Annotated in this window: 104 protein-coding genes and 1 tRNA gene (2 of these 105 only partly in view); 52 read left to right on the forward strand and 53 right to left on the reverse strand. The window is 73.6% G+C overall.

Annotated features, from left to right (window positions below; all coding sequences use genetic code 11):
* Positions 1 to 1,248: the 5' portion of a cytochrome P450 gene (locus QSK26_RS08885; protein WP_285774522.1), read on the reverse strand. It extends 6 nt beyond the left edge of the window; the window shows 1,248 of its 1,254 coding nt (coding positions 1-1,248); it begins with the start codon at positions 1,246 to 1,248; the stop codon falls past the left edge of the window.
* A gap of 176 nt (positions 1,249 to 1,424) precedes the next feature.
* On the opposite strand from QSK26_RS08885, the gene QSK26_RS08890 reads away from it, so the two are divergent.
* The 3 genes from QSK26_RS08890 (at position 1,425) to QSK26_RS08900 (ending at position 7,638) form a co-directional block, all read left to right on the forward strand.
* Entirely contained in the window at positions 1,425 to 3,212 is a 1,788-nt protein-coding gene (locus tag QSK26_RS08890; protein WP_285774667.1) for an HSP90 family protein, read from the forward strand.
* Between the two features lie 2 nt (positions 3,213 to 3,214).
* Complete coding sequence (locus QSK26_RS08895) at positions 3,215 to 5,899, forward strand: tetratricopeptide repeat protein (RefSeq protein WP_285774523.1); 2,685 nt, start codon at positions 3,215 to 3,217, stop codon at positions 5,897 to 5,899.
* 221 nt (positions 5,900 to 6,120) lie between these two features.
* Positions 6,121 to 7,638, forward strand: coding sequence for an alkaline phosphatase D family protein (locus QSK26_RS08900; protein WP_285774524.1), 1,518 nt, complete (start codon positions 6,121 to 6,123; stop codon positions 7,636 to 7,638).
* A 246-nt stretch (positions 7,639 to 7,884) separates the two neighbouring features.
* Here the strand turns inward: QSK26_RS08900 and QSK26_RS08905 are convergent, their stop codons facing one another.
* A complete protein-coding gene (locus QSK26_RS08905) occupies positions 7,885 to 9,411 on the reverse strand; it encodes an FG-GAP repeat protein (protein WP_285774525.1) in 1,527 nt (508 codons plus the stop codon).
* 101 nt (positions 9,412 to 9,512) lie between these two features.
* A complete protein-coding gene (locus QSK26_RS08910; protein WP_285774526.1) occupies positions 9,513 to 10,355 on the reverse strand; it encodes a hypothetical protein in 843 nt (280 codons plus the stop codon).
* 157 nt (positions 10,356 to 10,512) lie between these two features.
* Here QSK26_RS08910 and arfB point away from each other — a divergent pair, with 157 nt between their 5' ends.
* A complete protein-coding gene (arfB, locus tag QSK26_RS08915) occupies positions 10,513 to 10,935 on the forward strand; it encodes an alternative ribosome rescue aminoacyl-tRNA hydrolase ArfB (protein WP_285774527.1) in 423 nt (140 codons plus the stop codon).
* A gap of 39 nt (positions 10,936 to 10,974) precedes the next feature.
* The gene (locus tag QSK26_RS08920) at positions 10,975 to 11,424 is read left to right on the forward strand and encodes an NUDIX hydrolase (protein WP_285774528.1); all 450 of its coding nucleotides are present in this window, start codon (positions 10,975 to 10,977) and stop codon (positions 11,422 to 11,424) included.
* On the opposite strand, the gene QSK26_RS08925 is transcribed toward QSK26_RS08920, so the two are convergent.
* From QSK26_RS08925 to QSK26_RS08955, 7 genes are all read right to left on the reverse strand, one after another.
* Positions 11,421 to 12,374 (reverse strand): ABC transporter ATP-binding protein, encoded by a 954-nt coding sequence (locus QSK26_RS08925; protein ID WP_285774529.1) that lies wholly within the window; start codon positions 12,372 to 12,374, stop codon positions 11,421 to 11,423. The genes QSK26_RS08920 and QSK26_RS08925 overlap by 4 nt on opposite strands.
* Positions 12,371 to 13,387 carry an ABC transporter ATP-binding protein gene (locus QSK26_RS08930; RefSeq protein ID WP_285774530.1) on the reverse strand — a complete coding sequence of 339 codons (1,017 nt, stop codon included), beginning with the start codon at positions 13,385 to 13,387 and terminating at the stop codon, positions 12,371 to 12,373. The genes QSK26_RS08925 and QSK26_RS08930 overlap by 4 nt, the downstream gene beginning before the upstream one ends.
* A complete protein-coding gene (locus QSK26_RS08935) occupies positions 13,384 to 14,274 on the reverse strand; it encodes an ABC transporter permease (RefSeq protein WP_285774531.1) in 891 nt (296 codons plus the stop codon). Before QSK26_RS08935 ends, QSK26_RS08930 begins: the two co-directional genes overlap by 4 nt.
* The gene (locus QSK26_RS08940) at positions 14,271 to 15,341 is read right to left on the reverse strand and encodes an ABC transporter permease (RefSeq protein ID WP_285774532.1); all 1,071 of its coding nucleotides are present in this window, start codon (positions 15,339 to 15,341) and stop codon (positions 14,271 to 14,273) included. Before QSK26_RS08940 ends, QSK26_RS08935 begins: the two co-directional genes overlap by 4 nt.
* A 6-nt stretch (positions 15,342 to 15,347) precedes the next feature.
* A complete protein-coding gene (locus tag QSK26_RS08945) occupies positions 15,348 to 17,192 on the reverse strand; it encodes an ABC transporter substrate-binding protein (protein WP_285774533.1) in 1,845 nt (614 codons plus the stop codon).
* A gap of 143 nt (positions 17,193 to 17,335) precedes the next feature.
* The gene (locus tag QSK26_RS08950; protein WP_285774534.1) at positions 17,336 to 17,974 is read right to left on the reverse strand and encodes a hypothetical protein; all 639 of its coding nucleotides are present in this window, start codon (positions 17,972 to 17,974) and stop codon (positions 17,336 to 17,338) included.
* Positions 17,975 to 18,024: 50 nt separating this feature from the next.
* Positions 18,025 to 18,807: an HAD-IIA family hydrolase gene (locus QSK26_RS08955; RefSeq protein WP_285774535.1), complete on the reverse strand. Its 783-nt coding sequence runs from the start codon at positions 18,805 to 18,807 to the stop codon at positions 18,025 to 18,027.
* Between the two features lie 100 nt (positions 18,808 to 18,907).
* Between QSK26_RS08955 and QSK26_RS08960 the strand changes: the two genes are divergently transcribed.
* Complete coding sequence (locus QSK26_RS08960; RefSeq protein WP_285774536.1) at positions 18,908 to 20,113, forward strand: M20 metallopeptidase family protein; 1,206 nt, start codon at positions 18,908 to 18,910, stop codon at positions 20,111 to 20,113.
* Positions 20,114 to 20,168: 55 nt separating this feature from the next.
* Positions 20,169 to 21,194, forward strand: coding sequence for a zinc-dependent alcohol dehydrogenase family protein (locus QSK26_RS08965; RefSeq protein WP_285774537.1), 1,026 nt, complete (start codon positions 20,169 to 20,171; stop codon positions 21,192 to 21,194).
* Between the two features lie 16 nt (positions 21,195 to 21,210).
* Here the strand turns inward: QSK26_RS08965 and QSK26_RS08970 are convergent, their stop codons facing one another.
* Positions 21,211 to 22,113, reverse strand: coding sequence for a TIGR03619 family F420-dependent LLM class oxidoreductase (locus QSK26_RS08970; RefSeq protein WP_285774538.1), 903 nt, complete (start codon positions 22,111 to 22,113; stop codon positions 21,211 to 21,213).
* A gap of 22 nt (positions 22,114 to 22,135) precedes the next feature.
* Between QSK26_RS08970 and QSK26_RS08975 the strand changes: the two genes are divergently transcribed.
* Together QSK26_RS08975 and QSK26_RS08980 are read left to right on the forward strand one after the other, a co-directional pair.
* Positions 22,136 to 23,122 (forward strand): aminoglycoside phosphotransferase family protein, encoded by a 987-nt coding sequence (locus QSK26_RS08975; RefSeq protein ID WP_285774539.1) that lies wholly within the window; start codon positions 22,136 to 22,138, stop codon positions 23,120 to 23,122.
* A 127-nt stretch (positions 23,123 to 23,249) separates the two neighbouring features.
* Positions 23,250 to 23,519, forward strand: a complete 270-nt coding sequence (locus tag QSK26_RS08980) for a TFIIB-type zinc ribbon-containing protein (protein ID WP_285774540.1) — start codon at positions 23,250 to 23,252, stop codon at positions 23,517 to 23,519.
* 68 nt (positions 23,520 to 23,587) lie between these two features.
* Here QSK26_RS08980 and QSK26_RS08985 read toward each other — a convergent pair whose 3' ends face one another.
* The 7 genes from QSK26_RS08985 to QSK26_RS09015 form a co-directional block, all read right to left on the reverse strand.
* Positions 23,588 to 24,568: a hypothetical protein gene (locus tag QSK26_RS08985; RefSeq protein ID WP_285774541.1), complete on the reverse strand. Its 981-nt coding sequence runs from the start codon at positions 24,566 to 24,568 to the stop codon at positions 23,588 to 23,590.
* A gap of 69 nt (positions 24,569 to 24,637) precedes the next feature.
* Complete coding sequence (locus QSK26_RS08990; protein WP_285774542.1) at positions 24,638 to 26,131, reverse strand: bifunctional phosphatase PAP2/diacylglycerol kinase family protein; 1,494 nt, start codon at positions 26,129 to 26,131, stop codon at positions 24,638 to 24,640.
* Between the two features lie 161 nt (positions 26,132 to 26,292).
* A complete protein-coding gene (locus QSK26_RS08995; protein ID WP_285774543.1) occupies positions 26,293 to 28,317 on the reverse strand; it encodes a CehA/McbA family metallohydrolase in 2,025 nt (674 codons plus the stop codon).
* A gap of 149 nt (positions 28,318 to 28,466) precedes the next feature.
* On the reverse strand, positions 28,467 to 29,438 hold the full coding sequence (gene meaB, locus QSK26_RS09000; RefSeq protein ID WP_285774544.1) for a methylmalonyl Co-A mutase-associated GTPase MeaB: 972 nt from the start codon (positions 29,436 to 29,438) through the stop codon (positions 28,467 to 28,469).
* A complete protein-coding gene (gene scpA / locus QSK26_RS09005; protein ID WP_285774545.1) occupies positions 29,428 to 31,605 on the reverse strand; it encodes a methylmalonyl-CoA mutase in 2,178 nt (725 codons plus the stop codon). Before scpA ends, meaB begins: the two co-directional genes overlap by 11 nt.
* Positions 31,602 to 33,428, reverse strand: a complete 1,827-nt coding sequence (locus QSK26_RS09010; RefSeq protein WP_285774546.1) for a methylmalonyl-CoA mutase family protein — start codon at positions 33,426 to 33,428, stop codon at positions 31,602 to 31,604. The genes scpA and QSK26_RS09010 overlap by 4 nt, the downstream gene beginning before the upstream one ends.
* Positions 33,429 to 33,503: 75 nt before the next feature.
* On the reverse strand, positions 33,504 to 34,664 hold the full coding sequence (locus QSK26_RS09015) for a phospholipase D-like domain-containing protein (protein ID WP_285774547.1): 1,161 nt from the start codon (positions 34,662 to 34,664) through the stop codon (positions 33,504 to 33,506).
* Positions 34,665 to 34,840: 176 nt separating this feature from the next.
* Between QSK26_RS09015 and QSK26_RS09020 the strand changes: the two genes are divergently transcribed.
* A complete protein-coding gene (locus QSK26_RS09020; protein WP_285774548.1) occupies positions 34,841 to 35,848 on the forward strand; it encodes a DUF2278 family protein in 1,008 nt (335 codons plus the stop codon).
* 111 nt (positions 35,849 to 35,959) lie between these two features.
* Here the strand turns inward: QSK26_RS09020 and QSK26_RS09025 are convergent, their stop codons facing one another.
* A complete protein-coding gene (locus QSK26_RS09025) occupies positions 35,960 to 36,739 on the reverse strand; it encodes a peptidoglycan recognition protein family protein (protein ID WP_285774549.1) in 780 nt (259 codons plus the stop codon).
* Positions 36,740 to 36,837: 98 nt separating this feature from the next.
* Complete coding sequence (mtnA, locus tag QSK26_RS09030; protein ID WP_285774550.1) at positions 36,838 to 37,863, reverse strand: S-methyl-5-thioribose-1-phosphate isomerase; 1,026 nt, start codon at positions 37,861 to 37,863, stop codon at positions 36,838 to 36,840.
* A gap of 90 nt (positions 37,864 to 37,953) precedes the next feature.
* Here mtnA and QSK26_RS09035 point away from each other — a divergent pair, with 90 nt between their 5' ends.
* Positions 37,954 to 39,819 (forward strand): serine/threonine-protein kinase, encoded by a 1,866-nt coding sequence (locus QSK26_RS09035; protein WP_285774551.1) that lies wholly within the window; start codon positions 37,954 to 37,956, stop codon positions 39,817 to 39,819.
* Positions 39,820 to 39,968: 149 nt separating this feature from the next.
* The gene (locus tag QSK26_RS09040; RefSeq protein WP_285774552.1) at positions 39,969 to 41,075 is read left to right on the forward strand and encodes a DUF5925 domain-containing protein; all 1,107 of its coding nucleotides are present in this window, start codon (positions 39,969 to 39,971) and stop codon (positions 41,073 to 41,075) included.
* A gap of 82 nt (positions 41,076 to 41,157) precedes the next feature.
* Here QSK26_RS09040 and QSK26_RS09045 read toward each other — a convergent pair whose 3' ends face one another.
* The gene (locus QSK26_RS09045; protein WP_285774553.1) at positions 41,158 to 42,618 is read right to left on the reverse strand and encodes an amidase family protein; all 1,461 of its coding nucleotides are present in this window, start codon (positions 42,616 to 42,618) and stop codon (positions 41,158 to 41,160) included.
* Positions 42,619 to 43,114: 496 nt separating this feature from the next.
* Here QSK26_RS09045 and QSK26_RS09050 point away from each other — a divergent pair, with 496 nt between their 5' ends.
* The 4 genes from QSK26_RS09050 (at position 43,115) to QSK26_RS09065 (ending at position 48,279) form a co-directional block, all read left to right on the forward strand.
* Positions 43,115 to 44,236, forward strand: coding sequence for a C39 family peptidase (locus QSK26_RS09050; RefSeq protein WP_285774554.1), 1,122 nt, complete (start codon positions 43,115 to 43,117; stop codon positions 44,234 to 44,236).
* 15 nt (positions 44,237 to 44,251) lie between these two features.
* Positions 44,252 to 46,135, forward strand: a complete 1,884-nt coding sequence (locus QSK26_RS09055; RefSeq protein ID WP_285774555.1) for a dipeptidyl-peptidase 5 — start codon at positions 44,252 to 44,254, stop codon at positions 46,133 to 46,135.
* 25 nt (positions 46,136 to 46,160) lie between these two features.
* Positions 46,161 to 47,468 (forward strand): M20/M25/M40 family metallo-hydrolase, encoded by a 1,308-nt coding sequence (locus QSK26_RS09060; RefSeq protein WP_285774556.1) that lies wholly within the window; start codon positions 46,161 to 46,163, stop codon positions 47,466 to 47,468.
* 106 nt (positions 47,469 to 47,574) lie between these two features.
* Positions 47,575 to 48,279, forward strand: coding sequence for a GAP family protein (locus QSK26_RS09065; protein WP_285774557.1), 705 nt, complete (start codon positions 47,575 to 47,577; stop codon positions 48,277 to 48,279).
* On the opposite strand, the gene QSK26_RS09070 is transcribed toward QSK26_RS09065, so the two are convergent.
* From QSK26_RS09070 to QSK26_RS09080, 3 genes are read right to left on the reverse strand one after another with little or no spacing between them, the layout of a single operon-like run.
* Positions 48,276 to 49,187: an ABC transporter permease gene (locus QSK26_RS09070; protein ID WP_285774558.1), complete on the reverse strand. Its 912-nt coding sequence runs from the start codon at positions 49,185 to 49,187 to the stop codon at positions 48,276 to 48,278. The two genes, QSK26_RS09065 and QSK26_RS09070, sit on opposite strands and share 4 nt — an antisense overlap.
* Positions 49,180 to 50,103 (reverse strand): ABC transporter permease, encoded by a 924-nt coding sequence (locus QSK26_RS09075; RefSeq protein ID WP_285774559.1) that lies wholly within the window; start codon positions 50,101 to 50,103, stop codon positions 49,180 to 49,182. Before QSK26_RS09075 ends, QSK26_RS09070 begins: the two co-directional genes overlap by 8 nt.
* 7 nt (positions 50,104 to 50,110) lie before the next feature.
* Positions 50,111 to 51,724 carry a peptide ABC transporter substrate-binding protein gene (locus QSK26_RS09080; protein WP_285774560.1) on the reverse strand — a complete coding sequence of 538 codons (1,614 nt, stop codon included), beginning with the start codon at positions 51,722 to 51,724 and terminating at the stop codon, positions 50,111 to 50,113.
* A 159-nt stretch (positions 51,725 to 51,883) separates the two neighbouring features.
* Between QSK26_RS09080 and QSK26_RS09085 the strand changes: the two genes are divergently transcribed.
* On the forward strand, positions 51,884 to 52,870 hold the full coding sequence (locus QSK26_RS09085; RefSeq protein ID WP_285774561.1) for a LuxR C-terminal-related transcriptional regulator: 987 nt from the start codon (positions 51,884 to 51,886) through the stop codon (positions 52,868 to 52,870).
* Between the two features lie 4 nt (positions 52,871 to 52,874).
* Here the strand turns inward: QSK26_RS09085 and QSK26_RS09090 are convergent, their stop codons facing one another.
* On the reverse strand, positions 52,875 to 53,333 hold the full coding sequence (locus QSK26_RS09090; RefSeq protein ID WP_285774562.1) for an ATP-binding protein: 459 nt from the start codon (positions 53,331 to 53,333) through the stop codon (positions 52,875 to 52,877).
* A gap of 290 nt (positions 53,334 to 53,623) precedes the next feature.
* On the opposite strand from QSK26_RS09090, the gene QSK26_RS09095 reads away from it, so the two are divergent.
* Complete coding sequence (locus QSK26_RS09095; RefSeq protein WP_502888688.1) at positions 53,624 to 54,064, forward strand: adenylyltransferase/cytidyltransferase family protein; 441 nt, start codon at positions 53,624 to 53,626, stop codon at positions 54,062 to 54,064.
* Positions 54,065 to 54,108: 44 nt separating this feature from the next.
* On the opposite strand, the gene QSK26_RS09100 is transcribed toward QSK26_RS09095, so the two are convergent.
* Positions 54,109 to 54,957 carry a universal stress protein gene (locus tag QSK26_RS09100; protein WP_285774564.1) on the reverse strand — a complete coding sequence of 283 codons (849 nt, stop codon included), beginning with the start codon at positions 54,955 to 54,957 and terminating at the stop codon, positions 54,109 to 54,111.
* Positions 54,958 to 55,191: 234 nt separating this feature from the next.
* Here QSK26_RS09100 and QSK26_RS09105 point away from each other — a divergent pair, with 234 nt between their 5' ends.
* A complete protein-coding gene (locus tag QSK26_RS09105; protein WP_285774565.1) occupies positions 55,192 to 55,401 on the forward strand; it encodes a hypothetical protein in 210 nt (69 codons plus the stop codon).
* A 24-nt stretch (positions 55,402 to 55,425) separates the two neighbouring features.
* On the opposite strand, the gene QSK26_RS09110 is transcribed toward QSK26_RS09105, so the two are convergent.
* Positions 55,426 to 56,028 carry a DUF1707 SHOCT-like domain-containing protein gene (locus tag QSK26_RS09110; protein ID WP_285774566.1) on the reverse strand — a complete coding sequence of 201 codons (603 nt, stop codon included), beginning with the start codon at positions 56,026 to 56,028 and terminating at the stop codon, positions 55,426 to 55,428.
* Positions 56,029 to 56,441: 413 nt separating this feature from the next.
* Between QSK26_RS09110 and QSK26_RS09115 the strand changes: the two genes are divergently transcribed.
* The 3 genes from QSK26_RS09115 (at position 56,442) to QSK26_RS09125 (ending at position 58,999) form a co-directional block, all read left to right on the forward strand.
* On the forward strand, positions 56,442 to 57,221 hold the full coding sequence (locus tag QSK26_RS09115; protein ID WP_285774567.1) for a thioesterase family protein: 780 nt from the start codon (positions 56,442 to 56,444) through the stop codon (positions 57,219 to 57,221).
* 179 nt (positions 57,222 to 57,400) lie between these two features.
* Positions 57,401 to 58,474 carry a hypothetical protein gene (locus QSK26_RS09120; RefSeq protein WP_285774568.1) on the forward strand — a complete coding sequence of 358 codons (1,074 nt, stop codon included), beginning with the start codon at positions 57,401 to 57,403 and terminating at the stop codon, positions 58,472 to 58,474.
* 234 nt (positions 58,475 to 58,708) lie between these two features.
* A complete protein-coding gene (locus tag QSK26_RS09125; RefSeq protein WP_285774569.1) occupies positions 58,709 to 58,999 on the forward strand; it encodes a Fe-S cluster assembly protein HesB in 291 nt (96 codons plus the stop codon).
* Positions 59,000 to 59,129: 130 nt separating this feature from the next.
* Here the strand turns inward: QSK26_RS09125 and QSK26_RS09130 are convergent, their stop codons facing one another.
* Positions 59,130 to 60,029 (reverse strand): DnaJ C-terminal domain-containing protein, encoded by a 900-nt coding sequence (locus tag QSK26_RS09130; RefSeq protein WP_285774570.1) that lies wholly within the window; start codon positions 60,027 to 60,029, stop codon positions 59,130 to 59,132.
* 343 nt (positions 60,030 to 60,372) lie between these two features.
* Here QSK26_RS09130 and QSK26_RS09135 point away from each other — a divergent pair, with 343 nt between their 5' ends.
* Complete coding sequence (locus QSK26_RS09135; RefSeq protein ID WP_285774571.1) at positions 60,373 to 62,898, forward strand: LuxR C-terminal-related transcriptional regulator; 2,526 nt, start codon at positions 60,373 to 60,375, stop codon at positions 62,896 to 62,898.
* A gap of 9 nt (positions 62,899 to 62,907) precedes the next feature.
* On the opposite strand, the gene QSK26_RS09140 is transcribed toward QSK26_RS09135, so the two are convergent.
* The 6 genes from QSK26_RS09140 to QSK26_RS09165 are packed head-to-tail and all read right to left on the reverse strand — an operon-like array spanning position 62,908 to position 68,988.
* Positions 62,908 to 64,020 carry an MSMEG_0565 family glycosyltransferase gene (locus QSK26_RS09140; RefSeq protein WP_285774572.1) on the reverse strand — a complete coding sequence of 371 codons (1,113 nt, stop codon included), beginning with the start codon at positions 64,018 to 64,020 and terminating at the stop codon, positions 62,908 to 62,910.
* Positions 64,017 to 64,871 (reverse strand): carbon-nitrogen hydrolase family protein, encoded by an 855-nt coding sequence (locus tag QSK26_RS09145; protein ID WP_285774573.1) that lies wholly within the window; start codon positions 64,869 to 64,871, stop codon positions 64,017 to 64,019. Before QSK26_RS09145 ends, QSK26_RS09140 begins: the two co-directional genes overlap by 4 nt.
* A complete protein-coding gene (locus QSK26_RS09150; RefSeq protein WP_285774574.1) occupies positions 64,862 to 65,728 on the reverse strand; it encodes a carbon-nitrogen hydrolase family protein in 867 nt (288 codons plus the stop codon). The genes QSK26_RS09145 and QSK26_RS09150 overlap by 10 nt, the downstream gene beginning before the upstream one ends.
* Before the next feature lie 31 nt (positions 65,729 to 65,759).
* Complete coding sequence (locus QSK26_RS09155) at positions 65,760 to 67,382, reverse strand: MSMEG_0567/sll0787 family protein (RefSeq protein WP_285774575.1); 1,623 nt, start codon at positions 67,380 to 67,382, stop codon at positions 65,760 to 65,762.
* A gap of 5 nt (positions 67,383 to 67,387) precedes the next feature.
* The gene (locus tag QSK26_RS09160; protein ID WP_285774576.1) at positions 67,388 to 68,467 is read right to left on the reverse strand and encodes an MSMEG_0568 family radical SAM protein; all 1,080 of its coding nucleotides are present in this window, start codon (positions 68,465 to 68,467) and stop codon (positions 67,388 to 67,390) included.
* A gap of 8 nt (positions 68,468 to 68,475) precedes the next feature.
* On the reverse strand, positions 68,476 to 68,988 hold the full coding sequence (locus tag QSK26_RS09165) for an MSMEG_0572/Sll0783 family nitrogen starvation response protein (RefSeq protein ID WP_285774577.1): 513 nt from the start codon (positions 68,986 to 68,988) through the stop codon (positions 68,476 to 68,478).
* A gap of 229 nt (positions 68,989 to 69,217) precedes the next feature.
* Here QSK26_RS09165 and QSK26_RS09170 point away from each other — a divergent pair, with 229 nt between their 5' ends.
* A complete protein-coding gene (locus tag QSK26_RS09170) occupies positions 69,218 to 70,156 on the forward strand; it encodes a transposase (protein ID WP_285774578.1) in 939 nt (312 codons plus the stop codon).
* 19 nt (positions 70,157 to 70,175) lie between these two features.
* Here QSK26_RS09170 and QSK26_RS09175 read toward each other — a convergent pair whose 3' ends face one another.
* Together QSK26_RS09175 and QSK26_RS09180 are read right to left on the reverse strand one after the other, a co-directional pair.
* Entirely contained in the window at positions 70,176 to 70,991 is an 816-nt protein-coding gene (locus tag QSK26_RS09175) for an amidohydrolase family protein (RefSeq protein WP_285774579.1), read from the reverse strand.
* Position 70,992: 1 nt separating this feature from the next.
* Entirely contained in the window at positions 70,993 to 72,288 is a 1,296-nt protein-coding gene (locus tag QSK26_RS09180; RefSeq protein ID WP_285774580.1) for an MSMEG_0569 family flavin-dependent oxidoreductase, read from the reverse strand.
* A gap of 497 nt (positions 72,289 to 72,785) precedes the next feature.
* On the opposite strand from QSK26_RS09180, the gene QSK26_RS09185 reads away from it, so the two are divergent.
* Together QSK26_RS09185 and QSK26_RS09190 are read left to right on the forward strand one after the other, a co-directional pair.
* Positions 72,786 to 72,859: transfer RNA gene (locus tag QSK26_RS09185), tRNA-Pro, on the forward strand.
* 402 nt (positions 72,860 to 73,261) lie between these two features.
* Positions 73,262 to 73,705 (forward strand): hypothetical protein, encoded by a 444-nt coding sequence (locus tag QSK26_RS09190; RefSeq protein ID WP_285774581.1) that lies wholly within the window; start codon positions 73,262 to 73,264, stop codon positions 73,703 to 73,705.
* 7 nt (positions 73,706 to 73,712) lie between these two features.
* Here the strand turns inward: QSK26_RS09190 and QSK26_RS09195 are convergent, their stop codons facing one another.
* Positions 73,713 to 74,048 carry a DUF6458 family protein gene (locus QSK26_RS09195; protein WP_285774582.1) on the reverse strand — a complete coding sequence of 112 codons (336 nt, stop codon included), beginning with the start codon at positions 74,046 to 74,048 and terminating at the stop codon, positions 73,713 to 73,715.
* 151 nt (positions 74,049 to 74,199) lie between these two features.
* On the opposite strand from QSK26_RS09195, the gene QSK26_RS09200 reads away from it, so the two are divergent.
* From QSK26_RS09200 to QSK26_RS09210, 3 genes are read left to right on the forward strand one after another with little or no spacing between them, the layout of a single operon-like run.
* Entirely contained in the window at positions 74,200 to 74,949 is a 750-nt protein-coding gene (locus QSK26_RS09200; protein ID WP_285774583.1) for a hypothetical protein, read from the forward strand.
* Between the two features lie 3 nt (positions 74,950 to 74,952).
* Positions 74,953 to 75,879: a hypothetical protein gene (locus QSK26_RS09205; RefSeq protein ID WP_285774584.1), complete on the forward strand. Its 927-nt coding sequence runs from the start codon at positions 74,953 to 74,955 to the stop codon at positions 75,877 to 75,879.
* Between the two features lie 4 nt (positions 75,880 to 75,883).
* Positions 75,884 to 76,075 carry a hypothetical protein gene (locus tag QSK26_RS09210; protein ID WP_285774585.1) on the forward strand — a complete coding sequence of 64 codons (192 nt, stop codon included), beginning with the start codon at positions 75,884 to 75,886 and terminating at the stop codon, positions 76,073 to 76,075.
* 117 nt (positions 76,076 to 76,192) lie between these two features.
* Here QSK26_RS09210 and QSK26_RS09215 read toward each other — a convergent pair whose 3' ends face one another.
* The 5 genes from QSK26_RS09215 to QSK26_RS09235 form a co-directional block, all read right to left on the reverse strand.
* A complete protein-coding gene (locus tag QSK26_RS09215) occupies positions 76,193 to 77,545 on the reverse strand; it encodes an NAD(P)/FAD-dependent oxidoreductase (RefSeq protein WP_285774586.1) in 1,353 nt (450 codons plus the stop codon).
* Positions 77,546 to 77,548: 3 nt separating this feature from the next.
* The gene (locus QSK26_RS09220; protein ID WP_285774587.1) at positions 77,549 to 77,743 is read right to left on the reverse strand and encodes a hypothetical protein; all 195 of its coding nucleotides are present in this window, start codon (positions 77,741 to 77,743) and stop codon (positions 77,549 to 77,551) included.
* Positions 77,727 to 77,984, reverse strand: a complete 258-nt coding sequence (locus tag QSK26_RS09225; protein ID WP_502888685.1) for a WhiB family transcriptional regulator — start codon at positions 77,982 to 77,984, stop codon at positions 77,727 to 77,729. The genes QSK26_RS09220 and QSK26_RS09225 overlap by 17 nt, the downstream gene beginning before the upstream one ends.
* A 29-nt stretch (positions 77,985 to 78,013) precedes the next feature.
* Positions 78,014 to 78,472 (reverse strand): ATP-binding protein, encoded by a 459-nt coding sequence (locus QSK26_RS09230; protein WP_285774589.1) that lies wholly within the window; start codon positions 78,470 to 78,472, stop codon positions 78,014 to 78,016.
* A 218-nt stretch (positions 78,473 to 78,690) separates the two neighbouring features.
* A complete protein-coding gene (locus QSK26_RS09235) occupies positions 78,691 to 79,509 on the reverse strand; it encodes a SigB/SigF/SigG family RNA polymerase sigma factor (RefSeq protein ID WP_285774590.1) in 819 nt (272 codons plus the stop codon).
* Positions 79,510 to 79,791: 282 nt separating this feature from the next.
* On the opposite strand from QSK26_RS09235, the gene QSK26_RS09240 reads away from it, so the two are divergent.
* On the forward strand, positions 79,792 to 80,130 hold the full coding sequence (locus QSK26_RS09240; RefSeq protein ID WP_285774591.1) for an STAS domain-containing protein: 339 nt from the start codon (positions 79,792 to 79,794) through the stop codon (positions 80,128 to 80,130).
* A 10-nt stretch (positions 80,131 to 80,140) separates the two neighbouring features.
* Here QSK26_RS09240 and QSK26_RS09245 read toward each other — a convergent pair whose 3' ends face one another.
* On the reverse strand, positions 80,141 to 80,908 hold the full coding sequence (locus QSK26_RS09245) for a GAF and ANTAR domain-containing protein (protein ID WP_285774592.1): 768 nt from the start codon (positions 80,906 to 80,908) through the stop codon (positions 80,141 to 80,143).
* A gap of 175 nt (positions 80,909 to 81,083) precedes the next feature.
* Here QSK26_RS09245 and QSK26_RS09250 point away from each other — a divergent pair, with 175 nt between their 5' ends.
* Together QSK26_RS09250 and QSK26_RS09255 are read left to right on the forward strand one after the other, a co-directional pair.
* On the forward strand, positions 81,084 to 82,961 hold the full coding sequence (locus QSK26_RS09250) for a SpoIIE family protein phosphatase (RefSeq protein ID WP_285774593.1): 1,878 nt from the start codon (positions 81,084 to 81,086) through the stop codon (positions 82,959 to 82,961).
* A gap of 189 nt (positions 82,962 to 83,150) precedes the next feature.
* A complete protein-coding gene (locus tag QSK26_RS09255; RefSeq protein WP_285774594.1) occupies positions 83,151 to 84,317 on the forward strand; it encodes a glycosyltransferase in 1,167 nt (388 codons plus the stop codon).
* A 97-nt stretch (positions 84,318 to 84,414) separates the two neighbouring features.
* On the opposite strand, the gene QSK26_RS09260 is transcribed toward QSK26_RS09255, so the two are convergent.
* Entirely contained in the window at positions 84,415 to 85,476 is a 1,062-nt protein-coding gene (locus QSK26_RS09260) for a PucR family transcriptional regulator (RefSeq protein ID WP_285774595.1), read from the reverse strand.
* Positions 85,477 to 85,569: 93 nt separating this feature from the next.
* Here QSK26_RS09260 and QSK26_RS09265 point away from each other — a divergent pair, with 93 nt between their 5' ends.
* The 4 genes from QSK26_RS09265 (at position 85,570) to QSK26_RS09280 (ending at position 90,489) form a co-directional block, all read left to right on the forward strand.
* Positions 85,570 to 86,496, forward strand: coding sequence for a proline dehydrogenase family protein (locus tag QSK26_RS09265; protein WP_285774596.1), 927 nt, complete (start codon positions 85,570 to 85,572; stop codon positions 86,494 to 86,496).
* 13 nt (positions 86,497 to 86,509) lie between these two features.
* Positions 86,510 to 88,135, forward strand: a complete 1,626-nt coding sequence (gene pruA / locus QSK26_RS09270; protein WP_285774597.1) for an L-glutamate gamma-semialdehyde dehydrogenase — start codon at positions 86,510 to 86,512, stop codon at positions 88,133 to 88,135.
* Positions 88,136 to 88,259: 124 nt separating this feature from the next.
* Positions 88,260 to 88,856: a PadR family transcriptional regulator gene (locus QSK26_RS09275; RefSeq protein ID WP_285774598.1), complete on the forward strand. Its 597-nt coding sequence runs from the start codon at positions 88,260 to 88,262 to the stop codon at positions 88,854 to 88,856.
* 61 nt (positions 88,857 to 88,917) lie between these two features.
* Entirely contained in the window at positions 88,918 to 90,489 is a 1,572-nt protein-coding gene (locus QSK26_RS09280) for a multicopper oxidase family protein (protein ID WP_285774599.1), read from the forward strand.
* An 11-nt stretch (positions 90,490 to 90,500) separates the two neighbouring features.
* On the opposite strand, the gene QSK26_RS09285 is transcribed toward QSK26_RS09280, so the two are convergent.
* The 7 genes from QSK26_RS09285 to QSK26_RS09315 all read right to left on the reverse strand — a co-directional run bounded on the left by QSK26_RS09285 (position 90,501) and on the right by QSK26_RS09315 (position 95,534).
* Entirely contained in the window at positions 90,501 to 92,039 is a 1,539-nt protein-coding gene (locus QSK26_RS09285) for a peptide MFS transporter (protein WP_285774600.1), read from the reverse strand.
* Between the two features lie 145 nt (positions 92,040 to 92,184).
* Positions 92,185 to 92,487, reverse strand: coding sequence for a hypothetical protein (locus QSK26_RS09290; RefSeq protein WP_285774601.1), 303 nt, complete (start codon positions 92,485 to 92,487; stop codon positions 92,185 to 92,187).
* 198 nt (positions 92,488 to 92,685) lie between these two features.
* Entirely contained in the window at positions 92,686 to 93,144 is a 459-nt protein-coding gene (locus QSK26_RS09295; protein ID WP_285774602.1) for an anthrone oxygenase family protein, read from the reverse strand.
* Positions 93,141 to 93,998: an LLM class flavin-dependent oxidoreductase gene (locus QSK26_RS09300; protein ID WP_285774603.1), complete on the reverse strand. Its 858-nt coding sequence runs from the start codon at positions 93,996 to 93,998 to the stop codon at positions 93,141 to 93,143. The genes QSK26_RS09295 and QSK26_RS09300 overlap by 4 nt, the downstream gene beginning before the upstream one ends.
* 31 nt (positions 93,999 to 94,029) lie before the next feature.
* Positions 94,030 to 94,410 carry a SchA/CurD-like domain-containing protein gene (locus tag QSK26_RS09305; protein WP_285774604.1) on the reverse strand — a complete coding sequence of 127 codons (381 nt, stop codon included), beginning with the start codon at positions 94,408 to 94,410 and terminating at the stop codon, positions 94,030 to 94,032.
* Positions 94,410 to 95,147 carry an SDR family NAD(P)-dependent oxidoreductase gene (locus tag QSK26_RS09310; protein ID WP_285774605.1) on the reverse strand — a complete coding sequence of 246 codons (738 nt, stop codon included), beginning with the start codon at positions 95,145 to 95,147 and terminating at the stop codon, positions 94,410 to 94,412. Before QSK26_RS09310 ends, QSK26_RS09305 begins: the two co-directional genes overlap by 1 nt.
* Positions 95,148 to 95,225: 78 nt before the next feature.
* Positions 95,226 to 95,534 (reverse strand): antibiotic biosynthesis monooxygenase family protein, encoded by a 309-nt coding sequence (locus tag QSK26_RS09315; RefSeq protein WP_285774606.1) that lies wholly within the window; start codon positions 95,532 to 95,534, stop codon positions 95,226 to 95,228.
* A gap of 283 nt (positions 95,535 to 95,817) precedes the next feature.
* On the opposite strand from QSK26_RS09315, the gene fabG reads away from it, so the two are divergent.
* Positions 95,818 to 96,558: a 3-oxoacyl-ACP reductase FabG gene (fabG, locus tag QSK26_RS09320; RefSeq protein WP_285774607.1), complete on the forward strand. Its 741-nt coding sequence runs from the start codon at positions 95,818 to 95,820 to the stop codon at positions 96,556 to 96,558.
* Between the two features lie 70 nt (positions 96,559 to 96,628).
* On the opposite strand, the gene QSK26_RS09325 is transcribed toward fabG, so the two are convergent.
* Positions 96,629 to 97,513 carry an NAD(P)-dependent oxidoreductase gene (locus QSK26_RS09325; protein ID WP_285774608.1) on the reverse strand — a complete coding sequence of 295 codons (885 nt, stop codon included), beginning with the start codon at positions 97,511 to 97,513 and terminating at the stop codon, positions 96,629 to 96,631.
* Positions 97,514 to 97,731: 218 nt separating this feature from the next.
* Here QSK26_RS09325 and QSK26_RS09330 point away from each other — a divergent pair, with 218 nt between their 5' ends.
* The 12 genes from QSK26_RS09330 to QSK26_RS09385 all read left to right on the forward strand — a co-directional run bounded on the left by QSK26_RS09330 (position 97,732) and on the right by QSK26_RS09385 (position 108,786).
* On the forward strand, positions 97,732 to 98,058 hold the full coding sequence (locus QSK26_RS09330; protein ID WP_285774609.1) for a TcmI family type II polyketide cyclase: 327 nt from the start codon (positions 97,732 to 97,734) through the stop codon (positions 98,056 to 98,058).
* Positions 98,051 to 98,497, forward strand: a complete 447-nt coding sequence (locus QSK26_RS09335) for a cupin domain-containing protein (protein ID WP_285774610.1) — start codon at positions 98,051 to 98,053, stop codon at positions 98,495 to 98,497. Before QSK26_RS09330 ends, QSK26_RS09335 begins: the two co-directional genes overlap by 8 nt.
* Entirely contained in the window at positions 98,497 to 99,765 is a 1,269-nt protein-coding gene (locus QSK26_RS09340; protein WP_285774611.1) for a beta-ketoacyl-[acyl-carrier-protein] synthase family protein, read from the forward strand. Before QSK26_RS09335 ends, QSK26_RS09340 begins: the two co-directional genes overlap by 1 nt.
* Positions 99,762 to 100,997 (forward strand): ketosynthase chain-length factor, encoded by a 1,236-nt coding sequence (locus tag QSK26_RS09345; RefSeq protein ID WP_285774612.1) that lies wholly within the window; start codon positions 99,762 to 99,764, stop codon positions 100,995 to 100,997. The genes QSK26_RS09340 and QSK26_RS09345 overlap by 4 nt, the downstream gene beginning before the upstream one ends.
* On the forward strand, positions 100,994 to 101,254 hold the full coding sequence (locus tag QSK26_RS09350; protein WP_285774613.1) for an acyl carrier protein: 261 nt from the start codon (positions 100,994 to 100,996) through the stop codon (positions 101,252 to 101,254). Before QSK26_RS09345 ends, QSK26_RS09350 begins: the two co-directional genes overlap by 4 nt.
* Before the next feature lie 25 nt (positions 101,255 to 101,279).
* Positions 101,280 to 101,744, forward strand: a complete 465-nt coding sequence (locus tag QSK26_RS09355; protein ID WP_285774614.1) for an SRPBCC family protein — start codon at positions 101,280 to 101,282, stop codon at positions 101,742 to 101,744.
* Complete coding sequence (locus tag QSK26_RS09360; RefSeq protein WP_285774615.1) at positions 101,741 to 102,214, forward strand: anthrone oxygenase family protein; 474 nt, start codon at positions 101,741 to 101,743, stop codon at positions 102,212 to 102,214. The genes QSK26_RS09355 and QSK26_RS09360 overlap by 4 nt, the downstream gene beginning before the upstream one ends.
* Before the next feature lie 48 nt (positions 102,215 to 102,262).
* Positions 102,263 to 102,994 (forward strand): SDR family NAD(P)-dependent oxidoreductase, encoded by a 732-nt coding sequence (locus QSK26_RS09365; protein WP_285774616.1) that lies wholly within the window; start codon positions 102,263 to 102,265, stop codon positions 102,992 to 102,994.
* Entirely contained in the window at positions 102,994 to 104,700 is a 1,707-nt protein-coding gene (locus QSK26_RS09370) for an FAD-dependent monooxygenase (protein WP_285774617.1), read from the forward strand. The genes QSK26_RS09365 and QSK26_RS09370 overlap by 1 nt, the downstream gene beginning before the upstream one ends.
* A 26-nt stretch (positions 104,701 to 104,726) precedes the next feature.
* A complete protein-coding gene (locus tag QSK26_RS09375; protein WP_285774618.1) occupies positions 104,727 to 105,461 on the forward strand; it encodes a TenA family protein in 735 nt (244 codons plus the stop codon).
* A 158-nt stretch (positions 105,462 to 105,619) separates the two neighbouring features.
* On the forward strand, positions 105,620 to 107,161 hold the full coding sequence (locus QSK26_RS09380) for a right-handed parallel beta-helix repeat-containing protein (RefSeq protein WP_285774619.1): 1,542 nt from the start codon (positions 105,620 to 105,622) through the stop codon (positions 107,159 to 107,161).
* A 218-nt stretch (positions 107,162 to 107,379) separates the two neighbouring features.
* Positions 107,380 to 108,786: an NAD(P)/FAD-dependent oxidoreductase gene (locus QSK26_RS09385; protein WP_285774620.1), complete on the forward strand. Its 1,407-nt coding sequence runs from the start codon at positions 107,380 to 107,382 to the stop codon at positions 108,784 to 108,786.
* Positions 108,787 to 108,859: 73 nt separating this feature from the next.
* Here the strand turns inward: QSK26_RS09385 and QSK26_RS09390 are convergent, their stop codons facing one another.
* Positions 108,860 to 109,831, reverse strand: coding sequence for an LLM class flavin-dependent oxidoreductase (locus tag QSK26_RS09390; protein ID WP_285774621.1), 972 nt, complete (start codon positions 109,829 to 109,831; stop codon positions 108,860 to 108,862).
* A 361-nt stretch (positions 109,832 to 110,192) separates the two neighbouring features.
* On the opposite strand from QSK26_RS09390, the gene QSK26_RS09395 reads away from it, so the two are divergent.
* The 3 genes in view from QSK26_RS09395 to QSK26_RS09405 are tightly spaced (at most 15 nt apart) and all read left to right on the forward strand, a layout consistent with a single transcriptional unit that may run on beyond the window.
* Positions 110,193 to 111,050, forward strand: a complete 858-nt coding sequence (locus tag QSK26_RS09395) for an LLM class flavin-dependent oxidoreductase (protein ID WP_285774622.1) — start codon at positions 110,193 to 110,195, stop codon at positions 111,048 to 111,050.
* Positions 111,051 to 111,065: 15 nt separating this feature from the next.
* Positions 111,066 to 112,313, forward strand: a complete 1,248-nt coding sequence (locus tag QSK26_RS09400) for an FAD-dependent oxidoreductase (protein WP_285774623.1) — start codon at positions 111,066 to 111,068, stop codon at positions 112,311 to 112,313.
* A 14-nt stretch (positions 112,314 to 112,327) separates the two neighbouring features.
* Positions 112,328 to 113,258: the 5' portion of a methyltransferase gene (locus QSK26_RS09405; RefSeq protein ID WP_285774624.1), read on the forward strand. It continues 83 nt past the right edge of the window; 931 of the gene's 1,014 nt are visible here — the first part of the coding sequence; it begins with the start codon at positions 112,328 to 112,330; the stop codon falls past the right edge of the window.

A 113,258-nucleotide genomic window follows, 5' to 3' on the forward strand; every position in this document is an offset into this window, starting at 1 on the left:
GGCGAAGCGCTGGGAGCGCACGCTGTTGTCGAAGTTGGACAGCAGCAGCTCCGGCTCCCCCTCGGCGCGCAGGCCGGGCAGCCGGGTGTACAGCTCGCGGAACATCGTCCTGATCTCCTGCCTGGCGAGGTTGGCGCCGAGGCAGAAGTGCGGGCCGGGACCGCCGAAGCCGACGTGCGGGTTGGGCTTGCGGGTGATGTCGAAGCGGTCCGGCTCGTCGAACACCGTCTCGTCCCGGTTGGCGGCGCCGTAGAACAGCACCACCTTGTCGCCGGGCCGCAGGTGCAGGCCGCGCAGGTCGTAGTCCTGGGTGACGGTGCGCCGGAACTGCATGATCGGCGACACGTACCTGACCATCTCCTCGATGGCGCCGCCGATGTGCGCGTCGAAGTCGGACAGCAGCAGCTCGCGCTGCGCGGGGTTGTCGGTGAGCAGCTTGACGCCGTGCGCCATGGTGTTGCGCGCGGTCTCGTTGCCGGCCACGAGCAGCAGCGCGAAGAACGAACCCAGCTCGCGCCAGCTCAGCCGCTCGCCGTCGACGTTGGCCGTGACCAGCGCGGAGACGAGGTCCTTGCGCGGGTCCTCGGCGCGCTCCCGGCCCAGCCGGATGACCAGCCGCTGGAGGGCGAGCAGCGCGAGCATGTTCTGCCCGGCCATCCGCACCGAGCGGACCAGGCTGGGACGCACGCCGGTGTAGGCGGTGGACACGTCGACGTGCTCGTGCACCTTGGCCCGCGCTTCGTCGGGGATGCCCATCATGTCGCAGATGACGTGGATGGGCAGCCGGGCGGCCACCTGGGAGACGAAGTCGCCCGGCCCGTGCGCGACGACGTCGTCGACGATCCGCGCCGCGGCCCGCTCGATGCCGCCCTGGAGGTCGCCCAGCATCCTGGGGCTGAAGGCGCGCGAGACGATGCGGCGCAGCCGGGCGTGCCGGGGGTCGTCCATGTTGACCATCGACTCGCCGAAGACGTGCTTGACCCAGCCGGGGGGCTCGGGGCTGGTGACGGCGGGCTCGCTGGAGAAGACCTTGGCGTTGCGGCTGGCCTCGGTGACGTCGGCGTGCCGGACCAGCGCGTAGAACCCCTTGCCCGAGCGGAGCAGCGGGATTCTGCGCTCCTCGAAGAACACCGGGTGCTCAAGCTGCCTGAGCCGGGCGAACGCCTCGTGCCGTTCGCCGGGCGGCCTGCGCCAGAACGCCAGGTCCGCGAGGTCGATGGAGGGGGCAACCGCTGTCGTCACCGCCATATCCTGACACGTCCCCAGGTCCGCCGCCCGATCTTTCGCGCGCCGCGGGCCCGCCCGCCGCCGTCCCCCGGCGCCTTGCGCCTGCCCGTTGTCGCACCGGGCCGCTAGGGTGAGTGCCCGTCGCGCCGATCAAGGCGGACGAGCCGGACACGCTGTCACCGATCAAGGGGAGCCGGGTGGAAAGCGCCTTTCAGGTAGATTTGCGTGGAGTTGTCGACCTGCTCAGCCGCCACCTGTACTCCAGCCCCCGGGTCTACGTCCGGGAGCTGCTGCAGAACGCGGTGGACGCGATCACCGCCCGCGGGGCCGGCGACCACGCCGTGCCCGGCCGGATCGCGCTGGAGGTGGGCGGCGGCGTGGTCCGCGTCCACGACAACGGCGTCGGCCTGACCGAGGAGGAGGTGCACACCCTCCTCGCGACCATCGGCCGCTCCTCCAAGCGCGACGAGCTGGGCTTCGCCCGGCACGAGTTCCTCGGCCAGTTCGGCATCGGCCTGCTGTCCGGCTTCCTGGTCGCCGACGAGATCGAGGTCGAGACCAGGTCGGTGCGGGGCGGGCCGACCGTGCTGTGGACCGGCATGGCCGACGGCCGCTACCGCGTCGCCCCGGCGGGCCGCGACCGCGCCGAGCCGGGCACCACGGTGACGCTCAGGCCGCGCGCCGACGCCGCCGAGTGGGTCGCCGGGCGCACCGTCGCCGAGCTGGCCGCGCTCTACGGCTCGCTGCTGCCGGTCGAGGTCACCGTCGACGGCACGCCGGTGAGCGGCGAGGGGCCGCCGTGGCTGGCCGCCCACCCGACGCCGGACGCGCGGCGGGCCGCGCTGACCGAGTACGGCAGGCGGCTGTTCGGGTTCACCCCCTTCGACGTGGTGGACCTTTCGGTGCCGGAGGCCGGGCTCACCGGGGTGGCGTTCATCCTGCCCAGCCCGGCCAACCCGACCCTGCGCGCGGCGCACCGGGTCTACCTCAAGAGCATGCTGCTGGCCGACGGCACCGAGGGCCTGCTGCCGGAGTGGGCGTTCTTCGCCCGCTGCGTGGTCGACGCCGCCGAGCTGCGGCCCACCGCGAGCCGTGAGTCGCTCTACGACGACGACCTGCTGGAGCACACCCGCGACGCGCTCGGCAGGCGGCTGCGCGAGTGGCTGGTCACGCTGGCCGAGACCGACCCGGCCCGGCTGCGCGGCTTCCTGCGGCTGCACCACCTCGGCGTCAAGGCGCTCGCCCTGCACGACGACGACATGCTGCGCCTGGTGGACCAGTGGCTGGAGTTCGAGACCAGCGACGGGCCGATGACGCTGGCGCAGTTCCGCCGCCGTCACCCCGCCGGGCGCTACACCTCGGGGGTGGACGAGTTCCACCAGCTCTCCGCGGTGGCGGGCGCCCAGGGCGTCGGGCTCGTCAACGCCGGCTACGTCTACGACGGCGACATCATGGAGCGGCTGCCACGCATCGACCCGGAGATCCGGCTGCACCCGCTCGACCCCGCCGAGCTGGCCACCCACCTGGGTCCGGTGGACCCCGAGGCCGAGCTGGCCGCCCGGGCCTTCCTGGCCGCCGCCGCCCGCGCGCTCGACGCGCTGGGCTGCGAGGTCGTGCTGCGCGACTTCGACCCGGCCTCGCTGCCCGCCCTCTACCTCACCAGCAGGGCCGCGCAGCACCAGGCCGAGCTGCGCGAGGCCAGGGAGAGCAGCGACGAGCTGTGGGCCGGCGTGCTCGGCGCCATCGAGGGGGCCATCGCCGGCGGGGGCGCCGCGGCCCGCCCGCGCCTGGTGCTCAACCACCGCAACCCGCTGGTCCGCAGGGTGTGCGCGCTGCCGGACACGTCCCTGTCCGCGACCGCCGTCGAGGCGCTGTACGGCATGGCGCTGCTGCACGGCCGCCACCCGCTGCGCCCCGCCGACACCGCGGCTCTGAACCGCTCGTTCCTCGGCCTGCTCGACTGGGCCGTCCTCGGCAAGGAGTGACCATGTCCGACGCGCGCGAGGTGCGGGAGCTCGTCGGCCGGGCCGGCGACATGCCCTACGGGCAGGCCAAGACCGTCCTGCTGGAGGAGGCGCTGCGGCGCGCGGAGGCGCTGCGCGAGCGCGACCTCACGTTCCAGGTGCGGATGAGCCTCACCGAGGCCTACGTGTACGGCGCGGAGCCGGTCAAGTCGTTCGCCACCTTCAGCCGCTGCCTCGCCGAGTACGACGCGGAGCCCGGCAGGTTCGCCGACTGGCAGCACCACAGCCTGCTGTGGCAGTTCAAGTGGGCGATCACCGGGATGACCCGCTTCCCCGAGGTGCCGCTGGGGCGGGCGCACGACGCGCTCACCGAGATGGAGCGCCGCTACCGGGAGGCCGGGCACGGCCTGCACGCGGTGCACGCCCACCGCTGCTACCTCGCCCAGCACGTCGGCGACAGGGAGGGCGCCGAGGAGTGGTTCCACCACTGGCAGACCACCCCGCGTGACGTGATGTCCGACTGCGAGGGCTGCGACCCGAACGGGAAGGTCGCCCACCTCGTCTGGATGGGCCTGGACGAAGCGGCGGTCGAGCTCGCCGCGCCCGTGGTGGCCGGTGAGCTGACCTGCCACGTGCAGCCGCAGGGCATCCTGAGCGCGCTGCTGATGCCCTACGTGCGCACCGGGCGTCTCACCGAGGCCGCCGCCGCCCACCGCCGGGCCTACCGGCTGGTCCAGGGTGACGCCAACTACGTGGACGACTTCGGCGACCACATGGAGTTCTGCGCGCTCACCGGGAACGAGGCGCGCGGTCTGGAGATCCTGGAGCGGGAGGGGCCGCTGCTGGCGAAGGCGGCGAGCCCGCGCGCGGCGATGCGGTTCACCGGCGCGGCGGCGCTGCTGCTGCGCCGCCTCGAGGAGACGGGCCACGGCGGCGCCGCGGTCCGCTGGAACGGCGGCGAGATCCCGGCCGCCGAGCTGCGCGCCGAGATGGAGCGGGACGCCAGGGCCTTCGCCGCCCGCTTCGACGCCCGCAACGGCACGGCCGAGCAGGGCGACCGGGTAGAGCGGCTGCTCGCGGCCCAGCCGCTGGTGGAGCACCTGCCGCTCACCCCGCACGCCCGGCGGGCCGTCGCCGCGCCCGCGCCGGTCCCGCCCCGGGAGAGCGATCCGGACGAGCTGCTTCGCCGGGCCGAGGAGAGCTGGCGGCACGCCGACTTCGAGGCCGCGTTCGCCGCCTGGGCGCGTTTCGACGAGGTGACCGGGCCGGGCGAGCCGTCCGGCGCGCGGGCGGCCAGGCGGGCCGACGGTCACGGGCTGGCCGCGGTCCTCGCGGACCGGCCGCACGACGGGCTGCGGGAGTGGGCGCGGGCCGCCGAGTGCTACCGGCTGGCCGGGGACGAGCTGGGCCGCCAGTCGGCACTGGGCCGGATCGGGCTGCTGAAGTGCCGGATGGGCGAGATGGACGAGGGGCTCGCCCTGGTGGAGGCGTCCGCGGCGCACCTGCTGGCGTACGGCTCGGCCGTGCACCACTCGACCGCGACCGTCCGGCTCGCCCAGGCCCGCACGCTGCAGGGCCGTACGGACGAGGCGGTCGACCTGCTGGAGCGGGCCGCGCTGGACGACGCCGCCGACGGCGGGCTGCTGCTCCTCCTCGCCGACATGCTCGCCGACCGGCCGGGGCGGGCGGGCGACGCGCTCGCCGCCGCCGCGCGGGCCAGGGCGGCGCTGCGCGGGCATCGCGGCGCCGACCTCGCCGGCGCCTGCCTGCTGCACGCCCGGCTGATCCGCCGCTCCGGGGGCGACCTGGAGGAGGCGCTCGCCGCCTACGGCGAGGCGCTGGCCGCCGCGCCGCGCTCGGAGGCGGGCTCCCGGGCCATCGCGCACGCGAGCAGGGGCGAGGTGCTGGTGGGCATCGGCAGGGCGGCCGAGGCGGCGGACGACCTGATCGAGGCCGTCGCCGCGTTCACCGCGCTGGGCGCGGCCGGTTACGCCGCGCTGGCCCGGGTGGACCTGTGCCGGGCCTACCTGGCGACCGGCCGCCCGCTCGACGCCGCGGAGACCGCCGAGGAGGCGCTCGCCCTGCTCCCCGCCGACGCCGTGGAGGGCCGCACCGACGTCAGGTGGGTCCGCGCCGTCGCCCTGCGCGAGCTGGGCGAGCTGGAGACCGCCCTCACCGCCTTCACCGACCTGGAGTCCGATCTCGCCACCGGCAGGGCCGGAACCTCCGCCCAGGAGGCGGCGCGGGCGGCCGAGGAGGCCGGGGACACGCTGATGCGGCTGGAACGGCCGCTGGAGGCGGCGCGGCGCTTCGCCGCCGCCGCGCAGGGTCACGGTCCCGGCCTGGACGCGGTGCGGGCGCTGCGCCGCCAGGGCGCGGCGCTGTTCCAGGGCGACGAGGAGGAGGCCGCGCTCGACATCCTGCGCACGGCCGGGGAGGCGCTGGCCCGCCTGCCCCGCGAGACCCTGGACGACGCCGAGGCGACCTGGGAGTCCGGCTGGATCGCCTTCGAGGAGGCCAGGACCCTCGGCTGGCTGGAGCGGTTCGCCGAGGCGGTCAAGCGCTGCGACGAGTCCCAGGCGGCGTTCCGCTCGATCGCCCATGAGGACGCCGCCGCCGAGGCGGCCGACCTCGGCGACCAGCTGAGACGCCGGCAGCACTGGACGGACCTCCGCGGCGACGGCCACGAGGCGGAAACCGGCGGCTGACCCCCGGGCGCCCCGGAGGCCCGGGGGCGCCGAAGGCGCGGGGCGCGGGGGTGTTAGCGCGGATGTTGGGGGATTTCGTCCGGTGTTGGGGTGCAGTTCAGCGACGCGGGGTAATCGCCTAGGTTGTGCAGCGGCTGTTCACTTGTGTTTGATGTGCAGGTCATAGGGGCGCCAACCGTGTCATCTGCACTTAAGGTGTGGAGCCTATCCCGTCACGCAGAGTGTTCCTGTCCGTCGCCGCCGCGGGAGCCGGCGGCCTGTTGCTGCCCGGTTCCATGAGGTCGAGAACCCTCGCCGGCGATCCCTTCACCCTCGGCATCGCCTCCGGCGACCCCTCCTCCGACGGCGTCGTCCTGTGGACCCGGCTGGCGCTCGATCCGCTGGGGGCCGGCGGGCTGGGCGGCATGCCCGGGCGTGACGTGGACGTCGAGTGGCAGGTCGGCGCCGACGAGCGGTTCGCCAGGATCGTGCGTTCCGGCACCGTGACCGCGCGCGGCAGGGACGCGCACAGCGTGCACGTCGAACTGGACGGGCTGGACCCGGGCCGGGAGTACTTCTACCGCTTCCGCGCCGAAGGCCACTACTCGGCCGTCGGCCGTACCCGCACCGCGCCGGCCGGGCCGTCCGAGCTGAGCTTCGCCATCGCGGCCTGCGCGCAGTACGAGCACGGCTTCTACACCGCCTACCGCCGCCTCGCCGAGCAGGAGCCCGACCTGGTGGTCCACCTGGGCGACTACATCTACGAGTACGCCCCAGGCGGCTACACCGCGATCGGCGGGCCGGTGCGGCGGCACACCGAGGGCAAGTGCGAGACGCTGGCCGACTACCGGATGCGGCACGCGCAGTACAAGAGCGACCCCGACCTGCAGAAGGCGCACACGGTCGCCCCCTGGCTGGTCTCCTTCGACGACCACGAGGTGGAGAACAACTGGGCGGGCGAGGTGTCCGCGACCGGGGCGCCGTCCTTCGCCCAGCGCAAGGCGCACGCCTTCCGCGCCTACTACGAGAACATGCCGCTGCGCCGCAAGGCGCTGCCCGCCGGTTCGGTGATGCACGTGAACCGGCGCGTCGACTGGGGCACACTGGCTAGCTTCCACCTGCTGGACACCCGGCAGTTCCGCGACGAGCAGGCGTGCGAGGACGGCGTGCGGGCGGGCTGCGACGCGCGCCTGGACGACCGGCGCACGCTGCTCGGCGCCGACCAGCGCGAGTGGCTGCTCAAGGGCCTGCGCGACTCCTCCGCCGGGTGGAACCTCATCGGCCAGCAGATCATCATGACGCAGAAGGACTGGAAGGTCGGCCCGGGCCACGAGGTGAACATGGACTCCTGGGACGGGTACGCCGCCGAGCGCACCCGCCTGCTGACCGGCCTGCGCGACTCCGGCGCGACCAACCCGGTCGTGCTGACCGGCGACGCCCACATGCACCACGCGGCCGACCTGAAGATCGACTTCGACGATCCCGACTCGCCCCGGGTGGGCGTCGAGCTGGTGACGTCGTCGATCTCCAGCGACGGCGACGGCTACCGCGACACGACGATGGTCGCCGACACCCTGGCCGAGAACCCGCACATCGCCTACATCGACCAGCGGCGCGGTTACATCTCCTGCCGCCTGTCGCAGGACGAGCTCCAGGTGGAGTTCCGCACCCTGGACTACATCACCAGGCGCGGCGCGCCGGCCAGGACCTCCGCCCGCTTCACCGTGCCCGCCGGCCAGAGCGCGCTCGACCCCGTCTGACCGTGACGAGCTAGACGAGCGCCTCCCGCCGGGATCCGACCATCCGCCGGAGGAACGCCCCCGCCGCACCCACCCCCCCGGGCCGCGGCGGGGGCGTTCCGCCGTCCCCGCCCGAAGCCCGCCGAACGTCCCCGTCCCGCGCCTCCTCGGCCCGTCGCCGTCCGAGCGCGGAAGCCCCCGCTCCGGGAGGGGGCGGGGGCAGAGCAGGGGCGGGAGGGGGGCCGGGCAGGGGCGGGGGTGGGGAGTCTAGGGGGCGAGGGCGTAGCCGTACAGGGTGCCCTCGGTGCCGGCGGGGAGGGCGGACGTCCGGCCGTCGCGCACGCCGGTGACCGCGCCGGTGCCGGCGGACCGCAGGCCGCCGCGCACGATGGTGAGCCGGCCGGTGGCTGGAGAGGCGACGACCAGGTCGTGGGCCCCGCCGGCGGCGCGGACGGTGGCCAGCGAGGCGCCGAAGTCGCCCTTCTCACCGGTGACCAGCACGTTGTTGATCTTCGTCAGGCCGCCGGAACGGGTGCCGGCGAGCACCTGGACCGCGTTCTCCCCCGGCACCCCGACGGCCAGTTCGGCGTCGCCGTCGCCGTTGAAGTCGCCGGCCGCCAGCGACGAGCCGAAGCGGTCGAAGTAACGCGGCACGCCCTTGAGCGTGTTCTGCGACCACGACTCGGCCGTGGAGGTCCGCAGCCCGCCGCCGGAACCGTAGATCACGTGCACGGTGCCATCGCCGTAGTCCATCGCCCGCTGGCCGGCGGTGAGGCCCTCGCCGGGGACGCCGATCGCCAGGTCCGCGCGCCCGTCGGCGTTGAAGTCGGCGGCGGCGAGCGCGCTGCCCATGCCGTCCCACTGTTCGGCCGTCCCGGTGATCCCCGGGCTGCTCTGGGTCAGCAGCGTCGCCCGCCGGCGCAGCGGCTGGATCACGGTGACCGAGCCCTGGCCGTCCCTGGTGACGGTGTCGCCGGGCGAGCCGACCGCGATCTCCGCCCGGCCGTCGCCGTCGAAGTCCCCGGTGGTGACCGCGCTGCCCCACTGGTCGGTGGACAGGGCGCGCTGGCCGATCCAGGAGGTGGCCTCGCTCAGCAGGTAGGGCTTGCGCCCCTTGAGGCCGTAGACGCCCGCCGCGCCGCCTCTGCCGAGGCCGGGGGCGCCGATGACGAGTTCGTCGTCCCCGTCGCCGTCGAGGTCGCCGGCGGCGAGCGCGGCGCCGAGCCGCCCGCCGCCGCCCTTGCCGCCGAGGCCGGCCACGTCGATCGTGCCCGCGGGGCGCAGGCCGTCCGGCGAGCCGTGGAAGACGTGCACGACGCCGTCGCCGTCCGCGCCGGGCCGCCGCTCGCCGGAGAACTCCTCCGAGGCGCCGACCGCGAGGTCTCCGCAGCCGTCGCCGTCGAAGTCGCCGGTGGCCAGCGCCGAGCCGAACGAGTCGCCGATCTCCGCCTCGCCGGGCACGCCCGCCGTGTCCTGGCTGAGGTCCTCGGCGTCGCGCATGCCGTACAGGATGCGCACCGATCCGGCGCGGGCCCTGCCCGCCACGGTCGCGTACGGCGCGGCCACCGCCAGGTCGGCGCGGCCGTCGCCGTCGAAGTCGGAGGGGACCCCGCCACGGCACGCGCGCCCGGCGGCGGCGACATGCGTGACGGCGGGGGCGTGGACGGCGGTGCGGGGGGCGGCCTGGGAGGTCGCCGCGTGGGCGGGAGAGGGGAGGAGGGCGAGGGCGACGGGGACGGTCAGGCACCCGGTGGCCGTGGCCGTGGCGAGGAGAGCGGCCCGCGAGAAGCTCATGTCCTCGATGGTTTCCGGGGAACCGGACACCCCGCCCACCAGAACATGAAATCCCCGTGACCGTCAGCGGTCAGATCTCACACCTTCGCAGGTCATGACGGTCACAAATACGGTTTGAGAAACGGGGTCAGGGCGCCGCAGCCGAGGTACTTCCGCACGGTGTGGAAGTCGATCCAGTCCAGGTCGACGAGGCCGTCGTGCTCGACGCCGGTGAACAGCGCGCGCAGCGCCGGGGGGATGGCGGCGATGTCGTGCGAGTCGGCGATGTTCACCCACCGGGTCACGCCGGGAGGCCGGCCGCCCCGGCCGGCGAGCGGCGCGGGCAGGAGGCGTTCGAAGACGACGTTCCGCATGCCGAGCGGGCTGCCCAGCGTGATGAGCAGTTCGACGCGCAGGTCGGGGTTCGCGTGCAGCGTCTCGTAGGCGACCACGCTGCCCAGCGAGTGCGCGATCACCACCTGGGGCTTCCTGCGCCGGATCGTCTCGGCCACCGCCTGCCGGGACCTGGCGCGGGCCGGGGCGTTCGCGCTCTCCAGGTAGGCGGCCATCTCCGGGGCGAACATCGCGGCGAACTGCGCCGCGCGCCCCTCCAGCCGGCCGAGCAGCCACTCCGTCGCCCAGCGCAGCGCCCCGGTCAGCGACTCGCCCGCCGCCTCCCTGACCCCTTCGAGCTGGGCCGCCCACTCCACCAGGACCCGCTGCGACTCGGCGTCCATGGCCTGCGCCCGCGCCTTGCCCCTTTCCGGCCGGATCAGGTGGTGGGCGTAGTAGGCCACCTCGGTGACGTAGCGCTCCCCGCCGTGCGGGACGCCGGGATGCAACCCGGCGTGCAGGTACCGGTCCCACTTGACCCGCATGGCCTCCGCGGCACCGGCGACGGAGTTGCCCGCCTCCTGGTAGTAGCGGTACTTGCCGATGCCGTGCACGCCGATGATCGTGGCCACCGCGCCGACCTCCTACACCCGCCCCAGACGCCCGGCGTCGCACCGGCGCGGGCATACAATGCCGGACCCACCCCTATCACCACAAGATGTAAATGAATTGATGGGCGGGTAGGTACCCCAGATAAACTGGCGGCCGATAAAGGAGGAATCACCTGCCATGTCCGCTCCGCTGCCGATCAATGGCTCGATCGTCATCCCGGAGGCCGAGCTGAGCTGGCGTTTCTCCCGCTCCTCCGGCCCGGGCGGACAGGGCGTCAACACCACGGACAGCCGGGTCGAGCTGAGCTTCGACCTCGCCGCCACGGAGGCCCTCCCGCCGCCGCTCAAGGCCCGCGCGCTGGAGCGGCTCGCCGGCCGGCTGTCCGGCGGGGTGCTCACCATCGCCGCCTCCGAGTTCCGCTCGCAGCTGCGCAACCGGGAGGCGGCCGAGGCCAGGCTGGCGCACGTGCTGCGCGAGGCCGTCGCCCCGCCGCCCAGGAGGCGCCGCCCGACCAAGCCGAGCAAAGCCTCGGTCGAGCGCAGAATAGCCGCCAAGAAACACCGCTCCGACGTCAAGAAGTTCCGCCGTACGATCGACTGACGACCGATTCGGAGAGTCGTCAAGAGATTGAATGGTGAAATGTCGCCTGCGCCGAGCGTCCGGGCGGTCCTCCTCGACGAGGACCGTCTGATCCTTTTCCGTCGCACCGTCCCAGGTCAGCCGCTCTACTGGTCCGCGCCCGGCGGCCACGTCGAGCCGGAGGACTCCTCGCTGGAGCACACCCTGCACCGCGAGCTGCTGGAGGAGCTCGGCGCCACCGTCGGCGCCGTCACCCCGCTGACCACCCTCACCTGCCCGCGCCCGGGCGGCGTCAAGACCCAGCACGTCTACGGCTGCCGCCTCGTCTCGATGGACCCCGCCCTGCGCTGCGGCCCGGAGTTCGACGACCCGGGCCGCGGCCTCTACGAGGTGGTACGGCTCCCGCTGGCCGCCGAGGAGATCAGCGCCATCAACCTCGTCCCGCCCGAGCTGGCCGCCTACCTCACCGGCGCCGTCACCCGCCTGCACGACCTCATCCCGGCCGGCTAACGCGCCGTGTAATGGCAGGCCGCCTGGTGGGCGGCGGTGGCGGGGAGGACCGCGAGCGGGCCGGACCGGCAGGACGCCTCGACGCCCGCCTGCGCGGCGGCCCCGCCGGCGAGGACCTGGCAGCGGGGATGGAAGCGGCAGCCGCCGGGCACCCGGGTGGCGTCCGGCGGCTCCCCGGACAGCACGACGCGGGACGGCGAGCCGGGCAGGACCGACAGCAGCGCCTGCGTGTAGGGGTGGGCGGGCGCGGTGAGCACCTGCTCGACCGGGCCGGTCTCGACGATCCTGCCGAGGTACATGACGGCGACCCGGTCGGCGATGTTCCAGGCCAGGCCCAGGTCGTGGGTGACCACCAGGGCGGACAGGCCGAGCTCCTCGCGCAGCCGCAGCAGGAGGGTGAGGATCTCGCCGCGTACCGAGGCGTCCAGCGAGGCCACCGGCTCGTCGGCGATCAGCAGCCGGGGTTCCAGGGCGAGCGCGCCGGCGATGACGACGCGCTGGCGCTGTCCGCCGGACAGCTCGTGCGGGAGCCGTTCGAAGAACCGCTCCGGTGGACGCAGCCCGGCGCGGGACAGCGCCCCGGCGACCCGGTCCCGCTCGCCGGGCAGCCGGTGGATGCGCGGCCCCTCGGCGACCGCCTCGTAGACGGTGTGCCGCGGGTTGAGCGAGCCGGTGGGGTCCTGGAGCACGAGTTGCACCTCGCGCCGGTGGGCGCGCAGCGCGCGGGAGGTGTAGGCGAGCGGGGCGCCGCCGTACCGGACCGAGCCCGCGCCGGGGCGTTCCAGGCCGAGCAGGGTGCGGGCCAGCGTGGTCTTGCCGCAGCCGGACTCGCCCACCAGGGCGACGATCTCGCCCTCCCCGATCGAGAGGTTCACCCCGTCCACCGCGCGGGTGCGCCGCCCGCGGGCGGTGAACTCCACGTGCACGTCACGCGCCTCCAGCAGACTCACGGGGTCGCCTCCGGCAGGGGGTCGTGGACGGCTGCGGTCTCCGGGCCGGCCTGCCCGGTACGGACGTGGACGCAGGCGGCGGTGTGCCGGTCGCCGGCGGGCCACAGTTCGACGTCGGCGCCGGCGCAGGCGGGGACGGCCACCGGGCACCTGGGGTGGAAGGAGCAGCCGGTGGGCGGGTGCGCCGGGTCGGGCGGGTCGCCGCCCAGGCCGCGCGGGCGGAGCCGGGACTCCGGGTCGCCGACCGTGGGGAAGGCGGCGGCCAGCGCGCGGCTGTAGGGGTGGCGGGCCGCGGCGAACACCTCCCTGGACGGACCCGCCTCGACGACGCGGCCCGCGTACATGACCGCCAGCCGGTCGCACATCGCGGCCAGCACCGACAGGTCGTGCGAGATCATGATCAACGAGGTGGCGTCCTCCACGATCAGCGACCGGACCAGGTCGAGCACCTGGGCCTGGATCATCACGTCGAGCGCCGTCGTCGGCTCGTCGGCGATGATGAGGCGCGGCGAGCAGGCCAGCGCCATCGCGATCATCACGCGCTGCCGCTGCCCGCCGGACAGCTCGTGCGAGTAGCCGCGGGCCCGCCAGGCGGGCAGGCCGACGCGCTCCAGCAGTTCCGCGGCCTTACGTCTGGCCTGCGCGGGGGTCGCCATGCCGTGCACGAGGAGCGGCTCGGCGATCTGGTCGCCGATCCTGCGGACCGGGTTGAGCGCGTGCTGGGCGCCCTGGAAGACGATCGACGCCGACGCCCATCTGACCGCGCGCAGCCGTCCCCAGTTCATCTCCCGCACGTCCTCGCCGTCCAGCAGGATCCGCCCGGACACCTCCGCCTCCCTGGGCAGCAACCGCAGCAGGGCCATCGCCAGCGTCGACTTGCCCGAGCCGGACTCCCCGGCCAGGCCCAGCGCCTCCCCCTGGGCCAGGCCGAGCGACACCCCGCGTACGGCGGGCACGTCGCCCGACGCGGACCGGTAGGTCACCGCCACGTCCCGCAGCTCCAGCACGGTCACCTCCCCGCTCCCCGCAACCGGGGGTTCAGCACGGCCTCCAGCGCCCGGCCGACGAGCGTGAACGCCATGACCACGGCCACGATGCACAGGCCGGGCGCGAGCACGTACCACCACGCGCCCGAGGTGGCCGCGCCCCAGTCGTAGGACGCGCGCAGCATGCCGCCCCAGGAGACCTGGCCGGACTGGGCGCCCAGGAAGGCGAGCGTGGACTCCGCGACGATGGCCCCGGCCACCTGGAGGGTGGTGTTGGCGAGGACCAGCGGCGCGACGTTGGGCAGCACGTGCCGGGTCATCACGTGCCAGTGCCCGCCGCCCAGCGCCCTGGCCCGCTCGATGTAGGGCCGGGCCTCCACGGCCAGGGTCTGGGCCCGGATGAGCCTCGCGGTGGAGGCCCACGAGGTCACCCCGATGGCCAGGATGATGGTGAACATGCCGCCGCCGAGGATCGCCGCGAGCACCAGGGCCAGCACCAGCGAGGGCAGCACCAGGAACCAGTCGGTGATCCGCATCAGCACCGCGGCGGGCCAGCCCCGGAAGTGGCCGGCCGCGATCCCCACCGTGGTGCCGATGACCATGCTGAGCAGGGCCGACATGAAACCGATCAGCAGTGAGACCCGCGAGCCCCACGTGATCATCAGCAGCACGGACCGGCCGGACTCGTCGGTGCCCAGCGGGTGCTCCAGGCTCGGCGGGCCCATCCTGGGGCCGGTCGCCCTGGTCACGTCCAGGCCGGCCGGGTCGGTGAGGAGCGGGGTGAGCAGGGCGACCAGGACGGCGGCGAGCAGGATCGCGGCGCCGGCCGGACCGGACGGCCTGGCCCTGAACTCCCGCCAGAACCGGGCAGAGCGGGTCAGGCCGCGGCGGCCCGCGCCGGTGAGCGGGCTCATGCGGACCTCACCCGGGGATCCAGGACGTGGTAGACCACGTCGGCCAGCGTGTTCATCACGATCACCGCGACGCACAGCACGAGGAAGGTGCCCTGCATGACGGCGAAGTCGGGACCCTTGATCGCCTCGTAGAACAGCAGGCCGAGGCCGGGCCAGGAGTAGACGGTCTCCACCGAGACCGCGCCCGCGACCACGAAGCCGATGTTCATGAAGACCAGCGTGACGGTGGGCAGCAGCGCGTTCGGCACGGCGTGGCGCCGCCGTACCTCGTCGTCGCGCAGCCCTTTCGCGCGGGCGGTGGTGATGTAGTCCTGGCCGATCTCGTCGAGCAGCGAGGAGCGCATGACCAGCAGGTACTGCGCGTAGACGACGGCGACCAGGGTGAGGCAGGGCAGCACCAGGTGGTGCCCGACGTGCAGGACGTAGGCGAAGCCGTCCGGCGCGTCCACGTCCTCCATGCCGCGGGTGGGGAAGACGCCCGGGAAGGGCCCGACGCCGGCGGCGAGGCCCATGAGGAGCAGCAGGCCGAGCCAGAAGGTCGGCACCGACCACAGCACCAGCGAGACGCCGGTGGACACCCGGTCCAGCCGCCCGCCGTGCCGCCAGGCGGCCCGCGCCCCCTGCCACAGGCCGAGGCCGACCGCGACCGCGAGCCCGGTGCCGGCGAGCAGCAGCGTCGGGCCGGCTCGCTCCCCGATGAGCTCGCTCACCGGCCGCCGGTACTCGTAGGAGGTGCCGAGGTCCAGCCGCAGGGTGCGCCAGACGAAGTCGAGGAACTGCTCGCCCAGCGGCCGGTCCAGCCCGAGCTGCCGGCGCAGCAGGGCGAGCTGCTCGGGACTGACCGGGACGTCGCGGGTGTAGGCGATGGTGGGGTCGCCGGGGATGAGGCGGAACAGGAAGAACGTCGCGACGATGACCATGCCGACGCTGAGCACCGCCCCGCCGAGCTTGGCCGCCGCGTACCGCAGAGTGCTCCGCCGGCCCGGCGGCGGCCCCTCCGCGGCCCGCGCGTCCTGCGCGGGCGCGGACGGGCCGTCCGCGGGGGCCGTGCCGAGGGGCGCGGTCACCGGTGGCTACTCACGTTCGTCCGCCGTGGCGCGGCGGCGGCGGAGCAGCAGGAACCCGCCCGCGCCGAGGACGAGGACCGCGCCGGCGACGACGGCCACGGTGACGCCGGTACCGCCGGAGCCGCCCGCGGGCACGGCCGGCGCGGCGACCGCCTGGAGGGTGTAGGCGGGCCAGTAGCCGCTGCCGCCGTACAGGATGCCCTTGTCCAGCGGCACCGGGGTGATCGCGGCGATCCGGTCCTTGCGGTAGCCCTCCAGGTTGTTCGGGTAGTAGAGGGCGATGACCGGGGCGTCGGTGTAGAGCCGCCGCTGCATCCGCTTGATGATCTCGGCGCGCTCGGCCCGGTCGAGCTCGGAGAGCTGCTCCTGGTAGAGCCGCTCGAACTCGTCGTCGCAGTAGAACGACTCGGTGCCGCCCGCCTGGCCGCTCGCGGTGGGCCTGCGGCTGCACAGGTGGGTGGCGAGCACCTCCTCCGGGTCCGGGTTGACCGACCAGCCGCTGATCGCGATGTCGTAGAGGCCGGTGCTGCCGGTCTCCTCGGTGAACTTGTTCGAGTCGAGCCTGCGGGTGGTCAGCTCGATGCCGATCTCCTTGAGCCACCCGGTGAGGAACTGGGCGAGCTTGTCCTCCACCGGGGTGTCGGTGTGGATGCTGAACCGCATCTCGAACCGCCGCCCGCCGTCCGGCATCGTGCGGATCCCGTCGTCGCCCCTGCGGTAGCCGGCCTCGTCGAGGATCCGGTTGGCCTCGGCGGTGTCGAAGGTGACCTGCTCCTCGCCCTGCGCCCGCCAGAAGAACTCCGAGTACAGCGGCGGGACGATCGAGCCGTCGGCGACCTGGGCCAGGCCGTTCTGGGTCTGCTCGACGAGCGTCTTCTTGTCGATCGCGTGGTGGATGGCCTGCCGGACCCGCGGGTCGCGCAGCGCGGGGTGGCCGTCGCCGATCGCCTCGCCGTCGGCGGTGGCGGCGCCCGGGTTGAGCTGGAGGTAGCTCGCCCGCCTGCCCTGGGTGTTCCACTGCACGATGGCCGGGTCGCCGGCCAGCGCCTCGAACTGCGCGGCGGCGAGGCGGCCGATCCAGTCGATGTCGCCGCGCTTCAGGCCCGCGTTCGCCGCCTCGGGGTTCTCGTAGAAGATCACGTGCAGCTCGTCGATCTTCGGGGCGCCGCGCCAGTAGTTCGGGTTGGCCCGCAGCTTGACGTAGGCGTCCTTGCGGTGCTCGACGGCGACGTACGGCCCGGAGCCGACCACCGGGTAGGTCTCGTTCTGGAACGCGCCCACGTCGGTGACCTGCTGCCAGACATGCCTGGGCACGATCGGGGCCGGGTTCTCCAGCATCGACGCCTGCGGCTTCTTCGTCTTGATGACGAGGGTGCGGTCGTCGGTGGCGGTGACCGTCTCGAAGTTCTCCACCGCGCTGCCGTTGGCCGTCTTGGCGCCGTCGTCGGTCATCATCTTGTTGAAGGTCCAGGCGGCGTCGTGCGCGGTGACCGGCTGCCCGTCCGACCACTTCGCGTCCCGGACCTTGAACGTCCAGGTGAGCTTGTCGGCCGAGGTCTCCCACGATTCGGCCAGGTCGGGGCTCGGCCGCAGGGTCTGCGGGTCGGGCACCGTGAGATTGCCGTACGTCCACCGGTGGATCGACGTCGAGACCAGGCGCAGTGCCAGGAACGGACTCATCGAGTCCATGCTCTGGGTCACGCCCAGCCGGACGATCTTTTTCGCCGCCGCGGGCTCCCGTGCCGCGACGGCCGGGGCCGTGTCATCGGCCGCCGCCGGGAACGACAGGGCGGATAAGCCCACGGACACCGCCAAACCGCATGCGGCCAGCAGCACACCGACTCTGGTCATGGCGTGACCCACCTCCGATGACTCGTGCCCTTTCGATGTAAGAAGTCACACCGGTGGCGGCGCCGTCAACGGGCGGTGGAAAGTTGTTTCGCCCCTGTTGCATTTCGTGATGTTATTTTTCACGACTTGTGCGGGCGATCGGATCAGGTCCTCCGGTCCTCCATCTCCCAGAGGTGATCGACGACATGCCAGGTGATCCGGTGGGCGGCGTAGCGGGCGGGCCATCCCCTGGGCGCCATCGGCTCGCCGCCGGAGGGCTTGGCGAGCGCCTCGGCGATGTCGTCGCGCATCGCGGCCAGGGCGGCGCGGTCGCCGTGCGGGAACGGCTTGTGCCGCACGCCGATCTTCCTGGCGTAGGACCGCTCGGCCTCGATCACATGGGAGACGATCTTGTCACGGTCCCGGCCGCCGCCGCGCGGCCCCTTCCGCAGTTCCTCGGGGGTGGCCGCCGCGACCTTGTCGAAGACCTCCCAGGCGGCCCGCACCAGCGCGCAGGTGCGCAGCGCCTGCGCCGCGTCCACCGGCTCGGCGTGCGCCAGCGGCACCGCGGCAGGGGCGCCGAAGTCGGTGGTCGAGTCGCCTTTGACACGTTCCACCACGACCGGGTCCCCGGGCTCGAACCCCAGCCCGACGTGCCCGGCGATCAACCGGTAGCGCGGCACGTAGTCCATGAGCGCGGCCAGCGCCGCCTCCTCGGACCTGCCGGCACGGCTCCACCCGGGCCAGTCGAGGGAACTGGCGAAGACCTTCTTCGCCCCGACCTCCAGATACACATGCGACATGTCTGCAGCATTGCACGCCCAGGTACCCGAACCGGGCATGTTTGACGAGGTCAGTCCACCAACGGGAGGAGATCCGCGACCGAGTCCACGATCAGCGAGGGCCGGAACGGGTACCGGTCCACCTGCTGCTTGGCGGTGACGCCGCTCAGCACCAGGATCGTGTACAGCCCGGCCTCCATGCCGGACACCACGTCGGTGTCCATCCGGTCGCCGATCATCGCGGTGCTCTCGCTGTGACCGTCGATCGCGTTGAGCGCGCTGCGCATCATCATCGGGTTCGGCTTGCCGACGAAGTACGGCTCGACGCCGGTCGCCTTGCTGATCATGGCGGCGACCGAGCCGCAGGCGGGCAGCGAGCCCTCGGTGGAGGGGCCGACCGCGTCCGGGTTGGTGGCGATGAACCGGGCGCCGCCCTCGATGAGCCGGATCGCGCGGGTGATCTGCTCGAAGCTGTAGTTGCGGGTCTCGCCGAGCACCACGTAGTCCGGCGCGATGTCGGTGAGCACGTAGCCGGCCTCGTGCAGCGCGGTGGTCAGGCCCGCCTCGCCGATGGCGTAGGCCGACCCGCCGGGCCGCTGGTCGTGCAGGAACTTCGCGGTGGCCAGGGCGGAGGTCCAGATGGACTCCTCGGGCACCTCCAGCCCGGCCGCGCGCAGCCGTACCGCGAGGTCCCTCGGCGTGTAGATCGAGTTGTTGGTGAGGACCAGGAACGGCCGGCCGGACTCGCGCAGGCGCGCGATGAACTCCTGCGCGCCGGGGACCGGGTGGCCCTCCTGGACGAGCACGCCGTCCATGTCGGACAACCAGCTCTTGATCGGCCTGGGCTCGCTCACATTGCTCCCTGTGCAACCACGGATTACCGCAGATCATCCTATGCCGGACACAAACCCTGTTCGTGGCCAGGACGTGTGATGGGCGTGAAGAATGCATCGTATGTCGCTACTAGCTTCCGCCCATGACCTGTCGGAGCAGCTCGTACGCCTGCGCCACGAACTGCACGCCGAGCCCGAGCTCGGCCTGCACCTGCCGCGGACCCAGGAGAAGGTGCTCCGCGCCCTCGACGGACTCCCCCTGGAGATCACCACCGGCGACGCGCTCAGCTCGGTCACCGCCGTCCTGCGCGGCGGGCGCCCCGGCCCGGCCGTGCTGCTCAGAGGCGACATGGACGCGCTGCCGGTGACCGAGCGCAACGGCCTCGCCTACGCCTCCCGCTTCGAGGGGGCGATGCACGCCTGCGGCCACGACCTGCACACCGCCATGCTCGCCGGGGCCGCGCACCTGCTGGCCGATCGCAGGGACGAGCTGGCCGGCGACGTGATCTTCATGTTCCAGCCGGGCGAGGAGGGCTTCGACGGGGCCACCCACATGATCGAGGAAGGCGTGCTGGAGGCGGCGGGCGAGCGGCCCGTCGCCGCGTACGCGCTGCACGTGGTCGCGACGATGCTGCCGCTCGGCCTGTTCGCCTCGCGCCCCGGCCCGGTGCTCGCCGCCGCCGACACCTTCAGGGTCACCGTGCGCGGCCGGGGCGGCCACGGGTCCAGCCCGCACCTCGCGCTGGACCCGATCCCGGCGGCCTGCGAGATGGTCACCGGGCTGCAGACCATGGTCACGAGGAAGTTCGGCGCCTTCGACCCGGTCGTCGTGACGGTGGGCACCTTCCACGCCGGCACCGCGGACAACGTGATCCCGGACGAGGCGGTCTTCGAGGCGACGATCCGCACGTTCAGCCCGGGGAACCGGGCGGCGGTCAGGCAGCACGCGATCCGGCTGGTCGAAGGCGTCGCCGCGGCGCACGGCCTCACCGCGGAGGCGTCCTTCGGCATGGGGTATCCGGTGACCGTCAACGACCCGGACGAGGCCGCCTTCGCCGGGGACACGGTGACCGCCCTGCTCGGCCCCGGCCGGTTCTTCGCCGCCCCGCACCCGCTGGCCGGCTCGGAGGACTTCTCGCACGTGCTGGACAGCGTGCCGGGCGCCTTCATCGCGCTCGGCGCCTGCCCGGCGGGCCTGGACCCGGCCACCGCGGCCTACAACCACTCCGCCGAGGCCCTGTTCGACGACGCGGTGCTGCCGGACGGCGCCGCCCTCCTCGCCGCCCTCGCCACCGGCCGCCTCGCCCGGCACGCTCCGGCGGCCTGAGACGCCCCCCGGGGGCCTGCGGGCCCCGCCGCGGGCGGTGTGGTTGGCTCGGAGTATGAGCCGTTCGGGCGCGCAGGAGATGGACGCGTGGGTGGTGGCCCGGCCGGGGCCGATGGCGAGCCGGCCGCTCGCCCGGGTGCGGCTGCCCGTCCCCCGGCCCGGAGAGGGCGAGGTGCTGGTCAAGGTGGAGGCGTGCGCGGTGTGCCGTACCGACCTGCACCTGGCCGAGGGCGACCTGCCCCCGCTACGCCCGCGTACGGTGCCCGGACACGAGGCGGTCGGCCGGGTGGCCGGGCCGCCTCCCGCCGGGTCCGCCCTGACCCTGGGATCCCGGGTCGGGGTGGCGTGGCTGCGCTCGACCTGCGGCCGGTGCCGCTACTGCCTGCGGGGACTGGAGAACCTGTGCCCCGGCTCGGCCTACACCGGCTGGCACGCGGACGGCGGCTACGCCGAGTATCTCGTCGCGCCGGCGGACTACGTCTACCCGCTGCCCGAGGACCGGCCGGCCGAGAAGCTCGCGCCGCTGCTGTGCGCGGGGATCATCGGCTACCGCGCGCTGCTGCGCTGCGACCTGCCGCCGGGCGGACGGCTCGGCGTCTACGGGTTCGGCGCCTCCGCCCACCTGACCACCCAGGCGGCCCTGGCGCGGGGCGCCACCGTGCACGTGCTGACCCGGTCGGCCGCGGCCCGGGAGCTCGCGCTCGAACTCGGCGCCGCCTCGGCCGGCGGCGCGTACGACACGCCGCCGGAGCCGCTGGACGCGGCGATCCTCTTCGCCCCGGTGGGCGACCTGGTCCCGGTCGCGCTGGCCGCGCTGGACCGGGGCGGCACGCTGGCCGTCGCGGGCATCCACCTGAGCGCCATCCCGCCTCTGGACTACCCGCGGCACCTGTTCCAGGAGCGCACCCTGCGCAGCGTGACGGCCAACACCCGGGCCGACGGCCGCGACTACCTGCGGTCGGCCACCGAGGACCCGCCCCGGGTCACCACCGCCCCCTACCCCTTCGAGGCCGCCGACCGCGCGCTCGGCGACCTCGCCGCCGACCAGGTCAACGGCGCGGCCGTGCTGCGCTTCTCGTGACGGTCCGGCGGGCCGGCTAAGGCGCCAGCGCCTCCAGGGCCTCCTCGGCGCGGCGCATCGACTCGGCCGGGTCGGTCCCCGGGGAGACGATCTCCGGGTCGAAGTTGAGGTCGTGGAAGACCTCGGTGACCCCCTGGGCCGCGAGACCCTCGACGTCGCGGCGGATCTCCTCGTAGGAACCGGTCAGCGGGCGCCGGCCGGCCTGCCCGGCGGGACGCACCGAGGTGACCCCGCGGCACACGAACTGCATCGCCTCCGGGTCCCGGCCGGCCTCCGTGGCCGCCTCCTTCACGAGACGGATCCTGGACTCGATCGAGGACAGCGTCTCCCTGCTGGAGCTCACCCAGCCGTCCGCGAGCCGGCCCGCCCGCCGCAGGGCGACATCGGCCGTGCCGCCGAGCAGGATCGGCGGCGGCGCCGGGGCCGGCTTGGGGTCCTGGTGCACCGGCGGCAACCGGTAGAACTCCCCCTCGTGCTCGACGACGTCCTCGCGCCACAGGTCGCGCAACACGCCGATGTACTCCTCGCCGCGCGCGCCCCGCCTGCCGTACGGCACGCCCGAGGCGGCGAACTCCTCCTCCAGCCAGCCCAGGCCGAGCCCCGCGGTGAGCCGGCCGCCCGAGACGTTCTGCAGCGTCGCGAGCTGCTTGGCCAGCAGCGCCGGGGAGAAGAAGGGCATGTTGAGCACCGCCACGCCGAGCCTGATCCGCCCGGTGATCCCGGCGAGGTAGGACAGCGTGACGATCGGGTCCTGGACGCTGCGGTAGACGGGCCCCATCGGATGCCCCGCCGGGTAGAGCAGCCGCTGGAACGTCCATACCTGGTGGTAGCCGAGCTGCTCGGCCCGGGTGGCGACGCGCGCCATGTTCGCCGGGGTCGCCCAGGGGCCCGAGACGGGAACCGCGAAACCAATGTTCATGAGATCAATCTAGATTGAGGGCGTGAGAGAACCCGTCAGCGTCCGGCCCACCTCGCCGGGCGAGACTCCCCCGTCCCCCGCCGCGGAGCCGGATCCGGCCCCCGCCACCCCGTTGCAGAAGTCCCTCGCCGCGATCGGCGAGCGCCACGCCCGCACGCAGGAGCCGGCGGCCCGGGTGCTGGTGGCGCGGGACGACGTGGTGGTCGTGCGGGTGGGCGACGTGGTGGTGAAGGCGCACGCGCCGGGCATGGACGCCGCCTCGCTCCGGCCGCGGCTGGCCGCCTCGGCCCGGCTGCCCGGCGTCATGCTCCCGCCGCTGAGCCTCACGGCGGAGCACGCGGACGACCGGCTCGTGTCGGTGTGGCCCGCGGGCAGCCCGGTCGATCCCGGGGCGCTGGACGAGGCCCCGTGGGAGGCCGCCGCCCGGCTCCTCGCCCGGTTGCACCTGGTGCCGCTGCGGCACCTGCCCCCGCTGCCGCCGGCGGGCGGCCCCGCCCGGGTCTCCACCGTCGTCGCCCGCCTCCGCGACGACGACGGCGCCGCCGCCAGGACGGTGCGCGCCGCGGCGGCGTCCCTGCCGCCCGAGGCCCTCGGCCACCCGTACGGCGGGCCGCCACGGGCCCCGCACGGCCTCACCCACGGCGACTGGCACCTGGGCCAGCTCGTCCGCCACCCGCCGGAGCACGGCGAGTGGCTGCTCATCGACGTGGACGACGTGGGCCACGGCGACCAGGCGTGGGACCTCGCCCGACCGGCGGCGTGGTTCGCGGCCGGGCTGCTGGAGCCCGCGGTGTGGCACCGCTTCCTGGCCGCCTACGTCGCGGCGGGCGGTCCCGCGCTGGACGGGGCGGCCGACCCGTGGGAGCGGCTGGACATCCCGGCCAGGGCGCTCGCCGTGCAGGTCGCCGCGGCGGCCGTCGCGACCGCGCGACGCGCCGGGAGGGAGATCGACGAGGCGGAGCAGGTGCTCGTGGACACCTGCGCGCGGATCGCCGCAGCGGCGCGGTGACCGGCGGGCGGTGTCCGCAACCATGTCCGCGGCGGCCCGATTTACGGCGTTCATCGCCGCGCGCGACGGCTTCGCACACAGTAGGTTGTGCTCAGGCAATCGAAGCCGGACGTCTAGGAGACGGTTGATGCAGTGCCCTAAGTGTCGTGGGTCGATGCGCACGTACGAGCGCAACGGCGTTCACATCGAGCAATGTGAGAACTGCCGCGGGATCTTCCTCGACTATGGCGAGTTGGAGACCCTCACCCGCCTTGAGACCCAGTGGGGCGGCCAGCACGCGGCCCCGCCCCCGCCGCCCCCGCCGGCGCACGGCCCCGCCTGGGGCGCGCCGCACCACGGCGGCCACTACGGTCACCACCGCCAGCGCGGTCTGATGGGCATGCTCTTCTCCACCTGATCGTCGCGCGCCACCCGGCCGCGGCCCCGCCACGCGGGGTCGCGGCCGCGCGCGTTCTCCGCCCCCGCTCAGCCGGGGAAGTCGCCCGGGTCGACGCCGCTGATCTTGGCGTTGCCGCCGGTGATGGCGTGCAGCGTGATCCGCCAGTTGTTCCAGCGCACCTCGGTCGCCGTGTAGGTCGTCTTGAACGGGACCGTGTCGTCGAACCGCTGGAAGACGCACGACCGGGTGAACGACCGCCGCCCGGCGTCCCAGTCGGCGCCGCTGGCGAAGTACACGCGGTAGGTCCCGTCGCGGACGCCCGCCACGGTGAACTTCGACTTCTTGCGCACGTAGACGCTGATCGCCCGGCTCTTGCCGCGCACCAGCGTGACCACGGCGTCGTCGGTGCCGCCGTTGCTGATCGCGAGGGTGCCGCGGCCGGTGCGCGACTCCGAGCGCAGGTAGCGGCCGTTCGGCAGCCGCCTGGAGGTGCGTTCCCGCGCCTTGACCGAGACCACGTCCGCCGGGTAGTCGCCGCGCCCGGCGAGGGCGCCGCCCGCCTCCTCCAGCGCCTTCAGCTCGCCGGACCGGCCGAGCTCGGCGAGCAGCCCGGAGGCGGTGCACACGGACCGCGCCGACACGGCGGACGAGGCGTCGGCGAGCCCTTCGGACAGGTCGCGCAGCGCGGCCACGTAGCCCTCGTGCTCGGCGCGCGCCTCGGCCGGCGGGACCAGCGGCTCCAGCCGGTCGGCGGCCTCGCCCAGCGCCTCCTGCGCGTCGCCCGCCCTGGACTCCAGGCTTTTCAGGCTGCCGGCGTCGGCGAGCCTGCTCAGCGCGGCGCGCACCGGCCCGCGCACGGCGTCCAGTTCGGCCCGGTAGGCGTCCGGGGTGAGGCCGGCCGGCGCGGGGGTCGCGGCGGGGCTCCCGGTGGTCCCGGGGCCCACCGGCCCCGCGACGCCGGACGCGGTCGGGCTGCCCGGCAACGGACCGCCCCCGCCGGAGGTGCAGCCGCCCGCCGCGAGCACGGCGACCGTCAGGACAAGGGGGAACAACCTGGGGGCGGCCATAGAGGTCAACTATCGACCGGCCCTCCTCCCCACGTCAATCGGCGCCCTCCCGGGCCGTCCGCCGCGAGGTCACTCGCGCAGGACGGTGAGCGCGCGCGGGCGCTTGGCGAACGTCACCGGCGCGGCGACGTCGAGGACCCCGCCCTCCCCGGCCAGCTGTACCCGGCCGCCCGGGGTGCCGACGTGCAGGGTGTCGGCCTGCCACTGGTGGAAGTGGCGGGACATGCCGAACCTGGCGCCCGCGACGCTGAGGAACGCGCGCACGCGCGGCAGCCGGCGGGCGGCGGTCAGCATGCGGATGTCCAGCACGCCGTCCTCCAGCCGGCGCCGCCGCCCGGGGACGACGCCGCGCGAGTCGTGCCGGCAGTTGCCCACGAAGAGCAGCCACACCCGGTACGGCACGCCGTCCACGACGATCTCCACCGGCCCGGCGTCGCGGCGGAGCGCCCCGGCGAGTCCCCACAGCGTCGCGGGCCACCTGCCGATCCGGTTCTGCCAGGACTCGCACCGGGCGGCCAGCGCCGGATAGACGCCGAGGCTGACGTCGTTGAGGAAGACCCGCCCGGCGACCTCGGCCACGTCGACGGACACGGCGTTCCCCGAGACGTAGGCGGCGACGGCCTCCTGCGCGGTCTCGACGCCGAGCGTGCGGGCGAAGCGGTCGCGCCCGCCGGTGGGCACCACGAGCAGCGGCCGGCCGTGCCGCAGCGCGTGCCTGGCGGCCCGGTCCACCGCGTCGTCCCCGCCGACGACGGCGAGCACCCCCGCCCGCCCGGCGGCTCCCTCCACGACCGCCCCGAGCCCGCCGGGACCCGGCTCGTCCCCGTCCTGGGCGGGGTCCTCGCGAAGGGCGACGATCTCGGCTCCGGGCAGGGAAGTGCGCAGGACGCGGACCGCCTCGCCGGTGGCGGGGTCGCCGCCCGGGCCGCCGGAGGACGCGGGGCCGGCCACGGCGACCAGCCCCTCCCCTTCGGGGTCCACGCCGGGCAGCGGCGCGGTGGTGACCGCCCTGGCCCGGCCCGCCTCCCCTGCCTCGGGCCACAGGCGGCGGGTGAGGAGGCCGGTGACCACCCCGATGCCGGCGCCGGCCAGCACGTCGCCCGGGTAGTGGACGCCGGTGTAGACCCGGGAGAAGCAGACGGCCGCGGCGGCGAGCGCGACGGGGATCGCCACCCGGGCGGGCGCCTCCAGCGCGACAGCCGTGGCGAACGCGGCGGCGGAGGCCGAGTGCCCGGAGGGGAACGACGCCGACGTGGGCGTCTTGAGGATCCGGCCGACCGGCAACGCCGTCGGGGACGGGCGGGCCCGGCCGAACGCCTGCTTGCCCGCCAGGTTGACCAGCGGGCTGGCCAGGCTGATGGCGAGCATCCCCCGGGTCGCCGCACGGCGCAGGCCGCGCCGCCCGCTCACCGCGAAGCCCGCCGCGATCCCGGCCCACAGCAGCGAGTTGTCCGCGGCCCGGGACAGCCGGGGCAACGCCCGCTCCCCGCCCGGCCAGTGCGACTTCGCGACGGCCGCGAACAGCCTCTGGTCCCAGGCGCCGAGCCGTGACCGTATCCGCATGCGACACATCCTTCCCGCGCCGGCGTCCCGCTTCCGGCGCCCGCGTCCTCTCCGTACTCGTGACCTCTCCATACTCGGTGACACGGGAGGCCACGGCGCGCCCGCGAACCCCTCGTGTCTCCGGGACCGGCGGTAGGGGGGTCCGCGGCGTCCGGCGGACCCTACCCGGGCAACCGGGACCGGTAGACGGCCCTGGCCCGGTCGTACAGCGCGAGATGGTCGGCGAGCTGGTCTTCGGAGGTGAACGTGCCGCGCTCGCGGACGACGGCCTCCAGCAGGTCGAGCCAGTCGAGGCACCAGCGCACGTCCTGCGGGCGGGCCACGTGCCGTCCGGCGACGTCCAGATGGACGGGGGTGGTGCAGGCGTAGGTGTCGTCCCGCATGGTGCGCGGGTGCGGGCCGCCGGTGACGACGGCCATGACGTAGGTGGGCTCGGTCACGACGAGCTCGGCGGTCAGCTCGGTCCCGGTGTGCCCGGGGCGGATGGAGGTCTCGGCGAGAAGGCCGTCGGCGGTGCGGAGCTCCAGGCGTTCGGCCTCCGGGCCGACGACCCTGGCGGTGATCGTCACGGTTCCGCCGGGCGCGAGGTCCAGGGTCTCCCCCGGGCCGCCCGTCTCCCCGCCGCCCGCCGCCACGGCCAGTTCCAGCCAGGGGCCGGTGGTGGCGAAGGTACGGCCGCGGCGCAGCGCCTCCGCGTAGGACCCGGCGGACAGCGGGCCGTCCACCTTGGCGTAGACGCGCGCCCAGCCGGGCGGGGCCGACTGGTTGCCGCGCCGGGTGAAGGACATCTGGCCGTCGGTGCCCGCGGTGACCGCCAGCCGGTTGCCCGCGCCGACGAGCCGCCGGTAGACGAGCGCGGTGGCCGCGACCGAGGAGTGGTTGAGCACGTCCAGCGAGTCCACCAGGCCGAGCGCGGCGTCCGCGACGATCTCCTTGGCGTCGCAGTCCCGGCCGTGACCGATCAGCGCCCCCGGCGGGTCGTCCTCGCCCGGCGCCGGTGGGTGGAACGGGTGGCCGTAGCCGACCACGCCGCCCCGGGCCCGGAACTCCGCGGCGGCGGCGCCGTTCGGCGGCCAGTCCACGGTCTTCAGGAAGCCGGTGTGGTAGCGGCCGGGTGGTTCGGGGACGCCGAAGACGGAGAAGTGGCCGAGCAGGTCGTTGCGGTACTCCACGCCCATCCTGGCGATGTGCGTGCCGTCCGACCAGGGCAGGTCCCGGCCCGCCCAGTGGTCCAGGGCCTCCCGGTCGTAGACGCGCTCGGCGGAGACGTTGCCCGCGACCAGGTTGAGCACGTGCAGGTCCTCGCCGTGCTGCATGGCGGCGGCCAGCGCGGGTTCGCCCACCATGTCGCCGGCCCAGTTCATGTGCACGTGCATGTCGCCGCCGTACCAGCCGCGCGCCGCCGCGTCGTAGATCCGCTCCGGGGTCAGCTCGACGACCGTCTCCCCGGCCGGGATGACGGTCGTCTCGGCGGTGCCGTACTCCATGCCGCGGGTGACCCGCACGGTGAGCAGTTCGGCGGGGACGTCGAGGACGAGGTCGTCGCCGTGGAAGTACGGCAGGCCGTGGTGGTCGCGCTTGGGCGGGGCGCCCTCGGGGTACCAGCCCTGCCCGTCCTCGCCCATCACGGTCCACCGGCACGGGAAGCCGGCCCGCAGCCGCAGCCTGGCCGGCAGGGCGGACCTGGTCAGGCCGGTCAGCTCCACCCTCTCCCCGGCCACCCGGACCTCGCTGGCCGAGGTGATCGGCACCAACCTGGCGCCGCGCGGCGCGATCTCCAGACGTGTCCCGTCCACCTCCACGGCGACCACCGTGTCCCGCGCGGAGTCGATCAGCAGGGTGCCGCGGAACTCGGCGCCGTTCAGCACGGCCTGGGCCCTCGCCTGGAAGGCGTGCCCCGCGTCGGTGAGCCGGAGGGCGGCGAGGTTGTCGAGCACCCGCCCGCCGAGCGCGTCCCGCACCATCTCGTCCATGTCGCAGTCGATCGGCCGCAGTCGCCCGCCCTCCGGCCCCGGTTCGGCGATCTTGGCGGACATCGCCTCCCACAGTTCCGCGCCGGTCAGGAAGGCGCTGGTCGTCATCTGCTTGACGTACAGGATGGGGTCCTCTCCCCAGGTCGGGCCGTGCGCGTCGAGCAGCGCGCGGTACTCGGCGAGCGCCGCGGCGACCGTCTCAGGCGTCGTCACCTCGTGGCACATGCGAAGACCTCCCCGTGTCGAAATTCGCCGTCATCGTCACACGGGGCGGGCTTCCGCCTACCGGGGCGCGGGGGGAATCCCCTCCACCGGGATGAAGCGCTTACCACGGGGATGGAGACACCTCCCCCCGTGGCCGATCAAGCGTCGGAGTCGAAGAACGCGGCGAGGATGCGGTCGGCGGCGAGGGAAGGGGTCAGCCCGCCGTCGAGGACCTCGCGTTCGACCTCGGCGGTGATGGCGGCGACCCGCGGATGGCCGTGCAGCCGGGCCAGCAGCCGGTCCCGGACCAGCGCCCAGGTCCAGCCGACCTGCTGGCGGCGGCGCCTGGCCGCCAGCTCGCCCGAGGCGGACAGCGCCTCCTGGTGCCCGACGATCCGCTGCCACAGGTCGCCGAGCCCGCCGCCGGTGAGGCCGCTGCAGGTGACGACGGGCGCGGCGGGGCCGGAGCGGAGCAGCCGCAGCGCGCCGGCCAGCTCGCTCGCCGCCTTGCGCGCCGCCTGCTCGTGGTCGCCGTCGGCCTTGTTGACCGCGATGACGTCGGCGAGCTCCAGGACGCCCTTCTTGATGCCCTGGAGCTGGTCGCCGGTGCGGGCCAGGGTGAGCAGCAGGAAGGTGTCCACCATGTCGGCGACCGTGGTCTCCGACTGGCCGACGCCGACCGTCTCCACGAACACCACGTCGTAGCCCGCCGCCTCGACGACGACCATGGCCTCCCTGGTGGCCTTGGCGACGCCGCCGAGGGTGCCGGAGGTGGGCGAGGGCCGGATGAACGCCGCCGGGTCGGCGGCCAGGCGGTTCATCCTGGTCTTGTCGCCGAGCACGCTGCCGCCGGTCCTGGTGGAGGAGGGGTCCACGGCGAGCACGGCGACCCGGTGGCCCTCCGCGGTCAGCAGGGTGCCCAGGGCGTCGATGAACGTCGACTTGCCGACGCCGGGCACGCCGGTGATGCCGACCCTCCTGGCCGCGCCGGCGTGCGGGGTGAGCTCGACCAGCAGCCGCTGGGCCAGCTCCCGGTGGTCGGGCCTGGTCGACTCCACCAGCGTGATGGCCCGCCCGATCCAGGCCCGCTTACCCTCCCTGACGCCCTTGACGTAGTCGTCAAGCGTCATGGCCCAGCCGGGTGGACAGGTCGCGGAGCAGGTCGAGGGCGGCGTCGGCGATGACGGTGCCCGGCGGGAAGATCGCCGAGGCGCCGGCGGCGCGCAGCTCGTCGAAGTCGCCGGGCGGGATCACCCCGCCGACGACGACCATGATGTCGTCGCGGTCCGCCTCGGCCAGCGCCTCGCGCAGCGCGGGCACCAGGGTCAGGTGTCCCGCCGCCAGCGAGGAGACGCCGACGATGTGCACGTCGGCCTCGACGGCCTGGCGCGCCACCTCGGCGGGCGTCTGGAACAGCGGGCCCACGTCGACGTCGAAGCCGAGGTCGGCGAAGGCGGTGGCGATCACCTTCTGGCCCCGGTCGTGGCCGTCCTGGCCCATCTTGGCCACCAGGATCCTGGGCCGCCGGCCCTCGGCCAGCTCGAACGCGGCGCACGCCGCGCGGACGGCCTCCACGCTCTGGCCCACCTCCTCGCGGTAGACGCCGGAGATCGTGCGGATCTGGCCGACGTGCCGGCCGAAGACCTTCTCCAGCGCGTCGGAGATCTCGCCCACGGTGGCCTTGGCGCGGGCCGCGTCCACCGCGAGGGCGAGCAGGTTGTCCCCGCCGGCCGCGCCCTTCGTCAGCGCGGCCAGCGCGTCCTCGACGGCGCGCGGGTCGCGCTCGGCGCGCAGCCGGCGCAGCTTGTCGATCTGCTGCCTGCGCACCTCGGTGTTGTCGACCTTGAGCACCTCGATCGGCTCGTCCGCCTGCGGCCGGTACTTGTTGACGCCGATCACCGGCTGGCGGCCGGAGTCGATGCGCGCCTGGGTGCGCGCCGCCGCCTCCTCGATGCGCAGCTTGGGCAGCCCCGCGTCGATCGCCCTGGCCATGCCGCCCGCCGCCTCGACCTCGCGGATGTGCCCGAGGGCGCGCTCGGCGAGCTCGTGGGTGAGCCGCTCGACGTAGGCGGAGCCGCCCCAGGGGTCGATCACCCGGCAGGTGCCCGACTCCTGCTGGAGCAGCAGCTGGGTGTTGCGGGCGATGCGGGCGGAGAAGTCGGTGGGCAGGGCGAGCGCCTCGTCCAGCGCGTTGGTGTGCAGCGACTGCGTGTGCCCCTGGGTGGCGGCCATCGCCTCGACGCAGGTGCGGGCCACGTTGTTGAACACGTCCTGCGCGGTGAGGGACCAGCCGGAGGTCTGGCTGTGCGTGCGCAGCGACAGCGACTTCGGGTTCTTCGCGCCGAACCCGGCGACGAGGCCGGACCACAGCAGGCGGGCGGCCCGCAGCTTGGCGACCTCCATGAAGAAGTTCATCCCGATGCACCAGAAGAACGACAGCCGCGGCGCGAACGCGTCGATGTCCAGCCCCGCGCCCACGCCCGCCCGCAGGTACTCCACGCCGTCGGCCAGCGTGTAGGCGAGCTCCAGGTCGCAGGTGGCCCCGGCCTCCTGGATGTGGTAGCCGGAGATGGAGATCGAGTTGAACTTCGGCATCTTCTCACTGGTGTAGGCGAAGATGTCGGAGATGATGCGCATCGAGGGGCCGGGCGGGTAGATGTAGGTGTTGCGGACCATGAACTCCTTGAGGATGTCGTTCTGGATGGTCCCGGCCAGCATCTCCGGCGCGACGCCCTGCTCCTCGGCGGCGACGATGTAGAGCGCCAGCACAGGGAGCACCGCGCCGTTCATCGTCATCGAGACGCTCATCCGGTCCAGCGGGATGCCGTCGAAGAGCTGCCGCATGTCGTAGATCGAGTCGATGGCCACCCCGGCCATGCCCACATCGCCGCCCACCCGCGGATGGTCGGAGTCGTAGCCCCGGTGGGTGGCGAGGTCGAAGGCGACCGACAGGCCCTTCTGCCCGGCCGCCAGGTTGCGCCGGTAGAAGGCGTTGGACTCGGCGGCGGTGGAGAACCCGGCGTACTGCCGGATGGTCCACGGCTGGTTGACGTACATCGTCGGGTAGGGCCCGCGCAGGAAGGGCGCGGCGCCGGGGTAGGTGTGCGGGAAGTCCAGGCCGTCGAGGTCGGCGGCGGTGTAGAGCGGCTTGACGCCGATCCCCTCCGGCGTCTCCCAGACGAGGTCCTCCGGCTCCTTGCCGGTCTCCTCCCGCACGGCCCGCGTCCAGTCCTCGACGCCGGGAACGGCGGCGCCGGGCTCGCTGGACAGCCCGATATCCGAGAAGTCCGGGATCATCGGTTCACCCCCAGGTCGTCGAAGGTCGTGCGGAGGACGTCGAGCGCGTCGCCTCCGGCGTGCAGGTTGGCGTCCACGCCCTCGTAGTGTCCCTTCCCCGCCAGCCAGATCCTGAGCGCACCGGCGTCGCGCAGCGCGGCGGCCACGGCGGCGGCGTGCTCGCCGTAGAGCCGGTCGGAGGAGCACAGGCAGGCCACGGCCGCCCCGCTGGCGGTGAAGGCGGCGGCGATCTCCGCCGGGTCGGTGCCGGGGCCGGCGGTCACGGTGGCGATGCCGCCCGCGCCGAAGAGGTTGGCCGCGAACGACGCGCGCGCGGTGTGCGCGGCGACCGGCCCGATCGTGGCCAGGAAGACCTGCGGCCGGCGCGGCTGGGCGTCGGCGAGGTCGCGCAGCGCCTCGAACTCCGCCGCGTACCGCACCACGGGCAGGCCGCGGCCTGCGCCGGCGGCGGCCAGGCCGGGTCCGGGGCGGCGGGCCGGGATCTTCTCGTCGATGTCCGGGAACTCGCTGACGCCGGTGATCGGGGTGCGGCGGTGGGCGACGTCGTCCGCGCGCCGGGCCCGGGTGGCGGCCAGGCGGCCGGCGACGAGGCCGGACTCCAGCGCCGCCGCCATGCCGCCGGCCCGCTCGATCTCCCGGAACCACGCCCAGGCCGCCTCGGCGAGGTCGGCGGTCAGCCGCTCGACGTACCAGGAGCCGCCCGCGGGGTCGGCGACCCGGCCGGCGTGCGCCTCCTCCAGCAGCAGCGACTGGGTGTTGCGGGCGATCCGCCGGGCGAAGTCGTCGGGCAGGCCGAGGCGGGCGTCGAACGGCTGCACGGTCACGGCGTCCGCGCCGCCGACGCCGGCGGCGAAGCAGGCGACGGTGGTGCGCAGCATGTTCACCCACGGGTCGCGGGCCGTCATCATCGCCGAGGAGGTGACCGCGTGCTGCCGCTGCGCGCCGCTCTCCGACGCGCCGCACACCTGGGCCACCCGCGCCCACAGCCGCCGGGCGGCGCGCAGTTTGGCGATGGTGAGGAACTGGTCGGCGGTCGCCGCGTACCTGAAGTCGAGCTGGCCGAGGGCTTCTGCGACGCTCAGCCCCTCCGCGGTGAGGGCGCGCAGGCAGGACACTCCGGCGGCGACGGAGCAGCCGAGCTCCTCGGCGTCGGAGCCGCCGGCGTCGTGGTACGGCGTGCCGTCCACGGTGATCGCGCGCAGCCCGGGGTGGCCGGTGGCGCACCGGCGGGCGAGGCCGGCGGCCACGGTGAAGTCGGCGGGGCCGCCGGTGCGGGCGGCGAGCCCGAGCGGGTCGGCGCCGAGGTTCCCGGCGACCGGCGGGGAGGCGTCCGCCGCGCCGGCCCGGTCCGCCGCCACCCGCAGCAGCGTCTCCGCGGCCCGCGCGGTGTCGGCTCCGGCGTCGAGCACGACGGGGGCGAGGTCGAGGTAGACCGGGGCGAGCACGCGCGGCAGGTCGTCCACCGGGATGGCGTCCGGGCCCACGGCGAGCCAGAGCGACGTGACGCCGTTCTCCAGGTCGGCGAGCACCGCGGCGGGGTCGGCCACGGCGTGCCGCTGCCGCACGTCCCAGCCGGGCAGCGGCCGGGCGCCTCTGACGTACGGGGGCAGGCCGGGCACCCCCTGCCCGGCGGGGGCGTCGGCCTCGTCGTAGAGCGGGGAGATGGTCACCCCGTCGTAGGTGGTGGTGGAGAGCGCCTCCTCCGGCGACTCCGCCTCCACGCCCGACCTGCGCAGCACGGCGAGCGCCGCGTCGCGCCACCGGTCGCGTGTGGTCGGCGGGAAGTCCGCGGCCGGTCGGAACTCCTGGGACGGCACCGTCATGGTTCGGATGTTAAGCGTATGAGCGGCGGTGAGGGGACAGCGGGGGCCGCGACACCTCTAAAGGGGCATTCGGCCTCAGACGTGCGCGGCGAGGCGGACGCGTTCCCCGGCCCTTTCTATCCGCTGGATCTCGGTGCGGAAGTAGCCGGCGAGCTCCGCGCACGCCGCCGGGTCCACCGGCCCGCCCTCGCGCGCGGGCAGGCCGGGGTAGGGGCTGCCCAGGACGAAGATGTTCTCGTCGTTGTACTGGTTGGCCGGCGCGGTGTAGTTGAACGAGCCCGCGATCACGACGGAGTCGTCGATGACCATGAGCTTGTGGTGCAGTTTGCGGAACCCGTTCCCGCGCCGGGGGAAGTAGAGCTCGATCCTGGCCTGGTCCAGGTCGCGGGTGGCCGCCCACTTCTGGGCGCCCTGGCCGGGGTCCATGGCGCCGGTGACGACCCGGCCGGCGGCGGCCAGGGCGATCATCGCGTCGTCGATCCCGGAGGAACCCGCGAAGGTGAAGATGGCGAAGTCGACCCTCTCGGTCGCCTTCAGCATCTGCTTCATGATCTCCAGCTCGGGCGTGTGGTCGGGCGCGAAGAGCACCTTCACCGGCACGCCGCCCACGTTGTAGGCGCGCGGCACCTTGCCGTGCGCGCCCCGCCCGAAGTCGCCGGCCCGCATCTGGATGAACTCGCCGAGGTACTCCCGGCAGATCCGCGTGTCGTGGAACACCACGAGATGGTTGAGATTCGTGTGACAGTCGGTGTGCGTGAAGTTCGCCGAGCCGGACAGGATCGCCGAGGTGGGCAGGGCGCGCTCACGGAAGTCGCGGATGATGAACTTCTGGTGGAAGATCTCCGGGTTGTAGTCCGCCTTGACGTCCACGGCGCAGCGCAGCAGCGCGGCCAGGATCCGCCGGTTGGCCTCCAGGCTGCGCGACCCCGTCTCGTCGTTCCACTGGACGCGGCGGCGCGCGGCGGCCTCGTCCTCGCCGTCCCTCGGCACCGCCTTGGGCACCTTGGAGGTGAGGAGGTAGTCCTGTTCCAGCACCATGCGGACGCTCACCCCGCGATAACGGGCGTCCAGAATGGCCTGGGCGATCGGCTCGGAGTCCAGCTCCTGCACCGCGATGTCCAGGGAACTCGTGGCTCCCTCGATGAACTCCACGATTCGGTCTTCCAGCCGGTCCGCCGCCCCGAGCTCAGCCGGCCCGACGAACGCCTCGATCTTCCCTCCGGCGAAGTCTGCCATGCACGAAGCGTGACATCACCCGCCTTGCCCTACAAGTCATCTATTGCCGGTATTCCGGCAAGGCTCGGCAGGGAGGTCCCCCAGGGGATGCTCGACACGGGCGGAAGGCTGACCCACAATCGTCGCCAGGGGGCGGGTCCCTGCCCGCTCCGCACCCCGGGAACACGGAGGTCGACGTGCCGCTGCGGTCCTACGGAGTCCTGGCCGGCCGGGCGATCGACCGGCGGCGCGAGGGGGCGGCGAACACCCCGCACTACCAGATCCACCTGGTGGACGACGCCGGGACCGCCTACCGGGCGGCTGTCAACGTGCTGTCCCAGCAGGCGCCCTCCGAGCTGCTCTACCTCGCCGACGACGACTTCCGGCACCCCGTGCTCGACCAACTGCCCGCCGCGGGCAGCGGCTGGACCGCCCTGACGTCCGCTGCGGGCTCCGGCGCCCTGGACTTCGTCCGCGGCAACCTGTTCGACCCCGCGGCCATGCGCCCGCTGCCGCCCGACCTCCCCGGCGACGACAACGACCTCGCCGACCTGCTCGACCACTATGTACGGCGGGCCGTCAACGACGAGTCGGCCGCGGTCTACGTCTTCGGCGAGCGCTGGGGGCCGGAGGCGGCCACCAGGGACAAGGTCTTCGGCTTCCTGCCCGGCAACGGCGTGCACGACGTGCACATGAACCAGGGCAACAGCGGCAGGTTCCAGGCCGACGACGGTGTGTGGCAGGACGGCGCCCTGCTGATCCACCTGCCGGACCAGGCGCGCTGGATCGGCGTCTTCCTGGCCTTCCAGTCGCAGTCGTGGCGCACGGACGACGTCACCGGCCACGCCCTGGACGGCGCGCCGCCGAGGCCCGGCGGCGGGGAGGAGCCGGTGCGGATCCTCGCCGCGCTGGTCAACCCGGCCGGTCCGGCCCCCGAGCGGGAGAGGGTCATCCTGCTCAACGCCTCCCCCGCCCCGATCGGCCTGGACGGCTGGCGGCTGGCCGACGGGCAGCGCCGCACGCTCGCGCTGTCCGGCACTCTCGACGCGGGCGCCACGCTCAGCGTCGCCCTGGACGAGCGGATCGTCCTCGGCAACAGGGGCGGCACGCTGAGCCTGCTCGACGCCGCCGGCCTGAAGGTGCACGGCGTCGGCTACACCGCCGCGCAGGCCGCCCGCGAAGGCTGGACGATCACCTTCCCCTGACGGGCACCTTCACGTGACGGGCACCTTCACGTGACGGGCACCTTCACGTGACGGGCACCTTCACGTGACGGGCACCTTCACGTGACGGGCACCTTCACGTGACGGGCATTCTCAGGTGACGGGTTCCTTCCACGCGGCGACCCAGGTGGCCTGGTCGACGACGCCGGTGGCCGGCAGGTCCTTCTCCTCCTGGAACGCCTTGCACACCTCGCGGGACCGCGGGCCGTAGGCGCCGTCGACGTCGAGCGACCAGCCGCGGGCGCGCATCCTGGCCTGCCAGGTGCGGACGTCGTCGCCGCGCAGGACGGGCGGATACTTCAGCCGGCGGCCGGGCCAGGCGGGCGCGGTGCCCGGCGGCTCGGGGTCGGGGGTGTCCTGCGCGCCGGGGCGCGGGGCTCCGCGCCTCACCCAGGCGTACAGCGCGTCGCCGGGGCAGCTCGTGGCGTAGCCGTCGCGGTGGCCCTTGATCTCGTCGCCCGCGCCTCCCCTGTCCCGGAGGTACTCGATCGCGTCGACGATGCCCTGGAGCATCTCGTCCGGCGGCGTGACCAGGCCGGAGTTGCCGACCAGGGCGAGCACCGCGTAGTGGCCGGTGTTGAGGCCCGCGCCGTTGGCGGCCGGCAGATGCCGGGCCCCGCGCCCTTCGAACACCTTGCGATGCGGGCAGACCACCATCGAGTAGCCGATGTCCATCCAGCCGTTCCCGTCCATGTGCTGACCCTGGATGGAACGCACCATCGCCACGCACTTGTCGTGATCGTCCACGATCGCGGGATCGACCCGCCCGCCCGTGTAGTGGACCTTCACACCCTTGGTGGAGCCGAGCATGGTGTAGGAGCCGCGCGCCGCGCGGGCACCCCACTCCTTACGGAGAATGATGTCGGTGGCCACGGACTCTCCTGAGAAGCGCAGTCGGGGGACAACTCAGAGTAACGTGCCGGGCAAGGGTTCATCTGGCGTTTGACGCAGAAAGTACGGCTCCGCCCTCGTCACGAGGGCATGGCCGCGCGCGGTCCAGGGGGCACGCTCGCCAGGGTCTCCGCCCTGTCCAGGCGCACGATCCGGCGGTCGGTGACGATCGCCGTGATCAGGTCGTGCGGGGTGACGTCGAACGCCGGGTTGATCGCGCCGGCGTCGTGCGGGGCCAGCCGCAGCTCGCGGAGCGTGACGACCTCCTCCGCCGGGCGGTCCTCGATGGCGATCTCCGCGCCCGACGGGGTGGCCATGTCCACCGTGGTCTCCGGAGCGACCACCACGAACGGCACGCCCGCCCGGCGGGCGCCGAGGGCCAGCGCGTAGCTGCCCACCTTGTTGGCGGTGTCGCCGTTGGCGGCGATGCGGTCGGCGCCGATCAGCACGGCGTCGGCGTGCCCGCGGGCGAGCAGGAACGGCCCCGCGGAGTCCACGATCATCCGGTACGGCGCGCCCATCCGGCCCAGCTCCCAGGCGGTCAGCCGGGCACCCTGGAGCAGCGGCCGGGTCTCCAGCGCGAGCGCCTCGGCGAGCCGGCCGCGCTCGTGCAGCGTCTGAACGACTCCGAGCGCGGTGCCGCGTTCCACCGCGGCGAGCCCGCCCGTGTTGCACACGGTCATGATCCGGATCCCGGTGCCGTCCTCACCGAGGAGGCCGGTCAGCAGCGCGGTGCCGTACTCGCCCATGGAGCGGCAGGCCGCGATGTCGTCGTCGCGGATCGCCAGCGCGCGCCGCAGCACGGCAGGGAAGCCCTCGGCGACGTGCCGGGCGGCCTCGTCGACGCCCCAGGCCAGGTTGACCGCGGTGGGCCGGGCGGCGCGCAGCCGGGTGATCGCGTCCGCCGGGTCGCGCTCGGTGGCGACGGCCAGCGCCACGCCGAGCGCCCCCGCCACGCCGAGTGCGGGCGCCCCGCGCACGGAGAGCCTCCTGATCGCGCCGATCAGCCCGTCCACGGTCTCCAGACGGAGGGTCTCGCACCGCTCGGGGAGCAGGGTCTGGTCGATCAGTTCGATGCCGTCGTCTACCCAGTCGATGGTCCGCACCCTCGAACGCTATCGCCCGTTTCCTTCCCCGCCCAGAGCGGGGCGCCGGAGATCCACCGGCGATGATCCCCGATCGGTAACGTGTACCGCATGGCGTCTCCCCTCACCCCCGACGATCCGCGGGCGCTCGGCGAATTCCGGCTCGCCGGGAGGCTCGGCGAGGGCGGCCAGGGGGTGGTCTACCTGGCGAACGCCCCCTCCGGGGAGCAGGTCGCGGTGAAGCTGCTGTCCAGGGTCGACGCGGAGTCGCGGGCGCGGCTGGAGCAGGAGCTGGCGGCGCTGGCCGGGGTGGCGTCGTTCTGCACGGCGCGGGTGCTGGGCGCCGACGTGCGCGGGCCCCGGCCCTACGTGGTGAGCGAGTTCGTGGACGGGCCCTCACTGGAGCGGCGGGTGCGCGAGCGCGGGCCGCTGCGCGGCGGCGAGCTGGAACGGCTGGCGATCGGCACGGCCACCGCGCTGGCGGCGATCCAGGCGGCCGGCGTCGTGCACCGGGACTTCAAGCCGGCGAACGTGCTGCTCGGCCCGGACGGCCCGCGGGTGGTGGACTTCGGCATCGCCAGGACGGAGGACTCCGTCACCCTCACCTCCGGGCTCATCGGCACCCCCGCCTACGTCTCCCCCGAGCGGATCGCCGGCGCGCCCGCCTCGCCCGCCTCCGACGTCTTCGCCTGGGCGGCGACGATCGTGTACGCGGCCACCGGCCACGCGCCGTTCGGCGCGGACAACGTGCCCGCCGTGCTGCACCGGATCGTGAACGCCCACCCCGACCTGTCCGCGCTGCCGCCCCGCCTGCGCGACCTGATCGGCTCCTGCCTGGCCAAGGACCCCGCCCGGCGGCCCTCGGCGCGCGAGCTGATGGTCCGCCTCGTCGCCCCCGTGGCGGCTCCCCCGGCCACCGACCCCGCCGCCCTGGAGGAACTAGCCGCCCACGGAGCCCACCTCGCCTCCAAACCCCCCACCTCCGAAGCCCCCACCGCTCCCCCCACCTCCGATCCACCCGCCGCTCCCTCCACCTCTGGAGCCCCCACCTCCGGTCCCTTCGCCGCTCCCTCCTCCTCCGGAGCTTCCAGCTCCGGTCCCTTCGCCGCCGAAGCCCCCGCCTCCGGTCCTTCCGGGGCCTATCCCTTCGCCTCCGGAGCCTCTGCCTCCGGAGCTTCCGGTTCCGGTCCCTTCGCCTCGGGAGCCTCCGGTTCCGGTCCCCCCGCCGCCGGAGTCACCGGGGCCGGTCCTCTCGGGGCCGTTGCATCCGGGGCCGTAGCATCCGGGGCCGTAGCATCCGGGGCCGGGCGTCCGGCGGGTGGACCCTCCCCGCTGGCCACCGTGCCGCCCGGCGAGCCGGGCGCGCTCGTCACCCGTCCGCGCAGGCGGCGGCGTGGGGTGCTGGCGGGCGTGCTGGCCGCGGCGGTGGCGCTGGCCGGTGCGGCGGCGGTGGTGGTGTGGGCGAACCAGGGCCTCCTCCCGCTCACCGGCGGCGCCACCGGGCGCGTCACGCCGGCGTCCACGGACGGCGGCGCCACCACCCCCGCCCCCGGCCCCTCCTCCACCGACCCCTCCCCCACCGACTCCGGCACGGCGCCGGCCACACCCTCGGCGTCCGCGTCGGCGCCCGTGGCGGCCACCGCGGATCCGGGGGGCGCGCGGATCCCCCGCGCCTTCGCGGGCGAGTGGTCCGGCGACGTCAGGGGGATCTCAGGCGGCCAGAAGGAGATCAGGGTCGAGCTGCGGGCCGGCGACTCCACCGCGCGCTGGGCCGAGCCGGCGAGCGGCTGCGAGGGCGAGATCCGGCTGACCGGGGTCACCGGGAACCGGCTCAGCTTCGCCCTCGGCCTGGACACCGGCTGCGTGCCCGGCACCGTGTGGCTGGACCGCAAGGGCGGCAACGTGCTGACCTACACCTGGCGAGACGTGCCCGGCTTCGACATCGCCAGGGAGACGGGCGACCTACGCAAGCAGTGAGCCACGCGACCCGCACAAGCAGTGTCCCGAGCAACCCGCACAAGCAGTGAGCCGAGCAACCTGCGCAAGCGGTGAGCCAGGCGACCCGCGCAGGCGGTGAGGTGGAAAACCTTTCGACGTGGCCGGGGATGCGGCGGATCATTGTCGATATGTCCGTGGTCAAGGAGGTTCGTTTCACACCCGATCCGGCCGAGCTGCCGATGAACGTCTGGCTGGACGACGGGGACTCGCCGGTCGACGTCATCGACGCTCTCGCGCTGTCGCCGTTCGCCACCGGGGCGCAGCCCTGGGCCCGTCAGGCCAGCCTGGACCGCGTGGTCCCCGGCGCGCCGCTCATGCCCGCAGGGGGGCGGCTCGTCCGCTCGGCCCGGGAGGAGAACGGCCGGGAGTCCCGGCTGGTCCTCGGCGACGGGTGGACGCTGCGCGTGGTCCGCTTCAACAACCGCTCCGCGACGGTCAGCGTCACCGCCGTCAGCGAGGATCTCGCCGAGTCCGTGCTCGCCGAGACGACCAGGGACGCCCGGGAGCCCGCGCCGGAGACCGAGCACGTCGAGATGGGTTTCTGGTGGCTGGCCGGGCGCGGCGGGAACCGTTCGGAGAAGCCGATCACGGCGGTCCCGTGGGCGGAGATCGCCGGCAACTACTCCGAGGCGGCGGGCGGGCCGCTGGCCCGGCTGATGACGATGACGCCGGCGGGTGTCGACGGCAGGCTGGTGCTGCTGCACGGCCCGCCCGGGACCGGCAAGACGACCGTCGTCCGCAGCCTGGCCCGCGAGTGGCGGGAGTGGTGCCAGGTGGACTGCGTGCTCGACCCCGAGCGGCTGTTCAACGATCCCGGCTATCTCATGCAGGTGGCGGTGGGGTACGACTCCGGCGACGAGGGGCGGCGCTGGCGGCTGCTCGTGCTGGAGGACTGCGACGAGCTGATCAGGGCCGAGGCGAAGCAGGCCACCGGCCAGGGGCTGTCCCGGCTGCTGAACCTCACCGACGGGCTGCTCGGCCAGGGGCGGGACGTGCTGGTGGCGATCACCACCAACGAGGAGCTGTCCCGGCTGCACCCGGCGATCGTGCGGCCGGGCCGCTGCCTGGCCCAGATCGAGGTGGGCCAGCTGTCCCGGGCCGAGGCGGCCGGCTGGCTGGGTGTCGAGGAGGCCGCCGCTCCGGCCGGCGCCACCCTGGCCGAGCTGTTCGCGCTGCGCGCCGGCCGTACGGTGTCCGCGCCTCGCCCCTCGGAGGCCACCGGCCTCTACCTGTGAGGATCCGGCGAGCCCGGGGCGGCGCGGGGGCGCGTCCCGGGCAGACCGGGAGGCGGGGTCTGTCCACGGCGGGGGCCGGGGTCTATCTACCGAGGGTCCTGGCGTCCTGCGCGGGGGTCGCGGGGGTCTGCGGCATGGCCACGGTGGCGAGGTCGAAGAGGGCCTCGTCCTGGCCGGGGGCCGCCACCAGGCTCAGCCCGAGCGGGAGCCCGTCCAGGTGGGCCACCGGCAGGCTCAGCGCGGGCGCGCCGGCCAGGCTGGCCAGGCAGGTCAGGCGCACGGTGGTGGCCCGCAGGGCGCCGGGCGGCAGGACGGGCGGCGACCCGCCGAACAGCGACGGCACGGATGGCGACCCCGACCGCGACACCGACGGCGATCCGGACGGCGACCCCGACGGCGACCCCGGCTGTGACACGGGCAGCGGCGCGGAGAGCGGTTCGGCGGACGGCGGGGCGCCGGGGAAGGGCGAGAGGGCGATCGGCCGGGTGGGCAGCGGCGGGGCCGGTGCGGGCGCGGTGGGCAGCGCGAGGACGCCGCCCCCGGCGAGCAGTTCGGCGACGCGGCCGGCGGCGGCGGCGACGGTGGCCGCCGCGGGCGCCAGCTCGTCCCTGGTGACCTGTGAGCCCGCCCGGAACCGCGCCGCCACGCCCGGCCCGAACTCCGGTCGTTCCCTGCTGATCCACGGCCCGTGCACGTCCCACGCCTGGGCGGCCTGGACGGCGGTGAAGGCGGCGTGCGTCCGCTCCCAGCAGAGTAGGTCGCCTTCGAAGACGGGGGTGCGGTCGATCGGCAGCGAGGCGGTGAGCCTGCGCAGCGCGGGCGCGAGCGCGGCGCCGATCCGCGGCGACACGACCGCCCACAGGTCCGGCGGCACGTGCAGGCGGACCGTACGGCCGGCGGCGACGGCCCCGCCCAGCAGGCACGCGGCGGCGGCCCTCAGCGTGCCGAGACCGGCCGCGAGCAGGCCGGGCACGTCGAAGGACGGCGCGAGCGGGACGATTCCGGTGCGGGAGACGCGGGCGTGCGTGGGCCGGTAACCGAACAGGCCGGTGTGGGCGGCGGGCACCCTGATCGAGCCCGCGGTGTCGGTGCCGAGCCCGAGGTCGGCGGCGCCGGAGGCGACCGCGGCGGCCGGGCCGCTGGAGGAGCCCCCGCAGGCGCGGCCGGGGGCGGCCGGGTTGGCGGGCGCGCCGTAGTGGGCGTTGGTGCCGTTCAGGCTGTAGGCCAGTTCGTCGGTGTGGCTCTTGCCGACGAGCTCGGCGCCGGCCTCGCGGAGCGCGACGACCGCGTCGGCGTCGGAGACGGCCGGCGGATGGGTCTCCAGCCAGCGGGGATGCCCGGCCCCGGTCGGCAGCCCGGCGACGTCGATCACGTCCTTGACGGTGAGGCGGAGCCCGTTGAGCGGGCCGGGCCTGCCGGGTGCCGGCGGCGGGCCGCCCCAGGGCACGAACGGCGGCACGGTGACCGGCGCGGACTCGGCACGGGGACGCGAGGTGCGGGACGGGCGGGGCAGAACGTGCGCGGACTGCGGCAGGTCACTCATCAGCGGGCCTCCAGGCTGCGTAGGTCGGCCTTGCTCGTCTCGAGGTGCACTCCCCCTTGACGACGATCACGTGCGAAGCCGCCGGCGCCGCCTCCTGGCCGAGGCGCGGGCCGCCGGGGTGGAACGGGCCTTCGCCCGCGCGCCGGCGGGAGGAGCCCTGCGCCGCTCGCCGAGCGGCCGGACATCGGGGCGGCCCGCCGTACTGGCCCACGCCGGAACCCCGATGTCATCTGAGCAATTTCTACGCCCGCGGGATGACGACCATGTGCTTCCGCCTTTTCCGCGATGTTACGTGACCTTCCCGCGCCGCGCCCGGCACGCCGCTCACACCGGACTCGCATCTCCCGCTCCGCCCGCGGGCCTCGGGACCGCTCCCGGGCCGTCGCAGGTAGCCGGCGCCCGGACGGCCCTCCCACGCCCTCGCCGGGCCCGGGTGCGTTACCAATACGTAAACCTTCCGATGCGGGCAGGTCGGGGCGAAACCAGAATCGGCGGCGTGGTCACCGTGTCCCCCGCCCAGCCGAGCCGGGTCGTGCTGCATCGCTTCGTGCCGGAGGGTGGAGAGGGGGAGACCGGGACGACCGGATACTTCGACCCTTTCGGGCACGGTCATGGGACCTATCCCTTCCGGCGGTGGGTGTCGCCGGAGCGGGAGATCGGGTTCGCGGCCGGCGAGCTGGTGCCGTCGTGGACGGCGGTGACGCCGCCGGGGTCGTGGGTGGAGCTGGAGCTGCGCGGCCGTACCCTGGACGGCGGGCTGACCAAGTGGTACGTGATGGGGCGCTGGGCGTCCGGCGGGCAGGACATCCACCGGACCTCGCTGCCGGGGCAGGGGGACGACGACGCCGACGTGGCGGTGGACACCTACGTGGCCAGGCGGCCGGTGACCGCCTACCGGCTGCGGGTGACGTGCTACGGCGCGGGGGCCGCGGTGACGTCGGCGGCGGTGATGGCGTCGGCGGTGCCGTCGCGGGCCACCGTGCCGGTCAGCGAGCCCGGACCGGCCCGGGGCGTCGAACTGGCCGTGCCGCGGCGGTCGCAGAAGGCGCACACCGGGCACTATCCGCAGTGGGACGGCGGCGGTGAGGCGTGGTGCTCGCCGGCGGCGGTGACGATGACGCTGCAGTTCTGGGGGCGCGGGCCGGGTGCGGCGGAGCTGGCCTGGGTGGCGGACGGCGATCCGTGCCCCGCCGTGGACCACGCCGCCCGCGACATGTACGACCACAGTTACCAGGGGACCGGGAACTGGCCGTTCGGCGTGGCGTACGCGGGCCGGTACGGCCTGGCCGGCTTCGTCACCCGGCTGCGCTCGCTGACCGAGCTGGAATGCCTTATTGCGGCCGGGATCCCGGTGATGACCTCCCAGTCCTTCAAGGACCACGAGCTGCCCGGGGCCGGCTACTCGACCAGCGGGCACATCATGGTCGTGGTCGGCTTCACCGAGGACGGCGACGTCGTCGCCAACGATCCCGCCGCGCCCGAGGACGGGGCCGTGCGGCGGGTCTACCCGCGGGCCGCGTTCGAGAACGTGTGGCTGCGCGGCACGAGCAGCCGGGGGATCGTCTACGTGGTCCACCCGCCCGAAGTCCCGTTGCCGCCGTCCGGCGGGAACTGGTAGCCGAGGAGGAGATCCATGCACGACTCCCCGATCCGCCCGGTCGACGTGGCCCGCGTGGACGACCGCCCGCTGTGGGTGGAGTCCGCGGGAGGCGACGTCTGGTGGGACGAGCCGCGCCCGCACGAGGGCGGCCGACGCTGCGTGGTCCGGCGCACCCCGGACGGGACGCTGCGCGACGCGATCCCGCCGGGGTGGAACGCGCGCAACCGGGTGATCGAGTACGGCGGGCGGTCCTGGCGGCCGCTCGGCCGCGGCGGCGAGATCGTCTTCACCAACTGGGCGGACCAGCGGATCTACCGGTACGCCGGGGAGGGCGTGCCGGTGCCGCTCACCCCCGAGGGCCCGCACCGCTACGCCGACCTCTACCTGCCGCCGGGGCGGGCGGAGGTGTGGGCCGTGCGCGAGACGCACGGCGCGGGCGGGGTGAGCCGGGACGTGGTGGCGGTCCCGCTGGACGGCGGCCGGGTGCGGGTGATCCTGCGGGCGCAGCACTTCGTGATGAACCCCCGGCTGTCCCCCGACGGCCGCACGGTCGCCTGGATCGGCTGGGACCATCCGAACATGCCGTGGGACGGCACCGAGCTGCGCGTCGCCCCGCTGCTGCCCGACGGCACGGCCGGCCCGGGCACCACGGTCGCGGGCGGCCCCGAGGAGTCCGTCATCCAGGCCGAGTGGCGCGACGACGGGGCGCTCTACGCGATCACCGATCCGACCGGCTGGTGGAACATCCACCTCGTCACGCTCGACGGCACGAAGCCGCGGAACCTGACCCCGCTGCCGGTGGAGTTCGGCGACGGCCCGTGGAAGCTCGGGTTCACCTGGTTCGCCCTGGCGGGGAGCCGGATCGTCGCCATGTACGGCACCGCCGACGGCCGCCGGCTCGGCGTCCTCGACCCGGAGACCGGCGACATCACCGACATCGGCGGCACGGCGACGCACTGGGCGCCGACGATCTCGGTGGACGGCTCGCGGGTGGTGGGCGTGGCCGGCTCGCCGTACACGCCGTACGAGGTGACGGCGGTGGAGCTGGACGGGAGCGGGCGGGCGGTGCTGTCGCCGGCGAAGGACGTGCCCGGCCTCGACGTGCTGCCGGTGCCCGAGGCGGTGACGATCGAGGGGGTGCACGCGCACGTCTACCCGCCGCGCGGGGTGACGGGTCCCGCGCCGTACGTGGTCTTCGTGCACGGCGGTCCGACCGGCGTGAGCCCGCTCACGTTCGACCTGGAGATCGCGTTCTTCACCAGCCGCGGGATCGGGGTCGCGGACGTGAATTACGGCGGGTCCACGGGTTTCGGACGCGCCTATCGGGAAAGGCTGCGTCATCAATGGGGCGTGGTGGATGTGCAGGACTGCGCGAAAGTGGCGCGCGGGCTGGTGGCGGAAGGACGGGCGGACGCGGCGCGGGTCGCGATCCGGGGCGGCAGCGCGGGCGGCTGGACGGCGCTGGCGGCGCTGGTGCACAGCGACGTGTTCCGCGGCGCGGTCGCGCACTACGCGATCACCGATCCGGAGAGCTGGGCGGCCGAGACGCACGACTTCGAGTCGCGCTACCTGGACGGCCTGATCGGCCCGCTGCCGGAGACCCGGGACCGCTACACGGAACGTTCCCCGTTGCTGCACGCCGGGCGGGCCTCGGGTCCCGCGCTGCTGCTGCACGGCCTGGAGGACGCGATCGTGGACCCGGCGCAGGCGGAGCGGTTCGTCGCCGAACTGGACCGGCACGGCGTCCCGCGGGCCTATCTGACCTTCCCCGGCGAGCAGCACGGCTGGCGCAGGGAGGAGACGATCGTCGCCGTCCTGGAGGCCGAACTGGCCTTCTACGGCCGCGTCTTCGACCTGCCGACTCCCGGTCTCGCGCCCCTGGAGCTGCATGTGGGTAAGGAGTCCCCAGGGGCTTGAAGGCATATGAGAGACAGGAGTTGTCGTGAGCGAGGTTGCGCGGATCTGTTCTGAGCTGATCAGGATCGATACCACGAACCCGGGTGCGGGAGAGCGTGACGCGGCGGAGTACGTCGCGGGGCAGTTGAGCGAGGTGGGCATCGAGCCGGTGCTGTTCGAGTCCGCGCCTCGCCGGACGAGCGTGGTGGCCCGGGTGCCGGGCGACTCGCCGGACGCGCTGCTCGTGCACGGCCACCTGGACGTGGTGCCCGCCGACCCCGCCGAGTGGCGGCTCCACCCCTTCTCCGGGGAGATCGTGGACGGCTGTGTGCACGGCCGGGGCGCGGTCGACATGAAGGGCTCGCTGGCGATGACGCTCGCCGTGGTGCGCGACTGGGCGCGCCGCGGCGTGCGTCCCCGGCGTGACCTGGTGCTGGCCTTCGTCGCCGACGAGGAGGCCACCGGCGAGTACGGCTCGCGCTACGCGGTGGAGCGGCACGCCGGGCTGTTCGAGGGCTGCGTGGCGGCGATCAGCGAGTCCGGCGGGTTCAGCGTCACCGCGCCCGCCCGGCTCGGCGGCCCCGCGGAGGACCCGGCGGAGATCGTGCGGATCTACCCGGTGGCGGTCGGCGAGCGCGGCACCGCGTGGATGCGGCTCACCGCCCGCGGCGTCGCCGGCCACGGCTCCAAGCCGGCGGTGGACAACCCGGTGGCCGAGCTGTGCCGGGCGATCGCCCGCCTCGCCGACCACCGCTGGCCGGTACGGCTGACGCCCGCGGTGGCCGCGCTGATCGAGGCGCTGTCCAAGGCCCTCGGCGAGCCGATCGACACCGAGCGCCTGGAGCGGGAGGCGGAACGGCTGGGCCAGGTCGGCATGCTGTTCAAGGGCCAGATCCGCAACTCCGCGAACCCGACGATGCTCGACGCCGGCTACAAGGTGAACGTGATCCCGGGCACCGCGGAGGCCCACGTGGACGGCCGTTTCCTGCCGGGCTACCAGGAGGAGTTCCTCGCCACCGTGGACGGGCTGCTGGGCCCGAAGATCGTGCGCGAGTTCGTCAACCTGGACGGCGCGCCGTCCGCGCCGTTCCCCTCGCCGTTCTTCGACGAGCTGTGCTCCGCGCTGGTGGCCGAGGACCCGCAGGCCAGGCCGGTGCCGTACGTCATGGCGGGTGGCACGGACGCCAAGTCCTTCAGCCGGCTCGGCATCCCCAGCTACGGCTTCGCGCCGCTGCTGCTCGATCCGGGGCTGGACTACTTCGGCATGTTCCACGGGGTGGACGAGCGGGTGCCGGTGGCCGGCCTGGAGTTCGGCGTGCGCGTCCTGGACCGGCTGCTCGCCGGTCGCGGGTAGCCCTGCATCGAAGGATGTACGGCCGGATCGTCCGGCGTGAGGATGAGCCGCGCGGCCCGGCGGTGGATCGTGGGACCATGACCTTCCACCGCCGGGAGCGTGCGGCATGAGCGCCCTGCTCCTGCTGTCGCTGGCCGCGCTCGCCCTGATCGACAGCACCAGCATCGGCACCCTGATCGTGCCCGTCCTGCTCCTGCTCTCCGCCGAGCGGTCGATGCCCCGCCGGGTGCTGGTCTACCTGGCGACCGTCGCGGTGTTCTACTTCGGGGTGGGCGTCGCGCTGCTGCTCGGCCTGACCCCGGCGCTGGCGGCGCTGGACGCCCTGGACGCGCGGATCTTCTACTGGGCCGAGCTGGTCGCCGGCGTCGTGCTCTTCCTGCTCAGCTTCTGGTTCGACCCCAAGCGGATGGCGGCCCGCGGTAAGACGGGCCGCTCCTCGTGGGCGCGGGACCGGGTGGCCCGGATGCGCGCCTCGGACGCCGGGATGGTGCTGCTGGGGCTGACCGCGGCCGGCATCGAGGCGGCGACCATGCTGCCCTACCTCGCCGCGCTGGGCCTGATCGCCGGGGCGGAGGTCTCGCCCGCCGGGTGGCTGCCCACACTGGCCGCCTACAACGCGGTCATGGTGCTGCCCGCGCTGGTGCTCCTCGGCGTCCGGATCGCCGCCGGGGAGCGGCTGACCCGGCCGCTGGAGCGGCTGGCGGCATGGTTCTCCAAGCACTCGGCGAGCGCCCTGAGCTGGACGCTGGGCATCATCGGCTTCCTGCTGGCCAGGGACGCCGTCGTCCGGCTCTTCTTCCCGGCGGGCTAGCGCAGCTTCGGGTCCAGCGCGTCCCTGACCACGTCGCCGAGCATGAGGAAGCCGAGCACGGTGGCGGTGAGGAAGACCGCCGGGAAGATCAGCAGGTGCGGGTGGGCGGAGAAGAACACCCTGGCCGTGTTGAGCTGGAGCCCCCAGGAGACGTCCGGGTACTGCAGCCCGACGCCGAGGAAGTCGAGGGTGGCCTCGCCGGCGATGACGTTGCCGACGTTGAGCATCGCGAGCACGAAGACCGGGGCGATCGCGTTGGGCAGGATGTGCCGGAACATGATCCGCGCGTCGCCCGCGCCGAGCATGCGGGCGGCGGTGACGAAGTCCATGTCGCGCACGGCGATCACCTGGGCGCGCATCAGCCGGGTCATCGTGGTCCAGCCGAGCACGACCAGCACCAGGGTCATCGCCAGCATGCCGTGCCCGGGGAAGGCGACGAGGATCACGGTCGCCCCGAGGACGAAGGGGACGCCGAAGAACACGTCGGTGATCCGGGCGATCAGGGCGTCGATCCAGCCCCCGTAGTAGCCGCCGACCAGGCCGAGCGCGATCGAGATGAGCAGGGCGAAGACGGTGACCGCGATGCCGATCAGGATGGAGGCGCGGGCGCCGTACACGATCTGCGACCAGTAGTCGCAGCCCTGGAGGTCGTAGCCGAAGATCGCTCCGTCGCCGGGCCCCTGCTTGGACAGGCCGAGCCGGCAGCCCTCGTTCGGTCCGAGGCTCGCGAACAGGCCGGGGAAGGACGCCATGAGCAGGGCGAGGAGCAGGATCGCCGCGGACAGCCAGAAGACCGCCCGGCGGCGCAGCTCGTGCCAGGCGTCCCACCACAGCGAACCGGCCGCCGCCGTGCCGGTCTCCGCGCCGGTGGCGGCCTTCATCGCGGCGTCGGTCCTGACGTCAGCCACGGCGGATCCTCGGGTCGAGCACGCCGTAGAGCAGGTCCACGACCAGGTTGGCCCCGATGAAGATCATCACGAGCACGGTCACGATGCCGACCACGACCGGGCCCTCCTGGAGCTGGATCGACTGGAAGACCTGCTGGCCGATGCCGGGCAGGTTGAAGATGCCCTCGGTGACCACCGCGCCGGCCATCAGGTTGCCGAAGTCGACGCCGAGGTAGGTCACCACCGGGATCAGCGAGTTGCGCAGGGCGTGCGTGCCGATCACCCGGCGCCGCCGCATGCCCTTGGCCCTCGCGGTGCGCACGTAGTCGGCCCGCAGGTGCTCGGCGAGGCTGGTGCGGGTGAGCCGGGCGACGTAGGCGAGGCTGAAGGAGCCGAGCACCATGCCGGGCAGCAGATAGCTCATGGGCCACCCGTCGTCGGTGCCCGCCGTCGGGAACAGGCCCAGGTTGAGCCCGAGCACGATCTGGGCGGTGTACCCGACGACGAACACCGGCACCGCGATGACGAACGTGGTGCCGGCCAGCACGGCGGTGTCCACCAGCCCGCCCCGGCGCAGCGCGGCGACGACGCCGAGCGCGATGCCGACGACCAGCTCGAAGGCCCAGGCGGTGAGCCCGAGTTGCAGGGTCACCCCCCAGCGGCCCGCGAGCAGCTCGCTGACCTGCTGCCCGGTGAAGGTCTGGCCGAGGTCGCCCTGGAACAGCCCCAGCATGTAGAGGCCGTACTGCACGAGGAGCGGGTCGTTGAGGTTGTAGCGCTCGCGAAGCGTGTGCAGGACCTCGTCGGGGACGGGCTTGTCGCCGGCGAGCGCCAGGATCGGGTCGCCCGGTAGCACGAACACCATCGCGTAGATCAGGAACGTGGTCGCGACGAAGACCGGTACGGCCTGGGCCAGGCGCTGCGCGGCGTATCTCATGACGGGCTTACTTGACCGTGATCAGGTCGAGGTTGGGCTGGTAGGCGTCGATCGCGACTCCGGAGATCTTGTCGGAGTAGCCGGCCTGCTCCTGCCAGTTCCACAGCGGGATCATCGGCATCTCGGCCAGTGCGATGTCCTCGGCCTTCTGGTAGAGCGGGACGCTCGCCTCCATCGTGGGCGCCGCGTTGGCCTGGTCGATCAGGTCGAGGAACTCCTTGTTCTCCCAGCCCATCCGGTTGCCCTCGCCCCACATCGACTCCAGGTAGTTCTGCGGGCTGGGGTAGTCCATCACCCAGTTGTTGCGGAACGGGCCGTCCTGCTTGTGCTCGCGGAGCGTGGAGAGGTAGTCGGCGGCCGGGATCTTGCGGAACTGGATGTCGGTGATGCCCAGGTTGTCCTTGAGCTGGTTGGCGACCGCGGTCATCCACTGCTCATAGCTCGGGTCGGAGTTGGAGAAGTAGAGGTTCAGCGTGCCGGTGAAGCCGCCCGACTGCGTGTAGAGCGCCTTGGCCTTGGCTGGGTCGTAGACGCACGCCTCGCCGCAGGCGCCCTCCCGGTAGCCCGGCACCAGCGGCGCGACCAGGGACGACATCGGCTTGAAGGCGCCGTTGAACACGGCCTGCACGATGCCCTGGCGGTCGATCGCCATAGAGATGGCCTTACGCAGGTCGGGGCTGGCGAACCGCTTGTCGAACAGCGGCAGGCCGAGGTAGTCCATGGTGCCGCTGGCGGTGGCGACGAACCTGTCTCCGAGGAGCTGCCGGGCCTCCGGCGCGCTGGCCGGCGGGATCGTCTGGAGCAGGTCCACGTTGCCCGCGCGCAGGTCGGTGTAGGCCGTCTCCCTGCTGGCGTAGATCTTGAAGTCGACGCCGGCGGACTTCGCGGGACGCGGCCCCGCGTACCCGTCGAACTTCTTCACCTTGATGCGCTGGTTGTGCGCCCACGGGCCGTCGAGCATGAACGGCCCGTTGCCGATCGGCTCGGCGTCGTACGCCTCCGGGTTCTCGAACGCGGCCTTGGGCATGGGCGCGAAGCCGGTGTAGGCCAGCGTGATCGGGAACTGGCTGAACGGCTCGGTGAGCGTGACCTCCAGCGTGGTGGGGTCCACCACCTTCAGGCCGGTCATCTTGTCGGTGGCCGGCTTGGGCGCCTCCTCCGAACCGTCCGGCGCCTCGGGGTTGAGCGCGTCGTAGCCCTCGATGTTGGCGAAGTAGTAGTTGTTGGTCCAGGCGTTGGGGCCGTAGGCGGCGGCGTTCCACGCGTCGGCGAAGCTCTCGGCGGTGACCGCCTCGCCGTTGTGGAACTTCTGCCCCGGCCTGAGCTTGATCGTCCAGATCTTCTGGTCGTCGCTGGTGACCGACTCCGCGGCGCGCATCTGCAGCTTGCCCGTGCCGTCGATGTAGACCAGCGTGTCGAACACGGACTGGAGCACCGTGATCGAGTAGCTGCTGGACGTGTTGCCGGGGGTCAGGTGGTCGGGCTCGGTCAGCGCGACGGAGAACGTCTTCGTCCCGCTCGCCGCCCCTCCGCCGTCACCGCCCGGCTCCGCCGAGCCCCCGCACGCGCTCAGCGCCAGCACCGCCGACAGGAGCACGGCGGCGCCTCGCGTCCTCGTCATGGCCGTCCGAAGGACCGTCACTGTATGTCCGCCTCTCCGTATCTCCGGCGTGATGCCGGAGAGGGTAAATATCTGGGCAAGGCGAGACATCGGAAGGTTTACGTATTCCCCGCGCCCGGGCGGCTGCGGCAGGCTTCAGGCTGGGCAGCGAGGAGAGCCATGCTTCCATCGGACCAGATCACTCTGAGCCCGCACCACCTCCGGGTGTTCGCCGAGGTGGGCTTCCACGTCGCCGGACGCGGCACCGAGGGCGCGATGGCCGCGCTGCGCGGCGTCGTCCCGATGGACGCCTACGAGTTCGTCGCGTTCGACCCCGCCACCGGCCGGCACCAGAGCCTGGTCAGCGACGGCTACAGCCGGGTCGACGCCGACGCCGCCGAGGAGTACGTCCGCCTCGACTCCTACCGCGCCGCGATGGCCGCCGGGGAACCGGTCCTCATGGGCTCGCCGGGCACGGAACGCTACTTCCGCCGCCATCTCGAACCGTACGGCTGGCGTGCCGGGATCACCACGCCGCTCTTCCTCGCGGAGGGCCGCTACACCGGGCTGCTGCACCTCAACGCCCGCGACCCCGGCGCCTTCACCCCGCGCACCGGCGCGCTGATCGGCGCCGTCTCCCCCACCCTGGCCCACGTCACCGACCTGCGCCGATGCGTGATCGACCCGGTGGGCCTGCCGCCGGGGTTCCACGCCGTCGCCTACGACCGGGTCGGCGTCCGCCGCGACGTGGCCGGGCTGCCCCCCTCGGCGGCGATCGCCGCCGAACCGGCGATGGCCGCGCTCGCCAGGGAGTTCATCGACTCGCGCGAGCTGAACCGGCGCGGGCTGTGGCTCGGCCGGGACGGGGCCTGGCGCGAGGTCCGGCTGCTGCGGGCCGGCGTCGGGTTCCAGGGGGCGATCCAGGGAGCCGTCATCGCCGAACGGCCGAGCGCCCTGCCGTACGAGCTGACCGCACGGGAGGTGGACGTGCTCACCCAGGTGGCCAGGGGCGACTCCAACCCGCAGATCGCGGCCACGCTGGTGCTGAGCGTGCGCACGGTGACCACCCACCTGGAGCACATCTTCGCCAAGCTGGGCTGCGACAGCCGTACCCGGGTGACCACCAAGGCCCTCGCCGAGGGGCTGTGCCGGCTCGACCTGCCCTGACCGGTCACCCGCCGACGAGTTCGCGGGCCGGGGCCGCGGAGACGCCGACGAGGTCGAGCGCGAGCTCGAACCACACGCTGTTGGCGCCGGACTCCCTGACCATCCCCCAGCGCCTGGACAGCGCCTCCAGCAGCGGCAGGCCCCGGCCGCTCACCGCGTGGGCGCCCGCCCGGCAGGCGCACGGCGGACCGGCCGAGCCGCCGTCCTGGACGCAGACCCGGACCACGTCCGCCGAGTAGGTCACGGTCAGGGTGAACGACCCGCCGCGCCCGGAGTCGGAGTGCACCACGGCGTTGGTGGCGATCTCACTGGTCAGCAGCACGCAGTCGTCATGCAGGGGATGGTCGGGGCCGAGCGCGTTCGACACCAGGCGGCGGGCCCGCGCCACCTGGTCCGTCGTCCCGGACAACCGGAAGACCCGGTTGCCGGCCAGACTCGTCCCTGCGCGCCCCGATGTCGCCATGACCCCTCCGATCCGGTGTGCCGCCTAGTAAGGACGCGGGACGAAGCAGGCAAGATGTCACGGAAAGGTAGGAGTGCGATCACCTGGCGGTTAGCCGGCCGCCTGAGCCCGCGCGCGGGCGGCTTCCGGCGCGCCCGACGTGCCGACCGGTGCGCGCGCGGCGCTAGTCTGCGATCTGTCGGATTCTACGGGAGACTTTCGACCAGGGACGACCGGCCGCGGGAGGCCGTGCCGGGATCGTCCCCCGAGGAGGAGAACCGTTCGTGAGCAGCCTGGAAGCGGTCTGGGTGATGCCCTTCGACGCGCCGGGGGCGGCCGTGGTCACCGGGGTCTTCGACATCCTGCACGTGGGCCATGTGCGGTTCCTGCGCGCCGTCCGCGCGCGCGGCCTGCCGCTGGTGGTGGGCGTGGAGGACGACGCGAGGGTGCGCGCCTGGAAGGGGCCGGAGCGCCCGCTCAACACCTCGGCGGAGCGCGCCGAGTTGCTCACGGCGCTGCGTTTCGTGGACGGCGTGTTCATCGTGACCGGCCCGCCCGAGCTGAACCTGCCGGGCGATTACGTGAAGCTGCTGGCGCCGATGCATCCCGGCGCGCTCGCGCACACGGCGGGCGACCCGCACGCCGCGGGCCGCAGCGCCGCCGCGGACGTGCTCGCCGCCGAGTGCTGGGAGCTGAGCGCGATCCCGGGCCGCTCGACCACCCGCATCCTCAACGCGACCAGGCCGGGCTGAACGGCCGCCCTCGCGGCCGGTGGGCCGCAGGGGCGGCCGTCGGGTCAGCGCACGACCGCGACCGGGCAGGTCACATTGTGCAGGACGCCGTGGCCGATCGAGCCGAGCACCGCGGAGCGCAGCGTGCCGTGCCCGCGCGTGCCCACCACGACCAGGTCGGCCCGCTCGGCCGCCTCGGCGATGAGGGACACCGGGTGGCCGGGCTGCACGGTCGACTCGATGGTCACGCCGGGGGACCGCTCCCGCCAGGTGGCCAGCGCCTGGCCGATGGACTGCGTCTCGGCGTCCAGCGCGCTCTGCAGCAGGTCGGGGTAGTCCGCCATCGCGGGTGAGATCGGCAGTTGCCAGGCGGACACCGCGCGCACCCGCGCCCCGCGCCGCCGCGCCTGCTCCACCGCGTACGCCATGGCGATCTCCGCGTGCGGCGACCTGTCGTAGCCGACGACGATCTCGCCGTGCGCCGGGCCCGGCCGCTCGCGCACGACGACGACCGCGCCGTCCGCGTGCCCGGCCACGCCGAGGCCGACGGAGCCCAGGAGCAGGCCGGCGAACCCGCCGTGGCCGCGGCTGCCGAGCACGATCTCGCCCGCGGCCTCCGACTCCGCGATCAGCGTCGGCACCACCGCGCCGCCGAGCGCCTTGGAGACGACCTCGACCCCGGGCGCCCGCCGCCGTGCGGCGTCGGCCGCCGCGGCGAGGATCTGCTCGGCCTCCTTGGTCATCACCTCGGCGAACCCGGCCACGTCGGCGAACGGCGCCTCCAGGCCCACCGGGCCGGTCACGTGCACGATCCGCAGGCCGCGCCCCCACAGCCGCGCCTCCTCCGCCGCCCACTCCACCGCGGCGGTGGCCGCGTCCGAGCCGTCGGTGGCGGCCACGATCCAGTCACTCATGATCTGCACCTGCCCCGTCAAAGACGACTGACACCGGTTGTTAAGGAAATGTCAACCAGTTGGTCCCAAATAACCGAAATCCCTAGCCTTGCCCTGATTTATCCCTATAAATGGAGACAAGTCACATCCACACTGTCTCAGGTGGGGTTGTGAGGGCATGACAAGGGGGCTGGTGCGGCGGTGCCGATCCACACGCCGCCGCATCGGCCTCGGAACTCACGACGGGGTACCCGGTTGGCTGGCAGACGCTGGATGGGCGAGAACGGCGTCGAGGTCGAGAGCACGACCTTGAAGGGCCGCTCGGTCTTCCGCGTGACCAAGGACGACTACTTCGTCGCCTACTGCGCCACGATGGAGGATGTGGCGACCTTCGTCTCCCCGGACAGCCTGGTCGAGCTGATCGACTTCACCGGCTGGCCCGAGGAGCCGGACACCGGACCGTGACGGGGCCGTGAGGTCCCGCCCGGATCAGTTCTTCTTGCGCTTCTTGGGCCTGCCGCCCACGCCGCCGAAGATGGCGAGCCCGCGCACGGTGATCACCGGCGCGCCCGGGTCGACGGTGTCGCCGCCGGTCACGTCGAAGCCGCCGAAGATGCCGCTTCCCTCGCAGCGCACCTCGGCGCCCGGCGGGATCTTGATCTCCGCGCCGCCGAACAGCGCGAACACCCGGATCTCCACCTCGCGCGCCTCGAACACGGCGTCGGTCAGGTCGACGTCGAGGCCGCCGAAGATCGCGAGGCCGATGGTCTTGCGGCGGACCCGCCACGGCCCGCGCCGCGTGGCACCGCTGAAGATCGCCACGAGCTGGTCGGTGCTCTCCTCGGTGCTCCCCTGCGCATAGTAAGCGGGCCTGGGCGCCTGGACCCGGTCCACCTGCAGGTCATGGGTGAGCACCTCGAGCTCGCCGACGGTCTTGGCCTGGTAGAGCACGTCGAGCCGCTCGGAGTATTCGGCGTGGGACAGCTGTCCCGTGCTCAGCGCCTGGCCGAGCAGGTCGGCCACGCTCTCCCGGTTGGCGTCGGAGGCGCGAAGGGACGACGCGGGGTCCCTGGGCTCAGGGGGGTTCTCCATGCGTGACACGATAGTACTCATCTCGCGTATGGGACATGACCCGGCCGCAGAGAGCGGCCCCGTGCCCCGCCCAGGCCGGCGTTCAGCCCCTCCAGCCCCGGGACGCGGCATCCGAGCCGCCCCGAGGACACAACCGCGCAGCCGCCCCGCAGAGCGGGACGCAGCCGCCCGGCGGTGATGGACGCAGCCGTCCGTCGGTGGAGGACGGCCGGGCCGCCATCCGCCGCGTCCCGGCGACGGCGGGATCCTCCGCCCCGCTCGATCCTCCGCCCCGCTCGTCGGCGCACCGGCCCCGGGGGCAGGGGCGGGCCCGCTCCCGGTCGGCGCGTCGTGCCGGGGAAGGCGTGTTCTACTATGTGCCCGCACGTCCGGCGGGCAGGGGCCGCGGGAGCAGGCTGGAGAATCGAGGGCACATGGCGGATACCGACGACCGCGCGGCGTTCTTCACGCTCGACGGCGAGGACCTCGTCCCCGCACCCCTGGCACACAGCCCGTGGTCCCCGGACATGCTACACGGACGGCTGGTCGGCGCGCTGGCGGCGCGGGCGCTGGAGCACGCGCACGCCGAGCCGTCGCTGCACGCCGCGCGGCTGACCGTGGACCTGTTCCGCAACAGCCCGCTGGTGCCGCTGCGGGTGACGACCACCAGGGTCAGGGACGGCCGGCGGATCCGGGTCGCCGACGCGGAGGTCTCCGGCCCCCAGGGCACGGTCGGCCGGGCCACCGTGGTCTTCCTGCGCCGCGGCGAGCAGCCGCCGGGCGAGGCGTGGGCGCCCGAGCCGTGGCGGCTGCCCGAGGTCGGCGAGCCGCCGGCGACCGGAGGCGGCTGGACCCCGCCGTTCGACCTGTGGTGGCCCGGCGAGCGCCTCACCGCGGCCAGGAACACCGGCTGGCTGCGCGAGACCCATCCGCTGGTCGAGGGCGAGTCCATCTCCCCTCTGGTACGCGCCGCGCTGGCCGCCGACTTCGCCAGCCCGCTCGTCCACCACGGCACCCGCGGCCTGCAGTACATCAACGCCGACTACACCCTCACCCTCAGCAGGCTGCCCCTCGGCGACGTGATCGGGCTGCGCTCCGACGGCCACCTCAGCGACGAGGGCGTCGCCGTCGGCCAGTGCACCGTCTACGACGCCTCCGGCCCCTTCGGCCACTGCGCGGTCACCGCCGTCGCCAACCCCGGCATGGGCTCCTGACGGGCCCACCTCCCGATCACGCGTACCGCGAACAGGCACGGCACCCCGCCTCGGGGCGCGGCGGGATGTGATGGACTCGGGGGATGAGTCCCAAGAGCCGTGGCCGTCCCCAGGGGCGAGGCCGTACGAGATCCGCCCCGTCCGCGTCGCGGGGCGCCGCGCCCGGGTCGCGGCCGCCGGTGTTGCGGCTGTCGGAGCGGATCCTGCTGGACGCGCGCAGGATCGCCGGGAGCGACGACCTCCTGATCGCCGAGCTGTGGGCGAGTGAGTGGCTGGGTGAGGCGTGGCTGGCGGCGCCCCGGGAGGAGACCGAGCCCGAGCATCTGATCTGCGTCGACGTCGCCGGGCGGGCCACCGCGGGGCCGTCCGTGCCGGGCATGGCGGCGGTCGCCGCGCTGGGCCGGGTCGCGCCCGAGGAGGAGCGCCCGATGCTGGCGCAGGCGGTGGACGTCCTGTCCGCCGCGCACCCCGCCCCGCCGTGGTCCGCGGCGCCGGGCTGGCTCCCTGCCGGCGCCTGGCACGCGTCCGACGTGTGGGAGAGCGAGCGGGTGCTCTTCGTCGAGTACGACGGGCCGCGCCCGCACACGCTGATGGCCCTGATCGCCGGGGACGCCGGCCGGCTCGTGGCCCGGCTGGAGGTCCTGGAGCCCGGCGCGGCCCGGCTGTGGGGCGGGTCACGCGACCGGGCGCACGAGGACGACCCGGAGAGCGGGCGGGACGGGGCGCGGGAGGAGGACGCGGTGCCCATGCCGCTCGTCCCGGACGCGGCGGAGGCGGTGCTCGGTGACCTGGCCGCCGCGCTGCGCGAGACGGACCTCGCCTGGCCGCGCCTCCAGGAGGGCGGTTATCCGGCGCTGCGCGCGCTCGCCTGGTCGCGCGCCCGCCCGTACCTGCCCGGCTGGCCGGACTGGAACCCGTCGGACGACGACGCGCGCCAGGCGCTGATCGGCGAGTTCGTCGCGGTGAGCGGGCTGCCCGGCGACGAGGCCACCCGGTCGCTGGCCGAGCTGTTCCTCGACTACGGCGACGAGCGCATCGGTCCCGGCCCGCTGGCCTGGAGTCCGGGCAGGGTGGCGCTGTTCCTCGGCGACTACCTGCCGGGCCGGGGGCCGCTGGACGCGGCGCAGCGTGAGCGGCTGCCGGAGGCGCTGCGCCGGTGGGTGCGCTTCGCGCTCGAGCGGCGCGGCGTGGACCCGCGGTGGATCGGCCCGGTCGAGGAGGCGGTGCGGATCTATCTGCCGGCGACCTCGTGAGAGGCGGCGCGGCTCGCCCGCTGCGCGGATCTACCTGCCCCGTTACCTCGTGAGACGCCGCCGCCGCGGCATGCCGGGAAGGGCGCACGGCACGGGCGGCGGCGCCGTCCGCGAGCCGGGGGCGGACGCCCGGGGAGGGTAAAAACCTGCGGCATTCCCGGAGGCGGACGTGTGAGCCCGATGACAGTGGGCAAGGCGGACGGGTATCCCAACCCATCACGACGAGGAGTCACAGTGCTCACGCTGACTGACAATGCCGTGCAGGTGATCCGCGACCTCACCGCCCAGACGCCTGGCGGGGAGGAGACGGGCATCCGCATCGCGTCTCAAGCGGACCAGACGGGATCCCTTGTCCTGTCGATCGCGGACGCTCCCGCGTCCACGGACCAGGTGATCGAGGTTGAGGGCGCCCGTGTCTTCCTCGATCCGGTGGCCGCCGACGCTTTGGAGACCAAGGCCCTGGACGCCAATGTGGACGCGCAGGGCAGCCCCTCCTTCCGGGTGGAGGAGCAGCCCGGCGTCTGACGCCGAGCACCCCGGCAGCAGACGTCGCCACGCCCCGCCCGGCCCGGGCCCACACCCGCCGGGCGGGGCGGGCGACCCGTCGCCGCGATCGGCACGCGGCCCCGGCGGGTCGCGGTGGCCGGATGGCGGCTCAGCCCGCTGTCCTCGGGTCGAAGCGGGACACGGCGGCGAGTCGTTCGAACAGGCGCCGTTCCTCCTCGGTGAGGTGCGCCGGGACCTTGATCCGCGCCTCGGCGAACAGGTCGCCGTCGGCGCCGCGCGGGTTGGGCATGCCGCGGCCGCGGAGCCGCAGCCTGCGGCCGGATGACGTGCCGGGTGGCACCCTGACCTTGGCCTCGCCCCGGAGCGTGCCGACGGGGACGGTCGCGCCGAGCGCCGCCTCCCACGGGGTGAGCGGCAGCTCCACCGTCACGTCGCGCCCGCTGACCCGGTAGCGCGGATGCGGGGCGAGGCGCACGACCAGGTAGAGATCGCCGGCGCGGGCCCCTTTCGTACCGTGCCCGCCCTTCCCGGCGAGCCTGATCCGCTGCCCCTCGACGACGCCGGGCGGGATGGTGACGGTCAGGGCGCGCGGACCGCCGGGACCGGGAAGCGTGACGTCCCGCCGCCCGCCCTCGTACGCCTCCTCCACGCTGAGCTCCAGTTCGGCCTCCTGGTCGGCGCCGGGCACCGGTCCGGCACGCCGGCCGCCGAACATCCCGCCGAGGAGGTCGCCCAGGTCGATGTCGAAGTCGAAGCCCGGCACGCCGGTCGTCCGGCGGCCCTGGCCCGGCCTGGGGTGGCCCCAGGGGGCGCCCTCCGGCATGCGGCGGAAGCCCGGCCCGTAGGAGTCGTAGCGGCGGCGGGTCGCCGGGTCCGACAGCACCTCGTACGCCTCGGTGATCTCCTTGAACCGGTCCTCGGCCCCCGGATCCTTGTTGACGTCGGGATGGTAGACGCGGACGAGTTTGCGGTAGGCCCGCTGGATCTCGTCCTGGGTGGCCTTCCTGCCGACCCCGAGCACCTCGTAGAAGTCGCGCCGGTGGGCCATCAGCCGGCCTTGGCGGCGATCATCGGGGTGGACGCGCCGGGATCGACGCCCGCTGTCTTCGCCATCGCCGCCCCCCGTGTGAACGCCCTTCTCCCCCTGACGCTCGCGTGACGGGTGCGATCCCACATCCTCAGACCGGGTAGCCATCGGCGGCCCGGCGCGTGCTCGACGGATGCCCGCGGCCACCTACCCGAATGGGGGATGAGCGTGACAGGCGCGCCACGGCGGGTAGGGGTGCGCAGGTCAGGTGCCCGTTCCCGGCCGGGGTGTCGCCGCGGCCCGGAGCCGGCACGAGCGGCGGCGCCCGCCGGATGAAGGGCCGGCGCCGCGTCGGGGGCGACGAATGCGCGGACGCGATCGGGAACGGCATAACCTCCTCGGCCTGCTGGCCGCGGCCGGCGCGGGCCGGGGGGCGGTGCTGCTCGTCGAGGGGGAGCCCGGGATCGGGAAGAGCGCCCTGCTGGCCGAGGCTTCGGAGCTGGCCGGCGCGCGCGGGCTGCCGGTGGCGCGCGGCCGGGCGGAGGAGATGTCCCTGCCGCTCGCCCCGCTCCGCCAGGCCCTGGGCGAGCCCTGCCCGGCCGGCCGCCGGGCGGAGGACGCCCTCCGGCCGCAGGTGGAGTGGTTCGGGGACCTGCTGGCGGAACGGGTGGCCGCGGGGCCCGCGCTGGTCGTCCTGGACGATCTCCAGTGGGCCGACCCGGCGACCCTGGTGGCGCTGCGCGCGCTGCGGGCGTGGTTCGCGGATGAGCCGGTCGGGTGGCTGCTCGCCCGCTGCCGGGGGGTGGGCGGCAGGCAGGCGGAGCGCCTGTTCCGGCTGCTGGAGGAGGCCGGGGCGGACCGGGTCGAACCGTCCCCGCTGGACCCGGCGGCCGTAGCCGAGGTGGTGCGGGACGTGCTGGGGGCGCCCGCCTCCGCGAAGATGCTGTCGCTCGCCGCGGTCGCGGGCGGCAATCCCCTCCTGCTCGGGGAGCTGCTGCTCGGCCTGCGCGACGAGGACGCGGTGGTGGTCCGCGACGGCGCCGCCGGGCCGCGCCGGGCCTGGGCGGCGTCCGGGCGGCTTCCCCGGCGGGCGCGGGAGGCGGCCCGGCGGCGCCTGGACGGGCTGGCCGCGCGGACGCGGCACCTGGCCGAGACGGCGGCGGCGCTCGGCCCGTCGTTCTCCCCCGCCGACGCCGCCGGGCTGCTCGGCGTCGTCCCCGCCGCGCTGCTGCCGGCCGTGGACGAGGCGATCGAGGCCGGCGTCCTGACCGCGACGGCCGACACCCTCGCGTTCCGCCACGAACTGGTCCGCCGGGCGGCGCTGGACGCCCTGCCGCCCCCGGTGCGGCACACCCTGGAAGCCCAGGCACGGCACATCCTGGAAGCCCGGACACGGCGCACCCTGGAGGCCCAGCCGCGACCTGCCCTGTCAGCCGAGACGCCTGAGGCCGTCTCGGCCCGGCTCCCCGCACGGAACCCGGACGTCCGAGCCGCTCCACCGCCGGTCCCCGCCCAGCGCCCCGGCCGGTCCCCGGGCGCGCGGCACGGATCCGGAACGGCAGCCGACAACAGCGCCACACCACCCAAGACGGCCGACAACAGCACCGCGCCACCCAAGACGGCTCGCAGCGGCGTCGCGCCACCGAAGGCGACCGGCAGCGGCGTCGCGCCCGCGAAGGTGACGGAACGGCTCAGCGAGGACGACGTGGAGGCCATGGTGGTGCTCGCGATGGCCCGCTGGGACGCGGGACGCCTCGCCGAGGGCCTCGAACTCGCCGAACGCACGGCGGAACTGGCCGCCGGCGTACGCCTGCCCGCGTGCCGGGCGCATCCCGGTCTCGCGCTGGCCACGATGCTGATCGACATCTGCCGTCCCGGGGAGGCGATGCGGGTGCTGGCCGAGGCGGACCGGGACGGGGCCGCGCCGGGCGCCGCCGTACTGCGCGGCCGGGCCGAGCTGGCGGCCGGGCGGCCGGAGGCGGCCGCCGCGTGCGCCGAGGCCGCGCTGCGCGCGGACGGCGCCCCGCCCTTCGGCCCGCTCGCCAGGGCCGTGCTGGCAACCGTGGCGCTGCGGCGCGGGGACCTCGCCACGGCGCTCGGCCACGCCGGACACGACTCCTGGTGCGCGCACGTCGCGACCGCCTACGCCCGCGCGGGGTGCGCCGTGATGGCCGGCCGGGTCGTCGAGGCCGCCGAGGGGCCGGGCGAGGCGGTGGCGCGGATGGCGGAGGTCTACGACGGGCTCGCCGCGCACCGCTGGGCGCTGGTGTCGGATCCGGCGGCGGCCGGCTGGCTCGTCCGGGTCGCCCTCGCCGCGTCCGCCCGCGACCGGGCGCGGGCGGTGGCCGACACGGCGTGCGAGCTGGCCGCGGGCAATCCGGGCTTCCCCGCCCTGGAGGCCGCCGCCGCGCACGCCCGCGGGCTGCTGGAGGGCGACGCCCACGCGCTGTCGTTCGCGGCCGGGCGGGGCGCCGACATCTGGGCGCGCGCCTCCGCCTGGGAGGACCTCGGCGTCGTGCTCGCCGAGGCCGGCGACCAGGCGGGCGCCGTGCGCGGCCTGGACCGGGCCCTGTCCTGCTACGAGGAGGCGGGCGCCGGCCGGGACGCGGCACGGGTCCGCGGCCGCCAGCGCGGCCTGGGCGTACGGCACCGCCACTGGACCACGGCGGACCGGCCCGTGTCCGGCTGGGACAGCCTCACCGAGACGGAGCGGACGGTCTCCCTCCTGGTGTCCCAGGGCTGGCGGAACCGGCAGATCGCGGAGCAGATGTTCATCAGCGTGCACACGGTGGCCTTCCACCTGCGCCAGGTGTTCCGCAAGCTCGGCATCGCCTCCCGGGTCGATCTCGCCCGTCTCGCCGTGGAGCACGCCAGGGGCACGGAGCGCTGAGCGCCCGTCTCACCGCGGCAGGGACCGGTAGAAGGCCAGGTGGGCCTCGGCGGCGGCGGTCCAGGTGTGCCGGGCGGCGAGCGAGCGGCCCGCCGCGCGCAGCCGGGGATCCGGGGCGTCCAGGGCCCTCTGGAAGGCCGCCGTCAGGGCGGGCACGTCGGCGGCGAACAGCGCGGCCCCGCCGAAGACGTCCCTGAGCACCGGCAGGTCGCGGGTGACCAGCGGGACGCCGGCGGCCAGGGCCTCCATCGCGGCCAGGCCGAACCCCTCCTTGACCGACGGAAAGGCGAAGACGGCGGCCGAGGCCACCAGCGAGGGCAACTCGTCGTGCGCGACGGGACCGAGGACGACCGGCCGCACGCCCAGTTCCGCCACGCGTTCCTCCCACCGGGCCCGGTAGTCCCGGTAGTCGAACAGCGTCTCTCCTCCCGCGATCACCAGCCGCACCCGGGGCATCCGCGCCGTGAGCGACGCGTACGCCTCCAGCAGGTCCAGTGACCCTTTGCGTGGTTCGATGCCGCCCACCGCCAGCACGAACCGGCCGAACCGCGCCCGCCAGGCGCGCCGCTCCCGCACGGCCGCCGCCGAGTCCCCCGCGGCCTCGGCGAACCGGTCCGCCTCGACGCCGTTCGGGATGACCGCCGCCCTGATCCCCCAGTCGAAGGCCAGTTCGGCGGCCACCGGGGCGGAGACGCAGATGTGCGCCCGCGGCTCGCGGATCGCCCGCTCGTGGCAGGCGGCCAGTTCGGGGGTGGTGAAGTGGTCGATGTGGTGCACGGTGCGCACGCAGCCGTCCACGGCGTTGGCGCTGATGCAGTCCTGGGCGTGCACGACGTCGTAACGGCCGGGGTCGAACGCCTCCCGCAGCACGGCGATGGAACGCAGCACCCGCGCCCCCACGCCCTCCCCCTCCCGGTCCGGGAACGGCACCACCACCTGGCGCACCGCCGGATCGACGGCACGGAAGAACCCGGCGTCCCCGCCCCTGCCCAGCGTCCACACCGTGACGTCCTGCCCGGCGGCCGCGAGCGCCTCGGCGAGGTTGAGCGTGTGCACGACCCCGCCGCGCGGCCTGGTGGAGTACGTCAGCAGGGCGATCCGCGACGCCGGTGTGCCGCTCACGACGGGTCTCCGGTCGCCCTGGGGTGTTCGCGGTAGGTTCCCGGTCTGCGTTCGCCGAGGTGGGCGAGGACGCGGCGGGCGCTGGCGATCTCGGCGGCCACGTCCAGCCCGGCGACCGCCAGGCCGGCCTTGGACCACGTCCTGGCGAGGATGTCGCCGCCGGGGCCGACCACCTTGGCCTGGCCGAGGAAGCGCATGCCGCCCATGGCGCCGGTCTGGTTGGAGGACGCGACGACGACCTGGTTCTCCGCGGCGCGGGCGCGGTCGTAGAGGTCGAACAGCCGCGACTGCCGGTCCTGGGCCAGGGTGGGCGCGCGATTGGTGATGCTGGTGGGCCAGGCGGACAGGCAGGCGACGATCTGCGCGCCGTCCAGGGCGAGGCTGCGCGCCGACTCGGGGAACGTCTTGTCGTAGTCGATCAGCATGCCGACCCGGCCCGCGGGCGTGTCGAAGGCGTCGAACCGGTCGCCCGCGGCGTAGGCGGCGGTCTCCCCGGCGGGCAGGTGGACCTTGCGGTGCCGGCCCAGCACGCCGTCCCCGCTCAGGCACACGGCCGCGTTGTACCGTTCCGCCCCGGCCGCCTCGCAGTAGCCCACGCACACGACCATCTCGGCGGCGAGCGCGGAGATCCGCTTCAGCAGCGGGTCGTCCGGGTCGAGCGCGGGCGGCAGCGCGTCCGGGTCGGGGTGGCGCAGGTCGGCGAGGTAGCCGCCGAGCGCCGCGTCCGGCAGCACGAGCAGCGCCGCCCCGGCCCTACGGGCGTCGTCGATCAGCTTGGCCACCCGGCGCAGCCCGAACGCAAGGTCCCGCCCGAAGTGCGCCGAAGCCGCCGCGATCCGGATCACCCCCACGATCCCACCGCCCCGCCCGCGCTCCCCGCGTCGCGGTTGTAGGCGGCCGGGCGGCGGTCGCGCAGGTGGCCCATCGAGCGGCGGGCGGTGCCGAGGGCGCGGCGGATGTCGATCTCGGCGACCGCCGTCCCGCCGGTCACGCCGGTGGCGGCGACGACCTCGCCGCCCGGGTCGACGATCTTCGCGCTGCCGACGAACCTGAGCGACCCGAACGTGCCCGACTGGTTGGCCGACAGCCACACCACCTGGTTCTCCAGCGCCCGCGCCCGGTCGAACAGGTCGAACCTGCGCGTCCACCGGTCGTCGGCGAGGTCGGGCGCGGGGTCGGTACGGCTGGCCGGCCAGGCCGACACGCACACCACGATCTCCGCCCCGGCCAGGGCCAGGCTTCTCGCGGACTCGGGGAACGCCTTGTCGTAGCAGATCATCATGCCGAGCCTGCCCACCGGCGTGTCGAACGCCTCGAACGCCTCCCCCGGGGCGAACAGGGCGTCCTCGCTCAACGGCTGGTGCACCTTGCGGTGGTGGCCGAGCACGCCGTCGCCGTGCACGCACACGACCGCGTTGTAACGGTTCGCGCCCGCCGCCTCGCAGTAGCCGGCGCACACCACCATGTCCCCCGCGATCGCGGCCAGCCTGCGGATCTCCGGCCCGTCAGGGTCGAGCGCCGGCGGCCCGCCGTCCCCGGGGTCGCCGTCCATGCTGAGCAGGTAGCCGCCGAGACACGCCTCGGGCAGGGCGAGCAGTCGTACCCCGGCGTCCCTGGCGCCGGCCACCAGCCGCTCGATCCGGGCGAAGTCCCCGGCCAGATCCCGGTCGAACGGCGCCGCCACCGCGCCCATCCGCAACCCGCTCACGCCGCCCCCGCCTTCCTCGTCGCCATGCCGTTCACGCCGTCCCCAGTCCCGTCACGTCGCCGGTGAGCACCTCGGTCAGTTCGCCGTCCGGCCAGCGGAGCCGTACGCCGCGGGCCGCGGTCAGCTCGCCGCATTCGGCGCCGGTGGCGGGGCCCGCGGGGAGCGGGGAGGCGCCGGGGGCGTCGGCCGTGAGCATGGCGAAGCCGGGGAAGCAGGTGAGCCAGTCGCCCATGGCGGCGGCGGGGGGACGCGGCAGCCGGGCCACGTCGAGGACGGCGCCGCAGCCGCTCGCCTCCGCCATCATGCCGAGCGTGCCCGCGACGCCCGCCATGCTGACGTCCTTGGCCGCGGCGGGGCGGGCGGCGGCGACCGCGCCCAGCATGGCGCGCAGGGCGGGGGTGCGGCGGTGCGTGGTGGAGTCCCACTGCCTGCCCGAGTACCCGGGGCGCCAGCCGCCGGCCAGGTCGGCGGTGAGGCGCACCCGGTGGCCGGGCCGCCCGCCGCCGCCGGGTACCGGCCGGTCCGCGCGGCCGAGGGCGGTGACGGAGAGCGCGGCGGGCACGCCGAGCTGGGTGTGGCCGCCGAGCACGGGGACGTCGTAGGCCGCCGCCGCCCGGCGCAGCCCGGCGAGCACCCGGGCCGCGGCGGCGGCGTCGCGGGCGCCGAGCGCGTCCAGCAGGCCGAGCGGGTCCGCGCCCATCGCGGCGAGGTCGTTGAGGTTGACGAGGACCGAGCACCAGCCGGCCCACTCCGGGTCGCGTTCCACCATCGAGGGCAGGATCGCGTCGCAGGCGGCGACCACGTCGGTGCCGGGTACGGGCGCGCCGTCGTCGCCGGTGTACCCGGGGCCGCCTGGGGCCAGCCCGGCGAGCAGGCGGCCGAGCGGTCTCTTGGTGGCGTCGGCCAGCGCGGCGATCCTGCCGATCGGGTACCGCATGACCACGTGCGGCGCCCTGCCGACGGTCTCGCCGCGCACCGGCCGCCACCCGAGCCGTACGAAGGCCGCCCGGTGCCTGGCCTGCACCGTGGCCTCGAACCGGAGCACCCCCGCCGCCTCCGCGTACGCGCACGCCGCCCGGATCAACGCGGGCCCCACTCCAGCCCCGCCCCCCACCCCGGCCCCGCCCACACCAAGCCCGCCCGTCCGCCCACCGGGGCCGTCCGTCCACCCGCCGGGCCTGTCCATCCGCCCGCCGCGCGCGTGTGGCGCCACCGCGAGACGCCCGCCGTGCCACCAGCCGATGTCCGGGCCGTGGTGCGCGGGGCCGAGCCGTACCCCGCCGACCACCTCGCCGGTTCCGGCCGCCCTGGCCACGAGGACGACCGTCGCCGGGTCCTCGTCGCGCTCGTCCAGGTCGCTGCCGTCGAACAGGCCCTGCTCCTCGACGAACACCCGCCGCCGCAACCGCCGGTAGGCCGCGATCTCGGCGTCGTCCCGCGCCCGCCCGATCCACCACGCGTCCCCCGCCGCCCGTCCCCGCTCCCGCCTCCGCTCCCCGGCGAGCATCGGCACATCCAGCACATCCAGCACATCCGGCACGGGCACGCCGAGCACCGGCACATCCGCCACTGAACCACCGCGGGCCCCCGCGAGCACCGGCACATCCGGCATGGGACCGCCGCGGGCCCCGGCGAGCGCAGCCACCTCCGGCATGGTGATCACCCGCCCGCCGTGGCGAGGGCGCTGCACGCGCCGCAGGCGGCGCAGCCGGCCCGCTGGGCGGCGCCGGTCATGCCGGCGGCCCCGAGCAGGGCGGCGACGCGTTCGGTGACGTCGCGCACCAGGGCGGCGGCCGGGGCGCGGACGCCGTCGCGGGCGGCGAGGGTGCCGCGCATGGGGCGCATCGGCACGACGAACGGGTACACGCCGCGGCCGATCAGCCGGGCGGCGCCGGCGACGAGCTCCTCCGGGTCCTCGCCGAGCCCGACGAGCAGGTAGGTGGACACCCGGTTGCGGCCGAACACCCGCACGGCCTCGTCCCACGCGGCCTCGTACCGTTCGACCGGCACGGCGGCCTTGCCCGGTGTCCAGCGGCGGCGCACCTCCTCGTCGAGGGACTCGACGTGGATGCCGACGGCGACGGCGCCCGCGGCCCTGAGCTCGGCCAGCCAGGACAGGTCCTCCGGCGGCTCGCACTGCACCTGCACCGGCAGGCCGGGCACCGCGTCGAGCACCGCCCGCACGCACCTGGCCAGCACCCGCGCGCCGCGGTCCGGCCCACCCGTGGTGCCGGTGGTCATCACCATCTGCCGCACCCCGTCCAGGCGGACCGCCGCGCGGGCCACCTCGGCGAGCTGGGCGGGGGTCTTGGCGGCGACGGTCGCCCCGGCGCGCAGCGACTCCTCCACCGCGCAGAACCGGCACCGGTCGGCCTCGCCGTACCGGACGCAGGTCTGCACGACGGTGGTGGCGAGCACGCCGTCGCCGTGCAACTTGGCGATCTTCTCGTACGGCACGCCGTCGGCCGTGGTCAGGTCGTAGAAGCGCGGCCTGCGGACCGGCGTCACCGGCAGGCCGGTGTCGGTGTCGCCGAACCAGAGGCGGCCGTCGCGGACGGCGTAGGGGCTGCCGGGGTCGAGCGGTACGGCCGCGCCCGCGCCGTCCACGATGAGATGGCCGTCGTCGCTGGGACCGGCCCCGCCCGCGCGGCGCACGGGCGCCTCCACCCGGACGCCGCGGAGCGCGAGATCCACCCTGACGCCGACCCCGGTGCGGTCACCGGACGTACCTGCTCGCACGGAACCTCCTAGAACATGTAGGTCGAGTTGATGACCGCGCCCTTGCGGGCGTAGTGGATCAGGGCGTCCTGGACGTCCAGCGGATGGGTCGGGATGACGCCCTCGATGAGGTCCTCCTCGCGGGCGCCGTGCAGGGACAGGCCGAACCGGCAGCAGTAGACCTTGCCGCCCTCGGCGATGAACGTGCTCAGCGAGTTGTTGATGTTGTGCTCGCCGGGGAAGGCGGAGTTGCCGGTGGTCGGGAAGCCGCGGGTGGCCAGGCAGTTGAGCGAGCCGGGGCCGTAGAAGTAGATCGCGGACTCGAAGCCCTTGCGGAGCGCCCTGGTCGCCTGGAGGATCGCCACGAAACTCACCGACGACTCGTGCGCGATGCCGTGCACCAGGGTGAAGTAGGTCTCGCCGTTCTCCGCCTGGTAGTCGGGGAAGACCTTCGTCCCGCCGTAGATGCTGGACCCCTCGGGCAGCGACGGGTGCGGGATCTCGCCGACGCTCTGCTTCTCCAGGTCGGTCAGTTCTGCCATGGTGGTCTCCCTAAGATCGATTTGTCTGGAGTGAGTTGCTCTGGATGCCCAGGGCGATGGGGTGTGGCTGATGGTGGTCTGCCGCGTTTGTGGCTTGAAAGGAATAGCCGCCTCGTCGTTCTGGACGCCCTGGCCGCTGATTGAGATCTGATGCGAATCGTCGCTGTTTAGGGACCTGCCGGCAGGGTCGTCCACGGGGTTGACCTGCAAGAACGGAAAGGCGGGCCGGGTGACGGCGACGAGCGTGTGGATCGGTGTCGATGCGGGCAAGAGCAGCCACCATGCGGCGGCGGTCGACGCGGCGGGCAAGAAGCTGTGGTCGGTCAAGGTCGGTAACGGCCAGCGGCAGATCGAGGAGCTGATTGAGCGCGCCACGGCCACGGCCGCCAAGACCGGCGGCCAGGTGCGGTGGGCGGTGGACCTGGTCAGCCCGGTCCCCGCGTTGGAGGCCGGCTTCGACTTCTCCACCCGCTCGGCATTGATCTTGGTGTCTGGCTATGGCACGCCCGAGGAGATCCGCCAGGCCGGCCACGAGGGCCTGGCCGCTTTCCTCCATGAAGGGGGTGCCTGGCGCAAGGGCATCGACGGCATGGTCACGACCGCGCTGGCTGCGGCCGGCCGGCAGACGGTCGCGCTGCCCGGCGAGGCCACCACGGCGATCCTGGTCAAGAAGCTCGCCCGCCAACTGCTGGGGCTGGACCGGGAGATCAAGGACACCGACAAGCTGATCGCCCAGCGGTTCCGCACCCACCCGCAGGCGCACATCATCGAGAGCCTGCCCGGCATGGGCCCGCTGCTCGGCGCCCAGTTCGTCGTCGCGACCAGTGGCGACGTGCGAGCCGCCTTCACCCACGCGGGCCGCCTGGCTTCCTACGCCGGACTGGCGCCCGTGCCACGCGATTCGGGCCGGATCACCGGCAACAACCGTCGGCCCAAGCGATACCACCGGCCGCTGCGCCAGGTGTTCTACATGGCCGCGCTGTCCAGCATCCGCGCCGACGGCCTCTCGCGCGCTTTCTACCAGCGCAAACGGGATGAGAACAAGCTTCATACCCAGGCCCTACTCGCGCTCGCGCGCCGTCTGGTCGATGTGCTGTGGGCCTTGCTGCGCGACAACCGGGTCTTCTCCCCGGTCCCGCCACAGCAGGTCACGGCACTTGCCGCTTGACGTGGTCATTGAGATTCCTTTATCCGTACAGCTCGGTGAAGGTGTCCCGGAAGACGCGGCGAGCCAGCTCGCCGTCGCCCACCGCGGCGCTGAGCCGGGCGAACTCCCCGGCGTGGTCGCCCCAGGGTTCGTCGCTGGCGAAGAGCACCCGGTCGTGGCCGAGGCCGCGCCGGTCGATCTCCCGGGCCAGCCAGCGGGGCGCGAACCCGATGGCCCAGGAGAGGTCGGTGTAGACGCGCCTGCCCTCGGCGATCCAGTCGAAGAACCGGGATCCCGCGAGCTTGATGTGGCCGCTGGCGCCGCCGCCGAAGTGCACGAGGTGCACGGCGACGTCGCCGGCGTACCACTCGACGAGGCGGCCCACCTCGTCGATGTCGGAGGCGGCCCCCGGCGAGGTGTGCACGTGCACCACCAGGCCGTGCCGCCGGGCCGTGTCGAAGATCCGGTCGAGGTGCGGGCGGCAGGCCGGGTCGCCCGCCCGGCCGCCGAGGAGGAAGCTGAGCTTCAGCGCCCTGACCCCGCGCTCGCCGGCCAGGGCGAGGGCGGCGGCGGTGCGCTCCTCGTCCTGCGGCCGGGGCGAGACCCACAGGCCACATCGGATCCGGTCGTCCCTGTGCGCGGCCTCGACGCACAGCTCGTTGAAGGAGAAGGCCACCGCCGGGTCGGGCACCCCGTAGTTCGGGATGACCAGGGCGCGTTCGGTGCCCTCCGCGTCCATGTCGGCGATCAGCTCGCCGAGCGTGGCCCTGGCGGTGACGTCGGGGCTGACGGGAGGGCCGCCGTAGAAGGGGTGGGCGGGCAGCACGCCGAGGTGCCGGTGCGCGTCGGCGACCATGTCAGGTCCCCAGCAGTTCGGGGTGGACGAAGTACGGCGCGGCGGCACGGCGCGGCGGGCGGGCCGAGGAGCCGATGTGCCGGGCGAGGTGCTCGGCGTCCTCGGCCACCCCGGAGAACCGTCCCGAGCCCCAGGTGTGCTGCCAGGGCAGGCCGATGAAGTACAGCCCCGGGCAGCTCGTCACCCCCCGTTCGTGCACCGGGTAGCCGGTGCCGTCGAAGACCGGCACCCTGATCCACCGGTCGTCGCGGGCGAAGCCGGTGCACCAGACGACCGACGTGACCTCGCCGGCATGCAGGACGGCCGGCTCGGCGGGCGGCTCCCAGACGGGGGTGTAGCGGGGTTCGGCGGGCGCGGCGATGCCGCGTGCGTCGATGAAGGCGTCGATGGAGTCCTTGATGCTCTCGCTGACGGCGTCCGCGTGGTCGAGGTTGCGGCGCAGGTCGGGCGCGAAGCGCAGGACGCCGTCCTCGACGCCGGTCAGCCTGCCGTACAGGCGCATGCCGTCGCGGGCCAGGGCGCGCAGGTCGATGTCGCGCCCGCCGTCGCGGCCGGTGACGTAGTGGTTGGCGCGGGCGCGCACGGCCTCGTGGTCGGCGAACTCGTGGATGGGGCGCTCGTAGTGGCCCATGAGGTCCAGCCAGGCGACGACGTCCCTGCCCCGGTAGGACCTGGCCACCCTGGGCGCGCCGCCGACGCTGAGGTGCACCCGCCGCCCGGCGAGGTGCAGGTCCTCGGCGATCTGGCAGCCGGACTGCCCGGTGCCGACCACCAGCACGTCGCCGCCGGGCAGCGCGTCCGGACGGCGGTAGGCGGCGGAGTGCAGCTGGGTGACGGACGCGGGCAGCCGCCCGGCGAGCGCGGGGACGGCGGGCCGCTGGTAGGGGCCGGTGGCGACGACCACCTGGTCGGCGGTCACGGCGCCGTGGACGGTGTCGATCCGGAACCCGCCGCCGGGGCCGCGGGTCAGCCGCTCGGCGCCGACGCCCTCGGCGAGCGGCGGGCCGAAGGAGGCGGCGTAGTCCTCCAGGTAGCGCACGATCTCGTCACGCGGCATGAAGCCCTCGGGGTCGTCGCCCCGGTAGGGGAAGCCGGGCAGGCGACACTGCCAGTTGGGGGTGACCAGGCAGAAGGTGTCCCACCGGCGTTCCCGCCACTCGTGGCCGACGCGGTGGCGTTCCAGCACGAGATGGGGTACGTCGCGGCGGGTGAGGCAGTGGCTGACGGCGAGTCCCGCCTGCCCGCCGCCCACGATCACGACGGGATGGTGATCGCCGTCCGCGACCAGCGCGCTCACCGGCCCGCCGCTTCCGTGAGACCGGCCCGCTTCCGAGGTACCGGGGAAACCCGGGAAACCGGGGATAATGGGGATGACGGGGATATCGCGAAATACGCCATGACAGCCTCCCGGAACTTGGTTCCGCCGAGTTCGTCGCCGTCTTCATTCCAAGGAGCGCCCGAGTCGGAGTGGTGTCATCCGGAATAAAAGCCGGTTATCGAGATTTCACTCCGTTTCATCCCGATGACTCACCGTTCACCGGCCGTGGCGGTGCCGGGTGCACGTACTCCGGGCCGGGGCGTGGCGGGGCACGGTGGGTGGCCGGGGTGGCGGGCGAGTGGCCCGGGGCAGGCGAGTGGCCCGGGGCGGGCGGGTGGTCCGGGGTGGGCGGGTGGTCCGGGGTGCCGGTCTTCCCGGGCGGGGCGCGGCGCCGGAGCAACGCGGGCGGTCCGGCGATCGTGGTAGTGTTTTCACAGCGCCAGGGCAAGGCACATCAAACGCCAAGCCAGGCAAAACGGGACGTAGCGCAGCTTGGTAGCGCACCTGACTGGGGGTCAGGGGGTCGCAGGTTCAAATCCTGTCGTCCCGACACAGGATGTGTCGAAGGAGCTTGATTCCCGTATCCGGGGTCAAGCTCCTTCGCCGTTACCGGGCCGATCCGAACGGGCGACGCGCAGGTGCGGTCGGCGTAACCTGGTCGGGGTCTGATCGGGCCTGGTCGGGAGTCCGGCCGAGGGCCGACCGAAGGACCAGTCGCGGGAGTGGCCAAGGGGCGGTCGAAGGACTGGCCGAACGCCTACCGAAGGGCCGGTTGAGGCACTGGGCGAGGGCCGGTCGAAGGGCCGGTTGCGGAACTGGGCGAGGGGCTGGGCGAGCGCTGGTCGAGGGGCTGGGTGAAGGCGGCCGAGGGCCGGTCTAGGGACTGGGCGAAGGTGGCTGGAGGCCGGTCGAGGGGGCGAGCGGGATCCGGGCGGGCGAGCGAGGGAGTGCGATGGGGCGGAAGGCACGGATCGAGCGGGCCGAGTTGGAGCGGCTGGTGGCGGGCGGATGGACGGTCCGGGAGATCGCCCAGCATTTCGGGGTTTCGGAGTCGGGGGTTCTGCAGGCCAAACGCGCCGCGGGCCTGGCCAAGCCGATGCTCGACCACAGCGCGGCGCTGCCCTGGAAGCTCGGCCGCGAGCACGTCCAGTCGGGTCCTGCCACCAACCTGCGCAACCTGTCCGCCGTCGCACAGGGGAGGGCGCTGCCCGCGGAGAAGGTGAACACCGCGCTGCGCTGGGCGCAACGGCTCGTCGACGCCGGGCTGGACGTCGGCTACGACCCGGCGAGCGGCTTCACCGAGATCCCGGTGGGCGCGGAGGGGGTCTCACACGTCCGGACGGTCCTGTCGGCCGCGCGGCGCGCCCTTGAGCCCGGGATCCGCGACGCCGGTTGACACCGGCTCAGATCGGACCGTCCCGGTAGACGGGGCGGGTGGGGTGACCGGGCCGCTCCGGGTGTACGGGCGAGCGGGTCTCCTCGACGTGCGTGGTGCGGTGCACGTGCGGCTCGCCGTCCGCGGAGGGGTCGACGGTGTACATGACATCCGGATCGACGACCTCGATCGTCTCCTCACGGGGTCTGCGCGTGTAGAACAGCGTGATGGCTCCGGCGACGAGACCGACGAGCATGAAGATCCACCCGATCAGTTGCAGGTCGATCCCCGGAACGTCCCACTTGACGGCAAAGGCGAGAATCGCTCCTATCGCGACGAACGCCAGGCTGGCTCCAAAACCCATCTCGGACTCCCTCATGAATCGATGAGCAGCGCCCCTACCCGGGGATCAGAGGGTTACGCACCCTTGACCCCCGGATGACCGCGCCGGTTTCGACCCCTGTCCCTCGGGCAGTGCGCCGGGACGGGAAGACATCGAGACCCGGAGGCAGGACATGTCCACCGAGACCATAATCTGGGTGGCCGTCGTCGTCGCCGCGGTGGTGGCGATCGTCGTAGTCGGCTACGCCGTACTACAGCAGCAGCGCCGTCATCGTCTCCGCGAACGCTTCGGCCCTGAATACCAACGAACACTCGACGAGCGGGAGAACCGGCGCGAGGCCGAGCAGGAGCTGCGTGCCCGCGAGCAGCGGGTCGCCAGGCTGGACATCCGCCCGCTGGACCCGGCGCGCCGGGACGCCTACGCGAAGAAGTGGGCCGAGGTGCAGGAGCGCTTCGTGGACGCCCCGGGCTTCGCGGTGACCGAGGCCGACCAGCTCGTGACCTCCGTCATGGCCGAGCGCGGCTATCCCACGGACGACTTCGAGCAGCGGCTGTCGGACCTGTCGGTCCAGCACGGGCGCACGCTCGGCCACTACCGGGACGCGCACGAGATCAGCGGCCGGGCCGTCCGGCGCGAGGCGTCCACCGAGGAACTGCGGCAGGCGATGATGCACTACCGCGCGCTCTTCGAGGAACTGCTGGGCGGTGAGCCGGTCACGCCCGGCTCGGCCGCCGACCGCGCCTCCGGCGACACGACCGGCGACCGGACCGGCAACCGATCCGAGGACCGGACCGGCGACCGGGTGAAGGACCACGACGACCGGGTGAAGGACCACGACGGGCGGGCGAACGGCCACGACGGGCGGCACGCCCGCACCCGCGGCACGAACGCGCCCGCCGACCAGAACATACGAGGACGGTGACGCATGGTGGACCGGCGACCCGACAATGACAGGAACGCCCGGGTGATGCACGAGGACGAGCTGGTGGTCCCGCGCCGCCGCGAGAGCCCGGACCGTCCAGCCGGCGACCCCGCCGGCCAGACCACCGACAGGACCGACGACAAGACCACCGACAGGACCGGCGACAGGACCGGCGACAGGACCGATCTCCCCGAGGACACCCCGGGCGAGGTCCGCCAGGAGGTCGGCCCCGGCGCCGGGCACACCCCGGGCGACCCGGGCCACGCCCCCAGCCCCACCGGCACCGGCCACCTCCCCGGCGGCCATGACACCGGCACGGGCAGCGGGCACGTCCCCGGCACGGCCGACCGTCTGCCCGGCGCCCCCGGCCCGTTTCCCGGCGACATGGGCACCGCCCCCGCCGCTCCCCCGCCCGGCGAGGTGGAGCCCGGCAGGACCGAACCCGGGATGCGGAAGCCCGGCACGGACGCGACCGCCGCCGCAGGGCAGGAGCCGGTGGACCGGCCGGGGGACGAGATCGTCGCACGGCCCGCCGACACGTTCCCCTCGGCCTCCGCACCGCGCGACGGAATGCCGCGCGACGGAATGCCGCGGGACGGGATGCCGCGGGACGGGATGCCGCGGGACGGCGGCGCGGACCGTGACGGCATGCGGCTCATCGCGCAGGACCCCGACGAGTTGCTGCGGCGCTGGCACGACGTGCAGGTGGCCTTCGTGGACGACCCGCGTTCGGCGGTCGAGCGGGCGGACCGGCTGCTCGACGAGGTCGTCAAGTCGGTGACCGAGTCGCTCAACCGGCAGGAGAAGAAGCTGCACGACCGCTGGCAGGGCGCCGGCGAACACGACACCGAGCGGCTGCGCCTGACGCTCCGCGACTACCGGACCACATTGGAGCGCCTGCTCGAACTCTCCGACCACGGAAAGAGGTGACCCGATGCTCGCGATCATCGCTGCGATCATCTTCGGATTAGGACTGCTGCTCGACCTTCTCGGCGCCCAGCTCGGCGCCGGGATCACCGGCACCACGTTCCTGCTGCTCGGTCTGCTGCTGCTGGCCCTGCACCAGGCCGGCGTGGGCACGGCGAGCCTCCGGAGCGGCGGCTGGCGGACCCGCGCCCGGCGGTGAGCCAGGCCCCAGGAAGGGCCGCCCCCATGACGGGGGCGGCCCTTCCTGCGTACAGCCCTCTGGGCCCGCGGGGTCGCGGTCGTCGTGGTCAGCGCCGCGGGGTCGCGGTCGGCGTGCTCAGCGCCGTGGCGTGGCGGGGGTGGGGTGTTCCGCCCGGCCGGGCTCGGGGCGGGGGCGTTCGGAGCGGGCGGCCTCCTCGAAGCCGCTGTGCGGGGCGGCCTGCGACCCCAGGGAGACGATGTCCCTGGGGAAGAAGAGCGCGAGCGTCCAGTCGCTCAGCACGCGCATCTTGCGGTTGAAGGTGGGCAGCCGCGTCAGGTGGTAGGTGCGGTGGGTGAACCAGGCGAGCGGCCCGCGCAGTTTCAGCCCGTAGATCTGCGCCACGCCCTCGTGCAGGCCCAGGCTGGCCACCGACCCCGCGTAGGCGTGCCGGTAGTCGCGCAACGGCCGCCCGCGCAGGGTCGCCAGCACGTTGCCGGCCAGCGTGTGCGCCTGCCGTACGGCATGCTGGGCGTTGGGCGCGCAGTACTCGCCCGGCCTGGTGAGATCGGGTACGGCGGCGCAGTCGCCGGCGCTGAAGACGTCGTGCCGGCCCTCGACGGTGAGCCGGGGCGTGACCTTCACCCGGTCCTTGTCGTCCAGCGGCAGGTCGGTGGCGCGGGCCAGCGGGTTCGGCCGTACGCCGGCGGTCCAGACGAGGGTCTCGGCGTCGAGCTCGGTGCCGTCGTCGAGCACGACGTGGCCGTCCACCGCGGAGGTCACCCGGGTGCCGAGCCGCACGTCGATGCCGCGCCCGCGGAGCTGCTGGAGCGTCCACCGCCCCATCTCCTCCCCCACCTCGGGGAGGATCCTGCCGGTCGCCTCGACGAGGACCCAGCGCATCTCCCGCGCGAGGCCCCGCGGGAAGTAGCGGCACGCGTCCCTGGCCATGTCCTCCAGCTCGGCCAGCGCCTCCACGCCCGCGAAGCCGGCGCCCACGAAGACGAACGTCAGCGCCCGCCGCCGGACCTCCTCGTCCGCGGTGGACGCGGCGAGGTCGAGCCGGGCGAGCACGTGGTTGCGCAGGTGGATGGCCTCCTGGACGGTCTTGAAGCCGATGCCGTGCTCGGCCAGCCCGGGGATCGGCAGCAGCCGCGACACCGATCCGGGCGCGTAGACGAGAAGGTCGTACTCCACCCGGTAGCCCGGGCCGCGCCGGGGCCGGAAGTCGACGAGGCGCCTGGCCGTGTCCACCCCGGCGACCCGGCCGCTGAGGATCCGGCACCCGCGCAGCACCTGCCGCAGCGGTACCACGAGGTGGCGCGGTTCCAGGTTCCCGGCCGCGGCCTCGGGGAGGAACGGCTGGTAGGTCATGTAGGAGTCCGAGTCCATGACGGTGATCTGCGCCTCGCCCCTGCGCAGCCCGCGCTTGAGCCGCAGGGCCGTGTACATGCCGATATAGCCGCCGCCCACGATCAGGATGCGCGTCATGGCTCAGACTCCGGTCGGATCGTCCCAGCGTTCGTCGGGCGCGCCGTCGTCCGGGCGCGCGTTGGGCGGATCGGTGGCCGAGGGGGTGTGCTCGCCGGCGAAGTCGGGCTCGTCGGCGAGGTCGGGGTCGCGTTCCGTGCCCGCGGCGACCCCGCCGTCCGGTTCCTCTCCGCGGCGAGGATCAGATTCGGGCCCCATGAAGGACTTCCTCTCGCATCGCCCGGCGCTCGCCTTCGGTGGCGCCGCCCCAGATGCCCGCCTGCTGGCCGGTCTCCAACGCGTAGCGCAGGCATTGCCCGCGAACAGAGCAGGCCCCGCAGATCCGGCGCGCCTGCCTGAGCTGGCTCACGGCGGGTGCGGCCCCGATCGGGAAAAAGATCTCAGGGTCAAGATCCCGGCAGGCTGCTTTCTCTATCCATGTACCCATATGAGAAGCCATGGGGACGCATGTAACCAGCGAAAATAGCGCTAAACCTTAAATGCCATCGTGACCGTGGTCCCGCTCGACCCGGTGCTGAAGGCGATTCTGGCGCTGAGCAACCTGGCCACCCACAGCCCCATGCCGCTCGTGGCGTTCGGCGGCGGCGGGATCTGGCCGGGAGGCTCCTCGGGCAGCCAGAGGCCGTCGTCGTGCACGGCGACGACGAGGTGGCCGTCCGCGGGCCAGATCCTGATCATGGCCTTGCCCGCGCCGTGCGTGACCGCGTTGGTGGCCACCTCGTTCACGGCGATGAGGAAGTCGCCGACGAACTCCTCGCCCATGTCGTGCCTGCGGGCGGAGTCCGCGGCGAACTCGCGCGCTCTCGGCAGGTCCGCCAGCCTGAAGGTGTACTCCCTGACGGGCACCGCGGACGGAGGACCGGCGGCACGGTCGGCACCGGAGAGGAGACGCGCCTGCGTTTCCTCCTGCGCCCGGTTCTCATGCACCCGGAAACCGCCTCCCGTAACCACGGGCTTTGTCCGCGTGGACGCCTGGGAGAGCGTCCACGCCCCATTCTTCATCACTTGAGCGAACCCTCCGCCTTGCTTGCTCCCCCGCCGGCCTCAGTCCGTTCAGTGCCCTGCTTCCGGCAGATTACCCGGTCTCACCCTCTTTCGACGGTCGTCCTTCCCGGAGACCGTGCTCAGAGGCGGTTCGGTGCCGCTCAGCGGCCGCTGACGAGCTCGGTGCGCAGCCCGTCGAGGACCTTTCTGAGGATGCGTGAGACGTGCATCTGCGATATGTCGAACTCCGCGGCGATCTCGGCCTGCGTCATGTTGCCGAAGAAGCGCAGCAGCAGGATGTTCTTCTCCCGCGGCGGCAGGCTGTCGATCAGCGGCTTGACCGCCTCCCTGTCCACCAGCGTGCTGAGCGCGTCGTCGTCCTCGGGGATCACGTCCCCGAGCGCGGCGGCGTCGTCGTCTGCGCCCAGCGGCGCGTCCAGCGACAGCGTGCTGTACGCGGCCGAGGCGTCCAGGGTGAGGAGTACCTCCTCGTCGCTGATGCCCATCTTCTCGGCCAGCTCGGCCACGGTCGGCGAGCGGCCGAGCACCTGGCTGAGGTCGGCGACGAGCCGGTTGAGCTCCGAACGGCGCTCCTGGTAGAGGCGCGGCACCCGGATCGCCCAGGTGCGGTCGCGGAAGTGGCGTTTGACCTCGCCGGTCATGGTGACCACGGCGTAGCCGCGGAAGGCGTTGCCGAGCTCGGGGTCGAAGCCGTTGATGGCCTTCATGAGACCGACGTAGGCGGCCTGGAGCAGGTCCTCCAGCGGCTCGCCGCGATAGCGGTAGCGCCGGGCGATCTCCATGGCCAGCGGGCGGTGCATCTCGACGATGCGCTCCCTGAGGCGTTCCCTGCGCGCCTCGCCGATGTCCGCGCGCGCCGCCTCCGCCAGCAGTTCCTCGGCGGTCATCCCGGTGATGTCCCTGGTGGCGGCGAGCTCACTGAAGTCGCCGATCTCGCAGACAGAGTCCTGGGCAGCCATCGAAACTCCTCGATATGGCCGGGCAGGCGCGCTGTCGAACGGGAAACCCAGCAGACAGGACGCCTCGCGCATTCTTCGAGACAAGGCCCGCTGCTGGACCTCAGGCTGGGGAGCATGCCCGGAGAATCGCCAGGCATTCCTCCCCAATCCAGAGTATTGCTGCCTCCCGGGTAACAGTAAGGTTGCCTTGGCTCCGTACGCGGGGCCGGCGCCATGCGCCGTGAGGTCTTGTCGAGGAGGCGCGTGGTGGGAAGGCCGGACAACTCTGCGGAGTCCGAAGCCTTGAGACTGAGCACGGAGACGGCGGACGACCTGGCCGTGGTCCGGGTGGACGGCATCCTGGACGCGACCACGCGGGACAGGTTCGCCGAGCATCTCGCCGCGGTCGCCGCGGAGCACGGTCCCGGCATGATCCTCGACCTGAGCAACGTCTCGTTCATGGACTCCCGGGCGCTCGGTCTCATCGTGCATCACTGGCAGGCCAACGTGACGACAGGCGGCAGATTCGCCCTGGTCGGCGTGCAGTACGCGAAGACCAAGGTGATGTGGGTGACCGGGCTGGCGCAGCGGATGCCGCTCTACGACACCCTGCAGGACGCGCTGGACGGGCTGCCGGACTGACCTCCGGAGGTCAGGCGCCCTCCGTCTGCCCTCGGGGGTCGAAGTCGGCGACGCTCTGGCCGTTCTTGTGCTCGCTGACCAGCAGGCGGGCCAGGTCGGCGATCTTCACCTGGTGGTGCTGGGAGATCCGGCGGAGCTCCTCGAACGCCTCGTCCGCGGTGCAGCCGCTGGCCTGCATGATGATGCCCTTGGCCTGGTCGATGATGGCCCGGCCGGCGAGGGCCTCCTGCATCTGGGCGGCGTCGGTGCGCACCTCGTCGAAGTCCCACATGTTGCCGAGCGCCACGGTGACGTGCTCGGCGAGCATCTGGGCCAGCGACTCGACCGCGCGCGGCGGGAAGGCCCCCGCGCGCACGGAGTACAGCGCGACGAGCAGCAGCGCGGGCTCGGCCGCGATCGGCATCACCAGCACGGAACGGATGCCGCAGCGGATCGCCATGCCCGTGTAGGCGGGCCAGCGGCGCTCGGCCAGGACGTCGCCGATCAGCACGTTGGACCGGGTGGCCCTGGCGTCGTGCCCGGGACCCGCAAGGGGGACGTCCTCGCTCTCGGCGAGCGCGATGAGCTCGCTGTGCGAGGCCGACAGCAGGACACGCTCGTCTCGCCAGAGCTCGGCGGACCCTCCGGAGCAGCCGGAGATCCCGCGCACCAGCGTGGCCACCAGGCCGCGCAGCACGCTCTCGCTGGAGGTCTCCTCACTCACCCTGCCGAGCGCGACGAGATCTCTGACGAGGACGGGGCTGATCAGCCCCGTCGCATCCATGTCCCGAGACGGCACGAACCTTCCTTTCTGCCTCCCGATTGGGAGATGTACGACAAATCATGCCCTGTCAGAGCCCGAGCCAGTATTTGCCGATACCCAAGGTTATTCCCCGGCATCGAAGCCCGCGGCCAAGTGGCGTAGCGTCTACCTCAAGACGCAAGAACGGTCCCATCGCCTTCAAGGACGTGCATTGACCGACCTCAACGGCCTTTCCGCGCTGCAACAGGCGCTGAGCGACCTGACCGCTCGTGTCTCCTCGCTGCGTGAGGCCAGATCCACCTACCCCGACGCCCTCGGTCCTACCCTCGACGCCGCTCTGGTCGAGCTGGACACCGCGGGCGAGCTGCTCGGCTCCGCGCTGGGCGAGCTGCGCAAGGCATCACGGCGCTCGGGCGGGCGGGACGGCGGCGCGCAGCGCGAGCAGAAGCTGATGCGGCAGATCTTCCGCACCTTCCCGGTGCCCGTGGTCATCATGGACAGCGGCGGCGTGGTGCGCAGGATCAACCCGGAGACCTCGCGGCTGCTCGGCAGCCCGGCCGGATATCTCGTCGGCCGGCCGTTCCCGCTGCTCGTCGACGTCTCCAGGCGGGCGGCCTTCCGCTCGCACCTGAGCGCCGTGCAGCGCACGGGGCAGCCCGCGTCGTTCCAGACCCGGCTCGCCCACCAGGGGCGGGCGCACACCGTGCAGCTCGCCCTCACCCGGCTGATCATGCCGGGCGAGCCGCAGGAGATGGTGGCCGCGGTCGTGCTGCCCACCGAGGTGCAGCTGCCCGAGGGGCCCACGGCGCCGGCCGAGCACTCCGACGCGGCGCTGCTGATGGCCTCCGCCCGCCGCCAGGAGCTGATGGCCCGGATGTCGCGGCTGCTGCTCGACCTGGAGAGCCTGCGGCAGCCGGTGGCGCTGGCCAGGGCCGCGCGGCTGCTCGCCACGGACACCGCCGACTGGGTGGTGGTCGACGTGGTACGCACGGGCCCCCTCGTCCGAGCGGCGGTGCACGGCCCGCACGACCAGCCCGTCACCGAACTCGTCCGCGCGGTCGGCGGGATGGACCCGGCCGCGACGCCCATCGTAGGGCAGGTCATCGCGCAGGGGTCGGGAGTCGCCCAGGAAATGGTGGAGGACGAGTCGGTCCTCGGCACGCTGCCCAGCGGGATCCCGGTGCTGCGCGCGATGGGCGCTTCCTCGCTGCTGTGCGTGCCGATCCAGCACGACGGCGAGGTGCGCGGGGCGCTGACCCTGATCAGGCAGAGCGGGCGCGAGCCGTTCACGCTCGCCGACCTGGGGGTGCTCGAGGAGATCGGCGGGCACCTGGGGCTGGCCCTGCACGCCCAGCGGGCCTTCCAGAGCAGGAGCCAGGCGGCCGACGCGCTCCAGGCCAGCGTGGTGCCGACCAGCCTGCCCGACATCCCCGGCCTGGAGGCGGCCGCCATCTACCACTCCGGGTCCGACTCCGCGGCCGTGGGCGCGGAGTTCTACGACGTCTTCCCGGTGCGGGACGGGTGGGGCTTCGCCCTGGGCGGGGCGTGCGGCAGGGGCGAGGAGGCGCCGGCGGTGAGCGCCCTGGTGCGCAACGGCCTGCGGGTGCTGAGCGCGTCGGAGTCCGACCCGGGGGTGGCGATCAGGAAGGTCAACGAGGCGCTGCTGCTCCAGGGCAGCGGGATGTTCGTGATGGTCTCCGCCGGCTTCGTGCGCTCGCGCGACCGGGGCCGCCGCATCCTGCTGGCCTCGGCGGGTCACCATCCGGCCGCGCTCCTCCAGCCGGACGGGAACGTGCGCTTCGCGGCGGGCGGCGGCGTGCCGCTGGGCATCGACGACGAGGCCGAGATGAGCGCCGAGGAGCTGGCGCTGACGCCGGGCGAGACGCTGGTGTTCTACTCCGACGGCCTGGTGGCCTCGCGGGACGAGCGCGGCGAGCCGTACGGCGAGGAGCGGCTCACCGACGTGCTCGTCCGGTGCGCCGGGCAGCCGGCGGCGTCGGTGGTCAAGACGATCGAGGAGGACCGCAGCGCGTTCTCCGGCGGGCGGTTCTACGACGAGATCGTGATCATGGCGCTCCGGGTCGTGTGAACTCGCCACAGAAACGGGATAAATACGACAAATACCGTCCAGATGGCGCGGCGGGTGTTTGCGCGGAGCGCCCGCCGGGGTAAGGTCAAGAACATCTGCGCGTGCTTAAGACACAGGCACACCTGATGGATTGGTTTGGGCATTCCGGTGTTTCCGGATTCGCGCCCAGTTCCTCCCCCGAGGTGTGCCGTGAACATAGCCTTCGTCGCATCCGACGTCATCTCCGCCGAGAGCACCGACCTCTCCGACACCGCTGCCCAGCACGCCCACCTGTATGCGGTGGCCCGGGAGCTCGGCCGAGACCACCGCGTCACCATCTACACCAGGCTCGACTCGCCGGACCGGCGGCCCAAAGCCCGGCTGGCCCACGGCGTGACCGTCGAGTCCCTGCCCGCCGGTCCCGCGGAGAAACTGCCCGAGGACGGCGTCATGCCCTACGTCTCCGAGCTCGGCGCCCAGCTCGGCATCCGATGGAACGCCGAGCGTCCCGACGTCATCCACGCCCACTCCTGGGCCGGCGGGCTCGCCGCCATCGCCGGGGCCAGCGGTCTCGGCGTCCCGGTCACCCAGACCCTGCCGAGGCTCCGCCCCGGCCGCCTCGACCAGGCCGACGCGGCCCGGGTCCGGCTGGCCCGCGCGATGGGCCGCAGGGCCGACGCCGTCATCGCGGGCTCCGGCGACCAGGAGTCCGAGCTGATCCGGCTCGGCGTGCCCCGGCGGAGCATCTGCGTGGTGCCGTGCGGCATCGACGTGGAGCGGTTCCGGCGGCACGGTCCCACCGCCTCGCGCGGCAAGCGGCAGCGGCTGCTGCACATCGGCGGCCTCTCCCCGGACGGCGGCGCCCACACGGCCGTCCGCGCGCTGGAGGGCATCTCCGACGCCGAGCTGCTGATCGCCGGCGGCCCGCCCGCCGAGCAGCTCGCCACCGACCCGGACGCGCACCGCCTGCGCCTGCTGTCCAAGGAGATCGGCGTCGACGAGCGGGTCACCATCCTCGGCCAGGTGCCGACGGCCGGGGTGCCGAAGCTGATGCGCAGCGCCGACGTGGTGCTGTCCCTGCCGCACGACGCCACCGCGGGCGTCGTGGCGCTGGAGGCCATGGCCTGCGGCGTGCCGGTCATCGCCTCGGCCGTGGGCGCGCACCTGGACGCCGTGCTGGACGGCGTGACCGGCATGCTGGTCGCGCCCGACCACCCGGCGCGCACCGCCCGGCTCGCCCGCGAGCTGCTGTCCGACCCGACCAGGCGGGCCGCGCTCGGCTTCGCCGGCGCCGACCGGGTCCGCTCCCGCTACTCCTTCGAGCGGATCAGCCACGAGCTGCTGCGGGTCTACGAGGAGACCGTCGAAGCCCGCTGAACTGCTGCGGGTCTACGAAGAGATCGTCGAAGCCCGCTGAACGAGACCTTTCCCTGGGGAACCGCGGGGCCGTCGTCCGAGGACGACGGCCCCGTTCTCACGCGGACAGGTGCGCCGCCTTGAGCGCCAGGTGCAGCCGCAGCCGCGCCTCGCCGTCGGCCAGGTCGGCGGCGGCCAGCCGCTCGGCCTTGGCCAGGCGGTAGTAGAGGGTCTGGCGGTGCACGCCGAGCTCGGCCGCCGTCTCCTGGGCGTGCCCGCCCCGGTCGAGATAGGTCTCGACGGTACGGGCCAGCTCCGGGTCGGCCAGCAGGCCCGCCGCCTCCCCGGTCAGCTCGCGGAGCTCCTCGGCGGGCAGCCGGGACAGCAGCCGGTAGACGCCCAGCTCCCGCCACGACGCCACCGGGGCGAACCGGGGCACCCGCTCGGCCACCCGCAGCGCCCACAGCGCCTCCCGCCAGCTCCGCCACGCCTCGCCGGGGTCCTCACGCGGCCCGCCGAGGCCGGCCGCCGTGCCGTACATGGCGGCCACCCTGGCCGCGGTCTCGGCGGCGGCGTGGCCGGGGGTGAGCAGCGCGGCGGGGTCGCCCGGCTGGGCCAGCACGCCGCGCGGCAGCGTCCACAGGGCGGCGACCCTGCCCTCCGCGGCGCGCACGGCCACCGCGGTCACCGGCCCGGGCAGGTCGAGCCGGGCCAGCGCGCCGGCCCGCCGCTCGGGGTCGGCGGAGAACAGCTCGCGCAGCCGGCCGCCGAGGTCCTGGCGGCTGCGCGCCTCCTGGGCGAGGGTGGCGGCGGCCCGGCCGACCAGCGGGGCGACCCCGGCCAGCAGGGCGTCGGTGATCGCGCCGTCGTCGAGCAGCCACAGGTACCCGTAGGTCACCCCGCCGTGCCGCAGAGGCACGCAGACCCGGGCGAGCACACCGAGCTCGGCGTCCGCCGGGATGCGCACGGGGCCGGGCGCGGCGGCGATGCCGTACCCCTCGAAGTAGGCGCGCACCTCGTCGCTGGCGCGGCGGCGCAGGATCGACTCGCGGCGCACCACGTCGATGTCGCCGCTCTGCGCGGCATAGGCGAGAAGCTGGAAGGCGCGGTCCTCCAGCGTGGCCGAGGCGCCCAGCAGGCGGGCGATCTCGTCCACCGACTCCTGGAGATCCGCTTGCACTCCCCCATTCTCGTACATCTGTATGAAGGACCGCCAGCCGGACCGTGGCGGTTGTCCATAGAGTGCGCTGACCTGGGCTTTTACGCTTTGTACATGCTCGGCTCTCTGCTTCTCGCCGGATCCCGCAGCACGCTCGTCCGGCGTGCGGTCTCCGGATTCCCGCCGACCCGCAAGGTCGTCGGCAGGTTCGTCGCGGGCGAGGACGTCCCCGACGTGATCTCCGCCACCCGGCGGCTGACCGACGCGCGGCTCGCCGTCACCATCGACCACCTGGGCGAGGAGACCCGCGACGCGGACGCGGCGGCGCACACCGCCAAGGCGTACGTCACGCTGCTCGGCGCGCTCGGCCCGCTCGGGCTCGGCGACCGGGCGGAGGTGTCGGTGAAGCTGTCCGCGGTCGGCCAGGCGCTGGGGGCGTCCGGCGACCGGATCGCGCTCGACCACGCCAGGGAGATCTGCGCCGCCGCGCAGGCCGCCGGCACCACGGTGACGCTGGACATGGAGGACCACACCACGGTCGACTCCACCCTGGCCATCCTGCGCGACCTGCGCGCCGACTTCCCCGCCACCGGGGTCGCGCTGCAGTCCTACCTGTTCCGCACCGAGGCCGACTGCCGCGACCTCGCGGTGGAGGGCTCGCGGGTGCGCCTGGTCAAGGGCGCCTACGCCGAGCCCGCCTCGGTCGCCCACAAGGACAAGACCGAGGTGGACAAGGCTTACGTGCGATGCCTGCGCACGCTGATGGCGGGCAAGGGGTATCCCATGGTGGGCACGCACGACGACCGGCTGATCGCGATCACCGAGCTGCTCGCCGACCGCCTCGGCCGGCCCCGGGACAGCTACGAGTACCAGATGCTCTACGGCATCCGGTCCGACAAGCAGCAGGCCCTCGCCGGCGCGGGCGGCAGGGTCCGGGTCTACGTGCCCTACGGCGGCGACTGGTACGGCTACTTCATGCGCCGTCTCGCCGAACGTCCGGCCAACCTGGCCTTCTTCCTGCGTTCGCTCACCTCCAAGTAATCGAGGTCTCACGATGGATGCCATCAGCAACGTCCCCGCGCCGGTCAACGAGCCGGTGCACGGCTACGCGCCGGGCAGCCCGGAGCGCGCCGCGCTGGAGAACCGGATCAAGGAGCTCGCCTCCACCGGGCTCGACCTCACCATGACCGTCGGCGGCGAGCGGCGGATGGGCGGCGGAGCCGTGCTCGACGTGGTCCAGCCGCACAACAGGGCCGCGGTGCTCGGCCGTACGGCGGAGGCCACCGGGGCGGACGTGCGGGCCGCGATCGACGCGGCGCTGACGGCGGCGCCGGCCTGGCGGGCGCTGTCCTTCGACGAGCGGGCCGCGATCTTCCTGCGGGCCGCCGACCTGCTGTCCGGGCCGTGGCGCGCGACGCTGAACGCGGCGACCGTGCTCGGCCAGTCCAAGTCGGCGCAGCAGGCCGAGATCGACGCCGCCTGCGAGCTGATCGACTTCCTGCGGTTCAACGTGTCCTACGCGCGGCAACTGCTGACCGAGCAGCCGGTGTCGTCGGCCGGGGTGTGGAACCGGATGGAGTACCGGCCGCTGGAGGGCTTCGTCCTGGCGATCACGCCGTTCAACTTCACCGCCATCGCCGGAAATTTGCCGACCTCGGCGGCTTTGATGGGAAATGTCGTCGTCTGGAAGCCGTCGCCCACCCAGCAGTTCGCCGCGCACTTCACCATGCGCCTCCTTGAGGAGGCCGGCCTGCCGCCCGGCGTGATCAACATGGTGACCGGCAACGGCCAGGCGGTCTCCGAGGTCGCGCTCGCCGACCCGCACCTCGCCGGCATCCACTTCACCGGCTCCACCGCGACCTTCCAGCACCTGTGGGCCACCGTCGGGTCGAACATCGCGTCCTACCACGGCTACCCCCGGCTGGTCGGCGAGACCGGCGGCAAGGACTTCGTGCTCGCCCACCCCTCGGCCGACCCCGCCGTGCTCGCCACGGCGCTGATCAGGGGCGCCTTCGAGTACCAGGGCCAGAAGTGCTCGGCCGCCTCCCGGGCCTACGTGCCCCGCTCGCTGTGGACCCGGCTGCGCGACGACTTCGTGGGCACCGCCGAGTCGCTGACCGTCGGCGACGTGGCCGCCGACCTGTCCGCGTTCATGGGCGCGGTCATCGACGACCGGGCGTTCGCCAAGCACAAGGCGGCCATCGACCGGGCCCGCGCGGCGGACGGCATCGAGGTGCTCACCGGCTCCTACGACGACTCCACCGGCTACTTCGTGCGGCCGACGGTGCTGGAGTGCGCCGACCCGACGGACGAGATCTTCGTCAAGGAGTACTTCGGCCCGATCCTGGCCGTGCACGTCTACGACGACTCCGCCTACGACGACGTGCTCGCCCAGATGGAGGGCGTCACGCCGTACGCGCTGACCGGGTCGGTGATCGCCCGGGACCGGTACGCGATCGCTTCGGCCGCCGAACGGCTGCGCTTCGCGGCGGGCAACTTCTACGTCAACGACAAGCCCACCGGCGCGGTCGTCGGCCAGCAGCCCTTCGGCGGCGCGCGTTCCTCCGGCACCAACGACAAGGCCGGATCGATCTTCAACCTGATCCGCTGGGTCAACGCGCGCACCATCAAGGAGACCTTCGTCCCGCCCACCGACCACCGATACCCGCACATGGGCTGACCTCCGGCCCGAAACCGCGAACGCCCGGATCCACTCCCGGATCCGGGCGTTCGCGCGTTTCTGCAAATAGTTGACATCTACTAGGAGAGACCTAGATAGTTGGAACTGACCAAAGGAGCTCGTCGTGGAGAAGCGACGCAAGGTGGCCAATCCGCTCGCGCTTGCGGTGCTCGCCGAGCTGCTGGCGGAGCCGATCCATCCCTACGAGATGGGGCGGCGTCTCCAGGCGCACGGCAAGGACCGCAGCTTCAAGTACAACCGGGGCTCGCTGTACATGGTGGTGGAGCAACTGAGAAAGGCCGGCTTCATCACCGAGCAGCAGACGGTCCGGGACACCCAGCGGCCGGAGCGCACGATCTACGCGCTCACCGACGACGGCCGGCAGGAGTTCTACGACTGGATGCGCGAGCTGGTCACCACGCCGCGGCGCGAGTACCCCCAGTTCGGCGTCGCCCTGTCGCTGCTGAGCCTGCTCTCCCCCGCCGAGGCGGCCGAGCTGCTGGAGCGGCGGCTGGTGGCGCTGTCGGCGGAGGTCGGCGAGATCAACGAGGCCGTGCGGAGCGCCCTGACCAGCGGGGTCCTGTGGGTCTTCCTGATCGAGGAGGAATACCGGCTCGCCGCGCTGGAGGCCGAGCTCGGCTTCGTCACGCAGCTCATCGAGTCGCTCGAACAGCCGGATTACGTCCGCGCCTGGCAGAAGATCTTCGGTAGCCGGACCTGACGGCGCCACGCCCACCGACACCCGGACGGAAACCTTGACCGAATCGTCTGAACGCTCACGCATGCCGGAAAGCCCGCCGCTCCCCCCGCCGCCCCCGGCGGCCCCGGCGCGGCGGCGGCTCACCCGGCGGCGCCTGCTCAAGGCTGGGCTGATCGGGACCTCCGCGACGGTCGTGGCCACCGCCGGCACGATGGCCTGGCTGTGGACCAGCTCCGACGCCAGCACCGCCGGCCAGGTCAGGTTCGTCAACCGGCTGGCCATCCCCCCGCTGGACTCCGGCCGCCTCGACGGGTCCGGCCGCCGGGTGTTCGACCTGCGCGCCGCCGCTGGAAGCCGCCGGTGGCTGCCCGGCCGGCCGACCGCCACCTGGGGGTTCGACGGCGGTCACCTCGGGCCGACGCTGCGCGCCGCGCGGGGCGAGACGGTCCTGGTCAACGTGCGCAACGACCTCGCCGAGACCACCACGGTGCACTGGCACGGCATGCACCTGCCGGCCGTCATGGACGGCGGCCCGCACCAGCCGATCGCGGCCGGCGGCACCTGGCACCCGACCTGGCGGATCGACCAGCCCGCCGCCACCCTCTGGTACCACCCGCATCCCCACGGCCGCACCGGCAGGCACGTCTACCTGGGCATGGCCGGCATGTTCATCCTCGACGACCCGCAGGCCGCGCCCCCCGGGCTGCCCGCCCGGTACGGCGTGGACGACATCCCGGTCATCGTGCAGGACAAGAACTTCGACGGCGACAACCAGCTCAGCGAGTCCACCCCGCTGGTCGGCGGCATCGGCATCCTCGGCGGCACCCTGATGGTCAACGGCACGCTCGCGCCGTACCTCGACGTCGTCGCCCAGCGGACCCGGCTGCGCCTGCTCAACGCGTCGACCTCGCGGACCTACCGGTTCGGGCTGGCCGACGGGCGGCCGTTCGAGATCGTCGGCAGCGACGGCGGGCTGCTCCCCGCGCCGCACACCACCGACCGGGTGCAGCTCTCCGCCGGGGAGCGCGCCGAGATCGTGGTCACCCTGCGGCCGGGCGAGCGGGTGGTGCTGCGCAGCTTCCCGCCCGACCTGGGCACCGACTTCTGGACCTCCCGCGTCACCGGCGGCGACGACACCATGGACGTCCTCGAACTGCGTGCCGCCGCCCGCCTCGAACCCTCCCCCGCCCTGCCCGGCGCCCTCGCCGAGCCGCCCGCACTCGGCGCGGCGGACGGCGAGCCCGACCGCCGGTTCGAACTGGCCGGGTTCGAGATCAACGGCCGGGGGATGGACATGGACCGGATCGACTTCGGGGTGGTCACAGGCAGGACCGAGGTCTGGGAGATCAGCAACGTCGACATGCTGCCGCACAACTTCCACGTGCACGGCGCGCAGTTCCAGGTCCTGTCGGTGGGCGGCGCCGCCCCGCCCCCCGAGCTGCGCGGCTGGAAGGACACCGTCTACACGCCCGGGGACGCGCCGATCCGCATCGCCGTCCGCTTCGGCGGCCACACCGATCCGGACACGCCCTACATGTTCCACTGCCACCTGCTCTACCACGAGGACCTGGGCATGATGGGCCAGTTCGTGGTGACCGAGCCTGGGCAGCGGCCCGGCAGGCCGGCGTCACCCCGCCACGCCGGCCACGGCTGACCGCGGAGCGCTCAGACCTCCGCGGAGGAGGCGACCGGTCCGGGCCGGTGCGCGGCGACGGGGACGTTCACGAGGTCGTCCGTCGCCAGCGCGCGGCTCAGCGCCACGCGGCGGAACAGGAAGGCCAGGCCGGCCAGCGCGGCGAGCAGGCCGAGGCCCAGGTAGTAGACGGGCTCCGGCATGACCTCGCTCAACCGCACCACGCCGCTGCCGAGCCCGCCGCCGAGCGCGGCGAACAGCCAGTAGACGCCGATGACCCGGCCCATGAACACCCGCGGCAGCAGCTCGGCCATCGCCGAGATGCTCACCGCCGCGACCACGACCTCGCCGCCGGCGTGCGTGAGGTAGACCACGATCAGCCAGAGCGGAGAGATCTTGGCGTCGCCGGTGACCAACGCCGCCGCCGCCGACATGATCAGGAAGCCGCCGCCCACCATCAGCAGGCCGGTGGCGAACTTGACCGGCACGTGCCGCCGCCCGCCGATCCGGGGCAGCACGGCCGCGATCACCGGCGCCAGCACCAGGATGAACAGCGGGGTCGCCGCCTGGAGCCAGCCCGCGGGCACGACGAAACCGAACACGTCCAGGTCGACGTGGTCCCTGGCGAACAGGTTGAGCAGCGAAGCCGCGTGCGCGATGATCATCCAGAACAGCGTGCCGCCCAGCAGCAGCCACAGGAAGGCGCGCAGCCGCCGCCGGTCGGCCGGGCCGAGCTCCCGGTGCCGGTACAGCGTCAGGTAGCCGATCGGCGGGACGACGACGCTCAGCACGCCGGTCAGCGCGATGGCCACGGTGGGGCTGAGCACGCCGGCGATCGCGAGGACGACGAGCAACGCGGCCACCGCGGCGAGGACCACGCCGGTCCTGGTGAACACCGTGCGGCGCTCGGCCGGGGAGAGCGGACGCGGCGGCCGGGCGCCGACCCCGTGGAACTGCGCCGCGGTGAAGGCGAACAGCACCGCGGTGGCGAGCATCGCCACCGCCGCCACGGAGAAGCCGAGGTGCCAGCTCACCCGCTCGCCCAGGTACGCGGTGACCAGCGGCGCCAGCAGCGCGGACACCTGGATGCCGATGTACATCAGCGAGATGCCCGACTCGCGGCCCTTGCTGTCGCCGAACATCAGGTTGATCATCGCCTGGTGGTTCGGCTTGAACAGGCCGCCGCCGATCGCCAGCACGGTCAGCCCGACCGCCGTCATCGCGCCGGACGGCACGGCCAGGGCCAGGTAGCCGAGCACGCTGAACGCGCACCCCGCCAGCAGCGCCGGCCGCTGGCCGAGCAGCCGGTCCCCGGCCCAGCCGCCCGCCAGCGACAACATGAACATCAGGCCGATCCAGGCTCCGAACAACGCCGCCGCGTCCGCCGTGGACAGGCCGAGCCCGCCCTGCGCGCGCGGGGCGGCGGCGTACAGCACGAGGATGGCCTGCATGCCGTAGAAACCGAAGCGTTCGAGCGTGTCGGTGGCGAACAGCGTCACGTACCAGCGGGGCATCGTCCGCACCGACAGCACGCCGTCGTGGGTGGCGTCGCCGGCCGCCGGGGCGCTCACGCCGCACCGGCCGGGTTCGCGGCCCGTCCGGGCACGGCCGGCGTCTTCCCGCCGGAGCCGTGCGCTCTCATCTCGTCCATACGCGTTCCTCTTCTCCGGGTCTGATCTCTGGCGACAGCAGTACGAGGGCGGGCTCGAGGTTCGCTCACCTCTCGCCCTCCGGGCGGAACTGCTCCTCGAAGCGGCGGAACAGCCGCCGTTCGGCGTAGGGCAGCTCCGCGTGCGGGGTGATCCGCTCCCCCGCGGGCTCCGGCGGCACCCCGGCCACCGGATCGGCTACTGGGTCGTCCACCGGTTCGGCGGGCCGCCCGCGGAGGGCGGCCAGCATGTCCACGCTCATCCACGTGTACGCGCCCACGTGCATCAGGCCCGTTCCGATGTGCCGAGCCACCTTGCGCAGGCAGCGGAGCCACCGCGGCGACCCCGAGCCGGACGTGTGTTCTCGCATGCGCGCCTCCAGTCGCCTACGTGCGCGTCCGAGCCTCGCCCGCGCGCCTCTCCGGCCGGTCGAGAACGGCTGGAGGCCGCGTCGCGGCCGGAGTCGGAGCAGGGTGCCGGTGTCGAAACGGGGTGCGGGTGTGGGTTCCGGTGTGGAAGCGGGAGGACGGGTCGGAGCAGGGAGACGGGTCGGAGCAGGGGGACGGGGTCAGAGCAGGGTGACGGCGAGGCCGTTGGCGGCCAGTGCCACCATGGCCAGCGTGGTGCGCAGGAGGTGCCAGCGCCGCCACAGCGGGCGCGGGTCGTGCCAGCCCGCCGGGATGGCGTCCGGGTCGGTACGGTGCACCTTCTTGTTGATCGGCACGTTGCACAGGTGCGAGACCACCGAGACCCCGGCCAGGCAGACGGCCGCGACGATGATCAGCGAGCGGGCCGCCGTGCCGGTCACCAGCACGGCCAGCGCGATGTCCAGCAGCGTGGTGGCCAGCACGATGATCGGCATGGTCGGGTCCCAGTTCCTGCCGAGCAGGGTGTGCGTGTAGACGTAGCGGTCCGCGGGCATCGCGGCCAGGGCGGGCACCGTGCTGACGGCCACCGCGAACAGCACCCCGGCCACCGTCCCGCTGCCGAGCAGCACCAGCACGCTCAGCACGTGCGCCGCGCTCATCGCGGCACCGCGCCCGCGATCAGGTCCGCCTGACCGGGATCGGGGGCGCACGGGAACAGGATGAGCTCGTCGCAGCCCGCGGCCCGGTAGCCGGCCACGGCCTCGCGCAGCCGTCCCGGATCGGTGAGCACCCCCTTGACGGCCATCTCGGCCTTCCAGCCGAGGAAGGCGTAGTAGTCGAGCAGGTGGCGCCCGGCGTGTTCGGGACCGTCCGGCCCGAGCGCCACGTAGGCGATCGCGACCAGGCGCGGCCGGTCCGCGCGGCCCGCGGCCCGCCACGCCTCGCGGGCGCGGCCGGCCAGCTCGCCGTAGCTCGCGGCGGAGCTGCCGCCGGCGATCCAGCCGTCGCCGAACGCGGCGGCCCGCCGCATGGCCTCGGGCGAGTGGCCGCCGACGAGCAGCGGGGGGCCGCCCTTCGCCCAGCCCGGTCCGGGGACCGGCGGCTCCGCCGTGCCCTCCCACGAGCCGCGCAGCCCGCGGAGCAGCTCGTCGAGCCGCCGGCCGCGCCCGCCGTACGGCGTGCCGGACGCCTCGAAGTCGTCCGGCCGCCCGCCAGCGGCGACGCCCACCACGAGCCGTCCCTCGGAGAGCCGGTCGAGGCTGGCGAGCTGTTTGGCGAGCACCGCCCGGTCCGCCCGGTAGGCGGCGATCAGGATGGTCGTGGCCAGCCGGATCCGGCTCGTCGCGCCGGCCGCCGCGGCGAGCGTCACCAGGGACTCGTAGCCGTCGTACATCAGCCGGTCCAGCACGCCGAGCGAGGAGAAGCCGAGCTCCTCGGCGCGCCGGGCCCAGGCGAGGACGTCCCTGCCGGGAATGCCGCGGATCATCGTGGGCAGCCCGATGCCGATCTCCATGTCACCCTCCACTCTGCGCGGTCGCGCGTCCCTACCGGCCCGCCGGGTGGGTGTCCACGGAGAGCTGCGAGATGGGGCGCATGGCGGCGTCGGCGAAGTACCTCCCGAACGCCTCCGGCGTCGAGGTGTCGCGCTGCACGGCGAGGTACGGGGCGAGCTTCTCCTCGATCAGGTGCACGCCGCGCTGGCCAGCCATGTGCGCGGCCACCGCGCCGAAGTCGCCCTCGTAGTGGATGACGCGCACCATCACGTCGTCCTTGATGAACACGGCGGTGCCGAGCAGGCGACCGGCCTGCCGTCCGTCCTCCTCGCGCATGACCGGGGTGTTCACCCGCTGGAATCCGGCGAAGATCTCCGCGATCTCGTCCTCGAAGCCTGGTTTGACACGGTAGGTGATGGCAGCGAATGGCATCAGATGCCTCCGTCCACGTTGAGGGTGACGCCGGTGATGTACCGGGATACGTCGCCGGCGAGGAACAGCACGGCCGCGGCCACGTCCGCGCCGGTGCCGAGGCGGCCGAGCGCCGTCACGGCGCGGATGAGGTCGGCCACCGGGGGCGGCGGCCCGCCGCCGGGCTCGGTCACGATCACGCCGGGCGCGACCACGTTGACCCGGATGCCCCGGCCGCCGAGCTCCCGGGCCAGGGACCGGGTGAACCCGCTGAGCGCCGTCTTCGATGCGCCGTAGTGCGCGCTCTCCGGCCGGCCGCGCATCCCGGCCGAGGCGCCGATGTTGATCACCGATCCGTGCTCGGCGAGCAGCGGGAGCGCGGCCTGGGTGACCAGGAAGCAGCTCGTCAGGTTGGTCTCGACGACCCGGTGCCACTCCTGCTCGGTGAGCTTCTCGAACGGCGACCGGGCGTCGATCCCGACGTTGTTCACCACCACGTCCAGGCCGCCGAGCGTCTCGCGGCAGGTGTCCGCGAGCGCCGCGGCGGCCGTGGCGTCCGTGACGTCGGCCGCGACCACCCGGTGGCCGTCGCCGAGCCCTTTCAGCTCGCGGGCGAGGCTGTCGGCCGCGTCGTCCCCGCCGCGGCTGCAGGCCACGACGCGGGCGCCGGCCCGGGCGAACGCGAGCACGGTCTCCCGCCCTATCCCGCGGGTGCCGCCGGTGACGAGGACGCGTTTACCCGCCAGTCCTAGATCCACTTTTACCTCCGTCAGCCAGGTTCCCGACGAAGATGGACCGGCGCGCTCGCACCGGGCTGGAGTCCCGCTCGGGACGCGTCAGCCGGCCTGGGCGGCGGGCATCGCGTACACGACCCGCATCGTGGTCATCGACCCACCCGAACGGAACGGATGCAACCGCGTCCGATGCGCCACATGCCCCGCACTGTGCTCGAACTCCCGGAACCGCTCCTCATCCACCCAATCACTCACAATGAAATACACCCCCTCCTCCTCCTCACTCCGAGCCAGCCACTGACCCAGATTCGCCGGATGACCCGTCACCGCAGACCCCACCTCCAACCACGTCCGCTCGAACTCCCCCTCCACACCCGGACGGATCTCCATCCGCAACAACACCCGAAACACCAGCCCACACCCCTTCCACCCCCGAACCCGAACCCGACCCCACCAGCACACCAACCACCGCTGGCGACTCACTCGCGGCCCGCTCCCGGCACCGTCGCGCCCCTGTCGCGCCCCCGTCCGCGGTCTCGAGCCCGCGTCGAGCGATCCCCGCACCGCCGGTGAGACCCTTCTGCACGTCATCCGCGGCGGCGCCGGGCATGCGGGCGCCCCGACGCACAGTGGGAGGTTCTCCGATGATGACCACGCGCAACACCGCACCGTCCGGTCCGGGCGGGCGGTCGCGATGAGTGATCCGAAGGTCGCGCTGGTCAGCGGCGGATCCCGCGGCATCGGCCGCGCGATCGTGCTGAGGCTGGCGCGGGACGGGTTCGACGTGAGCTTCTGCTACCGGGACGGCGAGGAGCCGGCCGGGCAGGTCGCCAAGGAGCTGCGCGAGCTGGGCGTCCGGGCGCTCCCGGTGCGGGCGGACGTGGCCGACGAGCCGGACGTGCGCGCCTGGGTCGCCCGGGCCGAGGACGAGCTCGGTCCCGCCGGCGTGGTCGTGACGTCGGCCGGCATCACCAGGGACGGGCCGCTCGTGCTCAGCGACGAGGCCGACTGGGAGGCGATGATGCGGGTCAACCTCGGCGGGGTGCACCACCTGTGCCGCGCCGTGGTGTTCGGCATGATGAAACGCCGCTCGGGCAGCATCGTCACGCTGTCCTCGGTGGCCGGCGTGTACGGCAATCCGACGCAGACCGGCTACTCGGCGTCCAAAGCGGGCATCATCGGCTTCACCCGGGCGCTGGCGAAGGAGGTGGGCGGTCACGGGATCCGGGCCAACGTCGTCGCACCGGGGCTGATCGACACCGACATGACCGGCGAGCTCACCGACAAGGCCAGGCGCCGGTTGACCGACGCGATCGCCCTGCGGCGGTTCGGCCGGCCCGAGGAGGTGGCCGAGCTGGTCGCCTTCCTCGCCTCCGACCGCGCGGCGTACCTGACCGGGGCGGTCGTGGAGATCCACGGCGGGATCGCGATCTGACGCGCGGGCCGCATGGGGACGCCCGTCCCGGCCGGTGCGGCGACCGGCCGGGACGGGTCACCGGAGAGGGTCAGCGGATGAGGGCGCGCGACTCCGCGACGACGGCGGCGTCCTTGTCGCCGTCGCCGGCGATGACGGTCTCGGCGAACCGCTCGGCCGCGCGCGCCGTGACCGGCAGCTCCAGGCCGTGCGCGGCGGCCTCGGTCACCGCCAGGCGCAGGTCCTTCTCCATCAGGGCGCTGCGGAACGCCGGCGGCTCGTAGCGGCGGGCGCGCATCAGCTCGGCGCGGAACGCCAGCGTCGGCGAGCTGAACCCGCTCCCGGTCACGGCGGTGAGGAACAGGTCGCGGTCGAGCCCGGCGCCGTCGGCGAGCTGCGCGGCCTCGGCGAGCGCGGCGATCTGGTTGCCCAGGATCAGGTTGAAGGCCAGCTTCAGCGCGCACGCGGAGCCGGCCGCGCCGACGTGCAGCGACTCCTGCGCCAGCGCGTCCACCAGCGGCCGGGCCTCGTCGGCGTCCTCCTGCCGCCCGGCGGTGTAGACGCGCAGCTTGCCCGCCCTGGCCATCGCGGGGTTGCCCAGCACGCACGCCTCCAGCCGGCGCACGCCTTCGCGGGCCAGCCGCTCGGTGGCCTCGGCGGAGTAGGCGGGCGAGACGGTCGAGGTGTCCACCACGAGGGCGCCGGGCCGCAGCCGTCCGGCCAGGTCGCCGAAGAGGACCTGTTCGACGGCCGCCTGGTCGCTGAGGCTGAGAACGACGATCCGGGCGCCGCCGGCCGCCTCGGCGGCGGAGCCCGCGACGCGTGCCCCCGCCCCGGCGAGCGGCGCGGCCTTGGCCGCCGTGCGGTTGTGCACCGCCAGCGGGAATCCGGCGTCGCGCAGGCACAGTGCCATGCCCGCGCCCATGCCGCCGAGTCCGATGAACGCAAGCTCGTTGTCGCCGCCCACCACGACCACCTTTCGACGATGACGGTTCCGGCCCCGAGGTGCCTGCCGTAACCCTGTGGGCCCGGACTCGAGCCGTACTCGCGGGCCGGTGTGGACCCGTTGGAGCGTCCCGCCGGGGTCCGGGAGGCGGCCGGCACCCGGGTCGCGGCCCCCGTTCGAGCCGGATTCGACCGGAACCGGATGGGACGGGGTCAGCATGGCGGCATCGAAACGAGAGGAGTTCCGGGGTGCATCGGACATTGATCGTCGCCCGCATGGAACCGGCCAAGGCGGACAACGTGGCGCAGATATTCGCGGACTCGGATGCCACCGACCTGCCCCGGATGGTCGGAGTGTCCAGGCGCACGCTCTTCCGCTTCCACGACCTCTACTTCCACCTGGTGGAGGCGGACGACGACATCACGCCCAATCTCTACAAGGCGCGCAGCCACCCGCTGTACAGCGAGATCAACGAGCGGCTGTCCCACCACATCCGGCCCTACGACCCGAACTGGCGCGAGCCCAAGGACGCGATGGCCAGTCCCTTCTACGTCTGGGAGGCCGACGGTGAGTGAGACGACGGAGGAGCGGGCCGTGACGGTGAAGGTCGCCGCGCGGGACGTGGCGCCGAACCGTCGCCGCGGCGGCGACATCCGGGTGGTCCTCAGCCCGAAGACCGTCGCCTCCACCAGCGGGTTCATGGGCACGCTGACGCTCGCGCCGGGCGAGTTCGTCGCCGAGCACTACCACCCGTACTCGGAGGAGTTCCTGTTCGTGGTGCACGGCCGGATCACCGCCAGGGTCGGCGGCGAGCAGGAGGTCGAGCTGGCGGCCGGTGAGGGGCTGATGGTCCCGAAGGGGACCCGGCACCGGGTCTGGAACCCGGGCGAGGAGGAGGCGCGCGCCGTCTTCCACCTGAGCCCGCTGGCGCCGCGGCCCGAGCTGGGGCACGTGGACACCGAGCCGCTGCCGGGCGCCGCGGAGCCGGTGCCCGACGTGGGAGGGCCGCGTTGATGGCCGGTGACAGGCGGGTGGTCATCACCGGGATCGGCGTGACCGCTCCGGGCGGCATCGGCTCGAAGGCGTTCTGGGACCTGCTGACCGCCGGCCGGACCGCCACCCGGGCCATCACGCTGTTCGACGCGTCCGGGTTCCGGTCCAGGATCGCGGCCGAGTGCGACTTCGACCCCGCGGCGGAGGGGCTGAGCCCGCAGGAGATCCGCCGGATGGACCGGGCCGCGCAGTTCGGCGTCGTGTGCGCCAGGGAGGCCCTGGCCGACAGCGGCCTGGAGGAGGGCGCCGTCCCGCCGGAGCGGATCGGCGTCAGCATCGGCAGCGCCGTGGGCTGCACGATGGGCCTGGAGGAGGAGTACGTCGTGCTGAGCGACGGAGGCCGCCGCTGGCTCGTCGATCCCGCGTACGCGGTCAAGCACCTGTACGGGTACATGGTGCCGAGCACGATGGCGTGCGAGGTCGCCTGGGCGGCGGGCGCCGAGGGGCCGGTGTCGCTGATCTCCACGGGGTGCACGGCCGGGCTGGACGCGGTCGGCAACGGCTTCCAGCTCATCAGGACCGGCCGGGCCGACGTGGTGATCGCGGGCGCCACCGACGCGCCGCTGTCCCCGATCACCGCCGCCTGCTTCGACGCGATCAAGGCGACGTCGCCGAACAACGACGACCCGGCCCACGCGTCCAGACCCTTCGACGCGCGCCGGGACGGGTTCGTGCTCGGCGAGGGCTCCGCGGTCTTCGTCCTGGAGGAGCGGGAGGCGGCGCGCCGGCGCGGAGCGCACGTCTACGCCGAGATCGCCGGCTTCGCCGGGCGCAGCAACGCCTACCACATGACCGGCCTCAAGCCCGACGGGCGGGAGATGGCCGAGGCGATCCGGCACGCCCTGGACATGGCCAGGGTGGACGCCTCCGACATCGACTACATCAACGCCCACGGGTCGGGTACCAAGCAGAACGACCGGCACGAGACCGCGGCGTTCAAGCGGGCGCTCGGCGAGCGGGCCTACGAGGTGCCGGTCAGCTCCATCAAGTCGATGGTCGGGCACTCGCTCGGCGCGATCGGGTCCATCGAGGTCGCCGCCTGCGCGCTGGCCATCGAGCACCAGGTGGTGCCGCCCACCGCCAACCTGCACAACCCCGACCCCGAGTGCGACCTGGACTACGTGCCGCTGACCGCGCGGGGGCACGCGATGGACGCGGTGCTGAGCGTGGGCAGCGGGTTCGGCGGCTTCCAGACGGCCATGGTCATCACCAGGGACCGGGCGGCATGACGCGGCGGGCCGTCGTCACCGGGATCGGCGTCACCGCGCCGAACGGGCTGGGCGCCGAGGCTTACTGGGCGGCGACGCTGGAGGGGCGCAACGGCATCGGGCCGATCAGCCGTTTCGACCCCTCCGGCTATCCGGTCCGGGTGGCCGGGGAGGTCGCCGACTTCGCCGCCGCGGAGCACGTGCCCAGCCGGCTCATCCCGCAGACCGACAACTGGACCCATCTCGGGCTGGCCGCCGCCGCCTGGGCGCTGGAGGACGCGGGCGTCGAGCCTTCGGCGTTCCCCGAGTACGAGATGGCGGTGATGACCGCCAGTTCGTCGGGCGGGACGGAGTTCGGGCAGCGGGAGATCGAGCGGCTGTGGTCCAAGGGGCCCTCGTGGGTGGGCGCCTACCAGTCGATCGCCTGGTTCTACGCGGCGACCACCGGGCAGATCTCCATCCGGCACGGCATGCGCGGCCCGTGCGGGGTCGTCTGCGCCGAGCAGGCGGGCGCCCTGAACGCGGCGGGGCAGGCCAGGCACCTCATCGAGACCGGTACCCGGCTGGTGGTCACCGGCGGCACCGACGCGGCGCTGTGCCCCTACGGTCTGACCGCGCAGTACAGCAACGGCCGGATGAGTGAGGCGGGCGACCCGGACCGGGCCTACCTGCCCTTCGGCGTGGACGCCGCGGGGTACGTGCCGGGCGAGGGCGGCGCCATGCTGATCGTCGAGGACGAGGCCGACGCGCGGGCCAGGTCGGCGCCGGTCGTCTACGGGACGATCGCCGGTCACGCCTCGACCTTCGACCCGCGGCCGGGCTCCGGGCGCGAGCCCGGCCTGCGCCGGGCCATGGAGCTCGCGCTGGCCGACGCCGGCCTCACCGCGGGCGACGTGGACGTGGTCTTCGCGGACGCGGCCGGCGTGCCGGAGCTCGACCTGCAGGAGGCCGCCGCGATCGGCGCCGTCTTCGGCCCGCGCGGGGTGCCGGTCACCGCGCCGAAGACGATGACCGGGCGGCTCTACGCGGGCGGCGCGGCGCTCGACCTCGCCGCCGCCCTGCTGTCCGTCCGCGACGACGTCATCCCCCCGACGACGGGCGTCACCGAGCTGGCGCCCGGCTGCGACCTCGACCTCGTCCGCGGCGCGGCGCGCGAGACGCGGGTCGGCGCCGCCCTGGTCGTGGCCCGCGGCTACGGCGGGTTCAACGCGGCAGTGATCGTAACGAAGGCCGACCAACGGAGCACCCGATGACACAGACCACTTCGTTCACCGTCGAGGACCTCAAGGAGACGATGCGCAGCTGCGCCGGGGTCAACGAGTCCGTCGACTTCGGCAGCGACATCTCCGACATCACCTTCGAGGACCTCGGCTACGACTCGCTGGCGGTCCTGGAGGTGGCGGCGAAGCTACAGAACCACCTGGGCGTGGTCATCCCCGACGACGTGGCGGAGCAGCTGGTGACGCCCCGCGCGCTCGCGGAGTACGTGAACGTCCGGCTGACGGACTGACGAGCGGCGCGGAAGGGAAGAGATCATGGCAGGACACACCGACAACGCGATCGTCATCAACGCGCCGATGAAGCTGGTCTGGGACATGACCAACGACGTCGCGTCATGGCCCCAGTTGTTCAGCGAGTACGCCGCCGCGGAGATCCTCGAACGCGGCGACGACACGGTCACCTTCCGCCTCACCATGCACCCCGACGAGGACGGCAAGGTGTGGAGCTGGGTCTCCAGGCGGACCGCCGACCCGGTGAGGCGCGAGGTGCGCGCGCACCGGATCGAGACCGGCCCGTTCGAGTACATGAACATCTTCTGGGAGTACCGCGAGGTCGAGGGCGGCGTGCGGATGCGCTGGGTGCAGGACTTCCACATGAAGCCGCAGGCGCCGGCCGACGACGCCGGGATGACCGAGCACCTGAACCGCAACACGGCGATCCAGATGAACCGGATCAAGGGCCTGGTCGAGGAGGCCGCGAGCGGGCAGGCGTTGGAATGATCCAGGCGCTCGTGCCGCTGGCCCTGTTCGCGAACGGCATCGCGGCGGGCGTCATGCTCGGCAACGCGATCGGGCTGGCGGCACACGCTCTCAGGCTGCCGTACGCGGGATACGTCGATCTGATCAAGTTCATGTGGCCGCGCTACGACCCGTTCCTGCCGATCACGAACGTGGTGGCGTTCGGGCTGGACGTCGCCCTCGCGGTGCTGGTCCGTGGCGAGCCGGGCGGGACGGGCTCGTCCGTCCTGTTCGGCGCCGCCGCCGCGCTGCTCGTGGTGCTCATGGCGATCTCGCTGTTCAAGAACGTCCCGATCAACAGGTACGTGACCGCGCTCGACCCGGCCAGCCCGCCACGGGACTGGGCCGAGCGCGACCCGCGCGCCGCCTGGAAGAGCTGGAACCAGGTGCGCGTGGTGCTCTCGATGGCCGCCCTGGTCGCCAACCTGGCGGGCGCGGCGGTCCTGCTCTGAGCGGCCCGCACGGCCCGGTCACCAAGTCACAGAAACGGCAGGGGAACGATGGAACTCAAGCTGACAGGTAAGAAAGTGCTCGTGACCGGGGGCTCGCGCGGCATCGGGCGGGGCATCGTCCTCGGCCTGGCCCGCGCGGGCGCCGACGTGGTGACGTGTTACCGCACGGAGAGCGAGGCGGTCACCAGCCTGGCCCGCGAGCTCAAGGAGACCTCCGGCGACCACCGGCTCGTCAAGGCGGACGTGAGCGACCCGGCCGAGGTCGACGCGCTCGTCGAGGAGTGCCGCGTCGCGTTCGGCGCCCTGGACACCGTGGTGCACAACGCCGGCGTCATCAGCCACGTGCCGTTCGCGGAGCTGCCGGTGGAGGAGTGGCGCCGGGTGGTGGACAACAACCTGGGCGGGCCGTACCTGGTGACGCAGCGGGCGCTGCCGCTGCTGTCGTCCGGCGGCTCCATCATCTTCGTCGGCTCCCGGGTGGCGACCGTGGGCATCCCGCTGCGCTCCCACTACACCGCCTCCAAGGCCGGCCTCACCGGGCTCACCCGCTCGCTGGCCAAGGAGCTCGGCCCGCGCGGGCTACGGGTGAACGTGGTGGCGCCCGGCCCGGTGGAGACCGAGGAGCCGACCCCGCCGCCGGTGCGGGAGCGCTACCAGAAGATGATCCCGCTGGGCCGGCTGGGCGTCCCTGAGGACATCGCCGGCGTGGTCGCGTTCCTGGCCAGCGACCTGTCCCGGTTCGTGAACGGCGAAACGATCAACGTCGACGGAGGGATCTGATGTACGACGAGGAGGTTCCCGTACTGATCGTGGGAGCCGGTCCCGTGGGGCTGTCCTCCGCGGTCTTCCTGGGCGGGCACGGCGTCAGGACGCTGGTCGTGGAGAAGCGGTCCGACACGTCCATGCTGCCGCGCGCCCCCGGCCTGCAGGCCCGCACCATGGAGCTCTTCCGGGCCGCCGGGCTGGGCCGGGAGATCCGGGCCCTGGAGATCGGCGACTCCCACCCCTTCTTCGAGGGCGGCATCCTGCGGGTCAACACCTTCGCCGAGATCGCGGACGCGGAGGTCCTGGAGGCCCCGTCGCTGGACGGCCCGGCCATCAGCCCGGAGCGGGTCATGGGCTGCGGCCAGGACCGGTACGAGGTGGTGCTGGCCGAGAAGGCGAAGGAGTCCGGCGGCGACGTCCGTTTCTTCACCCGGCTGCGCTCGATCGAGCAGGACGACGACGGCGTCACGGCGACGGTCGAGGACATCCGCACCGGCGGGACGACGACGATCCGGGCGAAGTACCTGATCGGGGCGGACGGCGCGGGCAGCACGGTGCGCGGGCTGCTGGGCGTCTCCCGGTCCGGCCGGGGCACCGTGTTCAACGCGCTGAGCATCTACTTCCACGCGCCCGAGCTGGAGGAGATCCTCGCGGACCGGCCGTTCATCCTGTGCTACGCCACCGCCGGCGGCACGATGACCGGGCTGTCCCGCCTGCACGGCAGGGACCCGTGGCTGGCCGCCCCGGTGTACCACCCCGAGCGCGGCGAGACCCCGGAGGACTTCACCGACGAACGCTGCGTGGAGATCGTGCGGACCGCCTCCGGCAGGCCGGACATGCACGTCGAGATCATGGCGAAGGTCCCCTGGGAGGGATCCCAGCTCGTCGCCGAGCGGTTCAGGACCGGCCGGGTGTTCCTCGCCGGGGACGCCGCGCACGTGCACCCGCCCGCCGGCGGCTTCGGCGCCAACACCGGCATCCACGACGCGCACAACCTGGCGTGGAAGCTCGCCGCGACGCTGAACGGCTGGGCCGGCCCCGGACTGCTCGACACCTACCACGACGAGCGGCACGCGGTGGGCGCGGCGATGGCCGAGCAGGCGATGGTCCGCAACCGCATCCGGCACGGGCACGCCTCCGCGGAGGTGCGGGCCCAGATGGTCGACGACATCATCATCACCCTCGGCTACCGGTACACCTCCCGGTCGGTCGTCGCCGACGGGCCGAAGCCGGTGCTCAAGGCGCCGCTGGAGCTCGCCGGGGAGCCCGGCACCCGGGCGCCGCACGTCTGGCTGGCACGCGACGGCGAACGGCTGTCCACGATCGACCTGTTCTGGGACTCGTTCGTGCTGCTGACCGGGACCGAGGACACGGCGTGGCACGAGGCGGCGTCCAGGCTGGCCGGGCGCACCGCCGTACCGCTGCGCGTGGTGCGGATCGGGGCGGGCGGGGAGTGCGAGCCGGTGGACGCCGACTGGGCCGCGGCGTACGGCGTCTCGCCGCGCGGCGCGGTCCTCGTCCGGCCGGACGCGTTCGTGGCCTGGCGGGCCGGCGCTGACCTGCCCGAGCCGGAGAAGGCGCTGGAGGACGTGCTCAGCCGGGTGGCGGGCGCGGCGGACCCCCTCGTGGTGGACCCCGTCGTGGTGGACCCCCTCTCGGACCCCGTCTCGGACCCCGTCTCGGTGGAGCCCGCGGTGGACTCCGCCGCGGCGGCGCGCTGAGGCGCGGCCGGCGGCGGAGTGCGGCGATGATGCGCGACGAGCTGGCGGCGGTGGCCGGGCCCGTGCTGGCCGAGATCAAGGAGCATCCCTTCTGGGCCGGGCTGCGGGACGGCACGCTGCCGCCGGCGTCCCTGTGGTACTTCGCCGAGCAGGACGCCCGGTACGTCGTGCCGGCGTACGCGCGGGCGATGGCGAGGTGCGCGGCGCTGGCCGGCCACGACGCGCACGGCGCCCTGCTGGCCTCGGCGGCGAGCGCCACCTTCGGCTCGCTGCCCAGGCTGGCCGCCGAGCTGGCCGGGCTCGCCGCGGAACTCGGCCGGCCCGGCGACGCCCCCGCGACGCAGGGTCCGGCGATCCACGGGTACACGTCCTTCATGCTGGCGGCGCCCGCGGCGTCGTTCGCCGGCGGCGTCGGCGGGCTGCTGCCCATGACCTGGTTCCATCTCACCGTCTCCGGCGACCTGCGAGACCGGTGTGCACCGGATTCGCGATACGCCGGATGGATCGAGCAGTACTGTCCCTGGGACGGCTACCGGGACTACGTCGAGACATATCTGGCGCTGGTAGACGAGGTGGGCGCGGAGTGCTCGGCCGGTGAGCGGGCCGAGCTCGTCCGGCAGTTCCTGCTGGCCGCCAGGCACGAGTGGTCCTTCGCCGAGGCCGCGTGGCGGCGGCAGCGGTGGGGCGTGGAGGAGGCCGCCGGTGGCGCCCGGCTCGAGCACGCCTCGAGCGGACCCCACCACACTCGCGCCTACGGCTGACGATCGGCCCCGTCCCACCGGCGGTGACGCGTCCGGTGGGACGGGACCGATCCACACGCGCACGTCACCACCTTGGAGTAAGAGGCATGGGTATGACACCGAGCCCGGTGGAAAGGTCCCGTGGCGCCCGGCGCCGGGGACGAGTCTTACGTCACCTCGTGATCGCGGTTGGAATGAGCCTCGGCATCTCGCTTCTGGCGCCCGTCTCCCCCGCACAGGCCGCACCGGCCCACAAGTCGGGCAAGCAGTACCACCTCGACTGCGGTTCCGGGAACGACGCCGCCTCCGGCACGTCCCCCTCGACCGCGTGGCGGACCATCGACCGCGTCAACACGGTGACCTTCCAGCCCGGCGACTCCATCCTCCTGCGCAGGGGCACCACCTGTGACGGCGTCCTCCAGCCGAAGGGCTCCGGCACCGCCGGGGAGCCGATCACCCTCGGCGCCTACGGCCAGGGCGCCCGCCCGGCGATCGTCGGCGGCGGCGCCCGCGCGACGGTCTTCCTGCGCAACGTGCAGGGCTGGGTGATCCGCGACCTCGACGTCTCCAACCCCGGTCCCGCCGACGGCACCCCGCGGGTGGGCATCTACGTGCTGCTGGAGAACTACGGCATCGGCCGCAACTACGTGGTCCGCGACGTGAACGTGCACGACGTGCCCGGCTGCGACTGCCTCCAGCCGGAGCTGGAGAACAGCGGCGGCATCCTGTTCAAGGCGGCCGGGTCGGAGACGGCGACCGGCTTCACCGGGATCAAGGTCTTCGGCAACACCGTGTCCGGCGTGGACAACACCGGGATCGGCGCCGTCTCCCAGTGGTCGCACCGGCTGCCCCTCTATCCCGCCGGCACGAACACCTACGTCCCGATCAGGGACGTGCACATCCACGACAACCGGCTCACCGACATGGGCGGGGACGGCATCCTCGTGCAGAACGGCGTGGACCCGGTGGTGGAGCGGAACTTCGTGGACGGCTTCGGCGTGCGCGCCACCCAGTCGCACGCCGCGATCGTCGCGTTCAACTCCGATCGCGCGGTGATCCAGCACAACGAGGTGACGGGCGGCGCGGCCAATCCGCCGTCGTTCTCGTTCAGCGTGGACGCGGCCAACTCCGACATCGTCTACCAGTACAACTACAGCCACGACAACGACGGCCCGTTCATGCTGATGTGCGCGTTCACCGGGACGTACAGCGACGGGGCGACGATCCGGTACAACATCAGCGAGAACGACAAGGACCTGCTGCTGGGCGGCACGTTCGAGATCCCGGTCATCGCGAACGGCTGCGAGATCCCGATCCCGGACGTGAAGATCTACAACAACGTCATCTACAGCCCGGCGGCCAAGGCGCTGGTCGGCACGCTGCACCAGACGCCGATGGCGGTGCGGAACAACATCTTCGCCGGCCGGCCCGAGGGCTCGACCATCGACGACCCGGTGAGCGTCTACGAGGGCAACCTCTACCACAACCTCGCGTCGGTGCCCGCCGGGGACACCCGCGCGGTGACCGGCGACCCGCGGTTCACCGATCCGGCCGCCACCGGGCCGCGGCCCACCCAGGGGTTCCGGCTCGCCTGCGGCTCCCCCGCGCTCGGCGCCGGCGTGTCCGTCCCCCGGGACGGCGGCGTCGACTTCTACGGCTTCCGCATCCCGTTCTGGTCGCCCAGCATCGGCGCCTACCAGGGCCCCTGCGTCCGCCCCTAGCGCCCGCGACGCCCTACCGACAGCCTCTCCCGCCCGGGGGAGGCTGTCGTGTGTGCGCGGCCCCGGCCGCCGGAGCGTCGCGCTGACGCGGGGACGGTGGCGCCGGTCGGACCGCGGTCGGCGCGCGCTGGCGGCCGGTCCGGCGCCCGGGGAGGCGGGGCCGCCGCCGTCCAACGGCGCTCGAGCGGTCTTCCAACCCGCGCGGCGAGCATGAGGTCATGCGTGAATCCACCCAGATCTTGATCATCGGCGGTGGCCCGGCGGGTTCGACCGCGGCCGGCCTGCTGGCCCGCGAGGGGTTCCAGGTGACCCTCCTCGAACGCGACCGCTTCCCCCGCTACCACATCGGCGAGTCCATCCTGCCGTCCTGTCGCCCGATCTTCGAGATGCTCGGGGTCTGGGACAAGGTCGAGGCGCACGGCTTCCAGCCCAAGGGCGGCGCCTTCTTCCAGTGGGGCCCCGAGGAGTGGGAGGTGCGCTTCAGCAACATGGGCGACGACACCCCCAACGCCTGGCAGGTCGTGCGCAGCGAGTTCGACCAGCTCCTCCTGGACCACGCCAGGGAGATGGGCGTCGAGGTGGTCGAGGGGGTGACCGTCCGCGACATCGAGTTCGACGGCGACCGGGCCGTCGCGGCGCGCTGGCAGGAGACCAAGGACGCCGGGCGCACCGGCCGGATCGCCTTCGGGCACGTCATCGACGCCTCGGGACGCGGTGGCGTGCTGGCCACCCGCCACCTCAGGAACCGCCGCTACCATGACGTGTTCCGCAACGTCGCCGCGTGGACGTACTGGAAGAACGCCAAGCCGCTCGGCAAGGGCCCCAGCGGCGCCATCGCGGTGTGCTCGATCCCGGACGGCTGGTTCTGGGCCATCCCCCTCCATGACGGGACGCTCAGCGTCGGGCTGGTCACCGGGCGGGACCTGTTCAACGACAGCCGCGGCCGGCTGGACGGCGACATCCAGGCGGTCTACGACGAGGCGCTGGCGAAGTGCCCCACCGTGCTGGAGATGCTCGACGGCGCCGAGCAGGTGGGCGGGATGAAGGTCGAGCAGGACTACTCCTACGTCGCCGAGGACTTCACCGGTCCCGGTTACCTGCTCGCGGGCGACGCCGCGTGCTTCCTCGACCCGCTGCTGTCCACCGGCGTCCACCTCGCCACGTACAGCGCGATGCTCGGCGCGGCCAGCCTGTCCAGCGTGCTGCGCGGGGAGGTCGCCGAGGAGGACGCCAGGCGCTTTTACCAGACCGTGTACCACCACGCCTACCAGCGGCTGCTCGTCCTGGTGTCGGTGTTCTACGAGAGCTACCGGGGCAAGGAGCACCACTTCTACAACGCGCAGCGGCTGTCCCCCGGCGAGCGCGACCAGTTGCACGTGCAGGCGGCCTTCGACCGCATCGTCACCGGCATCGCCGACATGAACGACGCCGAGCAGGCGTACCGGCTCGTCCAGGACCACCTGCACGGGTCCGGCAGCGGCGACCCCAACCCGCTGAACAACCTCAACCGGGTGCACGAGATGAAGCAGTCGCCGTTCGACCCGGCCAACGCGGTCGGCGGGCTGTACCTCGTCACCCGGCCCCGGCTCGGCCTGCGCTCCGTCGAGGCCCGGCCCGGCGGCTGAGGCGCCGGACCGGGAACGCGATGACGGCCCACGTCGTGCGACGTGGGCCGTCATCGCCTTCCGGGGCGGGGAATCAGGCGGCGGCCGCCTGGGCGAGCCTGCGCAGCGTGCCGGCCGGGTCGGCCAGGACCGGGACGGCCGCCAGCACGCCGGACACGCCGAGCGACTCCAGCACGCGCAGGTGGGCGGCCATCTCCGGGACGGTCCCCGTCATGCCGGTGAGCCCGAGGGCGAAGTCCACCAGGCCGAGTTCCTCCAGCAGCCTGGCGTTCTTGCCGCCGACGGCGAAGTCCCAGACGTCGTAGCGCCGTTCCATCTCCTCGACGGCGCCCAGCAGCGCCGGCGGGATGAGCGCGCGCATGTGCGGGGCCTTCAGGCGCAGGGCGACGTCGGAGGCGAGCGCCGCGCCGATCTCGGCGTTCGCCTCGGCGCGGGTGTCCTTGATGGAGATGAAGCCGAACCCCCAGATCTCGACCGCGTCCGGGTCGCGCCCGGCCTTCTCCGCCGCCTCGCGGACGGTCCGCACCTTCCGCTCGACGTGTTCGGCCGACATGCCGACGGTGGTGACCACCCCGTCGGCGATCTCCCCGGCCAGCCGCAGGCTCTTCGGGTAGTCCGCGGCGAGGTACACCGGCATGGCCCGGACCCGGGTGAGCGGTTCGGTGTCGTAGCCGTCCACGTGCGCCGACTCGCCGGCGAGGATCGTGCGCACCGCGGCCACGTAGTCGCGCAGCTCCCTCGGGGTGCCGACCGGCGTCCGCCCGACGACCCGCCTGGTGCTGCCGCCGTTCCCCACGGCGAGCATGACCCGCCCGCCGGTGAGCCGGTGCAGCGTCGAGATCGCGGTCGCGGTCGCCGCCGGGTGGCGCAGGAAGGGCGTGGTCACCATGGGCGTCAGGGTGGCGTTCCTGCTCTCCTGCGCGGCCACCGTGAGCGAGACGTACAACTCGTACGCGCGGGCCGGCGTGTCGCCGACGCCGATGAGGTCGTACCCGAGGTCGTCGGTCAGTCGGACCAGGCTCCGGAAATCGGAGAGATCGTCCATCCATTCAATGATCGCGCCCAGCTTCACGAATCATCCCTCCACACTTTCGGAGCATCGTTTTCCGCCCGAACATAGAAAAGGCGGAATTTCAGCGCAATGCGCTTCGAGGTGTCTTTGAGTGGCTCTCGACGGCGGTCGCTGATTTCACCGGAAACGCGGCGGAAAACGGAATTCCGCTGCGCACGGCCCGGAGGCGCGCGACAGGCCCGCCGCCGCCGCGAAACCGCCGCGGCGTTCGACCGGGGCTCGACCGCGGCCCCAGCATCCGGCCGGACACTTACACACGTCGGCGGCCCGTCGCCGACGCCGTGCGCCGGTGATGGGCCGCACGCCGGCTTCGCGAGATCCCCGAAGGAGCGTCATGGATATCGGAGTCGCCCTGCCGACCACCGTGCCCGGTGCCGACGGCAGGCAGCTGGTCGAGTTCGCCCGCCGCGCGGAACGCCTCGGGTTCCACAGCCTGACGGTGGTCGACCGGATGGTCTACGACAACTACGACGGCATCGTCGCGCTCTCCGCCGCCGCCGCGGTCACCGAGCGGATCAAGCTGGTGACCGCGATCCTGCTGGCCGCCTACCGGCCGAGCGCGGTGGAGCTGGCCAAGCAGCTCGCCAGTCTGGACCGGCTGTCCGGCGGGCGGCTCATCGTCGGCGTGTCCGCCGGGATGCGCGAGGACGACTACCTCGCGACCGGCACCGACTACCGGACCCGCGGCCGCCGCCTGGACGCGATGATCGAGGAGCTCAAGGACGTCTGGCGGGGCGCGGGCCCGGTGCCGGGCGTCGGCCCCCGGCCGGCGGCGGGCGACATCCCGTTCTGGGCCGGCGGGCACTCCCCGGCCGGGCTGCGGCGGGCCGCGAAGCACGGCATCGGGTGGATCTCCCCCGGCGGGCCGCCGCACAAGTATCCCGACCTGGTCACCAGGTTCAAGGGGCTGTGGGAGGAGGAGGGCCGCGAGGGCGCGCCGCGGATGGGCGCCAACTGCTACGTGTCGCTGGGCCCGGGCGGCAAGGAGCTCGCCACCGAGCACATGCTCAGCTACTACGCCTACATGGGCACGATGGCCGAGCACCTGGCCGCCGGGGCGATCACGGACGAGGGCAGGCTGCGCGACGTGGTGGACGGCTACGCGGCCAACGGCTGCGACGAGCTGCTGCTGCTGTCCTGCACGGCCGACCCCGCCCACCTCGACCGGATCGCCGACGTGGTGCTGCGCTGACTCGAAAGGCACCCCATGGACACCCCCCGCGGCCAGGACCGGCCGTCAAGGATCATCATCATCGGCGGCGGCATCGGCGGCCTGGCGCTGGCCCAGGGGCTGAAGCGGGCCGGGCTCGGCGACGTGACCGTGTACGAACGCGACGAGTCGGCCGCCGGGCGGATGCAGGGATACCGGCTGCGGATCAGCCCGGAGGGCGAGCGCGCCCTGCGGGACTGCCTGCCCCCCCGGGCCCAGGACCTGCTCACCGCGACCGCCAACGAACGGCACGAACAGGGACTCGCGGCCTACGACGAGCGGCTCGAACCGCAGTGGGCCCCGCAGTTCGACGATCCGCGCGGCGACGCGCCGGACAAGGTGGACGCGGTGGACCGGGTGACGCTGCGCCGCATCCTGCTGGCCGGCCTGGACGACGTCGTCCGCTTCGGCAGGCGGTTCACCCGGTGGGAGCGGGCGGGCGACCGGATCGTGGCGCACTTCGCCGACGGCGGCTCCGACACCTGCGACGTGCTGGTGGCCGCGGACGGCGCCAACTCCCAGGTGCGCGCCCAGGTACGGCCGGACTACCGGGCGGTCGACCTCGGCGTGCGCGCGATCCTGTCCCGCACGCCGAGGGCGAAGGCGATCGAGGCCGGGCTGCCGGAGACCCTGCGCGACCGGTTCGTCAACGTGACCGGCTCGAACGGGCTCCGCCTGGCGCTGATGCCCATGGTGTTCAGGACCGAGCCTCGGCCGGCCGCCGAGAAGCTGTGGCCCGGCCTGGAGTTCGACGCCGCCGAGGACTACTACATGTCGGTGTTCAGCGTGCACCGGGACATCCTCGGGCTGGACGACGACACGTTCTTCGCCATGACCGGCAGGGAGCTGTGCGACCTCGTCCTGGACCGCACCTCCGGCTGGCACCCGGACCTGCGGGGCGTGTTCGCGCACGCCGAGCCGGAGGAGACCTACCCGCTCGCGCTGCGCGCCACGATGCCGGTGGAGCCCTGGGACACGGTGAACGTGGTCCCGCTCGGCGACGCCGTGCACACGATGCCGCCGACCGGCGGGGTCGGGGCCAACACCGCGCTGCGCGACGCCGTCTCGCTGTGCCGGGCGCTGACCTCGGCCGCCCGCGGGGAGCGGTCCCTGGCGGACGCCGTGGCCGGCTACCAGCGGGAGATGGTCGGCTACGCGACCGAGGCCACCGAGATGTCCTTGAAGATCGCCAAATGGTCCATGCGGAAGATCGATATCAACGAGACGAACCTCTCCCAAGCTTGAATGGAGCCGCGCCAGTGACGAGCACTACTACGGACACCAGCCGTCCGGCCGGGATTCTGCGGTTGGCCAATTCCTTCTGCGACGCCAAGGCGTTGCTGACCGCCGTGGAACTCGGGCTGTTCACCACCCTGCACGAAGGACCGGCCGGCGCGGAGGAGATCCGCGAGCGCCTCGGCCTGCACGGCCGCGGCCTGGCCGACTGGCTCGACCTCCTCGTCGAGGTGAGGCTGCTGGAGCGGGAAGGCGACCGCTACCGCAACGGCCCGGGAGCCGACCGGTATCTGGTGCGCGGCTCCGACTCCTACATCGGCGGGTTCATCGAGCGGTCCAACCGCAACCTGTATCCCGCCTGGGGCAGGCTGTCGGAGGCGCTGCGCACCGGCGAGCCGCAGTCCGGCAGCGACTTCGAGGCCGTGGTGAACAACCCGCACATCCTGGCGCAGTTCATCAACTCGATGGACGCGCTCACCCGGGTCCTCGGCCCGCAGCTGATCGACGCCTACGACGGCTGGACCGGCTACGAGTCGGTGCTGGACGTGGGCGGCTGCCGGGGCGGCCTGGTCGCGCAGATCGTCAAGGCCCACCCGCACCTGTCCGGCGCGGTGTTCGACCTGCCGCAGATGTCGCCCTTCTTCGACGAGAAGGCGGCCGAGCAGGGGCTGACGGACAAGCTGTCCTTCCACGGCGGCAGCTTCTTCACCGACCCGCTGCCGTCGGCGGACATCGTCGTCCTCGGCCACGTGCTGCACGACTGGGACGAGCAGCAGCGGAAGTTCCTGGTGGAGAAGGCGTACGAGAGCGTCAACCCCGGAGGCGTGCTGCTGGTCTACGACCGCATGCTCGACCGCGCCTCCAGCCGGGTGGAGAACCTGGTGATCAGCCTGGACATGCTGCTGGTGACCGACGGCGGCTCGGAGTACACCGTGGCCGAGCTGCGCGGGCACG

Origin of the sequence: Microtetraspora sp. NBRC 13810, from assembly GCF_030268685.1 — a bacterium.
GTDB lineage: Bacteria > Actinomycetota > Actinomycetes > Streptosporangiales > Streptosporangiaceae > BSRQ01.

Coding starts and splice junctions, on each gene's coding strand:
- QSK26_RS09305 (WP_285774604.1), bottom strand. CDS start 94,410: ATGCCATTCGCTGCCATCACCTACCGTGTCAAACCAGGCTTCGAGGAC.
- QSK26_RS09215 (WP_285774586.1), bottom strand. CDS start 77,545: ATGACGCGCATCCTGATCGTGGGCGGCGGCTATATCGGCATGTACACG.
- QSK26_RS08935 (WP_285774531.1), bottom strand. CDS start 14,274: ATGAGCCCGCTCACCGGCGCGGGCCGCCGCGGCCTGACCCGCTCTGCC.
- fabG (WP_285774607.1), top strand. CDS start 95,818: ATGAGTGATCCGAAGGTCGCGCTGGTCAGCGGCGGATCCCGCGGCATC.
- QSK26_RS09015 (WP_285774547.1), bottom strand. CDS start 34,664: ATGGCAGACTTCGCCGGAGGGAAGATCGAGGCGTTCGTCGGGCCGGCT.
- scpA (WP_285774545.1), bottom strand. CDS start 31,605: ATGATCCCGGACTTCTCGGATATCGGGCTGTCCAGCGAGCCCGGCGCC.
- QSK26_RS09350 (WP_285774613.1), top strand. CDS start 100,994: ATGACACAGACCACTTCGTTCACCGTCGAGGACCTCAAGGAGACGATG.
- pruA (WP_285774597.1), top strand. CDS start 86,510: ATGGATGCCATCAGCAACGTCCCCGCGCCGGTCAACGAGCCGGTGCAC.
- QSK26_RS09010 (WP_285774546.1), bottom strand. CDS start 33,428: ATGACGGTGCCGTCCCAGGAGTTCCGACCGGCCGCGGACTTCCCGCCG.
- QSK26_RS09355 (WP_285774614.1), top strand. CDS start 101,280: ATGGCAGGACACACCGACAACGCGATCGTCATCAACGCGCCGATGAAG.
- QSK26_RS09360 (WP_285774615.1), top strand. CDS start 101,741: ATGATCCAGGCGCTCGTGCCGCTGGCCCTGTTCGCGAACGGCATCGCG.
- QSK26_RS09400 (WP_285774623.1), top strand. CDS start 111,066: ATGGACACCCCCCGCGGCCAGGACCGGCCGTCAAGGATCATCATCATC.
- QSK26_RS09300 (WP_285774603.1), bottom strand. CDS start 93,998: ATGGAGATCGGCATCGGGCTGCCCACGATGATCCGCGGCATTCCCGGC.
- QSK26_RS09115 (WP_285774567.1), top strand. CDS start 56,442: ATGGCGGATACCGACGACCGCGCGGCGTTCTTCACGCTCGACGGCGAG.
- QSK26_RS09090 (WP_285774562.1), bottom strand. CDS start 53,333: ATGGCGACATCGGGGCGCGCAGGGACGAGTCTGGCCGGCAACCGGGTC.
- QSK26_RS09225 (WP_502888685.1), bottom strand. CDS start 77,984: ATGGCTTCTCATATGGGTACATGGATAGAGAAAGCAGCCTGCCGGGAT.
- QSK26_RS09135 (WP_285774571.1), top strand. CDS start 60,373: ATGCGCGGACGCGATCGGGAACGGCATAACCTCCTCGGCCTGCTGGCC.
- QSK26_RS09110 (WP_285774566.1), bottom strand. CDS start 56,028: ATGGAGAACCCCCCTGAGCCCAGGGACCCCGCGTCGTCCCTTCGCGCC.
- QSK26_RS09055 (WP_285774555.1), top strand. CDS start 44,252: ATGCACGACTCCCCGATCCGCCCGGTCGACGTGGCCCGCGTGGACGAC.
- QSK26_RS09210 (WP_285774585.1), top strand. CDS start 75,884: ATGCTCGCGATCATCGCTGCGATCATCTTCGGATTAGGACTGCTGCTC.
- QSK26_RS08895 (WP_285774523.1), top strand. CDS start 3,215: ATGTCCGACGCGCGCGAGGTGCGGGAGCTCGTCGGCCGGGCCGGCGAC.
- QSK26_RS09035 (WP_285774551.1), top strand. CDS start 37,954: ATGGCGTCTCCCCTCACCCCCGACGATCCGCGGGCGCTCGGCGAATTC.
- QSK26_RS08985 (WP_285774541.1), bottom strand. CDS start 24,568: ATGGCCGCCCCCAGGTTGTTCCCCCTTGTCCTGACGGTCGCCGTGCTC.
- QSK26_RS09220 (WP_285774587.1), bottom strand. CDS start 77,743: ATGGGGCCCGAATCTGATCCTCGCCGCGGAGAGGAACCGGACGGCGGG.
- QSK26_RS09080 (WP_285774560.1), bottom strand. CDS start 51,724: ATGACGAGGACGCGAGGCGCCGCCGTGCTCCTGTCGGCGGTGCTGGCG.
- QSK26_RS09075 (WP_285774559.1), bottom strand. CDS start 50,103: ATGAGATACGCCGCGCAGCGCCTGGCCCAGGCCGTACCGGTCTTCGTC.
- meaB (WP_285774544.1), bottom strand. CDS start 29,438: ATGACGCTTGACGACTACGTCAAGGGCGTCAGGGAGGGTAAGCGGGCC.
- arfB (WP_285774527.1), top strand. CDS start 10,513: ATGTCCGCTCCGCTGCCGATCAATGGCTCGATCGTCATCCCGGAGGCC.
- QSK26_RS09190 (WP_285774581.1), top strand. CDS start 73,262: ATGGGGCGGAAGGCACGGATCGAGCGGGCCGAGTTGGAGCGGCTGGTG.
- QSK26_RS09040 (WP_285774552.1), top strand. CDS start 39,969: ATGTCCGTGGTCAAGGAGGTTCGTTTCACACCCGATCCGGCCGAGCTG.
- QSK26_RS09365 (WP_285774616.1), top strand. CDS start 102,263: ATGGAACTCAAGCTGACAGGTAAGAAAGTGCTCGTGACCGGGGGCTCG.
- QSK26_RS09345 (WP_285774612.1), top strand. CDS start 99,762: ATGACGCGGCGGGCCGTCGTCACCGGGATCGGCGTCACCGCGCCGAAC.
- QSK26_RS09295 (WP_285774602.1), bottom strand. CDS start 93,144: ATGAGCGCGGCGCACGTGCTGAGCGTGCTGGTGCTGCTCGGCAGCGGG.
- QSK26_RS09195 (WP_285774582.1), bottom strand. CDS start 74,048: ATGGGTTTTGGAGCCAGCCTGGCGTTCGTCGCGATAGGAGCGATTCTC.
- QSK26_RS09165 (WP_285774577.1), bottom strand. CDS start 68,988: ATGGCAGAACTGACCGACCTGGAGAAGCAGAGCGTCGGCGAGATCCCG.
- QSK26_RS09390 (WP_285774621.1), bottom strand. CDS start 109,831: ATGGACGATCTCTCCGATTTCCGGAGCCTGGTCCGACTGACCGACGAC.
- QSK26_RS08970 (WP_285774538.1), bottom strand. CDS start 22,113: ATGAACATTGGTTTCGCGGTTCCCGTCTCGGGCCCCTGGGCGACCCCG.
- QSK26_RS09395 (WP_285774622.1), top strand. CDS start 110,193: ATGGATATCGGAGTCGCCCTGCCGACCACCGTGCCCGGTGCCGACGGC.
- QSK26_RS08945 (WP_285774533.1), bottom strand. CDS start 17,192: ATGACCAGAGTCGGTGTGCTGCTGGCCGCATGCGGTTTGGCGGTGTCC.
- QSK26_RS09265 (WP_285774596.1), top strand. CDS start 85,570: ATGCTCGGCTCTCTGCTTCTCGCCGGATCCCGCAGCACGCTCGTCCGG.
- QSK26_RS09200 (WP_285774583.1), top strand. CDS start 74,200: ATGTCCACCGAGACCATAATCTGGGTGGCCGTCGTCGTCGCCGCGGTG.
- QSK26_RS09235 (WP_285774590.1), bottom strand. CDS start 79,509: ATGGCTGCCCAGGACTCTGTCTGCGAGATCGGCGACTTCAGTGAGCTC.
- QSK26_RS09385 (WP_285774620.1), top strand. CDS start 107,380: ATGCGTGAATCCACCCAGATCTTGATCATCGGCGGTGGCCCGGCGGGT.
- QSK26_RS09045 (WP_285774553.1), bottom strand. CDS start 42,618: ATGAGTGACCTGCCGCAGTCCGCGCACGTTCTGCCCCGCCCGTCCCGC.
- QSK26_RS09100 (WP_285774564.1), bottom strand. CDS start 54,957: ATGAGTGACTGGATCGTGGCCGCCACCGACGGCTCGGACGCGGCCACC.
- QSK26_RS09340 (WP_285774611.1), top strand. CDS start 98,497: ATGGCCGGTGACAGGCGGGTGGTCATCACCGGGATCGGCGTGACCGCT.
- QSK26_RS09370 (WP_285774617.1), top strand. CDS start 102,994: ATGTACGACGAGGAGGTTCCCGTACTGATCGTGGGAGCCGGTCCCGTG.
- QSK26_RS09095 (WP_502888688.1), top strand. CDS start 53,624: ATGCCCTTCGACGCGCCGGGGGCGGCCGTGGTCACCGGGGTCTTCGAC.
- QSK26_RS09280 (WP_285774599.1), top strand. CDS start 88,918: ATGCCGGAAAGCCCGCCGCTCCCCCCGCCGCCCCCGGCGGCCCCGGCG.
- QSK26_RS09290 (WP_285774601.1), bottom strand. CDS start 92,487: ATGCGAGAACACACGTCCGGCTCGGGGTCGCCGCGGTGGCTCCGCTGC.
- QSK26_RS08950 (WP_285774534.1), bottom strand. CDS start 17,974: ATGTCGCATGTGTATCTGGAGGTCGGGGCGAAGAAGGTCTTCGCCAGT.
- QSK26_RS08960 (WP_285774536.1), top strand. CDS start 18,908: ATGTCGCTACTAGCTTCCGCCCATGACCTGTCGGAGCAGCTCGTACGC.
- QSK26_RS09205 (WP_285774584.1), top strand. CDS start 74,953: ATGGTGGACCGGCGACCCGACAATGACAGGAACGCCCGGGTGATGCAC.
- QSK26_RS08965 (WP_285774537.1), top strand. CDS start 20,169: ATGAGCCGTTCGGGCGCGCAGGAGATGGACGCGTGGGTGGTGGCCCGG.
- QSK26_RS08905 (WP_285774525.1), bottom strand. CDS start 9,411: ATGAGCTTCTCGCGGGCCGCTCTCCTCGCCACGGCCACGGCCACCGGG.
- QSK26_RS09375 (WP_285774618.1), top strand. CDS start 104,727: ATGATGCGCGACGAGCTGGCGGCGGTGGCCGGGCCCGTGCTGGCCGAG.
- QSK26_RS09065 (WP_285774557.1), top strand. CDS start 47,575: ATGAGCGCCCTGCTCCTGCTGTCGCTGGCCGCGCTCGCCCTGATCGAC.
- QSK26_RS08920 (WP_285774528.1), top strand. CDS start 10,975: ATGTCGCCTGCGCCGAGCGTCCGGGCGGTCCTCCTCGACGAGGACCGT.
- QSK26_RS09155 (WP_285774575.1), bottom strand. CDS start 67,382: ATGCCGGAGGTGGCTGCGCTCGCCGGGGCCCGCGGCGGTCCCATGCCG.
- QSK26_RS09130 (WP_285774570.1), bottom strand. CDS start 60,029: ATGGCCCACCGGCGCGACTTCTACGAGGTGCTCGGGGTCGGCAGGAAG.
- QSK26_RS09175 (WP_285774579.1), bottom strand. CDS start 70,991: ATGGTCGCCGACGCGCACCGGCACCTCGGCGTGCTGCCCGCCCACCCC.
- QSK26_RS09085 (WP_285774561.1), top strand. CDS start 51,884: ATGCTTCCATCGGACCAGATCACTCTGAGCCCGCACCACCTCCGGGTG.
- QSK26_RS08990 (WP_285774542.1), bottom strand. CDS start 26,131: ATGCGGATACGGTCACGGCTCGGCGCCTGGGACCAGAGGCTGTTCGCG.
- QSK26_RS08980 (WP_285774540.1), top strand. CDS start 23,250: ATGCAGTGCCCTAAGTGTCGTGGGTCGATGCGCACGTACGAGCGCAAC.